At 38.2% G+C, this 115343-nt stretch carries 118 protein-coding genes and 3 pseudogenes (1 of these 121 running past the window's edge); 73 read left to right on the top strand and 48 right to left on the bottom strand.

All coding sequences use genetic code 11. The features are described 5' to 3' along the window. From B4A24_RS07330 to B4A24_RS07320, 3 genes are all read left to right on the top strand, one after another. A protein-coding gene (locus tag B4A24_RS07330; protein WP_293943989.1) for an LLM class flavin-dependent oxidoreductase crosses the window boundary here: on the top strand, positions 1-392 show its 3' end. The gene continues 739 nt to the left of window position 1, outside the view; the window shows 392 of its 1131 coding nt (coding positions 740-1131); its start codon lies beyond the left edge, outside the window; the stop codon is at positions 390-392. Between the two features lie 193 nt (positions 393-585). Then, complete coding sequence (locus B4A24_RS07325; RefSeq protein ID WP_293943988.1) at positions 586-1620, top strand: SDR family NAD(P)-dependent oxidoreductase; 1035 nt, start codon at positions 586-588, stop codon at positions 1618-1620. A gap of 61 nt (positions 1621-1681) precedes the next feature. Then, positions 1682-2515 carry a helix-turn-helix domain-containing protein gene (locus tag B4A24_RS07320; protein ID WP_293943987.1) on the top strand — a complete coding sequence of 278 codons (834 nt, stop codon included), beginning with the start codon at positions 1682-1684 and terminating at the stop codon, positions 2513-2515. Positions 2516-2617: 102 nt separating this feature from the next. On the opposite strand, the gene B4A24_RS07315 is transcribed toward B4A24_RS07320, so the two are convergent. The 3 genes from B4A24_RS07315 to B4A24_RS07305 all read right to left on the bottom strand — a co-directional run bounded on the left by B4A24_RS07315 (position 2618) and on the right by B4A24_RS07305 (position 6048). Continuing rightward, a complete protein-coding gene (locus tag B4A24_RS07315) occupies positions 2618-2866 on the bottom strand; it encodes a hypothetical protein (protein ID WP_293943986.1) in 249 nt (82 codons plus the stop codon). A gap of 310 nt (positions 2867-3176) precedes the next feature. Then, a complete protein-coding gene (locus B4A24_RS07310) occupies positions 3177-3611 on the bottom strand; it encodes a GNAT family N-acetyltransferase (RefSeq protein WP_293943985.1) in 435 nt (144 codons plus the stop codon). 178 nt (positions 3612-3789) lie between these two features. Then, positions 3790-6048 carry a WG repeat-containing protein gene (locus B4A24_RS07305; protein ID WP_293943984.1) on the bottom strand — a complete coding sequence of 753 codons (2259 nt, stop codon included), beginning with the start codon at positions 6046-6048 and terminating at the stop codon, positions 3790-3792. A gap of 1006 nt (positions 6049-7054) precedes the next feature. Between B4A24_RS07305 and B4A24_RS07300 the strand changes: the two genes are divergently transcribed. After that, complete coding sequence (locus B4A24_RS07300) at positions 7055-7921, top strand: hypothetical protein (RefSeq protein WP_293943983.1); 867 nt, start codon at positions 7055-7057, stop codon at positions 7919-7921. Between the two features lie 143 nt (positions 7922-8064). Further along, positions 8065-8319, top strand: coding sequence for a transposase (locus tag B4A24_RS07295; RefSeq protein WP_293943982.1), 255 nt, complete (start codon positions 8065-8067; stop codon positions 8317-8319). 40 nt (positions 8320-8359) lie between these two features. On the opposite strand, the gene B4A24_RS07290 is transcribed toward B4A24_RS07295, so the two are convergent. From B4A24_RS07290 to B4A24_RS23805, 4 genes and pseudogenes are all read right to left on the bottom strand, one after another. Then, positions 8360-8956: a hypothetical protein gene (locus B4A24_RS07290; protein WP_293943981.1), complete on the bottom strand. Its 597-nt coding sequence runs from the start codon at positions 8954-8956 to the stop codon at positions 8360-8362. A gap of 227 nt (positions 8957-9183) precedes the next feature. Continuing rightward, entirely contained in the window at positions 9184-9780 is a 597-nt protein-coding gene (locus B4A24_RS07285) for a Crp/Fnr family transcriptional regulator (protein WP_293943980.1), read from the bottom strand. Positions 9781-9945: 165 nt separating this feature from the next. After that, positions 9946-10020 (bottom strand): annotated as a pseudogene (locus B4A24_RS23865) (carboxymuconolactone decarboxylase family protein); the annotation flags it as partial. Between the two features lie 137 nt (positions 10021-10157). Further along, positions 10158-10274: pseudogene (locus B4A24_RS23805) on the bottom strand (IS3 family transposase); the annotation flags it as partial. A 298-nt stretch (positions 10275-10572) separates the two neighbouring features. On the opposite strand from B4A24_RS23805, the gene B4A24_RS07280 reads away from it, so the two are divergent. Continuing rightward, positions 10573-11415, top strand: a complete 843-nt coding sequence (locus B4A24_RS07280) for a hypothetical protein (RefSeq protein ID WP_293943979.1) — start codon at positions 10573-10575, stop codon at positions 11413-11415. A gap of 311 nt (positions 11416-11726) precedes the next feature. After that, positions 11727-11864 carry a hypothetical protein gene (locus tag B4A24_RS07275; RefSeq protein WP_293943978.1) on the top strand — a complete coding sequence of 46 codons (138 nt, stop codon included), beginning with the start codon at positions 11727-11729 and terminating at the stop codon, positions 11862-11864. Positions 11865-12007: 143 nt separating this feature from the next. On the opposite strand, the gene B4A24_RS07270 is transcribed toward B4A24_RS07275, so the two are convergent. After that, positions 12008-12565: a DUF417 family protein gene (locus tag B4A24_RS07270; protein ID WP_293943977.1), complete on the bottom strand. Its 558-nt coding sequence runs from the start codon at positions 12563-12565 to the stop codon at positions 12008-12010. Between the two features lie 59 nt (positions 12566-12624). Further along, complete coding sequence (locus tag B4A24_RS07265) at positions 12625-13458, bottom strand: helix-turn-helix domain-containing protein (protein ID WP_293943976.1); 834 nt, start codon at positions 13456-13458, stop codon at positions 12625-12627. A 229-nt stretch (positions 13459-13687) separates the two neighbouring features. On the opposite strand from B4A24_RS07265, the gene B4A24_RS07260 reads away from it, so the two are divergent. From B4A24_RS07260 to B4A24_RS07245, 4 genes are all read left to right on the top strand, one after another. Next, entirely contained in the window at positions 13688-14728 is a 1041-nt protein-coding gene (locus B4A24_RS07260; protein WP_293943975.1) for a bifunctional transcriptional activator/DNA repair enzyme AdaA, read from the top strand. Positions 14729-14769: 41 nt separating this feature from the next. Beyond that, the gene (locus B4A24_RS07255; protein WP_293943974.1) at positions 14770-16191 is read left to right on the top strand and encodes an MFS transporter; all 1422 of its coding nucleotides are present in this window, start codon (positions 14770-14772) and stop codon (positions 16189-16191) included. A gap of 70 nt (positions 16192-16261) precedes the next feature. Continuing rightward, a complete protein-coding gene (locus B4A24_RS07250; protein ID WP_293943972.1) occupies positions 16262-16450 on the top strand; it encodes a hypothetical protein in 189 nt (62 codons plus the stop codon). 157 nt (positions 16451-16607) lie between these two features. After that, positions 16608-18080, top strand: a complete 1473-nt coding sequence (locus tag B4A24_RS07245) for a WG repeat-containing protein (protein WP_293943970.1) — start codon at positions 16608-16610, stop codon at positions 18078-18080. Between the two features lie 317 nt (positions 18081-18397). Here the strand turns inward: B4A24_RS07245 and B4A24_RS07240 are convergent, their stop codons facing one another. Then, positions 18398-18964 (bottom strand): TetR/AcrR family transcriptional regulator, encoded by a 567-nt coding sequence (locus tag B4A24_RS07240; protein ID WP_286861442.1) that lies wholly within the window; start codon positions 18962-18964, stop codon positions 18398-18400. Positions 18965-19066: 102 nt separating this feature from the next. On the opposite strand from B4A24_RS07240, the gene B4A24_RS07235 reads away from it, so the two are divergent. From B4A24_RS07235 to B4A24_RS07205, 7 genes are all read left to right on the top strand, one after another. Next, positions 19067-20071 (top strand): hypothetical protein, encoded by a 1005-nt coding sequence (locus B4A24_RS07235; protein ID WP_293943966.1) that lies wholly within the window; start codon positions 19067-19069, stop codon positions 20069-20071. A gap of 26 nt (positions 20072-20097) precedes the next feature. Further along, positions 20098-20541 (top strand): nuclear transport factor 2 family protein, encoded by a 444-nt coding sequence (locus B4A24_RS07230; protein WP_293943964.1) that lies wholly within the window; start codon positions 20098-20100, stop codon positions 20539-20541. 577 nt (positions 20542-21118) lie between these two features. After that, positions 21119-21991: a helix-turn-helix domain-containing protein gene (locus tag B4A24_RS07225; RefSeq protein WP_293943963.1), complete on the top strand. Its 873-nt coding sequence runs from the start codon at positions 21119-21121 to the stop codon at positions 21989-21991. Positions 21992-22108: 117 nt separating this feature from the next. Beyond that, positions 22109-22489 (top strand): MmcQ/YjbR family DNA-binding protein, encoded by a 381-nt coding sequence (locus B4A24_RS07220; RefSeq protein WP_293943962.1) that lies wholly within the window; start codon positions 22109-22111, stop codon positions 22487-22489. 134 nt (positions 22490-22623) lie between these two features. Next, positions 22624-22968 (top strand): MmcQ/YjbR family DNA-binding protein, encoded by a 345-nt coding sequence (locus B4A24_RS07215; protein ID WP_293943961.1) that lies wholly within the window; start codon positions 22624-22626, stop codon positions 22966-22968. 148 nt (positions 22969-23116) lie between these two features. Beyond that, positions 23117-23575, top strand: a complete 459-nt coding sequence (locus B4A24_RS07210) for a YybH family protein (RefSeq protein ID WP_293943960.1) — start codon at positions 23117-23119, stop codon at positions 23573-23575. A 65-nt stretch (positions 23576-23640) separates the two neighbouring features. Then, the gene (locus tag B4A24_RS07205) at positions 23641-23928 is read left to right on the top strand and encodes a hypothetical protein (RefSeq protein WP_293943959.1); all 288 of its coding nucleotides are present in this window, start codon (positions 23641-23643) and stop codon (positions 23926-23928) included. A gap of 107 nt (positions 23929-24035) precedes the next feature. Here the strand turns inward: B4A24_RS07205 and B4A24_RS07200 are convergent, their stop codons facing one another. Both B4A24_RS07200 and B4A24_RS07195 read right to left on the bottom strand, forming a co-directional pair. Further along, entirely contained in the window at positions 24036-24548 is a 513-nt protein-coding gene (locus B4A24_RS07200; RefSeq protein ID WP_293943958.1) for a ClbS/DfsB family four-helix bundle protein, read from the bottom strand. A gap of 183 nt (positions 24549-24731) precedes the next feature. Then, positions 24732-25640, bottom strand: a complete 909-nt coding sequence (locus B4A24_RS07195) for an SMP-30/gluconolactonase/LRE family protein (protein WP_293943957.1) — start codon at positions 25638-25640, stop codon at positions 24732-24734. Positions 25641-25980: 340 nt separating this feature from the next. Here B4A24_RS07195 and B4A24_RS07190 point away from each other — a divergent pair, with 340 nt between their 5' ends. The 4 genes from B4A24_RS07190 to B4A24_RS07175 all read left to right on the top strand — a co-directional run bounded on the left by B4A24_RS07190 (position 25981) and on the right by B4A24_RS07175 (position 30467). Next, positions 25981-26883, top strand: coding sequence for an SDR family oxidoreductase (locus tag B4A24_RS07190; RefSeq protein WP_293943956.1), 903 nt, complete (start codon positions 25981-25983; stop codon positions 26881-26883). Between the two features lie 38 nt (positions 26884-26921). Beyond that, entirely contained in the window at positions 26922-27839 is a 918-nt protein-coding gene (locus tag B4A24_RS07185; protein WP_293943955.1) for a helix-turn-helix domain-containing protein, read from the top strand. A 260-nt stretch (positions 27840-28099) separates the two neighbouring features. Beyond that, positions 28100-29515, top strand: a complete 1416-nt coding sequence (locus tag B4A24_RS07180) for an amino acid racemase (RefSeq protein ID WP_293943953.1) — start codon at positions 28100-28102, stop codon at positions 29513-29515. Positions 29516-30005: 490 nt separating this feature from the next. Continuing rightward, positions 30006-30467 carry an FAD-dependent oxidoreductase gene (locus B4A24_RS07175; RefSeq protein WP_293943951.1) on the top strand — a complete coding sequence of 154 codons (462 nt, stop codon included), beginning with the start codon at positions 30006-30008 and terminating at the stop codon, positions 30465-30467. A gap of 33 nt (positions 30468-30500) precedes the next feature. Here the strand turns inward: B4A24_RS07175 and B4A24_RS07170 are convergent, their stop codons facing one another. The 3 genes from B4A24_RS07170 to B4A24_RS07160 form a co-directional block, all read right to left on the bottom strand. Then, the gene (locus B4A24_RS07170) at positions 30501-30950 is read right to left on the bottom strand and encodes a DinB family protein (RefSeq protein WP_293943949.1); all 450 of its coding nucleotides are present in this window, start codon (positions 30948-30950) and stop codon (positions 30501-30503) included. A 244-nt stretch (positions 30951-31194) separates the two neighbouring features. Next, positions 31195-31650 carry a GNAT family N-acetyltransferase gene (locus B4A24_RS07165; protein WP_293943947.1) on the bottom strand — a complete coding sequence of 152 codons (456 nt, stop codon included), beginning with the start codon at positions 31648-31650 and terminating at the stop codon, positions 31195-31197. A gap of 423 nt (positions 31651-32073) precedes the next feature. Continuing rightward, positions 32074-32412 (bottom strand): winged helix-turn-helix transcriptional regulator, encoded by a 339-nt coding sequence (locus tag B4A24_RS07160; RefSeq protein WP_293943945.1) that lies wholly within the window; start codon positions 32410-32412, stop codon positions 32074-32076. A 106-nt stretch (positions 32413-32518) separates the two neighbouring features. On the opposite strand from B4A24_RS07160, the gene B4A24_RS07155 reads away from it, so the two are divergent. From B4A24_RS07155 to B4A24_RS07145, 3 genes are all read left to right on the top strand, one after another. Next, entirely contained in the window at positions 32519-33265 is a 747-nt protein-coding gene (locus B4A24_RS07155) for an SDR family oxidoreductase (protein WP_293943943.1), read from the top strand. Between the two features lie 615 nt (positions 33266-33880). Continuing rightward, entirely contained in the window at positions 33881-34516 is a 636-nt protein-coding gene (locus B4A24_RS07150) for an MgtC/SapB family protein (RefSeq protein ID WP_293943941.1), read from the top strand. A 686-nt stretch (positions 34517-35202) separates the two neighbouring features. Continuing rightward, on the top strand, positions 35203-35466 hold the full coding sequence (locus tag B4A24_RS07145; RefSeq protein ID WP_293943939.1) for a hypothetical protein: 264 nt from the start codon (positions 35203-35205) through the stop codon (positions 35464-35466). 36 nt (positions 35467-35502) lie between these two features. Here the strand turns inward: B4A24_RS07145 and B4A24_RS07140 are convergent, their stop codons facing one another. The 3 genes from B4A24_RS07140 to B4A24_RS07130 all read right to left on the bottom strand — a co-directional run bounded on the left by B4A24_RS07140 (position 35503) and on the right by B4A24_RS07130 (position 39136). Then, on the bottom strand, positions 35503-36696 hold the full coding sequence (locus tag B4A24_RS07140; RefSeq protein ID WP_293943937.1) for an MFS transporter: 1194 nt from the start codon (positions 36694-36696) through the stop codon (positions 35503-35505). An 81-nt stretch (positions 36697-36777) separates the two neighbouring features. Further along, a complete protein-coding gene (locus tag B4A24_RS07135) occupies positions 36778-37746 on the bottom strand; it encodes a helix-turn-helix domain-containing protein (protein ID WP_293943935.1) in 969 nt (322 codons plus the stop codon). Between the two features lie 406 nt (positions 37747-38152). Beyond that, positions 38153-39136, bottom strand: a complete 984-nt coding sequence (locus B4A24_RS07130) for an NADPH:quinone reductase (RefSeq protein ID WP_293943933.1) — start codon at positions 39134-39136, stop codon at positions 38153-38155. A gap of 105 nt (positions 39137-39241) precedes the next feature. On the opposite strand from B4A24_RS07130, the gene B4A24_RS07125 reads away from it, so the two are divergent. Next, the gene (locus B4A24_RS07125; RefSeq protein WP_293943931.1) at positions 39242-39568 is read left to right on the top strand and encodes a winged helix-turn-helix transcriptional regulator; all 327 of its coding nucleotides are present in this window, start codon (positions 39242-39244) and stop codon (positions 39566-39568) included. 399 nt (positions 39569-39967) lie between these two features. Here B4A24_RS07125 and B4A24_RS07120 read toward each other — a convergent pair whose 3' ends face one another. Then, the gene (locus tag B4A24_RS07120) at positions 39968-40339 is read right to left on the bottom strand and encodes a winged helix-turn-helix transcriptional regulator (RefSeq protein ID WP_293943929.1); all 372 of its coding nucleotides are present in this window, start codon (positions 40337-40339) and stop codon (positions 39968-39970) included. A 137-nt stretch (positions 40340-40476) separates the two neighbouring features. Here B4A24_RS07120 and B4A24_RS07115 point away from each other — a divergent pair, with 137 nt between their 5' ends. Further along, positions 40477-40821, top strand: a complete 345-nt coding sequence (locus B4A24_RS07115; RefSeq protein WP_293943927.1) for an EthD domain-containing protein — start codon at positions 40477-40479, stop codon at positions 40819-40821. Between the two features lie 221 nt (positions 40822-41042). Here B4A24_RS07115 and B4A24_RS07110 read toward each other — a convergent pair whose 3' ends face one another. Together B4A24_RS07110 and B4A24_RS07105 are read right to left on the bottom strand one after the other, a co-directional pair. Next, positions 41043-42170: an NADH-dependent flavin oxidoreductase gene (locus B4A24_RS07110; protein WP_293943925.1), complete on the bottom strand. Its 1128-nt coding sequence runs from the start codon at positions 42168-42170 to the stop codon at positions 41043-41045. A gap of 114 nt (positions 42171-42284) precedes the next feature. Next, entirely contained in the window at positions 42285-43178 is an 894-nt protein-coding gene (locus tag B4A24_RS07105; protein WP_293943923.1) for a helix-turn-helix domain-containing protein, read from the bottom strand. A gap of 225 nt (positions 43179-43403) precedes the next feature. Between B4A24_RS07105 and B4A24_RS07100 the strand changes: the two genes are divergently transcribed. The 12 genes from B4A24_RS07100 (at position 43404) to B4A24_RS23860 (ending at position 55781) form a co-directional block, all read left to right on the top strand. Continuing rightward, positions 43404-43790 (top strand): DUF3995 domain-containing protein, encoded by a 387-nt coding sequence (locus tag B4A24_RS07100; RefSeq protein ID WP_349681729.1) that lies wholly within the window; start codon positions 43404-43406, stop codon positions 43788-43790. 198 nt (positions 43791-43988) lie between these two features. Next, complete coding sequence (locus B4A24_RS07095; protein ID WP_293943921.1) at positions 43989-44792, top strand: SDR family NAD(P)-dependent oxidoreductase; 804 nt, start codon at positions 43989-43991, stop codon at positions 44790-44792. A 66-nt stretch (positions 44793-44858) separates the two neighbouring features. Then, positions 44859-45371, top strand: a complete 513-nt coding sequence (locus B4A24_RS07090; protein ID WP_312398793.1) for a Crp/Fnr family transcriptional regulator — start codon at positions 44859-44861, stop codon at positions 45369-45371. A 26-nt stretch (positions 45372-45397) separates the two neighbouring features. After that, positions 45398-45586 carry a PD-(D/E)XK nuclease family transposase gene (locus tag B4A24_RS07085; RefSeq protein ID WP_293943918.1) on the top strand — a complete coding sequence of 63 codons (189 nt, stop codon included), beginning with the start codon at positions 45398-45400 and terminating at the stop codon, positions 45584-45586. A gap of 38 nt (positions 45587-45624) precedes the next feature. Beyond that, complete coding sequence (locus B4A24_RS07080; RefSeq protein ID WP_293943916.1) at positions 45625-45837, top strand: hypothetical protein; 213 nt, start codon at positions 45625-45627, stop codon at positions 45835-45837. A gap of 263 nt (positions 45838-46100) precedes the next feature. Further along, a complete protein-coding gene (locus B4A24_RS07075; RefSeq protein WP_293943914.1) occupies positions 46101-46670 on the top strand; it encodes an RNA polymerase sigma factor in 570 nt (189 codons plus the stop codon). 77 nt (positions 46671-46747) lie between these two features. Further along, positions 46748-47731 (top strand): FecR family protein, encoded by a 984-nt coding sequence (locus B4A24_RS07070; RefSeq protein ID WP_293943912.1) that lies wholly within the window; start codon positions 46748-46750, stop codon positions 47729-47731. Positions 47732-47848: 117 nt separating this feature from the next. Further along, positions 47849-51313 carry a SusC/RagA family TonB-linked outer membrane protein gene (locus B4A24_RS07065; RefSeq protein WP_293943910.1) on the top strand — a complete coding sequence of 1155 codons (3465 nt, stop codon included), beginning with the start codon at positions 47849-47851 and terminating at the stop codon, positions 51311-51313. 72 nt (positions 51314-51385) lie between these two features. After that, the gene (locus B4A24_RS07060) at positions 51386-53149 is read left to right on the top strand and encodes a RagB/SusD family nutrient uptake outer membrane protein (protein ID WP_293943908.1); all 1764 of its coding nucleotides are present in this window, start codon (positions 51386-51388) and stop codon (positions 53147-53149) included. After that, a complete protein-coding gene (locus tag B4A24_RS07055) occupies positions 53140-54021 on the top strand; it encodes a metallophosphoesterase (protein WP_293943906.1) in 882 nt (293 codons plus the stop codon). Before B4A24_RS07060 ends, B4A24_RS07055 begins: the two co-directional genes overlap by 10 nt. Before the next feature lie 31 nt (positions 54022-54052). Further along, positions 54053-55324 carry an RICIN domain-containing protein gene (locus tag B4A24_RS07050; protein ID WP_293943904.1) on the top strand — a complete coding sequence of 424 codons (1272 nt, stop codon included), beginning with the start codon at positions 54053-54055 and terminating at the stop codon, positions 55322-55324. A 73-nt stretch (positions 55325-55397) separates the two neighbouring features. Continuing rightward, positions 55398-55781 carry a DUF3472 domain-containing protein gene (locus B4A24_RS23860; RefSeq protein ID WP_409456487.1) on the top strand — a complete coding sequence of 128 codons (384 nt, stop codon included), beginning with the start codon at positions 55398-55400 and terminating at the stop codon, positions 55779-55781. Between the two features lie 73 nt (positions 55782-55854). Here the strand turns inward: B4A24_RS23860 and B4A24_RS07045 are convergent, their stop codons facing one another. From B4A24_RS07045 to B4A24_RS07015, 7 genes are all read right to left on the bottom strand, one after another. Further along, the gene (locus tag B4A24_RS07045; RefSeq protein ID WP_293943902.1) at positions 55855-56697 is read right to left on the bottom strand and encodes a helix-turn-helix domain-containing protein; all 843 of its coding nucleotides are present in this window, start codon (positions 56695-56697) and stop codon (positions 55855-55857) included. After that, positions 56698-57669: an aldo/keto reductase gene (locus B4A24_RS07040; protein ID WP_293943900.1), complete on the bottom strand. Its 972-nt coding sequence runs from the start codon at positions 57667-57669 to the stop codon at positions 56698-56700. Positions 57670-57999: 330 nt separating this feature from the next. Continuing rightward, positions 58000-58317: a nuclear transport factor 2 family protein gene (locus B4A24_RS07035; RefSeq protein WP_293943898.1), complete on the bottom strand. Its 318-nt coding sequence runs from the start codon at positions 58315-58317 to the stop codon at positions 58000-58002. 24 nt (positions 58318-58341) lie between these two features. Next, complete coding sequence (locus B4A24_RS07030; RefSeq protein ID WP_293943896.1) at positions 58342-59133, bottom strand: SDR family oxidoreductase; 792 nt, start codon at positions 59131-59133, stop codon at positions 58342-58344. 347 nt (positions 59134-59480) lie between these two features. Continuing rightward, positions 59481-59621: an SDR family NAD(P)-dependent oxidoreductase gene (locus B4A24_RS07025; protein ID WP_293943894.1), complete on the bottom strand. Its 141-nt coding sequence runs from the start codon at positions 59619-59621 to the stop codon at positions 59481-59483. A gap of 17 nt (positions 59622-59638) precedes the next feature. Then, positions 59639-60463, bottom strand: a complete 825-nt coding sequence (locus B4A24_RS07020; protein ID WP_293943892.1) for an AraC family transcriptional regulator — start codon at positions 60461-60463, stop codon at positions 59639-59641. Positions 60464-60468: 5 nt separating this feature from the next. After that, positions 60469-61884, bottom strand: coding sequence for an aldehyde dehydrogenase family protein (locus B4A24_RS07015; RefSeq protein ID WP_293943890.1), 1416 nt, complete (start codon positions 61882-61884; stop codon positions 60469-60471). A gap of 381 nt (positions 61885-62265) precedes the next feature. On the opposite strand from B4A24_RS07015, the gene B4A24_RS07010 reads away from it, so the two are divergent. Continuing rightward, on the top strand, positions 62266-62679 hold the full coding sequence (locus B4A24_RS07010) for a nuclear transport factor 2 family protein (protein ID WP_293943888.1): 414 nt from the start codon (positions 62266-62268) through the stop codon (positions 62677-62679). Positions 62680-62859: 180 nt separating this feature from the next. Here the strand turns inward: B4A24_RS07010 and B4A24_RS07005 are convergent, their stop codons facing one another. The 3 genes from B4A24_RS07005 to B4A24_RS06995 form a co-directional block, all read right to left on the bottom strand. Next, positions 62860-63384: a TetR/AcrR family transcriptional regulator gene (locus B4A24_RS07005; RefSeq protein WP_293943886.1), complete on the bottom strand. Its 525-nt coding sequence runs from the start codon at positions 63382-63384 to the stop codon at positions 62860-62862. 237 nt (positions 63385-63621) lie between these two features. Then, a complete protein-coding gene (locus B4A24_RS07000) occupies positions 63622-64305 on the bottom strand; it encodes a prealbumin-like fold domain-containing protein (RefSeq protein ID WP_293943884.1) in 684 nt (227 codons plus the stop codon). A gap of 32 nt (positions 64306-64337) precedes the next feature. Continuing rightward, positions 64338-65015, bottom strand: a complete 678-nt coding sequence (locus tag B4A24_RS06995) for a hypothetical protein (protein ID WP_293943882.1) — start codon at positions 65013-65015, stop codon at positions 64338-64340. A 720-nt stretch (positions 65016-65735) separates the two neighbouring features. Between B4A24_RS06995 and B4A24_RS06990 the strand changes: the two genes are divergently transcribed. The 3 genes and pseudogenes from B4A24_RS06990 (at position 65736) to B4A24_RS06985 (ending at position 66664) form a co-directional block, all read left to right on the top strand. After that, entirely contained in the window at positions 65736-66146 is a 411-nt protein-coding gene (locus B4A24_RS06990; RefSeq protein WP_293943880.1) for a hypothetical protein, read from the top strand. Between the two features lie 12 nt (positions 66147-66158). After that, positions 66159-66302 (top strand): annotated as a pseudogene (locus B4A24_RS23855) (MmcQ/YjbR family DNA-binding protein); the annotation flags it as partial. Between the two features lie 32 nt (positions 66303-66334). Next, complete coding sequence (locus B4A24_RS06985) at positions 66335-66664, top strand: hypothetical protein (protein WP_293943879.1); 330 nt, start codon at positions 66335-66337, stop codon at positions 66662-66664. A 185-nt stretch (positions 66665-66849) separates the two neighbouring features. On the opposite strand, the gene B4A24_RS06980 is transcribed toward B4A24_RS06985, so the two are convergent. Further along, on the bottom strand, positions 66850-67794 hold the full coding sequence (locus B4A24_RS06980; RefSeq protein ID WP_293943877.1) for a hypothetical protein: 945 nt from the start codon (positions 67792-67794) through the stop codon (positions 66850-66852). Between the two features lie 356 nt (positions 67795-68150). Here B4A24_RS06980 and B4A24_RS06975 point away from each other — a divergent pair, with 356 nt between their 5' ends. Further along, complete coding sequence (locus tag B4A24_RS06975) at positions 68151-68417, top strand: HD domain-containing protein (protein ID WP_293943875.1); 267 nt, start codon at positions 68151-68153, stop codon at positions 68415-68417. Between the two features lie 107 nt (positions 68418-68524). Here the strand turns inward: B4A24_RS06975 and B4A24_RS06970 are convergent, their stop codons facing one another. Then, positions 68525-69487 (bottom strand): aldo/keto reductase, encoded by a 963-nt coding sequence (locus B4A24_RS06970; protein ID WP_293943873.1) that lies wholly within the window; start codon positions 69485-69487, stop codon positions 68525-68527. 30 nt (positions 69488-69517) lie between these two features. Here B4A24_RS06970 and B4A24_RS06965 point away from each other — a divergent pair, with 30 nt between their 5' ends. Next, on the top strand, positions 69518-69931 hold the full coding sequence (locus tag B4A24_RS06965; protein ID WP_293943871.1) for a winged helix-turn-helix transcriptional regulator: 414 nt from the start codon (positions 69518-69520) through the stop codon (positions 69929-69931). Positions 69932-70290: 359 nt separating this feature from the next. Here B4A24_RS06965 and B4A24_RS06960 read toward each other — a convergent pair whose 3' ends face one another. Beyond that, on the bottom strand, positions 70291-70845 hold the full coding sequence (locus B4A24_RS06960; RefSeq protein ID WP_293943869.1) for a dihydrofolate reductase family protein: 555 nt from the start codon (positions 70843-70845) through the stop codon (positions 70291-70293). 88 nt (positions 70846-70933) lie between these two features. On the opposite strand from B4A24_RS06960, the gene B4A24_RS06955 reads away from it, so the two are divergent. Next, positions 70934-71281, top strand: a complete 348-nt coding sequence (locus B4A24_RS06955) for a winged helix-turn-helix transcriptional regulator (RefSeq protein ID WP_293943867.1) — start codon at positions 70934-70936, stop codon at positions 71279-71281. 92 nt (positions 71282-71373) lie between these two features. On the opposite strand, the gene B4A24_RS06950 is transcribed toward B4A24_RS06955, so the two are convergent. Continuing rightward, positions 71374-71556, bottom strand: a complete 183-nt coding sequence (locus tag B4A24_RS06950) for a hypothetical protein (RefSeq protein WP_293943865.1) — start codon at positions 71554-71556, stop codon at positions 71374-71376. A gap of 136 nt (positions 71557-71692) precedes the next feature. Continuing rightward, a complete protein-coding gene (locus B4A24_RS06945) occupies positions 71693-72829 on the bottom strand; it encodes an NAD(P)/FAD-dependent oxidoreductase (RefSeq protein WP_293943863.1) in 1137 nt (378 codons plus the stop codon). Between the two features lie 289 nt (positions 72830-73118). On the opposite strand from B4A24_RS06945, the gene B4A24_RS06940 reads away from it, so the two are divergent. From B4A24_RS06940 to B4A24_RS06915, 6 genes are read left to right on the top strand one after another with little or no spacing between them, the layout of a single operon-like run. After that, complete coding sequence (locus tag B4A24_RS06940; RefSeq protein ID WP_293943862.1) at positions 73119-73880, top strand: SDR family NAD(P)-dependent oxidoreductase; 762 nt, start codon at positions 73119-73121, stop codon at positions 73878-73880. A 25-nt stretch (positions 73881-73905) separates the two neighbouring features. Further along, positions 73906-74514 carry a TetR/AcrR family transcriptional regulator gene (locus B4A24_RS06935; RefSeq protein ID WP_293943860.1) on the top strand — a complete coding sequence of 203 codons (609 nt, stop codon included), beginning with the start codon at positions 73906-73908 and terminating at the stop codon, positions 74512-74514. 46 nt (positions 74515-74560) lie between these two features. Further along, positions 74561-75928 carry a TolC family protein gene (locus B4A24_RS06930; protein WP_293943858.1) on the top strand — a complete coding sequence of 456 codons (1368 nt, stop codon included), beginning with the start codon at positions 74561-74563 and terminating at the stop codon, positions 75926-75928. An 8-nt stretch (positions 75929-75936) separates the two neighbouring features. Next, entirely contained in the window at positions 75937-76983 is a 1047-nt protein-coding gene (locus tag B4A24_RS06925) for an efflux RND transporter periplasmic adaptor subunit (protein WP_293943856.1), read from the top strand. A gap of 12 nt (positions 76984-76995) precedes the next feature. Next, a complete protein-coding gene (locus tag B4A24_RS06920; protein ID WP_293943854.1) occupies positions 76996-80070 on the top strand; it encodes an efflux RND transporter permease subunit in 3075 nt (1024 codons plus the stop codon). A 15-nt stretch (positions 80071-80085) separates the two neighbouring features. After that, on the top strand, positions 80086-80253 hold the full coding sequence (locus tag B4A24_RS06915) for a hypothetical protein (protein WP_293943852.1): 168 nt from the start codon (positions 80086-80088) through the stop codon (positions 80251-80253). 35 nt (positions 80254-80288) lie between these two features. On the opposite strand, the gene B4A24_RS06910 is transcribed toward B4A24_RS06915, so the two are convergent. Continuing rightward, on the bottom strand, positions 80289-80438 hold the full coding sequence (locus tag B4A24_RS06910; RefSeq protein ID WP_293943850.1) for a hypothetical protein: 150 nt from the start codon (positions 80436-80438) through the stop codon (positions 80289-80291). A gap of 150 nt (positions 80439-80588) precedes the next feature. Here B4A24_RS06910 and B4A24_RS06905 point away from each other — a divergent pair, with 150 nt between their 5' ends. Next, positions 80589-81182 carry an SHOCT domain-containing protein gene (locus tag B4A24_RS06905; protein WP_293943848.1) on the top strand — a complete coding sequence of 198 codons (594 nt, stop codon included), beginning with the start codon at positions 80589-80591 and terminating at the stop codon, positions 81180-81182. 349 nt (positions 81183-81531) lie between these two features. Here B4A24_RS06905 and B4A24_RS06900 read toward each other — a convergent pair whose 3' ends face one another. Further along, positions 81532-82659 (bottom strand): TlpA disulfide reductase family protein, encoded by a 1128-nt coding sequence (locus B4A24_RS06900; RefSeq protein WP_293943846.1) that lies wholly within the window; start codon positions 82657-82659, stop codon positions 81532-81534. After that, positions 82659-82925 carry a hypothetical protein gene (locus tag B4A24_RS06895; RefSeq protein WP_293943844.1) on the bottom strand — a complete coding sequence of 89 codons (267 nt, stop codon included), beginning with the start codon at positions 82923-82925 and terminating at the stop codon, positions 82659-82661. The genes B4A24_RS06900 and B4A24_RS06895 overlap by 1 nt, the downstream gene beginning before the upstream one ends. Before the next feature lie 630 nt (positions 82926-83555). Here B4A24_RS06895 and B4A24_RS06890 point away from each other — a divergent pair. The 11 genes from B4A24_RS06890 to B4A24_RS06840 all read left to right on the top strand — a co-directional run bounded on the left by B4A24_RS06890 (position 83556) and on the right by B4A24_RS06840 (position 96811). Then, the gene (locus B4A24_RS06890; protein WP_293943842.1) at positions 83556-84488 is read left to right on the top strand and encodes a hypothetical protein; all 933 of its coding nucleotides are present in this window, start codon (positions 83556-83558) and stop codon (positions 84486-84488) included. After that, the gene (locus B4A24_RS06885; protein ID WP_293943840.1) at positions 84455-84925 is read left to right on the top strand and encodes a TlpA family protein disulfide reductase; all 471 of its coding nucleotides are present in this window, start codon (positions 84455-84457) and stop codon (positions 84923-84925) included. Before B4A24_RS06890 ends, B4A24_RS06885 begins: the two co-directional genes overlap by 34 nt. Positions 84926-84967: 42 nt before the next feature. Next, positions 84968-85138, top strand: a complete 171-nt coding sequence (locus tag B4A24_RS06880) for an AraC family transcriptional regulator (protein WP_312400259.1) — start codon at positions 84968-84970, stop codon at positions 85136-85138. A gap of 112 nt (positions 85139-85250) precedes the next feature. Further along, on the top strand, positions 85251-85478 hold the full coding sequence (locus B4A24_RS06875; RefSeq protein WP_293943838.1) for a hypothetical protein: 228 nt from the start codon (positions 85251-85253) through the stop codon (positions 85476-85478). A 106-nt stretch (positions 85479-85584) separates the two neighbouring features. Next, a complete protein-coding gene (locus B4A24_RS06870) occupies positions 85585-85959 on the top strand; it encodes a hypothetical protein (RefSeq protein ID WP_293943836.1) in 375 nt (124 codons plus the stop codon). Positions 85960-86122: 163 nt separating this feature from the next. Next, positions 86123-88339 carry a S41 family peptidase gene (locus B4A24_RS06865; RefSeq protein ID WP_293943834.1) on the top strand — a complete coding sequence of 739 codons (2217 nt, stop codon included), beginning with the start codon at positions 86123-86125 and terminating at the stop codon, positions 88337-88339. A gap of 332 nt (positions 88340-88671) precedes the next feature. After that, positions 88672-89241, top strand: coding sequence for an RNA polymerase sigma-70 factor (locus B4A24_RS06860; protein WP_293943832.1), 570 nt, complete (start codon positions 88672-88674; stop codon positions 89239-89241). Between the two features lie 66 nt (positions 89242-89307). Further along, positions 89308-90450, top strand: a complete 1143-nt coding sequence (locus B4A24_RS06855; protein ID WP_293943830.1) for a FecR family protein — start codon at positions 89308-89310, stop codon at positions 90448-90450. Between the two features lie 165 nt (positions 90451-90615). Further along, positions 90616-94005, top strand: a complete 3390-nt coding sequence (locus B4A24_RS06850; protein ID WP_293943828.1) for a TonB-dependent receptor — start codon at positions 90616-90618, stop codon at positions 94003-94005. Positions 94006-94014: 9 nt separating this feature from the next. Then, positions 94015-95829, top strand: a complete 1815-nt coding sequence (locus tag B4A24_RS06845) for a RagB/SusD family nutrient uptake outer membrane protein (RefSeq protein WP_293943827.1) — start codon at positions 94015-94017, stop codon at positions 95827-95829. 13 nt (positions 95830-95842) lie between these two features. Further along, positions 95843-96811, top strand: coding sequence for a discoidin domain-containing protein (locus B4A24_RS06840; RefSeq protein ID WP_293943825.1), 969 nt, complete (start codon positions 95843-95845; stop codon positions 96809-96811). A gap of 106 nt (positions 96812-96917) precedes the next feature. Here B4A24_RS06840 and B4A24_RS06835 read toward each other — a convergent pair whose 3' ends face one another. Further along, positions 96918-97262 carry a TfoX/Sxy family protein gene (locus B4A24_RS06835; RefSeq protein WP_293943823.1) on the bottom strand — a complete coding sequence of 115 codons (345 nt, stop codon included), beginning with the start codon at positions 97260-97262 and terminating at the stop codon, positions 96918-96920. A gap of 105 nt (positions 97263-97367) precedes the next feature. Then, positions 97368-97460 carry a helix-turn-helix domain-containing protein gene (locus B4A24_RS23850; protein ID WP_409456488.1) on the bottom strand — a complete coding sequence of 31 codons (93 nt, stop codon included), beginning with the start codon at positions 97458-97460 and terminating at the stop codon, positions 97368-97370. A gap of 9 nt (positions 97461-97469) precedes the next feature. Here B4A24_RS23850 and B4A24_RS06830 point away from each other — a divergent pair, with 9 nt between their 5' ends. Next, complete coding sequence (locus B4A24_RS06830; RefSeq protein WP_293943821.1) at positions 97470-97796, top strand: SRPBCC domain-containing protein; 327 nt, start codon at positions 97470-97472, stop codon at positions 97794-97796. A 3-nt stretch (positions 97797-97799) separates the two neighbouring features. Beyond that, positions 97800-98447: a DUF998 domain-containing protein gene (locus tag B4A24_RS06825; RefSeq protein ID WP_293943819.1), complete on the top strand. Its 648-nt coding sequence runs from the start codon at positions 97800-97802 to the stop codon at positions 98445-98447. A gap of 78 nt (positions 98448-98525) precedes the next feature. Here the strand turns inward: B4A24_RS06825 and B4A24_RS06820 are convergent, their stop codons facing one another. The 4 genes from B4A24_RS06820 to B4A24_RS06805 form a co-directional block, all read right to left on the bottom strand. Next, positions 98526-99407, bottom strand: a complete 882-nt coding sequence (locus tag B4A24_RS06820; protein WP_293943817.1) for a DJ-1/PfpI family protein — start codon at positions 99405-99407, stop codon at positions 98526-98528. 529 nt (positions 99408-99936) lie between these two features. Further along, positions 99937-100281 carry an immunity protein YezG family protein gene (locus B4A24_RS06815; protein ID WP_293943815.1) on the bottom strand — a complete coding sequence of 115 codons (345 nt, stop codon included), beginning with the start codon at positions 100279-100281 and terminating at the stop codon, positions 99937-99939. A gap of 166 nt (positions 100282-100447) precedes the next feature. Continuing rightward, on the bottom strand, positions 100448-100591 hold the full coding sequence (locus B4A24_RS06810; protein WP_293943813.1) for a hypothetical protein: 144 nt from the start codon (positions 100589-100591) through the stop codon (positions 100448-100450). Between the two features lie 90 nt (positions 100592-100681). Further along, positions 100682-101920: a hypothetical protein gene (locus B4A24_RS06805; RefSeq protein ID WP_293943811.1), complete on the bottom strand. Its 1239-nt coding sequence runs from the start codon at positions 101918-101920 to the stop codon at positions 100682-100684. A 282-nt stretch (positions 101921-102202) separates the two neighbouring features. Here B4A24_RS06805 and B4A24_RS06800 point away from each other — a divergent pair, with 282 nt between their 5' ends. After that, positions 102203-103162, top strand: coding sequence for an Rpn family recombination-promoting nuclease/putative transposase (locus tag B4A24_RS06800; protein ID WP_293943809.1), 960 nt, complete (start codon positions 102203-102205; stop codon positions 103160-103162). A 1762-nt stretch (positions 103163-104924) separates the two neighbouring features. On the opposite strand, the gene B4A24_RS06795 is transcribed toward B4A24_RS06800, so the two are convergent. Continuing rightward, positions 104925-105272, bottom strand: a complete 348-nt coding sequence (locus tag B4A24_RS06795) for an immunity protein YezG family protein (protein ID WP_293943808.1) — start codon at positions 105270-105272, stop codon at positions 104925-104927. Then, positions 105269-105622 (bottom strand): hypothetical protein, encoded by a 354-nt coding sequence (locus B4A24_RS06790; protein WP_293943806.1) that lies wholly within the window; start codon positions 105620-105622, stop codon positions 105269-105271. Before B4A24_RS06790 ends, B4A24_RS06795 begins: the two co-directional genes overlap by 4 nt. Positions 105623-106090: 468 nt before the next feature. Between B4A24_RS06790 and B4A24_RS06785 the strand changes: the two genes are divergently transcribed. The 6 genes from B4A24_RS06785 (at position 106091) to B4A24_RS06760 (ending at position 115021) form a co-directional block, all read left to right on the top strand. Continuing rightward, positions 106091-106495 (top strand): response regulator, encoded by a 405-nt coding sequence (locus B4A24_RS06785; protein ID WP_293943804.1) that lies wholly within the window; start codon positions 106091-106093, stop codon positions 106493-106495. Beyond that, entirely contained in the window at positions 106479-107801 is a 1323-nt protein-coding gene (locus B4A24_RS06780) for a lantibiotic dehydratase (RefSeq protein WP_293943802.1), read from the top strand. Before B4A24_RS06785 ends, B4A24_RS06780 begins: the two co-directional genes overlap by 17 nt. A 544-nt stretch (positions 107802-108345) precedes the next feature. After that, complete coding sequence (locus B4A24_RS06775) at positions 108346-109128, top strand: hypothetical protein (protein ID WP_293943800.1); 783 nt, start codon at positions 108346-108348, stop codon at positions 109126-109128. A 25-nt stretch (positions 109129-109153) separates the two neighbouring features. Further along, positions 109154-111388, top strand: coding sequence for a peptidase domain-containing ABC transporter (locus tag B4A24_RS06770; RefSeq protein ID WP_293943798.1), 2235 nt, complete (start codon positions 109154-109156; stop codon positions 111386-111388). Positions 111389-111404: 16 nt separating this feature from the next. Then, positions 111405-113855: an outer membrane beta-barrel protein gene (locus B4A24_RS06765; RefSeq protein WP_293943796.1), complete on the top strand. Its 2451-nt coding sequence runs from the start codon at positions 111405-111407 to the stop codon at positions 113853-113855. A 41-nt stretch (positions 113856-113896) separates the two neighbouring features. Next, positions 113897-115021 (top strand): hypothetical protein, encoded by a 1125-nt coding sequence (locus tag B4A24_RS06760; protein WP_293943794.1) that lies wholly within the window; start codon positions 113897-113899, stop codon positions 115019-115021. Positions 115022-115101: 80 nt separating this feature from the next. Here the strand turns inward: B4A24_RS06760 and B4A24_RS06755 are convergent. Continuing rightward, positions 115102-115343: hypothetical protein (locus B4A24_RS06755; RefSeq protein WP_293943792.1), on the bottom strand; the 242-nt coding region annotated here is incomplete at its 5' end.

Raw genomic sequence — 115343 nt, 5'->3', positions numbered from 1 at the left:
CAAATAGGATCAGGCAAAAGCTTATCGCAAAAGAAAGACGACCCGATGATTTCATTATTGCCATCTCACAAAATCCGATTGTTGGTGAAAATGAAAAAGATGCGATTGATAAATATATGGAACTGATGAAACTTACTCCACGAAACAGCCTGCCGAGGCCACAGTTTTTCGGTTCGGCAGAAAAGGTGGCAGAAGAGATTCAAAAATGGCACGAAATGGGTGCGATGGATATGCTGTTGCTGCGCCAGGATCATCCACGCGGTTTGCGTGATTTTATTGATTTGGTCGTTCCAATTTTACAGGATCGGGGCATTTTCAGAACAGAATATGAAACGGATACGTTAAGGGGAAATCTTGAAATTCCAAATCCTCCATTCAGAAAGATCTATTAAAAATATTTGGCTGTTTCATATTTTAATGTGTATGGGATGCTCCCTAACTTCCCGGTAAGCAATGTGTGTTTGGTAATTTATGAAATGCTGTGGTAAGGATATAATTGGCTCTATAAACAAAGTAATTAGGGCTTTTAAACAAAGTGCATTGACAAAATGATCTTTATTTTTGTTCCAACAAAAGTTTAAAATCATGGTACAAAATAACTATAATGGAGCATTTCAAAAGTCGGTAGGTTCGGACTTCAATGCAAAATCAACAACTTCGGATGTCATCAAAGGAATTGATCTAACCGGTAAAATAGCAATCGTTACGGGCGGTGATGGTGGACTTGGCTTAGAAATCACCAAAACACTGACTTCTGCAGGCGCAACGGTTGTCGTTCCAGCAAGAAACACGGAAAAGGCAAAGAAAAATCTAGAAGGGCTTACCAATGTTGAAGTAGGCAAATTAAACTTGACAGACCCTGCTTCTATCAGTGCATTCGCTGAAAATTTTGTAGCTTCAGGCCGACCACTGCATATGCTTATAAACAACGCAGGTGTGATGTGGACACCTTTGCAGCGGGATGAACGAGGCTACGAAGGACAATTTTCGACCAATCATTTAGGACACTTCCAACTCACAGCAAAACTTTGGGACGCTTTGAAAAAAGCAAATGGAGCGAGAGTGGTAACTGTTTCCTCTTCGGCACATCATTTTTCACCGGTACTTTTTGAAGATGTCAATTACAATGCAAGGAAATACAACAAATTTGAAGCCTATGCGCAATCTAAAACCGCAAACGTGCTTTTCACGGTGGAGCTGGATAAGAGAGCACAGCAATTTGGTGTCCGTGCATATACACTCCATCCAGGTCTGATTTTAACAACCAATTTGGGCAGATATTTAACTTTTGATGATTTTGTTACACTAGGTACATTGTACCCAGATGGCACGGCAAACACAGAAGCCGAAGCCGCAATGAAGAAAATACAAAAAACCAAGGAGCAGGGGGCCGCTACCACTGTTTGGGCTGCAACAAGCCCGCAGCTTCAAAACATTGGAGGCGTTTATTTGGAGGATGTTGAAATTGCGGATTACACCCCTGATCATTATGGAGATGAGGCCGGCAATAGAACCCCAGCCGGTACATCTGGGGTTGCACCCTTTGCACTGGAAGCGGAGGCCGCCCAAAAGCTTTGGCACATAAGCGAAGAATTGACACACACAAATTTCGATATTTAATATCATAGAAGGGAATAGGGCGCAATTAGTTCGTGCCCCATTTCTTTTTTACCTTTGTATTATGGCGACAAGACAAGTAAATAACCACGCTGAAATTGTTTTTACCTGCAGCGAGGCAGTTCATCACAGTACCGAAATGATTGCCGAGGAGCATTCCATTGTACGGGTTCTGTCGGGCGAATTAAAAGTAGTTCAATCTCATAAGATATATGTTTTTGGAGCCGGAGATACGTATTTGTTTCCCAGAAATAAACTAGCAACGCTTATAAAATCCGAAAAAAACGGCTTGCCCTACAAAGCTATTATTGTCAAACTGACTCACGATGTGTTGAGAGCATATTACGAGCATCAGCACTTAGAAACGCTTCTAGGTTCTAAATCCGAGAACATTGTTCCCTTACCTAACAGCCCATTGTTAGATAGTTTTTTTGCTTCTATGCTTCCTTATTTCGATCTGGATTACAAATTGCCACAAGACCTGTCTAAACTAAAAATACAGGAAGCCATTACCGTTTTACGATCCGTAAGCAGCGAGATTGACCATCTTTTATCAGACTTTTCAGAACCACACAAAATCAATATTGCAGAATTTATGGAAAGGAACTATATGTTCAATATGCCAATAGAAAAATTCGGCTATCTTACAGGTCGTAGTCTGACTACCTTTAAACGTGATTTTAAAAAGGCATTCAATACAACACCACAAAAGTGGCTGACAAAGAAGCGGCTGGAGCTTGCCCATTACCAATTGACTGAAAAAAATAGAAAACCTATTGATGTGTTCTACGAAGTTGGCTTCGAAAACTTATCGCATTTCTCGTACGCTTTTAAAAAACAGTATGGGTATTCACCTGCACGACTAGTAGTACGAAAAGGAAACATTGACAGAGCGTAAGATATTTTATTTGTAATAAGCCGGCTGTTCGCAGAGTTTAGGCGTGCTCAAATTCTTCAGTTTGAGGATGCGATTGATGGCTTAATGATAAATAATCACCTCCTAATTGTTTAGTTGTAATTTACCGATAAAAGGACGGCTATCAATCGTATTTATCGCTTCTCTAATAGAATAGCATAATTGGTAATTCTCGCTTAGCCTTTTTTTGTTGGATTCTATTTTATCTTTTTCGATGTTATCTACGATCCAGGTGGGATATAATGGATCGGAATTGAACTTGGTAATTAATACAGTGTACCCTTGGTTCTGGGCGTTGATTAAAGTGTCTTTTGTGATATCTACTAATTTCATAATGAGATAATATACGAAAAAAATGTCGTATACCTTTTATTTAAGACGATAAAATTCGCGGCCTCTTTCTTATCGATATTTATTAGCTTCTACCTATTTTGAAAATATGAGCACAATAGCAACTTTACTATTCAGGGAAAGATGGTCACCGTCCCTAATGCCGAGTATAGGATCATGTATAAAAATAATGAAAAGGTAATTCATGATTAAAATAACAAAGAATCGAATCAGGAATAGCAACTTTCACCATTCTCAAGAAAAGATAGCGTCACGCATCACTATCCTATTTTAAATGATAACATTAAGTATTTTAAAGCATCATATGGATCATCGGATAGTTTTTACCCGAGCCATCCCTGTCAGATCTTCCTACTTTTCTAAACCCCAATTTTTCATAAAAGCCAATAGCTTGAAGATTTTGTTCATTGACATCGACCTTTGTAACTCCATGCACGTCTTTCATAAAATGTAATAATTGCTTACCATAGTTTCTTCCCCGATAGTCATTATGGATAAAGAGCATTTCCAGATTTCCTTCTGATGCAGCAGAAAATCCTATGGGCATCTCTTTTTCGGTAAGCAGGAATACCTCAAGCTTTGGTAGATAATCCATTGGGATGGACTGTTTAAAATGAATAAAATCTTCCTTACTAAGAAAGTCGTGCGTAGCTTTTACAGCGGATTCCCAGATTTCCATGATTTTTGGATAATCATCGATGGTAGCAAGCCTGAATTGTTTTGACATAACAACAAATTTAGCAATAAACACTAAATATTCATTGGTGCGCTACCTGATGCAATGGTATATTCTTTTTTTAGCACCTCTCCATAGGTTGTTTGTAGCAAACTGAAGCCAGAATAATCAACCCGATCGATTTATTGGCAATAATAACAGAAAGTATTAGTATACATTTTTCATTTTCTTAGTTAATTTTCGATTTTCCCACTACCATCGGTCTGTTTGTTCCTTTATTAATAAATGAAAATACATTGCCTTTTTTAGCCAGAATTGGCCATGTACGGTTTTCACCTTCATAATTTCTTCTTAAATTATCATACCTAGGCTCTAAAATTATCTTTCCATCATTATCCGCAAGGCCAGATTTGTCTTTTAACGTGATCTCCATTAGCTCAGGTGAAAAGTTATCGATCATATCATATATAGGCTCAAGTATAATTTTGCCCTGACGATTCAGCACACCATACTTTCCTTTCTCTTTTATCAGCATGAGATCCGGATGGTCATTAATCACTTCCAGACGGTCAAATCGAGGATTAACAACCACATTTCCTTTCGTATCAATCAATCCATAAAGCATTTCATCTCCTTTTTTACTCACGACCCACGCTAGGTTGTCATAAAATTCACCAACATAGGCAAAGTCGTTAAAGCGAACCTGCTTTCCATTCTCATCAATAAATAGATTTTCTCCCTTAATATTGATCTTGAAAAGTTCGCTTTGAAAAGGTTTGGCATCTTCTTTTCTATTTTCCGGTATATTAAAACTACTGTAGTAGCCATTTCTGTTCCATTCTGGACGTTCAAACACTTTTTCACCTTTCGTATTAAAAATGACATATTGGGATCCATGTTCTGCCAGCAGGAGCTTGTCGCTGAGCATTTTTAGGAGATAAATATCTTGAGTATAGGGTATCAGCACTTGTCCATCGCTATTGTATACTGCCGATTCTTTGGTATAGCTCTTTCCCTCCACTTTCCGCCTAATCTCAAAAATTCGTGCATTTAACCACGTGATCTCTACATCGCTTACTGGAACAATAAACTGTTTCTTTAGACTGCTGTAGATCCCCAGTCGTTTATCATCATAAACGGGGAAGATAAAAGGACTGTCGTTAAGATCGCCATAGGTATAGCTTCGATTGATATAGGTATCAGACTGTAGGCGATATTTCGGCGGTAATATTTCTTTACCTAGTTTATCGTAAATTCCATAGAGATTCCCATTTACAGCATAAAAATAAGTTTCCCCTTGCTGATCTACCATGGTAATTTCCGTAAAATTTGCAGGAAAAATAGGTTTTGCCTTTTCCCAATCGAAAATTCCTACTTTACCCCTGTCTTTTACCCGCAGATAATAGGGCATCGCATCCAGTTTGGCTTCAGCCGCTATCCTTTCAAGGGATTCTTTGGAAGCATTTGCAACAGCAGGCATGAGTGATACAGGCTCATCAAAAAAAACTGTCTGTCCCGCTGAGTTTTTGAACTGGATCTCGTCATACTGGGGAGACAATAACAATTTGCCGTTTTCGTCAATTAGACCCATTCTTCCCGCCTTTTCTACAGTAGCATGACCTCTTACAAAATCATTTATTCTATCATAAGATGGAGGGGTGACTTCTTTTCCGACAGCATCAATTAGCCCTTGCAGCCCATGTTCTTCAATCTTAATAAAGTCACTACCTCTCACCGGAATTAATGATTTGTAAACTGCAGGAAGTACTACTGTCCCCATCGAGTCAATCAGACCATAAGCATTATTTTGAAAAAATGCTATATACTTTTTTGTTTTAAGCAAGATGTTGCTCAAGCTTTCGTATATTGGAGGGATAACTTCTTTACTGCTTTTATGTGCCATTCCTTGTTTTCCATTAAGATGAATTTGAAGCATATCCTTAAACAGATAATTCTTGTCCACTTTATCATATACAGGAGGCTGGATAATTTCACCATCCCCTGCACGTAGCCATCCCCATTTATTATGTTCTTTAAAACCAATGATATCTTTGTTGATGATCTCCAGTGCCTGGAAACGTGGTTTGGAAATTACGTTCCCCTCTAGATCGATAAGCCCATACATTCCCTTTTTTTTCGTTTGTGCAAACTGATAATTGTAATGGATTCCCGGATACCACTGCCCTTCATAATGGCTCAGTAAAGTCACCTCATCGTAATCAAAGTTGCTTAGTAATTTTCCATTTTTGTGGATTACTGCGTACGCTCCATCTTTCACTACCGAAAGCAAGTCACCTGAATGATCTTTGACATCATCAACTAACAGTCCAGTAATTGAATGACACAGATAAGTTTTACTATCTTTCCTCACTTTTACAAAATGAGTACCATAATCATCAAAACCGATAGCATCAAAGATTACAGAGGTTTGGGCTGTTGCTGAATCGATAGTGAAAAGTATGAGTAAGAATATAAGTTTGTTGATCATCGTTTTTATTTTTCGTATATTAAAATTTTTTAAGGAAATTTCAGCTGCTGCATGTTCGATACCAATGGTTTTAGATCAAATTCGCTGTCCATAAAAACAGCGGTACTTTATATTTTCCACATCTTTATGCTCACTTTTATCATGAAAAATAACGATCGACAATAACTGTAACATCATCGTTCACGTCCAAAGTATGAAATCTCAATTGTGCACGTGTGCTCCGATTAGCGACGAATGAACAGAGCAAAAAAACAAGTAATTCTTTGTATGCCGTAAAGAACGTCATCTGCCAAAACTACACTTATCCTGTTTAAAAAAACATCCCTGAATACAGCGAAATTTTTAAATATTTCCCTCTGCCTCACTTTTAATTTGACCGATTGCAAGAAAGACGTCCATCAATTATACATGTAGCGAATCGTAAAACAAACCTAGCGAATTATAAATGCTTTTGGAGTGGTACAGTAGAGATACTTTAAATTTGAAGTGAAAACAAACAATTGAATAATTAAACACTGAAAAACTAGTGTCTATAAGGAGCTGGCCAAGTTTTATTAACCAACGAAAAATGAAACAAAATTTTATTTCCAATTTTTCAAAGGGAATAGACAAGTATTTCAACTATACAATTCTAAAAATATATGTTTCTAAAAATTTTAGACTTAAGATATTAAAATTTTTAGAAAACGAGTTAAAATCTGATGCATCTGATGTTCAACCGACAAAAGGGAATTAAAAAATATCTGCCTATAAGGGTTTTGCAATAATGAGGCTATTAAATAAAGACAGTTTTCAGCAATATACTTTAAAAAATTCTAAGAATATCCTACGTTTATAAATACAACTGTCAGAATTCATCTTATTTGAAGATAGCAATAGGTATTCTAATGAGTATGTGTATGATCAATTTGATAACAAGATCGAAAAGAAAGAGCTAAAAAATGGCAGCAGAATTTTCTATTCTAGAACACTCTTAGATTTGGAGAGACGTCATAATTAATATTAAATGAGAAAAAAAACCGTAGCATTTACATCAATGTTTTTAATGTACACTTTTGTTTTTGGACAAGGTATACAAAAAACTAAACCCGTGATAAAAACAGAAGAAATAACCTATCACGGAATAGATAGACGCCAGATTAGCAGAATAGACAAACAAGGTTTCGATGAATATAAAGAATACAATGCAGATGGTACCGTTTCAAAAATATATATAGTAGAATTTGATAAAAAGAACAATAAATATATCTATAATTTAAATGAAAGGTATTTTTATGAAAAAGGAAAACTTAACAAAATAGAAGAAATTGGCTCGATTACAGGTGAAAAACACGAAGATATCTTGTTTTCCTATAATGAAAAAAAACAATTGATAAAAAAGATCGAAAACCAATTCGAAGACAATAAATTAGTGATGAATGAATTGAGTGCGTACACGGATTATTTTTATAATGAAAATGAAGAAACAGAAAAACGTTATGAATATGACAAAACAAAACAAGAATTTTTGTTAATTTCTATCATCAACAAAATATATGACCTTAATAAAAACATGATTCAGGAAAAAACAGAAAATTTTGATGGCAATATATCCGGGGTAGTTAGTATAAAGTATGATAACTTAAATAAACCGATAGAGCTGCGGTCTTCTTATTTTAAAGAAATAATAAATTATAAATACAATTCACACGGTGATTTAGAAGAACAAAAAACCAAATCTGAAAAACGACCTACGATTGAATCATCAAACTATTCATATATATATGATAATTATGGAAATTGGATTGAACAAAAAGAAATTATTAAAAGAAATCCCAAAGACGAATTTGAGGGTGGAATTTTAGTGAAAAGGAAAATTGAATATTACGAATAAAACTACCGCTAAAAAGGGGGTATCTGGGGAATTCACCAATATCGCTTCAGTTATTTGTGACATTGTCTCATCAAGTGTTTAAGTTACAAAAATGCGGAGTTCTAAAGGACTTCGCATTTTTATTTACTTAACTTTATAAGAGTATGATTGACAAGGATTCACTATTAAACGACAAGGAGTTCTTAAAGAGTTTTAAGAACGGATTAGAGCTGCAATCGTTTTTCCGCGAATTACAGGCACGTGCAGTATCGCAAATGCTCGAAGGAGAAATGGACGGCCACCTTGGCTATGAAAAGCATGAGCGCAGTGGTCAGGGCAATTCCCGCAAGGGGCATACGAGATTGTTGATTACGCTAGAATGTGGTAAAACTTACAGTTCTACCATCATTTTAACATAAAGTTATTGTAAGGATCTGTATGAATCACACAGATTATAGCTTATTGTTTCCATTTCACTTTTCCATTATTGTCAAACATTTCGATAGAGGGGGTGCCTAGGCTGTCAACCTTTAAAATAATTCTCGGTACTTCATTATTATCTTTCATCACCAAAGATGCATTTCCGTTCTCAGTTAGCAAGTTGATACGGTTGATATTATGTCCAGGCTTACCGGATAGATCTTTATCGTTAATCAATAGACCGGCCCTGAAATAATTGTCGTGTTTATTATCTTGTGCCAAGATACCGACGGCATCAGCATTCTGATAATCAAATGCTAGCGCATTCAGATTAGTCTCCTCATTATCAGTGATTGCCAAACCTCCTCTTTCGTCGCCGTTTTTATCAAAGAAAATTAGACCTGCGGGAGAGTAAGCCCTTTTATACGTTTTCCCATTGATAATGGGTTGCGGAATGTTATCTGTGTTTGCGATAACGACACGATTTTTCCCCGATCTGTCCTTAATATCTATTCTTTCTGCGGTTAAGCTGTGTTCTTTGTTTAAAAAAAGGTACGCCACACAAGCCATCAACACGAAATTGGAAAGAATAAGTGCGGTTAGTAATATTTTTAGTGTTTTAGAAATTGTTTGCATAATTTAATATCAGTTTTTTAGTTATTACTTTCTCATACTCCACTCTTGAATTAGCTTTACTTGTGTTCTATTCCAAATTATTTCCTCACAAGTCGTAATATAATCAATCGTAAATACTTCGACACTTTATTTTATTTGTTCCATATTATTATTTATTGCCTAATAGAAAGCAAAAATAAAGTGCGATTTCGAGAACACTCTTTACATAGGTTGAGCGCAAGGATTTTTTATCTGGTCAGTTCTCTACGTATTCTGCTCAACTGTGTTGGGGTAATACTCAGGTGCGAAGCAATATATTGTAGCGGAATTCTGGTGTCTATTCCCGGATGCGTTTGCAGCAATTTTAGATACCTTGTAGTCGCACTTTCGGTCAGTAAGGAGATTTCTCTTTCTTCATTAATGACTATCCATTTTTTCTCCAGATAGGCAATGTACAGGTTCTTTAATTCATCATTTTGATTAATAACTGCTCTTGTTTGATGATAGGGCATACACACCACTTTGGTATTCTCAATAGCTTGAAGCGTAAATTCGTTGGGTGTTTTTATGATTGCCGAAAACCGAGTGCTCGCAAAGTCTCCCTCCAAATAAATCCATTTATTCCAGATAGCTCCTTTTTCATCTATAAAATAAGAGTTTAAAGCACCTTTACAAACAAAGAAAATGTCATTAGCGACACGCCCTTCTCTTAGTAAAACTTCATTTTTTTTAAACTCCTGAATGTGCACGGCTTCGGTCAACAAATTAAATGCCTTATCCGAAATAGGATACACGTTCACAATAGCTTCCTTAAAGTCTGCGAGATATTTTTCTGTTTCAGTCATTTGTTGTGGCGGGGTTACGTGATGATATTACTTTCAAATAAATATAAGATATCTTTTAAATAGCTAAAACTGTTTTTTTTCTTCATTAAAAGATTCATTTTCTTTCCAGGCGTTGAGCAAGAAATTCGCTATGCGGTTTTTCTCTTGTTCTGATGCATGCAGAGTCTACATATTAGTACAAAATGCACATTTATTAATTTGTGAAGCGCGTATTTTAATCAGATTTAAATGTGTTTTTGAAAGTCCCGAATTTTGGAGTTACACTCTCACCTTACCCTTGAGCAACGGTGATTTCGAAAGAAAAATGAGGTTTGTATCTGTTTTTTACATTGGATTAGGCGATCATATTGGAATTGCAACAAAAAAAGAACACCTAGTTAAGCTACAATATTTTGTTTATTGATTTTTCTAGCGAACTTCTCTGGTGATAAGTATCCTAAAGCAGAATGTTGCCTTTTTCGGTTGTAGCATGTCTCGATATATTCAAAGACAATATCTGCCGATTTTCTTGCGTCAAAGATTAGTCGAGAAGTTTTAGATGGTTTTTCACGATAGCGCTTAATGTTTGAATGCGTACGCATTTGAAATGAAACCTTGCGGATTGTAAATATAATGACACTATTATTTTAATTTTGTATACACTTGAATAAAAAATCATTATAGAAATTATGAGAATTACTTTTTGATGGAGTAATAGGAACCGAAAAATTAAGGATACTTAAAAATCAGAGCAAAGAAATCATTAAAGTGGTGCTAGTATTGAAAGAAAGTGATATATAAATAGGAGCAAATATGAGTATAAAATTGTTGACGTTGTTAACTTTAATAGCAAATCTTACTTTTGCTCAAGTGCCTAGCGCATTAAGTGTTAAATTAGGGAGTTTGGATAAATTATTTCTCCGGAACGTCAGCATCATTGATACGCAGACTAAAAAAAGCGTCGTACTTAAAGATGGAACTTACGCTTTTAAACATGACAATCAAAATGCCGATATATTCATAAAAAATGGTCTTATTAACGGAAAAGTTTTTATAGTCAAGCGCGAGGAGAAAAGTGAATACAAAATTGAAAATTCACAGGCAAAAACTTTTACAGTATATAAAGGCGGCTTTTTATACCTCGAAGGACATCGAGATGCAGAGAAAGCCTATTATAAAGAATATTACCTTGATACGGAACAAAGGCTCAAAAGTGAGGGCTGGATGTCTTTAAATAAAAACAAGCATTATGGCATAGGTATTTCAAAGAGGTACTACGAGGACGGTACCATAGCCCATATAGCTAACCGGGTAACAGAAACCTTCACAGATTTCTATCCCAATGGAAATAAAAAAAAGAAACAAGGGTACAATATTTATGAGACCTTTAATGAGGATGGGAGCTTCTACAATAGGCAATACACTAAAAATAATATTCGATATGATGACTATTATTATAAAGGAAAATTATCAACACGTTCTTACAAAGAAGAGGCTAGTGAAATAAAGGAATATTATCAAAATGATGTTTTACAAAAAAAGGAGTCAAAACGAGCTAATGGACAAGTGCGTGTATTCACCTATGACAATGTAGGAAACCTTATCAGCGATCAAAAATTACGGAGCGAAACCCCCGGAATGATAAATACGAATTAACTATTCAATTCAAGTTCATTCATTTTGCGTTGTTGCTATTTATCATAGGTTCAACAAAAGCCTACTTGGGGAATCTTGTCGTATAAATGTCAGGTATTTTAGTTGTTATACCCAAACCATCTTCTTTAATCGCGAATAAAAAACACAAAGATGAAAACAGGACAATGGATATAGGATTTAAGATTCAAAAAAGGGTATGAACAGAAAATATGGAGTACACGATTGAAAGTGGGAATTCGTTTGGATTTCTTGCTGAAACTTCATTGTATTCACGACACGCCGGCTATTAGTGTTGGTGTTAAAAACGAGGAATGAAAAAATGTTCAAGAAACTATTTCAAAAAAAAGACGACACCTGCGGAGCAATACTTAAATTATTTGAATAGTGAATTTAAGAAAACACCACTTTTGTTTAAAGAAGAGAGTTCACATTACAGTCTCGCAGACTAAACTCTTACCCGTTTCGGTAGATTTTAGTATACAGATCATATGGAAATACAATAAGTACAATAATTTCAGGATCGTCCCAGAACCTTAGTGATTTTCCTAAAAAAATTCAGTATAAAAGTCCGGGATGTTTGAACGGGTTCTCCCTACTTGTTTTTTATACTTTTAGCAGAATCTGATGCTATTACTAGTCCAGCTCCCATCATAATAACATCTTTAACAACAAGCCTGCCTGCTGCTGAAAGAGCTGGAAACCCATGAATCGATCCTCCAAGATCGGGCACCCATGCTTCGGGTGTGGTCACAAGAAAGGAGAGGGTTACCAATGACATCCCCGCAGTTAGGACTCCACCAATCATACCTATTTTTGGGTAAAATATACCCAGTAAGACCATTAACCCAATGGATACAATTGCTGTTCCCAGTGCATAGGAAAAGGTATATGTTCCATTGGCCTGGTGCCATTGTATATTCTTGATGACAACTTCACCTTCTTTGTTTTTATGCAATTTATAATTATCCTTGTCCGAAGCATCTACCTTGAGAAAAAAACTCATAAAAGGAGAGTTGGCTACAAAAGGGATGATCCCTTCAGCTTCATACTGATAGGCCTTTAGGCCACCGATCCAAGCCATTACAATAAAAATTGCGACCCGTAGGAAATGGATAAATTGTTTTTGTGCGTTTGCTAATAAATCAATCATAACTTTTTTTAGTAAAGTTATGATTAACGCATTGCGGTAGGAATGGTCAATTATGGAAATTACATGTTCAAATCTGCAACAGGAGAAATCCCAACCTCTTTCCGGAAGCTTGAGGGCGATACTCCGGTATATCTTTTAAAGTATTTACTGAAGTGAAATTCATCTGTGAAATTTAGTTGTGCTGCCACTTCCTTAATGGATTTATGGGTAAGGTGAATCTGTTTCTTCGCCTCAAGTATTACCCGTTCCTGTATAATCTGGGTTGGTGTCTTATTGAAAATTGACTTAATTTTTTTGCTCAACGTATTTGGAGCTATATGCATAAGATCTGCATAGAAAGTAATATCTCTGTTGGTAAGGAAATTGGTTTCAACCAGGTTCTGAAATAGCTTCAATTCATTAGAACTTTCGTGAACAGGTCTTTGTTCAAGTAGTAATTTGTTTTTTTCCTTGCTACAGATCGCCAGGATAAGTTGTAAATAAGACTGGAGAATGGACGCTGAGAAATTTTCAATGCTATCCACCTTTAAGATCTTGGAAAAGTATTCTGAAACTTCGTTAAATATTTCTTCACTCAATTGAAAGTTGGGGAAAAGGTAGATATTGTTAAAAAGTAGTCCATTGCAGGCAACTTCATTCTTGTGAAACTCGATGCAGTAAAAGTCGCTGTGAAAGTTAAGGACATCAATATCCATGTAAGAATCGCTAATGATCTGGATGTTCTGGAATGGTGAGGAAAAAAATACGGTCCTACCATCGAAATCATATTCCACAAAATCAACAATGATCTTTCCACTACCATTGAATAAACAAATGTGATATAAAGAATCACTAAATACATTTTTGAAATCCTGAGGAGTCCTCCGTTCAACTAAGGGTAAAGTAGCATGCATAAAGTAAAAATATGAAGTTTTATTGGATTATAATCTCCCCATACTTCAGACTGAAGGTTTCTGGTTAGAGGAAGAATTCAGTATTATCAGCATCAGATACGTTGCTTGAAAACTCCAATTCATCTACATCGACGGATTCTTTAGGTGAGAAAAAATACTTGTTAATTTTTCGGTTGTAGATGGACTCTAACACTGGTAAATTTGTTCCATAATTATAGGTAATTGTATTATGGAATTAAGTTTTGAGCAAATGTATCAGGCAATATTAGACAGAGATATCAAGTATGAAGGCGTGTTTTTTACTGCCGTGAGGACAACAGGTATTTTTTGTCGGCCATCTTGTACCGCAAGAAAACCGAAACCTGACAATATCGAATTCTTTAGGTCGACTAAGGAATGTATCCTTCGCGGATATCGGGCATGTAAGGTGTGTCATCCGCTTGAAATGTTGAGCGAGACGCCTTCCTATATCAAAAAGATTATCTCCGAGTTATCCGCAGATCCAAGCTTAAAATTTAAGGACTACGATTTGCGCCAGCGTGGTGTCGAGCCACATCAGTTGAGACGCTGGTTTTTAAAAAATCACGGTATGACATTTCACGCCTATCAGCGAATGTACCGGATAAATTCAGCATTTAAAAAGATCCAAAACGGTGAATCAGTAACAGATGTCGCTTTTAACTCAGGATACGAATCACTTAGCGGCTTTGGGGATTCTTTTAAGCATATTTTCGGAGTTTCTCCTAAAAATAGCATGCAACAAAATATAATTGATCTAAAAAGAATAGAAACTCCCCTAGGTACAATGTATGCCTGTGCTGTAACTCAAGGGATATGTCTACTCGAGTTTACAGATCGGAAAATGCTGGAAACAGAGTTTAAAAATTTAGCAAAAACATTGAACGCAACGATCGTGCAGGGGGACAACTCCCATTTTACTTTGCTGGAAAAGGAACTTAAAGAGTACTTTGAAGGAAATCGTCAAGAATTTACAGTACCTCTATATAGCGCCGGAACGGACTTCCAAAACAGGGTGTGGGAAGCTCTCAAAGATATTCCCTATGGCGAAACTAAAACCTACAAGCAACAGGCAATTGCTATAGGCAGCACAGATGCTGTCCGAGCGGTAGCTAATGCTAACGGATTGAATAAAATTTCAATCATAATACCCTGTCATCGTGTCGTTGGGACAGATGGAAGTCTGACAGGCTATGGAGGTGGTATTTGGCGTAAAAAATGGCTTTTGGAATTGGAAAGCAAAAAATCCTAGAGGCTCCCTTCATCAATTTACAATCCTAATCTTTTGTTCTTATGAAAACTGTTAACAAGTGGTTTGCACTTTGTGTAGTGCTTACTGCACCTTTGCTATACGTAATTGATATCTTTATTATCAATATCGCAATTCCGACCATCAAGACAAATCTACACGCTTCTGATGGTGAAATACAATTAGTAATAGCCTCATATTTGTTGGGAAGTGCCTGCTTTTTGATAACTAGCGGACGAGCTGGCGACTTTCTAGGTAAAAAGAGAGTTTTCTTTTGGGGAATGCTGGCATTTACAATCACATCTTGCATTTGCGGATTATGCCAAAATGCGACACAATTAAATATTGCACGTTTTTTTCAAGGAGTTAGTTCCGCATTTATGGTAACTCAGTCTATTTCATTAATTCAAGTTTTGTTCACAGATAGTAAGGAAAGAGCAGTTGCAATTGGGTGGTATGGTATAACATTAAGCATAGCTGCCATTATTGGACAAGTTTTAGGAGGATATTTAGCAGAGACACATTTCATAATCGAAGGGTGGCGATTAATATTTTTCATTAATTTCCCTGTTGGCATATTGTCTTTGTTAGCGATACATTTTTATCTGACCGACACACCAACATTGAAAAAAGTAAGGTTTGATTACAAAGGAGCTTTGTATTTAACAATCGGATTGGCTTGTATCATCTATGCTTTGACTGAAGGCAGACAAAATGGATTTCCGTGGTGGTTCTATACGTTAATTGTTTTGTCCATCATATTTTTGGCTAGCTTTATAATTATTCAACAAAGGAAACTGGCACGCAAACAAGACCCTTTAGTTGATATTTCTTTATTTAAATTAAAAGATTTTAAAGTAGGCTTGTATGCTGTACTGTTTCATTTTATGCTTCACACAGCTTATTTATTGATTGTTGCTGTTTATTTACAAAGTGGGTTGGGCATATCAGCCTTAGCCTGTGGTATTTATTTTATTCCCCATGCTATTTTATTTATGGTTTCATCGGTCTTTGCAGGTAAACTCCTCCCTCGATATGGCAAGCGTGTTCTGCAATTGGGGCTGTCTATCATTTTAATATCCTTTATTTTACAAATGATATTCTTTTCGCACAAAGACCAACCATTCATTTCTATGCTCTTGATAGGAATTTATGGATTAGGCAACGGTTTAGTTCTTCCATTTCTATTAAATGTGGTTTTAGATAATATTGAAGAAAAAGATGCAGGTGCTGCTTCGGGAATATTTTCTACATTTCAACAGACTGCTTCTGCATTAGGAATAAGTATCATAGGTGGAATTTTTTATTCAATTTTAGAGCATGAATACTTCAAAAACAACTATCTTTTTGCTCTACAAGTAGGGTTGTTGGTGGGTATTATTTTTCTGATCATTGTGTGGTGCATGTTATCAAAACTACCTCATTCTTATAAATCTGAAAATGCAACCTTACATACATTAGAATAAAACGATCGAAGTCGCTCAAAGCACAACATATAGATAAAACTTAAGAAGTAGCTTACCACAAAAGAAGACCGTGTTATCACTCTATTGTTCTTGGACGGCTGGTATTTCCGGAAGATTGATGATCCGGGTAGAAGACACGGGAAAATTTATAGATCTGCCGCAGCGACGGGATAACGCCTTAGATTTCAATGTAACTGCAGGCGAACTTAAGGTGGTGATCAGCCCCACTGGAATTTTTGCCAGCGAAAAGAAAGCCTAACACTATTTTCCAGCCTTATAAAAATGTGGGTAAATAAAAATATGTCAATTTAGGGGTTTGTCTTTGACGAGAAATAAGGGGCGCAAGCTGTTCGTTTGACTACGATTGGAAGGAACGGATAAATTAAGTAGATTTAATTTCTATAAAAACTTCTTATATGAAATTTACATCGTTGTTATTGCTATTGATCGGCTTTTATACGGTCTCCTTTGCACAAAAAGAAAAAAAGCACTTGGCCTTGGTTCGCCTAGATGGAAAATGTGGATTTATTGATGCTTTTGGTCATGAGGTAATTTCTCCTGTTTATGACGATGCCGGTTCCTGGGGCAATAACCTTGTGCCCGTAAATATAGGTAAATATGTGCCTGATACCGCTCCAGTGTTGTTGGTTTCGCCATCGAACGTAAACCCAAAAGATTCTGTCAAGCGTAATGAAGAATACAAAACCGTTGATATAGAAAGGGAGGAAAGGGGCAAATGGGGTTATTGCGATACATCGGGAGCACTGGTTATTCCTGTTCAGTTTACGAATACCACTTTTTTTAGTGAAGGAATTGCGGGCGTTGAGATAAATGGTAAATGGGGCTTTATCAATACCAGCGGGAAAATAGTGGTACAGCCTGTGTACGATAAGATAGGACATTTTTCACAAGGACTAGCAGTAGTAGCTAAAAATGGACTTTATGGCTATATCAATTTAAAAGGTGAAGAAGTGATTAAGCTTCAATACGTAAATGCAAAAGCCTTTGAAAATGGGTTTGCGCAGGTGTGGGAGAAATATACTTCCAAAAAGTATAATAAAAACAGCATTGGCAGGATCATTAATCTGAAAGGAGAAATGGTTACAGATGCCAGATATGATATAGATGATACTTTTTCGAATGGCTTGTTCAGCTTTTGGCTGCCAGAAGGAGAGTTGCTCCTTGGACTAATGAATACCAAGGGCCAAATGATCACGCCACCAATTTATAAAGAGATTTCAAGCTTTAACAATGGCTTAGCCAGGGTTATGGTTTATAAGGAAGATAATAATTTTAAGGAGTTTTATCCCAACTATGGCTATGTCAATACAAACGGAAAAGAGCTGGTGAAGGTAGGGCTTGCCAAAGCGACCGAATTTTATGAGGGTATGGCGGTAGTAGCCAGGTTCGACAATAAAGACGATGGGGAACTGGACCACGCCTTGATTAATACCAAGGGAGAATTTGTACTGGGTTACAATTGGAAACAGCTCGTACTTTTAGACAGTAAACATCTTTTGGCTATTAGCATTAAAAATCCAAATGAAACCCAAATTATTACTCCCCAAGGAAAGAAGATTTTATCCTTTGAAAAAGAGGATAAGGGGCTTTCGAACCTGGGAAATGGCTTGTTTGCCCTAATAAATGCCGAAGGCGAACCATTGGAACTTGTCGGTTTAAACAAACAAATACCTTTTAATGCTAGCCAAAACAAAGGCCGAAAATACATGTCGTACCAATTTGGTTTAATCCAATTTCGCCAACTCAGTAATAGCAACGAAAACTTATATCCTTTCAAAATAGGGCTTGTCAATCTAAAAGGCGACGTAGTGGTTAGGCCTAAATACGACGAAATATCAAATTTTGAGCCAACAGATAAAATATTGTAAGGTTGATGTTGAATAGCCATCAGAACAGCTTATAAGCGAAGCATTGCCAAAAACAATACTCGCTCCTTATTTTGTTATGTATGGGAAATATCCCTATAAATCTCCATTACGGGCTAGCGATTATGAATAACTTAAGTATTTGATTGTAGTAGTTCAATCAGTTTCCGCGGTAAGAAGAATGTTCTGATAATAGACGAGTTTCAGATTATTCGCTATTCAGAATCTTATCAAAAATTCGTATTCTTCAAAAATTTCTTGAGTGGATGCAAGATTCTACCATAAAGTTCTATGTTGGATAGTTAATAGAATTTATTAGTCTACCTCTCAATGATTGAGATAAGTTTTACCATCATCTCAATTACTTTTTCCTTGGTTAAAGGAATAACGTTATTTACAATGGTATAGCCTTCTACAAATGGAATTAGAAAACTTACAATCTCCTCAGGTTTGCTGCAAAATGCAGCAACTAGATCTATCATCCACAAGCAGTACGTTTTATAATAGGTTTCCACAGCGTTTTGCAGTTCCTTATTTCTGGATGCCAAAGTCCATATCTCTTGAAACATCAAAGTTTGATGATTGGATCTGCCATCAATGAGTAACATACTCAATACCTTTTCCAAGAAAACATCTTTATCCGGCATATTCTCGGCTGTTAAAAGTTTGATGGCTTTAGTGAGTTCTTTCTTGCAACTTTCAAAGTAAAATTCCACTGTGGCAATCAAAAGGAGATCTTTATCCTTGTAGTAGTACTGTAGATTGCTCAGAGACAAATTAGCATTTTTTGCTACTTTCCTCATAGATAGGTTTTCCGCTCCTTCCTTGATAAGTAAAGTTATTGTTGTCGATAAGATCTGATTTAACCGCTCTTCTTTTTTGTCCATCTGGTAAATTTAACAATAAATATTAAAATATTTTTTTATTTAGGTCAAATGACCTACATTTGTATTAGGTCATTTGACCTAAAAATATTGATGTATATTATTATGGAATCACAGAAAAAAAGAATTCTGATTGTTGGCGGGTACGGACAGGTAGGGACCAACGTAGCACGTATAATCAGAGAGGCAGACAGCACAATTGAACTTATTCTTGCGGGTAGAAATCCTCAGAAAGGTGAACTGCTGGCCAAAGAATTAACTTCCGCCGAAACTGCCTATATCAATCTGGAGGAAGGATTTACTTTAGCTGAGTTTCAAAAAATTGATCTTATAATATCAGCGTTGGATGATCACAGCAATATTTTAAGGGAAACAGCTATATTGAACGGCATTGCCTGTATAACTGTAAGCGAATTGGCTAATCAGATTTCTACTACTGCATTTCTCAGTTTGCATAAAACAATTTCTGCGCCTATAGTATTTGCCGGGCATTGGCAAGCGGGATTACTGACACTTGTTGTAAAGGAATTGTCTTCTCGATTTAGCCGAATTACGCGTGTCGAAACTGCAGGATTGTATGATGAAAAGGATCCCGTGGGACCACTAGTTGCAGAAGAGGTCACCGGTTTTATAGGTCAGGCATTGATCCGCCAGGATGGAAATTGGCTGTATGTGGATTCAAAAGAAAATACAAGAGTCCTTCATCTTTACGATGATTCGTCGGTAATAGGTCATCCCATGAGTGCCTTGGATGTTCCCAGTATCGCCGCTTTTACGAATGCCTACGATATTCGATTTGATTTCGCTGTCGGGGAATCGATAGGTAGCAATAGAGGTTTGACAGCCTCACACGATTTATATATTGAGATGGCGGGGCTCTCATTATCAGGTGAAAGGAAGAAACTTCGAACGATAGTCTCCGGTCCTAAAGGAAATTCTCATCTTACTGCTGTCGGTGTATATTTAATTGCTGAGAAGATCTTAGGTCTTAAAGGACAATCTGGACAGAAAACCGGAGGTCTTTATCTTCCTGAAACTATGATCTTATCGGAGAACATTATCAGCCGTTTATCAGAATTCGGAATACAAATTATTGAAGAGAACTTTTAAGCCATCTTATCGGTTTAATTTTTATTATGAAAAAATCATTAATCATTATCGTACTATTTCTTGCCACATCCACTTTTAGCGCCCAGACAAAGAACAATCATTTAAAACAACATACAAAAATGAATAACACGACAATTCTGCACAAAGCCAATGAATTTGTATCAAATGGCGATTATGAAAGTTTTCTAGATTACTGTACCTTGGACACCAAATGGGTATTCGTAGGAGAACGTACCCTTAATGGGAAAGAAGAAGTCCGAGCTTATATGAAAGAATTTTATCGGGAACCACCTGTTTTTAATGTGGAAAAGGCTATCGAAGAGGATAATTTTGTTACGGTTACGGGTGAAATCAGATTAAAAAACAAGATCGGGAGATACGAATATTTTGATTATTGTGATATATGGCGATTCGAGAATGGGAAAATAGCGGAGTTGAAGGCATTTGTCATCGAAAAGAAGCAAGTTTAAAACATAAGTGTGATGTTGACAGCGTGTTCAATTCGGCTAGGAAATCCGGAGAAGCTGTAGGGTTGGGGGGGGTATTCCAATTGGGAATCTTTAAAACCAAGAACCCGTTTTGCATTTTAAATTATATCACCACTGACACACTACAGTCACTCTTCAGTATTAAGTTTGCATCCATAATCTTTAAGTAAGATATTGTCCTAAATGCCAAACAGATTGGAGACAATGGTCGGGAAAAAATCATCAGTCAGAACAATCTGTTTGGCTTGTTTGTTACACAAAGAACTCTAATGTTCCTTCCGTAAATTGGAGTGAGGCCGTTGATGAAGCACTTTGCTTGGATTGACAGTACAAAAAACACCAACTTCCTAACGAAAATTATCTTACTGTCTTTCTTTGGACTTATTAGGGGTAATACTTTATATTTACATCTTTATTATTCAAATTAACGACCTTTATGACACGATTGTAAATTAAACTTTTTAATAAGGTATTATAAAGCTGCCGTCGATGTGATGTTATAGTCCATAACCTGACCACGGCGTAACTTGGCAAGTGAATTTAAAAATTAAAGTCAGGAATGAAAGACATATATCTATATAATTTCTACAAAAAAAAATATGGAAAAGAACTTCTTATAGATGTCATTTCTCTTCAATCTATTAAAGATAACATTTTAAAAAATCCCATTCACAGATTAACCTATTATGATATTACCTTTGTTACGGAAGGAAGTGAGATAGTATGTGTCAATGGCAATGAATCTGAAGCCAAACCTTCCACTGCCATATGTTCCATTCCCGGTGATATCTGGCAATGGAATCCTCAAACAAAGCTTAATGGCTATGTTCTTGTCTTCGAAGAACAGTTTCTTCTTTCATTTTTTAACGATCCTTATTTTTTACAAAACTTTCCCTACCTGAGCCCAGATAGAGCTTCTTCAATGCTGTTGTTTGAGAAGATGCTTTTTGATAAGGTCATTAACCTACTCTCCCAGATCAAAGATGAAATTAATGTAGTGTGTGAAAGAGACCAGCATTTGCTTCGCGCTATGCTTTATGAACTGCTCATTCTGCTCAATCGCAGTACTTCGATTCCAGAGGATAAACCGGCAATAACTGACAATACTGAAAGCAGACATTTGAAGACTTTCGTCGACCTGGTCAAAACAAATTATATTGAGAACCGGAACATTGGCCATTATGCCGATCAAATTTGTATCACTTCCAATTATCTCAATAAGATCGTACGGCAAGCGTTAGGTATCTCTCCAAAGAAATACATTGACCAAAAAATTGTACAAGAGTCATGTCGCCTTTTGCTGTATACTTCTCAATCCATTTCCGAAATAGCAGACAAGCTGCATTTTAACTCATCTTCATATTTTATTCGGTTTTTCACTAAGAATACAGGTTCTACACCCCTCGATTACAGACGCAAAATTAATTCCTGAAAAGTGATATTTTTATCCTCTTTTATCTTTCTGACCGGTTAATGTTCTGCTTATCTTTGTACTGTGAGATTAAAATGAAAATTTTGCACATTCTTATGATTCTAAAAATTTATAGTTATGAATATACAGGATTTCAGAGACTATTGCCTTTCGTTTAAGGGAGCTCAGGATAACTTACCTTTTGAGAAGTCAAAATCAGAATATGATAAAAGTATTATGACTTTCAGTGTTATGGAAAAATGGTTTTGTTTTGTGAACATAGATGAATTCGATTTTTGTGATCTCAAGTGTGCCCCTGATGAATCAAAAGAACTTCAGCAAGAATATGAGGGGATTAAACCAGGATATCATATGAACAAAGAGCATTGGATCAGTGTTTATTTCAATAAAGATGTTCCCAAAAAGAAAATCGAGTCACTGGTAGAAAAATCATACCAGTTGATTGTTGACGGTCTGACAAAAAAGCAAAGGGAGGAATTGGAAAATTTATCAAAGTAGCTATTTTTAATAGAAATATTATTACGTTAAAGTCGAAAGTCACAATCGAGTCTGGTTTTATCTTAGAATGATAACCTCATTACTGGGTTCTGGATATTATCTGCATTGGCACAGTTTGGTAAATTTTGATCATTATGGACATTGAGGAATTTAGAATGTATTGTTTATCAATGCCAAATAGCTACGAAGGAATGCCATTTAATGGTTTTTTTCGTAATTCACGTTCTATTCTCGTGTTTTATATAGATAAGAAGATGTTCTGCATGGTAGATATCGATAAGTTCGAGTCTTGTACGATAAAATGTAATACAGATACCATTGATAACCTTAAAGAGCAATACCACGCAGTCGACAAACCCTTTAATCTCAGTTCCAAATATTGGATCAGCATAAGGTTTTATGAAGATGTTCCAGATCGGCTTCTTAAAAAAATGATCCGAGAATCATATGACCTTGTCAGTGAGGGGTTAAAAAGATAATGCAATGCCGTTCACACCTTCAAACAGATACTTGACCGCTGTTAGTTCTTTTCGCTGTTTATGAACAATGGTACGTGTCCTAACAACTTTTCTATCTCTGATGTGTATTTATAGAACAAATTAATAACAATTTAAAAAGAAAATTAAAATGCAAACAAACAACAATCCATCCTGGCGATATAGCGATCAGGAGCAGCAACTTGCCGAACAGATCATAGCGTTAGAGAAAGGCGCATTAGACAAATGGTTTAACGGAGATAGCTCAGGTTATATAGAACTTTGGTCTGAGAACAATTTTTCTTATTTCGATGGGGTCTTTGATCACCGTATTGACACCCACGAAGAAATTTCAGCGTTTGTAAAATCTGTAATTGATGGGAAACTTTATGCAAAAAGTTACGAATTTGAAAATCCGAGAGTTCAGTTTGGAGGTGATATGGCCGTGTTGACATATCAATTGCATGCAGATACCTCACTGATCGATATGCATTACAACTGTATTGAAATTTATCAAAAGGAAGGTGATATTTGGAAGGTTGTCCATTCCACCTGGTCATTTATCCGTCCCATGGATATGGATTTCAGTGCAGCCAAAGAAGTGGTATAATCTTTTAAAAGTAACTGCTCTTGCTTGAAATTTTCTGTTTCTTCATCAGTTTACAAATATAGAAAGTGATCTCAGGAGAGTCAGAAGATTGGTGCATATTCCGGAGTAAATTGGCCTGTAAGAATAACCATACAAAGCTCGTATTTTTTGACAACACCTATATGTATCCCCAGGATGATCGGATATTGACAGAAGAAACTGCTTTTTCACCTGTGGGAAGAGAAGGAAGAGTGAGAAGAAAGATGGCCGAAATGGTGTTGAAAGAAATTGAATCCGGCGAACTTGAAGCTGTGATTTGTCGTGTCCCAAAATCCAAATCATCCGATAGTGCGAATTTTAAGGTAGTAAAATAAGTGATCCATGAAAAAGCTTTTATTAATAGTTACCAATGTCGATAAATATGCAAACGGTCGTCCAACTGGATAATAGTTTTTAAATCCTGTCCATTTGGGTAAGATTTTTATTTGATGTTATGTTCTTTTTTCCACTTACGAATTCTCCCTCTTGCATTGGTGTAAGGCGAAGATGTGTTAAACTGAGTCATTCTTCCCAAAGTCCATTTCTCATACCAATAAACCTCATATAATTCAGTATTAGATTTTTGCTCGATTAGATTAAGGATTTTAGAAACAGTTTCATCTAATTTACTACATAATGTATTGAAGTTAACGCCTTCATAATCTTTGTAAAATTTATGCGCCAACTTGCCAAGTTCATTCCATTTATAACCTGTTTCAGGAAAATCCACTGGCTCATTATTATCTTTTTTCCGATTCCATTTAAGCACCAATTCTCCCCATCCAATCAAATAAGAAACAAGGTTATTGATACTCATTGTAGTATCTTTTGCATGTCCTTCTAAATCAGTGACGGTAGTTAACTCAACAGGAATGGTCGATAATTCATTTTTCAGCTTGTTGTAATTCGTTTCAATAGCTTGTTGTAATTCTTCTTTATTAACTGGTACAGCCATACTCGGGCGAAATAGATTTTTACCAAATTTACAAAATCTATTAAAGAGGTTATTTATTTTTCTACAAGGGCTAGAACTATGTTAAAATCATCTCTCTTTTGATGTAGTTAAATGCGAAACTGTTCATATAGTCAGAAGAGCTTACTAAATTGCCGTTTAAGCCAACTGCTGAAGACAGGCAATTTAATCAACTCCCTTTGTACGCATTGGGAGGCAATAAATTGCTGTTGAAGCTGTGATAAATAGATCAGTTCGATCTTTGCCACCAAAACAGACATTCGATGTCCATGGTTCATTTACCTCAATATGTCCTATCAGTACGCCTATCTGACTATAGATAGAAACACCTTTCCCCGTAAGGTAAACATTTCCCCGATTGTCCAATGTCATCCCATCAGAGCCTTGGTCTATGACCGCCTTCTGTTCGCTGAGCTTACCGTTAGATTCAATAGTATACCTGTAAGTTTTATTTCGCACCCTATCCGCTACATATAGGTATTTTCCATCGGGCGATCCCACAATGCCGTTAGGTTTAGCTACATCATCAGCCACTACAATTGGCTTTTTACCTTTTCCTGGAGGGAGGTAATAAACTTTTTGCCCTTCTATCTCTGGTTTTTTTCTGGTCCAGTAGTGACGCTGATAATAGGGGTCTGTAAAGTAAATTCCACCTTTCTTATCTACCCAAAGATCATTTGGACCATTCAGTTTCCTTCCATCTACATCTGACAGCAGGACCGTAACTTTGCCATCATTACTTATCGACCAAATTTCGTTTTTTTCGTCTGCGCAGGCAAGTAGCTGACCGCGATGGTTAAAGTACAATCCGTTTGCACGGCCGGCTGAATCTTTAAAAAGAGAAAGATGACCTTCCGTGTTGTATTTCCAGATCTTGTTATTGGGCTGGTCCGTAAAATAGATATTCCCGTCCTTGTCCACTGCCGGCCCTTCTGTAAAGGCAAACTGCCGAGATATTAATTTCAGGCTGTCCTGATTAAACAATTGTGCCCTTACATCTAAGACCCTTAATGAGAAGAGTAATATTAGCAAGAATGCAGGATAGTACCTGCTGGAATTAAATAAATGTAGCATAGTAAAAGTAATTAACTAAATTATCGTTTATCCAAAAAAAAATCAAGGAATGGTATTTAAGTATGAATAGTCTCTATTTCAAGCCCAATATATATAATTTTATAAAGACCTGAAAATATTACCGCTAGCCGTCTTCATTAGTTGATACATATCGCTATTCTGAATTTGATTTCCGCCGCATACCGCTGATACCGACAGAGAGACTTATGAACTACCTGTTAGTTCTGTTGATGAGCTACAAGTCTTATGTGCTATGATAGATGTGGCTACAATAAAGTCACTTTTGGCTACATTTTTCAGCCCCTTGAGTCTGAACTTTACTTTATAAATAAAACTCAACATGAAAGTATTTGTTACAGGCGCTACAGGTTTCGTCGGAACAGCCGTAGTACAGGAATTATTGAATGCCGGTTATCAGGTTTTGGGACTGGCAAGATCGGAAGAATCAGTAATGAAATTAATTGAGGCAGGAGCAGAGGCGCACCGCGGCGATCTGACAGATTTTGAAAGCCTAAAGTCAGGAGCCAGGCTTTCTGACGCTGTTATCCATCTGGGATTTGTACACGATTTTGGGCGTTTTCAGGAGATGTGCATTTTAGATGGTGAAGTGATCGGAGCTATCGGTGATGCACTGAACGGAACTGAAAAACCCTTTCTGATCACTTCTGGCACTGCGCTGTTTTCAAAAGATGGAATTACTACCGAGAAAGATCGCAGTGTTAATCACCCGCATCCAAGGATTGCTACTGAAAATGCAGCGGACGAACAGGTTGCCAGAGGTATAAATGTTGCTGTTATCAGATTATCTCCTTCGGTGCACGGTAATGGCGATAAAATAGGTTTTGTTCCACTGTTCATAAAAATAGCAAAGGAAAAAGGCATTTCAGCCATCATCAATGATGGAAATAACCACTGGCCAGCTGTTCACCGTTTGGATGCTGCAAGGCTTTACCGTTTGGCTCTGGAAAAACCATTTGAAAAAGGAACCAGATATCATGCTGTAGCCGAAGAGGGAATTCAGCTCAAAAAGGTGGCTGCTGAGATTGCCGAACGTCTCAGTATACCTTTAGCTTCCTTAACCCCTCAGGATGCCGAACAGCACTTTTCCTGGTTTACACATTTTGCAAAGCTGGATAATCAAAGCTCTAGTGCGCAGACAAAGAAGGCTTTGGACTGGAACCCGGTTCATCCAACTTTACTGGAAGATTTAAAAGGTCCGTATTATTTTTCTGAGCATCGATAATTTGTATTTTTGTACCTATACATTTAATCCGTAACATCATGTCCTATAACAAACCGTTAAGATTAAAGACCATTTCCGAGTTTCATAAACTACGAGGATTGCCAGCGCCAAAGCATCCGCTGATCAGCGTGATCAATTTTGAAGATATGACTGAGCATACCAAGGTCGGAAAACAGAGCCTGCTGTTTGATTTTTATATGATTTCGGTAAAACGTGATATGGACCACAAGTACAGGTACGGGCAGAAGGATTACGATTTTGACGAAGGTGTGATGTTTTGTATGGCACCGCATCAGGTGTTAAGTGTAATACGCGATGAACAAGGAAAGAATCCTTCCGGATGGATGCTGATGATCCATCCGGATTTTCTCTGGAACACGTCACTTTCCACTTCGATCAAAAGATATGAATTTTTTGATTACTCAGTTAACGAAGCGCTGTTCCTATCAGAAGACGAGGAACTAAAAATGCAGCAGATTATCGAAAACATCAAGCAGGAATATCAGAGCAATATCGACCAGTTCAGCCAGAACATTATCATCTCGCAATTGGAGACCCTGCTAAATTATTCCCAGCGTTTTTATCAGCGTCAATTTATAACACGCAAGAAGGCTAGTCATCAGTTTTTGGAAACGCTGGAGATCTTTCTTAATGAATATTTCGAAGGAGAACATATCCTACGGAATGGGTTGCCGACGGTACAGCTGCTGTCCGAAAAGCTAAATATGTCAACCCAATATATGCGGAGTTTGCTCAAATCGTTGACAGGGCAAACCACGCAACAGATCATCCACGAGAAGGTAATCGAAAAAGCCAAAGAGAAGCTTTCTACAACGGAACTTACCATAAGTATGATCGCTTACGAGCTAGGCTTTGAACATTCTCAATCATTCAATAAACTGTTTAAGGCCAAAACCAATATTTCCCCTATGGAATTTCGTAAATCCTTTAATTGATAAAAATTGGCTGACTGAATATCTCATGAACAAGTGTGTAATATCTCACAAACATTTTTAACGCAGGGCAAATCGACTAACATAGACAAGTTTATTTATCTTGACTGGTGGATGGAATTTATTGCTACGGTTTGGAAACTGCAATGTAATTGAGCCAACACGCGCAATCTTAGTTCCACTGTCGCAAATCTTCTGTTTGCATCCTAATAATATTAAATCTTAAAACAGTAAATTTGTAATAACATTTTTTAGATGCAATAGTGGAAAGAATAGCTGTTATCGGGGGATTAGGTACGTTATCTGGAGGTGATTTGTTTTTCAAATTGCTCAAAAATCAACAGGTTTTAAAAAACCAGTTGAGTTATCATTTTATTTTTGAACAGCAACCCTACAGTCAGATAAATTCACCTTTATATCAGGAGGAAGATATAAAATCCCGAAAGTATTATACATATAATGTTTGTAAGAATTTTGAAAATAAAGGAGTAACAAGTGTATTATTGCCCTGTTTTGCCTGTCATTCTTTTTTAGACGAACTTCAAAAGGAAATTTCAATTCCTATTGTGAACATATTTGAAGCTCTTTCAAATTATGTCTCATCCAAAGTTGGCAAGGGAGCAAAAATAGGTATACTCACATCTGACTATGTTAAAGCTAATCAACTGTTGAATAGTTATTTTAAGGATTACGACCTATTATTTCCAACGCAGCAAGAACAACTGATGGAAGCTATTTACGGAGAACTAGGCATCAAAAACGGCTATTTTGATGGCCTTGCGCTGGAATACGTTTATGAAGCTTGTGTAGAATTGAACAAACTGGGCTGTGATATTATTTTACCAGGTATTACAGAGCTTTCCCTTATTGTCGAACAGTTGTGGAAAAGGGGTATGCCTATTGTTGACGTGAACCAGATTTATGCAGATTATGCTTTAGTGAATAAAAATAGCAACCCCAAAAAGGCTTTTAAATTAGGCATTTTGGGCGGGGTTGGCCCCTCGGCAACGGTGGACTTCATGAATAAAATAATAAAGAACACGCCTGCGAAGAACGACCAGGAACACATAAAAATGGTTGTCGAGCAAAACCCACAGATTCCCGACAGAACAGCAAATCTCGTGTATCATGAAACAGATCCTACAATAGCGATGTTTTCTACCTGCAAACGTTTGGAGGCAGAGGGGGCAGATGCTATCGCTATTCCATGTAATACGGCCCATGCATTTGTAAACAGCATTCAGGAACATCTGAATATTCCCATTATTAATATGCTTACTACAACAGTAGAATATATAAAGGAACACTATGGCGGAAAAATTAAAGTCGGCCTGTTGGCAACCAGTGGTACTATACAGAGCGAAGTTTATCACGATGTACTGAAAGCATTTGGCTTAAAGATCATTGTGCCGGATGAAAAAAACCAGGGATATGTAATGGAGAGTATCTACGGAAAAGATGGTGTGAAAGCAGGATATACCGATGGAAATTGCAGGAAAAATATTTTAAAATCTGCGGATTTTGTCATTAAGAAAGGTGCAGAGGTCGTTATACTTGGTTGTACTGAACTTCCATTAATCTTTCCAAATGAAAGTGATATAATAAAAGGTAGTCAAAAAATACCTTTGATTGATCCAACACTGGTCTTGGCAAGGAAAATCGTAAGTGTGGCAACTTAAACCTTAGCCAAGCGTGCAGTCATTAACCGCAGAATAGATCGCAGTTGTTGTTCTCGTACTTGACTTCCTCCAAATGCTGTTTTTTCGTAAGTCGCTTTTGTTATTTTATAATCGACGTTTAATTCTCAGTTTTTGAAGTTTATCTTTTCATTTTTCTCTCAATTAAAGCCATTAATACCCGAAGTCCCTCCCAATCCATTATAGTTATCAGTTAAATCGGAAGTATTGACTAATTCATATCCAATCTTGGACATATAATTCAATATGGCAGCATAGGATTTTTTATTGGTCAATATTTCGAACAGCTTTTCGCCATGCGCGATCTGCTCATCCGAATCTCCTAGGTCAACTTTGACCTTTAGTTTTTTGATAGGAATTTTCCCTCTACACGTATAGTACGTATACGGGAAAGAGTTATGTATTTCATTGTTTGAAGAGTTGATAGTGGATTGGGCAGAGTGATGGCGGTTTCACCTTTTACGCAGCCTCGATGTATTCGGAAAATTGGGACATATCCAGCGGTATTGATTTCAGTAGTACCGAAGAGGTGAATATATATTTAAAAAAACATTTTGCAAATTGGAATCCAGCCTTCTTTACGCTTTTTGAAGCCAGTGAACATTTCACCTGGCGTCCGTTAAACTATTTTCCCTTAGCGCGTCGGTGGGCTACTAAAAATAATACGACTCTTATCGGCGATGCAGCCCATTTGATGCCACCCAATGGTGAGGGCATCAATCTGGCCATGCTGGACGCTTTGGATCTATGTGAATGCCTTACCAGCGGAGATCATACCAACCTCAAAGAAGCTATTTCAGCCTATGAAGATATCATGTTTGAAAGGGCTGCGCCTCTGTGCAAGGAAACAGTTGATGGAATAAAAGATTTTGCCTCACAAACTCATAAGTCTGTACAAGAATTAGTTAACATGCTGAACTCTAATAAACCATAGCTAGAAGTACCTTAAGGGTACTTCTTTTTCTTTTTACATTTCGTCGATTCCATATTTTTTAGCAGTAATTTGTCGCAAATGATGTTCAAAATGTGAAATGTAATCATTGATCAGAAATTCCAATGTGTTTCCATTGACCTTCCTTGATAAAATTTCTGGTGTTAACTGATTACATATGAACAAAAGTTGTCGGTTTAAGCATTCCCACAACGCGATCATATGACCAAGATCTGCTTTCTGATAATAGTTGGCTGTACACCAACTGACTTGGTCATACAGTACGATAGGATTATCTTGAAATTGTCCGGTGATGAATCTTGTCAGATTATTCGTTGCACTATCAATTAGATGTCCCAAAATCTCCTTTTTGCTCCATTTATCTATGGATTGCTTATATTCTAAATCTGATAACTCTAATCTCTTTAAAATCAAAGGAAATTGAACTAAATAACTTTCCAAGGATTGAATAGCGTCATTTATCATTTTTTTTTGTCTTTAATCATATTATTTATTGAATATAATTTTGATACGCTAATAAAAAGCACATTTATCTTGTTCTGTTTATCAATGAGTTAGTTTAAAGGTAAGTATTTATATTGGATAACGATAAAAATATAAATAAAAATATCTATTATCCACAGTCAACTAACTCCGTAAAATTATAAGGGAATTAGCTAAGTATAGGAACTGGAAATAAAGAATAATTTAATTTACACTTTGATCATATCTATGTTAGACTCCAGTTACAGTTCTCAAACAGCATCAAGTAGGCGCTTTCAGTTTCGCCAACAATCTTGAAACCAACATCAGAATATAGATTTTTAGCTTTATTGGTCTTTAGGACACTCAATGTTATCGTTTTTTCGGATTCAATAGCTTCTTCTATCAAATCATTTAATATTCTCCTACCGATACCTTTGCTCCGATAGGAGGCCGCTATCTGAATTTGTATCAGCTCAATATTATCCTGTTGCCGCTCTATTTTTAATAGCCCTATAGCACGTTTATCTATCTCAATTATTAAGGCGTGTTCAAATTGATAGTCAATTCTTTGCAAATGAGCTTCGTCAGAGACTGGTAAAGAGCTTGCTGTTAAATGTGCATTCATCGTCTGTATCCTGAGATCCAATAGGAACTCTAGGTCACTCTTTAATGCAGGTCTGTATTTGATATTCGATATCATGTGTTCGCAAATTTAAAAATATAAGGCGGAAACTATCATAAGTTCTAATAAATCCCGTGTGACAGAGCGTCCTTATTTTTATAATGTCGCGCTCTGTGACAAATTGACCAAAGAAATATTCTATGATAAATTGGGATAAAAGATGATTTCGCTTCGCTTGTTTAATAAACAGCCAGAAGAGCTAAACAAGAAAATATGGGTACAATAATCAACCGCTCGCATTGTGCGTTGATGTAGTAGGTCACAATTGCCAGACAGACAAATTTAAGGCACTCTTTTTCTTCGGTACTGATTCTGTGATTACAATTTCATAACTTGCAAGAAAACTATCTGCTTTTTGTAGCTGGAAGAAAGCTACGACTTTTGCATTTGGGGCATAACTTACAATTTTTATTGAACAATTGTAACACAGAAAAAGTGATATTAAATCTTATCCTCCACAATCATTCTTCGATGTTCTCTGCCCCAAATAATCATTTCCGAAATAATATTCCCGAAAGTCCTGCAATATTCAGTGGGTTCATATTCAATTAAAACAGGAGTTTCAGGATAAACAGTTCGTTTAACCAACTTATTTAATTCCATATCTTTGAGTTCTTTTGAAAGCATTCTTGTTGTAATTCCAGGGATACTTCTTTCAATTTCGCGAAAACGTCTGTTGCCGTTGCAAAGCGAATTAATGACAGGAATTCTCCACTTTCCTCCAATGAAATAAAGGGTATCCTGCAAAGCTCTAAGTTCTTCTGTCTGATCTCTTTCCATAATTGCAAAGTTAATTGATATAACTGATGATACTGGTATACTCCGTTATACTGATAACAAAAGTATATCAATACTCCTATAACTTTGAAAAAAAAAATCAAAAGAAATGAATAAGTTGAATAACAAATTAGCCATCGTCACAGGTGGAAACAGCGGAATAGGATATGCAACCGCAAAAGAGTTGATCGCAGAGGGAGCGAAAGTAATTATCACCGGAAGACGCAAAGAAGCCATCGAAAAGGCCGCGCAAGAGTTAGGAGCTATTTCTTTTGTGGCCGATCAGGGAAAATTGGACGACATTGAACATTTCAAAACTGAAGTTGAAAAGCAATTCGGAAAAGTTGACATCCTGTTTATTAATGCAGGGGTCACCGGAACTTTAGGCCCGATCGAAAATATGAGCGCCGAAAATTTCGACAACGTAATGGGCATTAATTTCAGAGGAGCTTATTTTACCTTAAGCAAATTTATTCCTCTATTGAACGATGGAGGTTCAGTGGTGTTCCTTTCATCCAACGTTGCGACGACGTTTAAACCAAATAGTTCGATTTACCAGGCAAGCAAAGCAGCATTGAATTCCATTGCAAAAACCGCTGCTGCAGAATTAGCACCTAGAAAAATCAGAGTGAATTTAGTAAGTCCGGGGCCGACAAAAACGGAAATTATGACCAAAGCAGGATTGGACGAAAAAACATTGGAAGGTCTTAATGAATGGTTAATCAACGAAATCCCTTTACAAAAAATGGGAACTGCGGAAGATGTTGCCAAAGCTGTTATTTACCTGTCAGATAACAATGTGGCAAGCTTCATGACCGGAACGGAAATCATTATGGACGGCGGCATGGTTTTATAATTCACGCTTTATTTTTTGGAATGCAACTGCTGGAAGCATGAAAAGCTTCCAGCACTAATGCAAATTCCACAACCAACCTATCTCTGAAGATATTCCTTAGGTATAGGATGCTTTTTTCAAGAATTTGCTAGCACCGTCGTTTTTTCCTTTAAAAAATGAAGATTTATTATCGATACTCCGACGTTCTTGAGCGGTCATCTCTTCATTATGTTTATTTCGTTTGTCGGTATTTGTGTTCAACAGATTGCGAACATGACTGGATTACGGGTTGAAACGGTTATACGAACCGTTAAGAAAATGAAAAGAGATAAAAAGGTCTACATTCTAAAACCCAAAAATTTTACCTTCAAAAAAGGAATTGCCAATCTTTTTCAATTCGGCAGTTGTTCTAAAACAAATAATCAAACGGATGGACCTAGAAGTTAAAAGGCTAGCGATGATGGTGGAAGATACTATATGGCAAATCTAGTTTGTATCGAAATGAATCTCTGGAACAGTACGGTCAAGAAAACCGAACATCCCTACATTTTGCATAATAGATAGATTTTCGAAATAATATTTTCAAAATGAGCAACAAGCTCCAATAGCAACAAATAATTTTAGCGCATTTTACTAATGGATTTTACTGTAGAAATTAAGGATATGGTCGCGATGGTTGTCTCAATATTATGTGGAGGGGCAATCGGTTTTGAGCGTGAATACAAAAATAAGTCTGCCGGTTTTCGTACAATAATTTTAATTTCACTCGGGTCGACCATTTTTACGATAGTCTCTCAGCATGGAGCACAAACAGACGACCGAATTTCAGCAAATATCATAACAGGGATTGGTTTTATTGGTGCTGGTGTCATTTTTAAAGATAAAATTTCAGTACATGGTTTGACAACTGCTGCCGTAATCTGGACTTCGGCGGCAATTGGAATGACAGCGGGTATAGGTTACCATGCCTTAGCACTTTGTCTGACACTTATTACACTTGGAGTTTTGTTAATGGTTACGAGGGTAGAGCGAATAATTGCGCAATTACAAAAGGAGCAGTTCTTGAGTGTAACTTTTCGAGACCCCAACTTCCATCAGATTGGAAATCTCGAAAGTGTTTTACAGACAAAGGGGCTTATTTTAGAACGTATGGAAATTGCTAAAGACGACGATCATTTGATAGTAATATTTAAAGTATCTGGTAAAAAAGAGCTTCTGGTAGAGATGAGCGAAACACTTGCTACGCGACCGGAAATCATCAGTTTTTCTTAAATTCATTCAGTCCGGATATACTAAAGCATACAGACCCTTCAAACTTGAATTAGATTTAGGGAGGTCTAGTGCGTTTCAAACTCATTCGACTACCATACTGGCTCATGTTGACCCCTAAATTCATTTTTCAGTTCATTGCGCTGGAGCATGCTGACCCCTTTGCGAGTAGTTCCTGTTACTTAATGATCAAACAATTTGGATCACTGATGGCTGGAAAACCAAAACGAATGAGTCAGCTAAAACAATTAAGGACATTTCTAAAAAATGCACGATGCCAATACATAACTGGGGCTTGGCTACTATCTATTCAATATAATACTTATAGTTTTATTTACTTTGTTCAATTTTATTGGAAAGATAGCGAAGTGAGTATGCTGCGGCTGAAATAGCCAATTTAAGGCCGGCTAACATCATTAAAAAGCTGACTAAGGGAGAATAATGAAACTAGCGAATCTTTGCGAATATAAATCTACTGAAAGCGATTATTAAATGAGAGAAAAGGAAACGGGTGATTGGAGGTTTTACGACGAAAAAGGTCATTTAATTAAAACAGAAAAACACTAGAGCGCTCAATCGCATAACACAGCAAAATTTACTGAAATTTTTATTGCTAGGTTATATTCATTTTAATTTCAGCCCCAATGAATTTGTTATCCCACAGTATAAAAAGATAAAAACAATTATACTTGTCAGGTTGGAGAGGAAAGTGGAGCTTAAATCACGATGGAAAATTGGATAAAGTAAACGTAAAAATGGATACCGTAGATGAAACAAGACCGTTAAGATTGCAAATTTTCCTTTCTCAACCCAACTGGAAGCTAACTTTCGCGGTCTCAGATAAAATCATCGAACCGCAGTATCCTGCTGAAAACCAGGGCAAGCATAATGGTTATCAAATTCCGGATTTCGTTATTGAAAAAGGAATTTTAAAGATGTGGAGTGAAATATAGGCTGCTTTAATAAAAGAATTTGATAGACAATTTCAATTACTTCTCTTTTCTGAAAACAAATATCGAACAAAGAGCGGCAACCAACATACTAACGCCAAATAGCTGATATGCCCTGTCCAGACCGATATTGACGATCAGGCTCAATATCAGGCTCCCAAGACCATAGCCTGAGAAAAGGAAAAAAGCGAAAAGTCCTGTAGCAGCGCCTTTTTTGGAGCTGAATGTAGTGGCAATTGCAGCAAACAGGGGATGGGATAAATCAAATCCTAGAGACAACAATGCTACCAAAACACAGGAAGCTGCAAGACTGAAATGCTGGCTTAGCAGCAGCACGGTGAATGCTCCCAGGAATAAGCCTAAAGGTATTATTTTGTTTCTTCCGTAGTGGTCGGCGAGCCTGCCTAGCAATGCTCCAAGCAATAGCCCCGGAATACCATAACCTAATAAGGCAAGACCGATATGAAGTTGGTTCAAGCCGTAATTGGTGTAGAAGAAATAGCCCAGCCAGGCGAAAATGCCGCTATGGAACATACCGTTGAACAATACATAAAAATAGGTACGCCTTGCCCTTCTGGTCGACAAGATACTACGGAAAGACAGCAAAATATTATCCCTACTTTTTGCCACAGTTTCCCTTTGTCCGAAGATGTTTTTTTGCTTTATCAATATCAGGGCAAAAATAATCAAACCGATAATTGCTACCCCTACAAAAAGCCATTGCCAGCCTATCAGAGAAGTAATTAATCCCCCGGTGCTGGCCCCAAAAGCCGTACCCCCAGCCACGTTGCCGAAGAAGATCCCAAGGGCGTGGCCGCGCTTTTCGTAAGGATATGTATCACTGATCCAACTAATGGTTGTAGGGGCAATACCGGCAGCACCGATGCCTGTCAATAATCTGAGGAAAATCATCTGGTTGGTTCCGTCTACAAAAGCCGTCAACAGCGTAAACAAGGAAAACGTAATGAGACAAAAAGCAACTATACGGAACCTGCCAAAGCGGTCGCTAAGGGGAGCATACACTAATGTAAAAAAGCCATACCCGAGCAGGTATGCAGGCTCGATAAAACTGACGTGCCGAACATTAGTGCCGAACTGTTCGGACAACGTAGGCAGCAGCGGTGCCACCATGAAGCCTTGGAACATGACAACGAAAGTTGCCAACGATAACATATAGACCGGGAGCATGGACACCTGTGCAGCCGTACTGACTCCCTTATTTAATCCGTTCATTCTTTTCTTTGTTTGATAATACAAATTTCGGGAAGATGAAAAGAATACGGCTTATACCTATTCGGGCAATGGTTGGACTTTTTATCGATTTTGGTTATCGAGCGGCCGCCGCATGAGCTGAAGGGCATCATCCCGGTAAGCTGTGGGTGTTATGCCGGTCATTTTCTTAAAGAACCGGTTAAAATAAGCTGCTTCATTGAATTGCAGCAGGTCAGCTATTTCCGACACTTGTAGATCCGTATGTGTCAACAAACTTTTTGCCTCCAGCAATATCTTTTCATTGATATGGTATAAAGCAGTGTGCCCAGTATATTTTTTGACAAGAAAGTTCAAATGACTGGGGGTTAAGTGCAGTTCACCTGCGATATTTCTTACAGTTGGCTTTCGTTCATTTCTTTTGTCTGGGGCATCGATAGCATAAGCATTCAACACTTTCCTGAACCTGATCATAAGGGACGCCTGCTTTAACTGAAAATCTGTTTTTGCCTCTTTATCTTTATAGTACAGGCGACGGACATGAATAAGCAGCACCTTTAACAAAGGTTGTATCATTTCAAAATTATCGGCATGACCGGATTTCATTTCACTGAGTAGCGTTTCGGCTGTAAGCCCTATTGTATCCATATCTTCCTGCGACAATCTCAAAATTGAATTTGCTCCGTTCATGAAGAAGGGGTAGTCTTTTTCAAACATGGGTTTCAGGGGGTCTATTCCGGCAAATTCAGGCGTAAAACAAACGAGGTAACCGTATATGGTTTCCACACGTTGCCAACTTTCTATTTTGCCCGGATAGGCAAAATAGATACTGTTCGCGGAAGTATTGACGGTATCTTCGGGTAACAGGAACCGAAGCCCCGGTGTTTTGCAAATGACGAGTCGGAAAAAATTCCCACGAAAGAGCGGCATGAACAACAATTTGCCTTTTGCCTGGTCTTCCATCCGCATAATGGTAAAAAAATTATTCTCTGCTTTCCCGATCTGGAAAGTATCGAAGAAGTCGGAGATTTTATCGAGCCAGGGAATATAAGGCTGTGTATTTTTCTTTGCCATAAATCATTTAAGAATCTATTCCAAATTTAAGCAAAAAATCCCCGCTACAATTTGATGCGTTTCGCATTTCCGGTGTTATCAGAAATGCAACAAACTTCCATAATCCTATTGAGAAGCATGCAATGTGGTCCACTATAAACTGTTCTACAAAGAAATTTGAGGATATAAATTCTCTTCCTTTTGGATCATCAATAATTTTGTTCAAATAATAGTTCATTAAACCTTGTCTGTTTTGTTGACGACAAAGTTTAATAAACTACTTCAGGACTTCTGCTTGGAGGCAGGAAATATGTATTCCTTGATCAAACTTTTTTTTTGCTGCACTTTTTGTTAGCGATTATGCTGCATCCATATTTGCCGACTACCTGCAATCGCTGGTGACTTAAACGTACCAATGATTATTCTTTTAAATCTCCAATAATATTTTTCCAATAATTTCACCTGATTCCAATGCTTCATGTGCAGCTATAATTTCAGTGAATTTATATTTTTTTCCTATTTTAGGATTATATAAACCCAACGAGAGTAACTTATTTACTTCTACTACCGATTTAAGCTTTTCATTTTCAGGTACATTGTATATATATACGAAACGAAAAACACAGCCGTGCATCATTGCTTTCAATAATGGAACTTCAACTATTGAGTCAGCATCAGGAGTTGCATAAGCACTTATAACGCCGCTTTGTGACAAGCAAGAAATATTCAAATCTAAATTTGAGATTAAGCTAACATCTACAATTCTATCTACTCCTTTGCTTTGAGTATGATTTTCGATAAGTTTAGCCACATCATCATCAAATCTGCGCATCACCAAATCTGCTCCGGCTTCAGTTGCTTGTTTAGCTTGTTTATCGTTTAAGACTGTTGCTGCCACCCAGGCTCCTGCAGATTTGGCCAAAAGTATTGCTGCATTACCAACAACACCTGCGCCACCGTGTACCAACACCTTTCCACCATTCAAATCTCCATCAGCAAATAAACATCTGTAAGCCGTCAAGGCAGGGATTCCTAATGACGCCCCAACTTCAAATGATACATTATCTGGGAGGAATACGGCATTTTTGCTTTGCACAGCTACATATTCAGCAGCTGTGCCATTCGCCCTGCCATATTGAGTTTCATATAACCAAACTCTTTCGCCAAGTCGGGTGTTAGAAACATTTTCACCAACTTCTTCAATTACTCCTGCTCCATCCTGATGAGGAATGATTCTAGGAAACGGCATCCCTTTGGAAAATCCAGTTCTAGCTTTAATATCTGTTGGGTTTAATCCTGAGAAGTATATTCTAACCAGAACTTCGTCAGGACCCGGTTTTGGTTTTTCAACTTCGCTAATTTTCAATACATCGGCAGCGCGGCCTAACTTTTCATAATATGCTATTTTCATGTTGTTATAGATTGATCAGCAAAACTAATTTATTGCGATATAGTTGTCAAGTAGGCACATTGTTGATACCTTAGTATAATTAGTATACTATTACAATTTAATGACATGAATACACTAAGAAAGGATAACTATCGCTGCGCAGTTGAGGTAACAATTGAGATTGCCGGGGGTAAATGGAAGCCCCTGATTATCCACTACCTGTTAAGTGGAACAAAAAGATTTGGTGAATTAAAACGATTGATAGGTGGTGTCACACAACGCTCACTGACCCTGCAATTAAGAGAGCTCGAAACTAACGGAATAATTAACCGTACAGTATTTGATGAGATGCCTCCAAAAGTTGAATATAATCTTACTGAAAAAGGCAAATCCTTAAGTCCGTTATTAATTGCTATGAAGATGTGGGGAGAAGAGTATCTGACAGGAATATAATAAAAAAGACACCTTTAATAGTTAGTGCATATTTCGGAGTAAATTGCCCCCTTAATTCCGGTACGTGGTATTGGAGTGTATGCGCGATTCCTTTGCGTTATCGTATGCCACTCCGGCAGATGTTGACCCCTCAAAAATAACGCAGGGCGTAATTCAGGAGCATCTTGCCCCCTTGCTGATTTTGGTTTATTTGGGATATGAATTTGAACTCCGTTCTAATGATTGTGCTGTTGTGCCTGAACTTATGCAGGAATGTAAAGACCTTCAAAGACAGGTTGAAGCAGGGGAGGATTGCCGGTCAGAATATGAAAGCAAAATGGCAGATCTGCAGGAGATAGTAGATAGCTTTAAGATTGATGATATTGATCCATTGGATGCAGACGCATTGTCAAATCACAATCAGACAACATGCTCAAATTTTGGATCCTTTTCCATTGCTTTATTAAGCACCAATCGGTTTTCTTCGCCCCATTGTTCAATAGTTAAAATCAATGGTAAGAGTTTTTCGCCAAGTTCAGTGAGTTCATATTCAACTTTAGGAACTTTGGTGTGGAAAGTTTTTTTATTGATGAATCCGTGCAATACTAATTCCTGCAATTGTTTATCCATTACTCTTCTGTCAGCATTTGGAATTTTGCGTTGTAATTCACTTGGGCGTTTGAGGTTTTGGGAGATATAATAAACAAGCATCAGTTTCCATTTTCCATTCAGAAGTTCTTTGAAAAACTGCAATCCGCAATCAAGCTGTACGGGTGTTTTCTTTTGATACATAAATAATGATTTTGCCACTGTAAAATTACATTTTTTTTTAACAGGCAGCAGCTGGCACTATACGCATAAATTTATGCGTAATTGTTCGGTAAAAGAAAGCATTCTACTTTTACACAAAATAAAATTATAAATAGACAATGATCAAATTCACATTTTTAGTACAGAAGCTGCCAAGCCTGAGCCTTGAAGAATTTATAGATTATCATAAAAATCATCACGCTCCTTTATTCTGTTCCATCCCCGAAACAAAACTATATGTTAGAAAGTATGTAGTAAACCACCCAATAGTTGCAGAAGGCTTCCCTAAGCCTTTATACGATGCTGTAGTAGAAATCTCGTTTGACTCGTTTGAGGATTTCAACACCTTCTTCAACTCGGAAAATTATTTAACAAAGGTTCGTCCCGATGAACCCAATTTTTTTGATAATGAAAATTATCTTGCAATGGCCAATAATGAGACAATCATTAAAGCTGGTGTATGATTAGTAACCTATTAATGCCGCACGTAGTCTAAAAAATACTTCATTTCGATTGGAAATCCCAAATTCGGTTAATGTGTAAGACCATTCAAAATTCTTTAGTGAGGTCAGTCTGTAGGTGTGTGCCATGTTGGGAAATAAGGCTTATTAGCATCCTTCTTGAGATTCAAAAACAACATCCGCTCTGTGCGGATGTTGTTTTTATTATTCAAAGATTGAATAAGTTAGTCGGCAACCTGGAAAAATCCTGTAGCAACTTTTATGAATTCCTGTAATTTTTTAGGAACAGCAAGCTCATCTGCTCTGGACATACTTAAGCTTTCATTCGCTTTTTTTCCATCAGCTACAAGTTTAACCCAATCCGGATTAATGATTAGCCCGTGTCCGACAGCAACCAACGACAATCCCATATCTATTGCTTCAATAGCATCACTGGCTTGTTTAATACCTCCAGCAGAGATCACAGGGATTCTTTGATCTACGTGATTGAGAATAAATTCCAATATAGTAGTATTTCCGCTTTCTTCATCAATGGGCTTCTGGTGAATCAGATTGAACAATGAGACATGAAGATAATCGATACCTGATTCAATCAGTTTGTCGATAAAAGGGAATGTATCTCTTACCCTGTAACTTTCAGGCTCTTCAGCAGATATTCTGAATCCTATCAGAAATGGCCTGTCTGCATACGTTCTGATAACATTCTGAATCTCTTTAATTACTGCCAAGGCAAAGTTCATCCGTTTTTCTTTAGATCCACCCCAATGATCGGTTCGTTGGTTGTAATATGGTGAGAAAAAATTCTGCAGCAGGAAACCGTGCGCTCCATGCAATTCTATTCCGTCAAAACCCGCTTCTATAGCCCGTCGTGTCGTTTCTCCGAATGCTTTTATCAATTCCAGAATTTCATCGTGCGAAAGTTCATGTGGTACTACACCTCCTTTATAAAATGCCGATGGTACCAATGCCACGGCGCTTGCACTGACAGGGACATTATCCTCAATAAGTTCCACCACGGCCTTGTTTCCTGCATGGTAGATCTGAAGTATCGCCGGAGCACCACCTTTTTTTGCAGCTTTGGCCAATTTTGCAAGACCAGGTAAGAAAGAGTCATCATAAGAGGCATATTCATTAGTGAATCCAATTCCGTTTGCCATTACTCTGGTACAACCTGTAATTACAATTCCTACATTTCCGCTGCGAGCCTCATAATGTTTGATTTCATCATCCGCTACGGTATAATCATCATTGCTAGCCCAAGTTGTCATAGGTGCCATCGCAACCCTGTTTTTAGTTTCGATTCCGTTTTTAAATGTAAAAGCTTCGAATAATTGCTTTGTTTCTGTATTCATTATGATTTTTTTATAGATTTCAATATTGTTGATAATTTGTGTGCCGTATCAATCTTAGGGCAAAAGCGTAGCTAACCCCAGTCGCCTGCAGGTAAAAAACATCTGATATGAAATTTAATTTAGATAATTATCTCTGAAAACATTAGGGGGAATTCCCACCTCTTTTTTAAACAATCTTGCAAAATAATTGGGATTTTCAAATCCTAAAGAATAAGAAATTTCCGAAATATTCATCTTGCCTTCTCTCAAAAGATTTTTAGCTTCTTTAATTAAGTGGATATGTATCAGTTCAAGAGCCGTTTTTCCGGTTTCCTGTTTTAGAAGGTCACTCAGATAACGAGAAGAGACATTAAATTTGTCTGCCATATAAGAAACTGTCGGAAGCCCTGATTGGCGAGCTTTATTTTCATTGTAATATGTATCCAGCGTTTGCTGAAATCTGTTGGCATAAGCACCAATAGTTTCTATACGATTGATAAACTGCCTTTTATAAAATCGTTGTGAATAGGTAAGCAATGTTCCCAGATGTGCAAGGAGGATAGCTTTGCTATAAGCATCAGTATTATTGTACGACTCTTTGTGCATTGTGCGCACCAGATTCCAGATCGTTTCTTCTTCACTAGGCGCTAAGTATAGCGCTTCATTGGTTTCGTAATCAAAATAACCATAATTTTTCATCTCATGAAATAGAGATGTTCCTAATAAAAAGTCCTCCTTGATTGTTATTAAAAAACAACCATCCTCCGACTTAACATTTTTGAAAGTCACGATCTGATTTGGTCTGAAGAAAATCATCTTTCCCCGCTCGTGGTCGAACTCTTTTTTACCGTAAGTGATATTGCCCGAAACAAATGTCTGGAAAGAAATGATATAAAAATCCGCAGTGAAAACGATATCCTCAATGCTTCCATCACTTTTATGTCCGAAAGTAACGCTGAAAAGGGGATGTTCCGGATCATCCACCCCGATATCTCTGCTAAAACTAGTAATGTCTTTATAATGTTTCATAGCCAAAAATTCATTCATTATTGATTACTCTGCAAATTTCGAATTTTTAATTACACGGGTTGGATACAAAAGTAGTAGATTGTAGCACATTTTTACGAGAACGTTGTCTTCCATCAAAAAATAATATAAAAACGGTTGTAGCTCAAACATTATTTTATCTTTACCCTATGATTTTTGTATTATCTATTATCATCACGAGCATACTTTTATTTTTAGCTTTGATCCATTTCTTCTGGGCTCTGGGGGGGGCAATGGGCGATTAATGCTGTTATTCCTACCGACCTAAATGGAAGAAAGTTATTTACCCCAAGATGGCCGGGGACTATTTTGGTCGGAGTGGGTCTGTTAATTTTTGCATTGATCAATCTTGGTTTTATCGGGACATTAGATCTAGCAGTGGATAGCACCAATCTCAGATACTGCATGTTTGGAATAGGAGTTTTATTTTTTCTTCGTTTTATTGGCGAATTTAAGTATGTGGGACTTTTTAAAAAATTTCGACAATCAGCTTTTGCTACTCGTGATACTTATATCTATATCCCATTATGCCTATTTCTATCGTTCTCCCATATATTTCTTGCATTCGCTGCCGGGTGGGAGTTTATCACTTAGCAAAAACTAGGCTACTGCATATATTTGAGTAAAAATCGGATAGTCAATAAGGTTATCCAATTTTTGTTTGTGGCAAAAGATGGAGGTTATCGCAAAAATTCGATTTATTGGCTTATCTACAAAATCAGTTCTTATCATTTGGCAAGTCCACACAGTTTTTAATGTTTGTTCTTTGTAATAGAAATTAAAAACAAAAAAATGAACAAGACAATTTTTATTACTGGAGCGTCGTCAGGACTAGGAAAAGCAACGGCCAAATTATTTGCATCAAAAGATTGGACAGTAATCGCAACCATAAGAGACAGAGAAAAAGAAACAGAACTTTCTCAATTTCCCAATGTACATCTTTTGGAATTGGACATCTGTAACCCAGATCAAATTAAAGATGTTATTACAAAAGCTGAGCAAATAAGTCCTGTCGATGTATTGTTTAACAATGCCGGGTATGCGCTCGGAGGTGATTTGGAAGCAATATCTGCTGAGCAAATCGAACGACAGATCAACACTAATTTTTTAGGAACAATTCTTGTTACCAAAGCCATTCTTGCTTATTTCAAAAAGAGAAAAAATGGCATTATTATTTCAACGAGTTCTATTGCTGCTTATATTCCTGAGCCTTTTATAGCTGTTTATGGCGCAACTAAAGCAGCTTTGGAAATGTGGACGGCAAGTATGAGTTTTGAATTGGAGAAAGTTGGTATTTCGATTAAGACGATAGTGCCAAGTTCTATGCAAACATCCTTCTTAGGCAATGCCCAAATGGCATTTGAGCCAGACTATCAGGCAGATTTCAATAATTATATAGGCAAGCTAATGTCCGATGCAGATACAGTTGCAGATAAACCAGAAGACATTGCAGTGGTTGTTTATCAAGCGGTGACGGATAATAAAAAACAATTACATTACTTTGCAGGGAATGACGCCATAGAAAAATGCGAACGGCTTAAAAGAGAAGGTTTGGAAGCTGTAATGGATGATACGAAAAAACTTTTTTTTGAATAGAATAATATGGAAGAACTGATTAGTTATTTATTGCAATTCGGGCAATTGAATCAAAATCAGATTGATTTGATCAAAGCCAAAGCGGAAGAAAAATTCCTACCGAAAGGCGAATATTTTTCAGAAGCCGGAAAAGTTGCTCGCCAAATTGCATATGTGCAAGAAGGCGTTTTGATGATTTGTTACTATAATAATAAAGGCGACGAAATCGTTCATCATTTTGTAGACGAAAACCATTTTGTTGTGGATCTGGAAAGTTTCAACAACAAAATCACTTCCATGATTTACATACGAGCGGTTACAGATTGCAAGCTAATTTCATTCTCATACGAAAGCTTCAATGAGTTGTCTACCACCATAATTGATTGGGATAGAATCATCCATAAAATTGCTATAAAAACACTGTTGGATAAAGTGAATTTAGTGCAGCCAAAATTAAATACCGACGCCAAAAACCGATATTTAGATTTCCTGAAAAACTTTCGCAATTTAGCAAACAGGATACCACTTATTTATATCGCTTCATATTTAGGTATTACAGCAACCTCGTTAAGCAGGATCAGGAAAAGTATAAATAAATAAACTTTAAAATCGGGTGATCCGCCCGTTTGACCAATAAGGATCTTCTCATCGCTTTCTTAAACGAGGTGTTTGGAGGTCGCAAAGTTATTGCTGATTTATATTATAATAAAAATGAGCGTGTGGGGGATATAGAGGATATTGGTACCGTTATTTTTGATCTAACCTGTACGGCAGACAATGGAGAACGTTTTATTATTGAAGTGCAGCGCAGTTAGATAACGATTTAGATCGTTGGCTTTATATACTCAAAAATATGTCCTCGCTGAAGGGACTTTCAAAATATTTGCGGAAGCCTATTTTGGAGAAGTTATTTCAGTTAGCAGGGTATAGCAAACTAAAACCTGAGGAACGAGAGATGTACAACGCAAGTTTAAGGAATAAATGGGATGCCGAGAGTATCCGAAGTAGTCAGGAAGAGCTATTGAAGCGAGCGCGCGAAAAAGCAATGGCTTTTACCCATTGTTAAATTTTCCGATATATCCATTCCATGTCTATTCGACAATTAAATTTCAGTATTATACTTGCTTCTGCTTTTGATATTATACACGTTATTTTTTTTGTGGGATAAAATTTCTTAAAACAACCTAGACAAGATTTGTATTCAGAAAGTGATAAAATGAAAATTTACGCAAACGTTTGTTTTGAGGACTTGACTTTTAATGCGAAAAAAATCCAGTATGTTTGATTAGGAACAGCAATGTTATAACTAATTAAGCCAGCAATTAAATTATGAAACCAAAATTGTTGATCAAAGATATTTCAGATTTTGAAATGTTGGTGAATACCCATACCGACAAGCTGACACAGACTGCTTTCCTAAAAATTGGAAATCTGCAGGATGCGGAAGATCTCGTACAGGATCTCTTTATCAATCTCTGGATCAAAAGAGAGTCCATTGTTGTTCATGGTCCGGTCTACAATTACCTCTATGTATCCCTGCGGAATAAAATTATGAATTATTTTGCGAAGGCCAAGCTTCGTCAGGATGTGAAAAATAAACTTGCGGCAAACCTTGAAGTCGTAGATCTCTCCTTGGTCAATCTTTTGATCGAAAAAGATCTAAACACATTGTTTTCGGAAATTTTGAGCGAGTTACCGGATCACATGCAAAAGATTTTTAAACTACGCAATGAAGATTTTACCCTCAAAGAGATTGCTGTCGCTTTAGGATTGGCTGAGCAGACAGTAAAAGGATACAGTGCAGAAATGCATCGCCGTATTAAAGCCATGTTAATAGAGCGTCATCCCGAATTCGCCCGTTCACTGACAGTAATGCTTTCTTTTTTGCTGATCAAGTAATTTTTTTTTATTCCTTACATACTTTTGATTGTGACCAACTGTCTTACTAGAAAGAACACATCTAGAAAGGATTACCAGTGGATCAAAACCAATTAAAAAAACTAATCAAGAAGTACCAGGAAGGTACAGCGAGTGCTGCGGAGAAATTTGTTGTGGAATATTGGTATGAATCCTTGGGGCAGCAAAAAAACAAAGATTCAGAAATAGATTTTATTCCGGATCGCGAAAATCTTAAGCAGCGGATTGTTTGGGCTGCCTCTGAATACACAGATAAGCCATTGACCAACCGACGACACCTTATATATGTCGCTGTGGCGAGTGTCGTGTTGTTTATGTTTTCAATCGTTTTATATCATCAATATTTTTCAGAGTCGCAGATTGACAGTCTGATCAAACCGATTAAAATTGTACACCTCAATAAAGGAACCATATCCACCGGTACTGCTGAACGGAAAACGGTCGTCCTGAACGATGGTACGAAAGTCATCCTGAATGCCAATTCAAGTTTAACTGTCGGTGACTATGACCAACTACGGGATGTGAATCTCCATGGCGAGGCTTTCTTTGATGTCAAAAAAGATCCATCCAGGCCATTTACCGTGCACGGCGGTGGACTGCATATCAGAGTGCTAGGTACCAGTTTTAATGTCAAAGCTTATCCTGATATCCACAATACATCCGTATCCGTGCGCACGGGTAAGGTTCAAGTTGACAATAACGAGAAAAACCTGCGCACACTGACGCCAGATGAAAATATAGTCTATGATCGCAAGTCTAGTGGTTATAAATTAACCAATGCTGAGTATGATTTAGAATCATCCTGGTTATCCGACCATGTTAAGCTAGATCAGGCCAGCTTCGAAGAATTGAACCAAAATTTTAAGAATTTCTATGGATTCACACTCAGTACGGCCGACGAGAAATTATTGAAAGATCGTTATAATATTAATTTCCGACAATCCAAAACTATGACCACCGCATTAGAAGAGATTCAGTTATTGACCGGGAAAAAAATCAGTATTAAAAATAAGCAGGAGGGTAAAGAGATCATTTTATACTAAAAATAAAAAGGGCTCACATAGTGTAAGACCCTTTACAGAAAATTATGGAATCTATCTGACCCGATTCCATAATCGGTTTCATGGATGTAAAACCTTTAATCAACACAAAATTAACAAATGATTAACAAAAAACTAATAAGAAAAGAAAAAAGAAGCAACAAATACTTTTCTTTAACCCTTGGCGGGGCGTTGCTGCTGTTTTCCGGCAGCGTTCCCTGGAACAATACATTTGCACAGGAAAAAGGCAAGCTATACAACCAGAACTATCAGAAGACGACATTACGGCAGGTCATCGTTGACCTGCAAAAAAAGTCCAATATAGATATTTCTTTCACGGAGAGCCTTGGCCTAAAAAATATAAGTATTGGCAAATTCGAGACTAAAAATGAGTCCTTGGAGCAGGTCTTACGAAGACTGCTAACACCGTACGGTATTCAGGTAAAAAAAACGGATAGTGGCTTTGTTCTAGCCCGGCAGCCACAGCAAGAGGGAAGATCCATTTCTGGAAAAGTCGTTGATCCATTTGGTATGCCCGTTTCGGGCGCTACCTTAAATTTAAAGCGTGCCAATACAAAATCCAAAAGTGATGATAAGGGGGTATTTTTGCTCCATTCAATTTTTCCTTCAGACACCTTATCCGTGCATTTTATGGGTTTCAAGGCGGTGGATACCTTGGTGACGAATGAGCGCACAGAGGATCTCGTGATCCGTTTGGAAAATGGCCTGGCACGTGAACTCGATGAGGTGGTCGTTGTGGGATATGGTGTTCAAAAGAAAGTTAATCTTACGGGATCAGTTGCGGTTGTCGATGGAAAACGTTTGCAGGATCGACCGGTAAACAACGTTTCCCAATCACTTTATGGAACAGTCAGTGGTCTGACCATCGCATATGGTAACAATGGTTTTGAACCCGGCGCTGCACCGTCGGTACAGATCCGGGGGCAAGGTAGTCCGTATGTCCTGATCGATGGCACCGCCGGAGATATTAATACCATCGATCCGAACACTGTTGAAAGTGTTTCTATCTTAAAAGATGCAGCTGCTTCGGCAATTTATGGCGCCCGTGCACCTTATGGAGTGTTGCTGATAACAACCAAATCAGGGAAAGCTAATCAGAAACCTCAGATTGATTTTTCGATGAATGGCGGACCTACAACCATTATCAATAAACCGAAAATGGTTGATTCCTACACGTTTGCCCGCGCCATGAATGAAATGCATGACAACCAGGGGGTTGCCAGATTGTTTTCAGAATCTACGATCGACAGGATCATAGCGTATATAGATGATCCCTCATTACCTGAGACCGTGCCTGATGCCAACAATCCGAAGAAGTGGTCCACCTATCAATTCTCAAACGGCAATAATGACTGGATAGATATCCATTATGGCAATGGACGCCGGATGCAGGAAAATTTATCTGTCAAAGGAGGATCAAAAGACATGGCCTATTTTTTGTCTCTTGGACATGCATCCGAAAAAGGGGTTTTCAGAATCGTCGATGATAAGTATAAACGCTACAATTTTCAGGCTAAGCTTGATGCCAATATTACGGATTGGTGGAAGATCAGTTCGAATACTCGCTTGACAAATGAACAGCGCAACCGACCGATCTACAATGGTGAAGGCGGATACGGAATGATAATTCACCAGATTTTCAGGACGCATCCCGAGGTTTTTCTTAAATCGCCAAATGGTTATTACTCGCAACTTTCTCGGGTGCCGCAGATGAAAGCGGGGTATCAAAAATTGACGGACAATAATCTGGTTCAGCGTTTGGCCACAGAGATCAGCCCCCTTAAAAACTGGAAAATCAATGCCGATTATTCCATAGATTATAAAATCTACAATTATGAGGGCGTCAATCAGGTGGCTTATGAGGATGAAGTAGATGGTACGCTCGTGCCAATATCGCTTACTGTTCCTTCCTATATCAGTAAAGACAAATCCAATACCACCTACAAAGCCCTTAATATTTATACAAGCTATAATTTAGATTTTGGAACGGATCACCATTTTATTGCACTTGCAGGATTTCAGAATGAAATTAATTCCTATGACCTTCTCAGTGGTTTAAAAAGGGAACTTATCACACCAGATGTGCCTTCCTTAACAACTGCAACCGGTGAAATGCAGATATCCGATGCCCTTAGTCATTGGTCTACATTAGGCTATTTTGCTCGTTTAAATTATAATTATGCAGACAAATATCTCTTTGAGGGTAATATACGATATGATGGTACATCGAAATTTGCTCCTGGTAAAAGGTGGGGCTCGTTCCCTTCGCTATCAGCAGGATGGGTGGTTTCAAAAGAGAAATTTTGGACTGGCCTTCAAGCTTATGTTCCTTTCTTTAAGCTTAAAGGATCCTGGGGACGACTAGGAAATCAGAACGTTGAAGCCTATCAGGATCTCGCATTATTGGGCGTCAAAAGTAATTTAGGTTGGCTTATTGATGGCATGCGCCCTGCATACACCATCGCACCCAACTTGGTCAATCGCTTTCTCACATGGGAATCATCTCGTTCAACGAACATGGCCGTCGAAGCGGGTTTTCTACAAAACCGTCTGCAGGCCGAATTCGAATATTACCAACGCTTGACCTATGACCGTCTTGGCCCAGCTCAGGCACTTCCAGCGGTATTGGGAGCAAATATTCCCAAAGAGAATAATTCTGAACTCAAGACCAAAGGCTGGGATTTTAGCTTACGCTGGAATGGAAAAGTCGGCTCGGATTTTAATTATTCCATAGCGGCCAATGTGTTTGACTATAAAAATATAATTACAAAGTATACCAATCCTACGGGTATCCTGACAACGGACTATGTGGGCAAAGATGCTGGAGAAATCTGGGGCTATGAAACCGTTGGCTTGATCAATACAAAGGAACGCGCTGATGAGATCAACGCTTCTGGCTATCAGAAATTTATCAATGGCCAGACTTGGCAAAAGGGAGATGTTGAATATCGTGATCTCAATGGAGATGGAGTAATCAATAAGGGCAAAAACACCATAAATGACCATGGAGACCTTAAAATCATTGGTAATACAACCCGTCGCTATCAGTTTGGACTTAATTTAACAGCCAACTATAAAAATATCGATATAGCGGTATTTATCCAAGGTACTGGAAAGCGTGATCTATGGTTGGATGGCAATGTATTCTGGGGTTTTAGAGCCTGGAATCAATCTTCCCTCTTCCCGCACCACATGGATTACTATAGGGATACCGAAGGTGACCGCTATTCGGGACTTGGTATAAATACGAACGCTTATTTTCCTCGTCCTTATAGTAACACCGGTCAGGACAGCAAAAATAAAGAGGTTCAAACGCGCTATCTGCAGAATGGTGCCTATGCACGTCTTAAAAATCTTCAGATCGGATACAGCATTCCGCCGCTAATGCTCCAAAAAATCGGATTGAAGCGCGCACGTATCTATTTTTCCGGTGAGAATATCTATACTTTATCTAAGCTTCCGGTCGGTTTCGATCCTGAGACGGCGACTTTAGGAGAATTAGGAAATGGAAAAAGCATGTTTTCACAGGCGATTTGGGCATTCGGAATGAATATCTCACTGTAGCCACATTTGCTATTAAATAATAAACGGCTATTAGTAAGTGCCAGAAAATTTATAGTAAGAAATCAATAACCAATGAAAAAAATTATAATCTTAATATATACAGCAGTCTTTTTACTGTTTATCAGTTCCTGCTCCAAAGAATTTTTGGATAAACCACCATTGACAGAGATCGATAATGAAATCTACTGGAAAACGGCAAATGACCTGGAAAATTATACCATACAATTTTATACCGTATTCCCAGCTTTTAACACAGTAGGTAGTTATTTGGGATCAATCGGTTGGGATGGTACGCGAGGATCCGACGTGCAGATTTCCAGTTCACCAAGTACAGTCTGGAATGGTACCGAATCGCCGGTTTCATCAGGCGGAAACTGGACCTGGAGTAATATCCGTAGTGTTAATATCTTTTTTGAGAAGTATACGAAATGCAAAGATCCTTTTGAAAAATATAAACAGTTTTTAGGAGAGGCCCATTTCTTTAAAGCTTGGTTTTATTTCGAAAAAGTCCGGCTCTACGGTGATGTTCCCTGGTATACGGAGCCATTGGAGATGGACTCTGAAGAATTATTCAAAGCACGTGACCCACGTACAACGGTAGTAGACTCGATTTTGGCACACCTAGATAAAGCGATTGAATATTTGGAGCCTGTGGCTACAGTAAAAGGTAAGAACAATCGACTTTCCAAACAGGCTGCCCTGCTCTTCAAATCCAGAGTCGCCCTATTTGAAGGCAGCTGGCAGAAATACCACAAAGGCACAGCATTTGGTACAGCGGGCGCTGATCCCAATAAGTACTTCCGACAAGCTGCTGCCGCCGCCGAAACGTTGATGGATGCAAAATATGACATGTCCCTGTATAGCAACAATGATCCCGAAAATGATTATTGCAAACTATTTTCCCTGAAAGATCAGCTTGCCAATAAAGAGGTGATCCTCTGGAAAGCCTATTCGATCAACCGTGATCTGTCACACTCTTTTCAGATCTATGTATCTGACCGTACTGCGGGGATATCCATGACTTTTGAACAGGTACAGCACTACCTAGGTCGAAATGGTCAACCATACGATTATTTTACCCTTGGTAAGACTGTGAAAGGCAATGTTTTTTTAGAAAAAATACGGGCCGATTGTGATCCACGGCTGTCCCAGACGATCTGGACACCAGGTGCGCTGATGTGGGATAATACCTTTGGGAAAGCCACCTTTAAGAAACCATTTTTGGATAAATCCGGTGAGGCTTTGAATAATACCGGTTTTCAGATCCGGAAAGGAAATGATCCAAAATCGGCTCTAGCTGGTGGTGGTGTTTCCTGGAGCTCAAGTGATGAAACAGGTGCCATTGTCTTCCGTTATGCCGAAGCGCTATTGAATTATGCCGAAGCAAAGGCCGAACTTGGCGAAACAGTCGACTATACCAAATCAATCAATCTGCTCCGCAAAAGATCAGGTATGCCGGATTTTGCTATTAGCGACGATCCAAATAAGGACAAGTATGCTGACTATGGTTATAATATATCAGACCAGTTAAGAGAGATCCGACGCGAGCGCACCGTAGAACTTGGAGCTGAAGGATTTCGCTATGACGATATCCGGAGATGGGCCGCCCATAAACTGCTGAAAGGCAAACGTCCCAAAGGTTATCCATTTTTGGCCTCCGATTGGACGGGTACAAAAATCAACTATAAAGTTGATGCGGACGGTTTGCTGGATCCTTTTGCAACTCAGCTGCCGAATGGCTATGGATTTAAGGAAAACCGCGATTATCTCGAATGTATACCGCTAAATGAAATCACATTGAACAATAACTTAAAACAAAATCCAGGATGGGAATAAACGTATTTTTATCATTGCTATTTACACTATTTTATAGCATAAGCGAGGGTCAATCCCTTATCAGGATCGGCCTGATTGCAGATCCACAGTACGCGGACAGAGATACCCGCGGCAGCCGTTTTTACCGAAACTCACTTGACAAATTGGATTCGGCCGTCACAGCGATCAACAGGGAAGAGGTGGATTTTACGGTCATGCTTGGCGATTTGGTCGATGTCGGACCCAAAGATCTGCAGCCGGCGCTTCAGCGACTCAACAAACTCAAAAGACCGGTCTACAATATCTTGGGAAACCATGATTATGTGGATGTTGATGACGGGGCTCATTTATATGAGTTATATAACATGCCAAATCCTTACTATACTGTAGAAAAAGGTGAATGGTTGTTTATCATGCTCAATACCAATGAACTTGCCGAATATGCCACTAAGGCGGGATCAGGCCAACGTGAGGCTTGGAAGAAACTCAATGATATACTGAAGACAGCAAAAAGAAACAATGATCAGCCCTGGAATGGTGGGGCAAGCGTAACGCAGCTCCGCTGGATGGAAAAGCAACTTCAAAAGGCAAAGTCATCCAACAAAAAGGTGATCGTTTTCACACATCATCCCTTATATCCCGAGAATGGCCTTGAAGCACTGAATAACCGGGAGATATTGGCCCTTATCGAAAAATATCCGGTTGTAAAGGCGGTGATCTCAGGCCATCATCATCCCGGTAATTTTGCAACCTATAAAGGTATTCCGATGATTACACTGGAGGGGATGATCGAAACCGCCGATCAGAATGCTTATGGTATTTTGGAACTTGGGCCATATCAGCTGGATCTTCATGGAGAAGGGCGGATGACAGCCAGAAAAATTGACTTTTAACGATAAACTTACTATTTAAACAATAAAAATTATGAGAAAAACAACATTAATGTTTGGCAAAGCAGTCTGTATATTTGTCTGTATGACTTATCTATTTGTGTGCTGTCAGAAAGATATTACCCAAAGTCAGGAAAATGCACCCAAAAAAATGGGCAAAGTCAATACAACATTGGCTGGGCCTGCTTTTGTAAGTGCACATCGGGCAAACGATCTGATTAAGGTAGATGAGATTATCAACGAAGGGATCAATAGCCTAGAAGTGGATATCTATGTTGCCAATAAAGGCGGTCAACTAACCTGCCTGATCGGACACGAAGCCGGAACAGCGACAGGGCAGACATTGGAAGAATATTTTGCAAATCTAAATCAGAAGCTTCCGGGCTATACTTCGCTTTGGTTGGATTGTAAAGACCTGAGCAGTGCCACAAATGAACAACTATTTCTAAAGACTTTGAAGAAAATGGATAGCCTCTATTCCATTAAAAATAGAGTATTGATAGAAAGTATGTATCCACAGCATTTGACAGCCTTCAAGCAGCTTGGTTGGAAGGTAAGTTATTATTGTAATTGGTCAGATTTAAGTGGCAAGACACCTGCGCAGCAACAGGTTGTCATGGACGCTATGTACAGCAAGCTGGATACCTATGGTGTGGATGGAATTAGTTACGATGCTTCTGTCGATAATGCGATGAAATCTTACTTCCCGGCCAAAACCATTGGTACTGAACGTGTGAAGATGTATGCATGGGCATTATCACGTTATTACGGAGAAGCGGATCTCTCAAGTAAACTGGCAGGATATTCACACCTTGATATATTATTGATTACATTTTACTCGCCACAAGGTATTTTGATAGATGGAGCCAATTACAAAATCGTATCTGCATTAACGAAAGAGCCCAGCAAGTTGGTTGATGTCAACGGTAATCCTCCGGTTAATGGTGAAGATGTCACATTATGGACTTATAATTATCCGACATCTTCCAATCAAGTCTGGAAATTGAGAAGTGTCGGAAGTGGATATTATGCCTTGAAGAGTGTGGCTGATACCACTAAAGTTCTGGAAGTACGGGGCGGTGGATCTGCAAACAGTACGCCTGTTCAGGTGGCCACATTTGCAAATACTTCGGCACAACGGTGGAAGATTATTTATGTGGGAAGCGGTAATTATAACCTTGAGCCAGCATCTGCTGTAGGTAAAAACCTTGATGTAAATGGATCAAGTACGGCAGATGATACGCAGATCCAGATATATTCCGCCCATACTGGCAATGCGCAAAAATTCAGGTTGGTTAAACAATAAGAAACTGCTATCATGATACAAATTGAAATGGTAAAGATCAAATATTTATGTATTTATATCACGGTTTTAAGTTTTGCAGGTTTTCTGCTTCTCTCATGTTTCATGCTCCAGAGTTTTACGAACATGGAAATATATTGCCACTTTTAAGAGACCGGCTATTTCGACCTACATAAAAGGTGCTTACTCTTTTCTTGAAAATTTCAATATTAAGGGGTACTTGGACCGAAAGGTATATTATTCAAATTTTTGGGTCAGAACAACAACAACAGGTACGTGGATCCAATCAACATCATTTAAATTTAGTCTCGACGGCGCAGGAGACAATAATCAGCGCGGCGACTATAGAGGTGGAGTTGAGAATGGTAAGTTTTTTTGCAAAACGGTGTGCTTTTTAATGATTTCGTGGCAGAAAATACTGTTCTTACAAGACCTGCTAATGGTACTTCCCCAAATATAAATCTTAGTAATTTGCGCATGAATTAAAGAAATTGGTAGTTAGTTGGGGTGTTCAATTTGGCGCAACGTAGCGATTATTTCACGACGTTGCGCTTTTTTATTGGAGCGCTTGTAACGACAGTCGGCGCCCTTCCAAATTTCTTCTTATAGGCGTTAGAAAAATGGGAGAGGGTCTCAAACCCAAGCTCGAGATAAATAGATGAGGGCTTTTTGTTCTTATTTTCAATTAGATGTCGCGCTTCGTTCAACCTTTTATCCTGTAGCCACTTACGTGTCGGCATGCCAAAGGCCTTCTGAAAATCCCTTTTAAATCCGGAGAGACTTCTCCCTGTAAGCTGAGCGAACTTTTCGACAGGAACATTGAAATGATAATTGCTGAGCATAAATCTTTCCAGGTCTATCTTATAAGGCTCAGAGAAATCAAATAAAAAGTTGCGGAGCGGCGGAACAGCCAGCAACATCAATTTAATTCCCTCTTTGACCTTCAAAAGTCCCATCTCATCAGTCATTTCAACACCGGAACTGCGGGCGTAAGGAAGGATGGATTGAAAGTACCCTTTCAAAAAATCATTATTCGGAAGACATAAATTTAGGGGGCCAGTATATTTACCGTCAGCCTCGAGTTTTTCTTCAAGGGTGATTTTGCGCATCAGATCCTCCTGAAGTGATATGACCACCGTTTCATAATAACCACCACTTTCAGGTGTTTTGGTGAGTGTGCCCAGCTGATTTTTGTGAACAAGCAATACTTCTCCGGCGCTAATGACGATATTCTGCTCCGAAGTCTCCAGCCTCATCTGACCCGAAACCTGCATGACCAACGTGTGGTGGTTCCAGACACAGGACTTTTCTTTCCGCTGTGAAGAAAGGTACGAATAAAATATAATGCCAGGAAGGATTTCTGCTGGGCTTTCCATTTATCTTTCTAGATATGTGCTGCCTTTGATAGCACCTGGTGCAAAGGTACTGTTTAAAATATTCATTTCCTCCATTGTAAAGACAATATCCATAGCCGCTATATTTTCAGGGAGCCTTGATCTTCGGCTCATGCTGACCAATGGCATGAAATTCTCGCCCTGTTCCTTGACCCAGGCTATCGCCAGCTGGGTAGGAGTGGCAACTTTGCTGCGAGCCATCTCCTTTAGGACGTCGACTTTTTCGAGATTATGAACGAGATTATCAGCCTGAAAACGGGAGAAGTGATTTCGGTAATCCTCCGCAGGAAGAGGTACTTGCAGCCCCCCCGTTAAGAGACCTTCAGCCGTGTTAGCGAAAGCTACTACAGCAATTCCCAATTCTTTAGCAGCGGGCAGCAGATCACTTTCGATCTGACGGTCAGCCAAAGAATAACCGATCTCCAATGCACTGATCGGATAAATACTGTTGGCTTCTCGAAGCCGCTCAGGAGTTATCTCCGACACGCCGATATGGCGGACTTTTCCTTCCTGAACAAGATCGGCGATTGTTCCGATGATGTCCTCAGTCCGAACACTGCCGTCCATTCTGCACGGCTGGTAAAGGTCAATCGTATCAATTCCCAGACGGGTCAGCGAATAATTGACAAAGTTTTTGATTGATGCAGGCCGAAGGTCCAGACCGATCCATTGACCGTTGTGGAACATAGCACCAAATTTGACACTGATGAAAGCATCATCCCGTCTTCCCTTAATCGCTTTCCCAATGAGGATTTCGTTGTGGCCAGCTCCATAAAAGTCTCCAGTATTTAGGAAGTTGATTCCGTAATCCAAAGCTTGATGAATGGTAGCAATACTTTCCGTTTCATCCGCTGTCGGACCACCCCATACTGATGACATCCGCATGCATCCCAGACCAAGCTTTGAGACCAGAGGTCCGTTATGACCCAATTGAATTTTAGTGATTTCTGACATGTGATTGATTTTAATGTTACAGGACAAAGATCTCTATTTATGAGCTTCACAGCTTTCTCCTATGGTCCAATTTACTTGTCTGTACGGTTCAGTAGCGCGTGCTTATGATCCAGAGGTCCGGGCAATGTCTGTAACAAGGCTTCGAATAATGGTTAAGGCGCTCAATCCTTTGTGTCTTTTAAAAAACTTGTTAATATGTGACTCTCATCTGCAAACCCAAATTCAGCTGCGATCTCATGCGCAATATTGAATAAAAAGACGTAGAAACTAGACTAAACGCAAAAAGCTGAGGTTTATACTTCAGCTTAAACTATTTAGTGCATTGCAATACTAAGTAGTTATTTTCAGGTAGTTAATTTGGTCGTTAGACAACCTGAAATGATATTTCAAAACAAGGGGACTACCTGGAAATGGACCTGAAATCTCCGCTGAAAAGATGTTTTCGCTTTCATTAAAATCCAATGGTTTCATAGTCGCCCTGTATTCTCTGTTGGCTATGTTAATCCAGTTTTCAATTTCAATTTTTCCATTGTGGGTTTTGCCCTCATCAAATACTTCCGCATCTTCAGTAAAACAATTTGCGTAAGCTGCACTGTCAAATTCGTTTTGTGCCTTCACTAGTTGGGAGATAATGTTTGGTAAATTCATATTTTCTATTATTCTAGATGATTGTTAAATGGTCGGTACTGTTCCACCGTCAATTACATATTCTGTCCCTGTTAGATAATTTGCTCTTGGAGAAACAAGGAAGCCGACAAGCTCAGCTACTTCTGCAGGTTCAGCAGGTCTACCGAAAGGGATTCCTCCCAATGCATCCATTACGCCCTGTTGCGCATCTTCTATGGTACTGTTGGAGTTTCTTGCAATTTCGCCCAACCAGGCCTCCGATGCTGTGGTATTTATCCAGCCGGGCGAAACCGTAAGCACACGAACGCCTTTAGGAGTAACTTCATTCGATAAGCTTTTGCTATAGTTTCTCAATCCTGCTTTTGCCGCTGCGTAAGGTAACGTTGAATCGTATAGAGGGAGTTTGCCCTGAATAGATGCAATGTGGATGATCACTCCGTTTTTGCGCTCTATCATCTGCGGTAAAAAGCCCCTGTCCAGACGAATTGGAGCCAAAAGGTTAGCCTGTAGTGTAGATTCCCAGTCCTCATCGCTGAGCACAGCGAACCCGCCTGCAGGCGTAGAAGATCCACCAAAGTTGTTTATCAGGATATCTAGTCTGCCATAGCTCGAAAGCACTTCGCCCACTACTTTTTTTGCTCCCTCTGCTGTACTCAGATCGGAAGCAATAAAATGCAGATTGCTGTTTGCTAGTTCGGGTGCATTTCTGGCAGTGATGACAACTGTTGCACCAGCCTGTAGCAGCCTTTCCGCAATAGCTCTTCCAGTACCTTTAGTACCACCTGTTACCAAGGCAATCTTGTCTGATAACTCATTGTTGAAATTAAATTGTTCCATTTTTATGAATTGTTTATAGAACAAAATTGGGGTATAAAAACAGCCTGTACAAGTACGGAGTTACGATTCATATAGGGATAAATTTTTCCCCTGTTGTACAAATCGGAACATACCTTTAATTTTCAAATGTGTATGAGAGAAAAATAATTCCGAACCTGAACTACGGTCTTGACTTGATAGGTGAAGTGCTTTATGGAAAATGGAAAATACGGCTGCTCTGGTCTATTGAACAAGAACACAAAAGACCCTGTGAATTGCAGCGTAAAATACGGTATCGGCGCCTTCATCTGTCGTAAGGTCTCCGATAGCTACTGCTGCTGATCCGCCGGAAGTGTTAATCTCCGCAGCTACAGCTTCGGCACGTTCAACGTTCGTCCATGTATAATTACCATGGCGCCTTCACTTGCGAGCATTTTAGCAATAGCTTCGCCCAATCCGGAACTAGATCCGGTCACCAGGGCACGTTTACCCTTTAATTGTATGTCCATTTTAAATGATTTTTATGTCATGATTGTTTTTTATTCGGCGCATAACCAAATTCCTTTTTATAAGCAAAGGAAAAATGGGAGAGATCCTCAAAGCCCAGATCCAGGTACACGTCGGACGATTTCTTTTTTTGCTGTTCGATCAAGAAGCGGGCTGCATCCAACCGTTTCTGCAACAGCCATCTGCCCGGGCTAGTATGAAACTGCTTTTCAAAATCGCGCTTAAAACCGGAAATGCTGCGACCTGTAAGAAAAGCAAAACGTTCCATAGGAACATTGTAGCGGTAATGGCTGTTCATAAAAGCTTCCAGGTCTATCTTACCCGGTTCATTAAAATCAAACAACACATTTTTAAATGCGGGATTATGCTGAATAAGCAGTAAAACAAGCTCTCTGGCTTTTAGGGCGACAATGCGCTCATCCATTTGCTGCCGCAGATAAGGAACCAAAGAATCGACAAAACCTTTCAGCAATGCGCTCGACTGGATCAGTAGTGTGGTCTGAGGATTAATTATGCTATCGGCTTTCAGCCCGTACTGCTCGCTCATGTCCTTTAAGGTGTACTGATCGATATGCACTGCTATAGACCTGAATCTGCCGTCTGTTGTACTTTTCACGTATTTGGTCAGCTGGTTGCGTCGGAAAAAGCGGAAGTCTCCTTCATGATAAGAATGCTTTTGATCAGCAAGCCAAACATCTTGTTTACCCTGGAGAATATAACTGAAGATATGATCTGTTACAAAAGCTTCGCCCTCGATCGTATTGCCGGAATAAGTATTGAGCACTATTCTGGGGCCTGTATTGGCATCTTTTGCTTTTTCGGAAATATCATTTTTGCATTCCATAGCGATTAGCTTATGATTACTTTTGGTTCTAATTGTTCTTCGAGGCCATATAAGCCTCCTTCTCTGCCCAGGCCCGATTGTTTAAATCCGCCAAATGGTGCCAACGCATCGTGAGAGATCGTATTGATTGCGACTCTGCCAGCATTGATCTGTGCAGCCACTCGCTGCGCCCGTTCGATGTCCGAACTGCTTACATAAGCATGCAGTCCATATATGGTATCGTTGGCTATAGCAATAGCTTCTTCTACTGTTTTGTAGGTAATAACGCATAATATCGGTCCGAAAATTTCTTCCTGGGCAATAGTCATCTCATTACTTACACCTGTAAATATAGTGGGTTTGACGTAAAATCCCTTCTGTAATCCATTCGGTTTGCCCAGACCACCAACTAAAAGTTCCGCTCCCTCGTCGATACCCAGCCTGATATAATGCTGTATCCGGTCAAATTGTTTCTGACTGGCCATCGGTCCGATGACCGTATGCTGGTCTCTTGGATTACCTACTTTTTGTGTAGTCATCGTTTTAAGTAAGACATCTTTAACCTCAGGCAGGGCAGCTTCCGGCACCAGCAGTCGTGTACCGGCAATACAGGCCTGTCCACTATTCATAAAAGCCGCATTTACCGCCATTGGTATTGCAGTATTGAGGTCAGCATCATCGAGAATAATATTGGGTGATTTTCCGCTGAGTTCCAGTGTGACGCGCTTCATTGTGTCCACTGCATTACGGGCAATGATCTTGCCGACCACTGTAGAACCTGTGAACAGAATTTTGGACACAGCAGGGTGGGTAGACAATAACGTACCCAAAATATCTCCGCGTCCGTGCACCATATTGATTACACCGGCTGGAAGTCCTGCCCGGTCGAAGCACTCTGCCAGAACCTGAGATTGCATCGCACTCATTTCACTGGGCTTGATCACTACGGTACAACCAGCTGCAATCGCCGCCGCCAGCTTCACAGATATGGAACCAGAATTGGCATTCCAAGCAGTCATGATCCCGGTTACGCCAACCGGCACCATAGCTATTGCCGACTGACCTATGCGTCGTTCGAAAGAAAAATCCTTAAGGATATCCTTAAAGTAAAGGAAAGTCTCTGCGGCATACTGGTTTGACCAGCGCGACCGTTGTACTGTTGCACCGTACTCTGTTGTGGTTACTTCCTGCAGATCGTCGAGACGCTCCATCAGTGCATCGTGTAATTGCTGTAGGTAAACCATGCGCTGTTCCCTGCTTGTTTGTGAAAAAGAAGGTAAAGCTGCTGAAGCAGCTATTATTGCAGCCTCCATATCCTGCTCATTGCCTAATACCACTTGGCCGATGAGGCTTTCATCCGAAGGATTAATTATATCCATCTTCTCGGTACCTGTTGAAGGCCGAAATTGACCATCGACATAATGCTGGTTGATTATTTTCATTTTGCTGTCTTTTAAAACTTCGCTCAAGAGCATCGTTATTGCTAACACAAAATTACTTCGCTACCGTCTTTTAGGGTTTGTTAAAAAGCTCAGATTACTTTGTTGAAAGGCTCAACTACATGGACTTCCACCTGCAAATCCCGCTCTACCAAAATGGAAAAGCTACATAATTGTATACCTCGATTAGAGATATCTGTTGTGTCGGATGCTATAAGAATAAAAAATTATTTTAAAAATAATAGACAGACAGGTTTGTCTGTTTCGTTCTTTTGTTATACATTTGTTCTATAGCAAATAAGTAGGTGATCATTAAAGAATAAGATGCCTTTTTGTCAATTGTTTGAAAATATGAGATAATTAATAACACTTTAAATTTTAAAAATGGATCAGAAGCACCCACTACCACCGTTTACATTTGAAACAGCATTAGTAAAAATTCAAGCTGCAGAAGATGCATGGAACACTCAAGACCCTGAGAAAATTTCAAAAGCCTACACGATCGACAGCGAGTGGAGGAATAGAGACAAATTTGTTAATGGAAGAGAAGCCATTGTTGAGTTTCTTTCCGACAAATGGAAAAGAGAGCTAAATTATAAACTCAAAAAAGAATACTGGGCGCACACAGACAATCGTATTGCTGTGAGATTTGAATATGAGTATATGAACAAAGATGGTCAATGGTTCAGAGCCTATGGTAATGAAAACTGGGAATTCGACGAAAATGGCCTGATGAGAAAACGCTATGCAAGTATCAACGACTTAGCAATCAATGAAGAGGACCGGAAATTTAAATAATCACGATCTGTATAAGTGGAATTAGCATTACAAATCACCGTATGATCTAGTTCCACTTATTTCAAAACCTAAAGCCAAAAATCTACCCGTAATTTAAGGAGAGTTTAAAGAAATCTATTTAAAGGATTTTCTAAACCCCAGAAGCGAAAGACCAACTTTCTTTTTGACTAATCTTTGTAATTAAATTAAATGGTCGACGATCATCTTTGACCTTTCGATCAATTGATTCGACTTGAACATTTTGCTCTCCATAATTGAGCTTTCAAATAGCATATAGATGTGCTCGGAGATATTTTCATCGCCAACAAGCGAGAAAAAATAATCCCTTAGATCCTTCTTGTGCTCCTGAATCACTTTCAGGATCTTACTGTTATCCTTGGGAATTTCTGCAAGAATATTTAGGAAACTACAGCCCCTAAAATCTTCCTTTGAGTTCATATGAATCAAAAAATCGAAGGATGAAACAATTTTTGATTTTACATCTGTTTTTCCATTCGTAAAGTTATAGAGCTGATCAAACCAATACTTGTGCCTTGCCTCCAGAAATGCAACACAAAGATCTTCCTTAGATTTAAAATGCTGATAAAAACTTGCTTTCGCCACATTTGCTTCAGAAATGATCTGATTTATTCCGGTTGAATTATAGCCCTGATTAGCAAAAAGATCAAGTGCTTTGTCTAGAATTCTTTCTCTGGGTAATGCCATTATACTGATTATTTAACAACACAAAGGTAAAACTTTGAATTTACTAATAGACAAACTGGTCTGTATTTTTCTATGTAAGTAAGCTGATTAATATTGACATACTATTATAGAGTGATATCTCCCCATCCTTGGGGCTGAATCCGTCTCGTAAAAGGTATGTCTTGCTTAAAAATAATGTCCAGTCAAATGTAGGAACTTCAATTTACTAATTTTGAAAAGGCATGCGGGCCCTATAGTTTATAAAAAACTACTGTAAAGCGTTATGTTTACCGTTTTATCCTTCTCTACTTGATAAGTGTCAAATCCCCAGCCATAGTTACCGTATATCGCATGGTGTACAATAAAATCGAAATGTGTGTTAGCGGGTACTTTTAGACTTATATATCCATTTTTATCGGTCATTCCTTTCAGTGTCGAACGCTTTACTACATCAGCGACATTATCTGAGGTGACGTGGACCTTGTTGACCGGAAAAGCGACGACACCCTGATCTTTGATAGGGGCATTCGTTTGATAGGACAGTAATCGAATGCGAAGTATGCCCGAGAAGTCAGTTAACTTTGTGGCCTTTTTACGTTCTATACCTGCTGTGATCTGCACATATTCATCGACCCTGTAATCGTTATTATTTAGCTGGACAAAATCTGTCTTTAGTTGATAATTATTTGGTAACAAATTGGTGAAATAGACCTCACCATCGCTGTTTGTAGTAGCCGAATCTGTCAGTAAATTAGGATCTTGTTTGCTCCCCGGATCGTAAAGATAAACTTTGATGCCAGACAATCCTTTGCCGGTATCGTCTGTCAATTTGTACCTTAGCTCTCCCGCGACTTCTCCGTCTACCAAATTGACAATGACCTCCTCCTTACAGGAGACCATTGCAATCAACAAGGTTAGTACAATGAAAAAAATGCCCTTCATATCTTTTATTATTAAAGTTTCTTATCAGCTAATTATTGATAAAAACCTGCATAATAGTTCATTGTCACACCTTTTTGTACCGACATTGTACCGGCATTAAGATTTGAAAACGTTGTTGTATTGTAAAGGCAGACTACATAGTCTTTACCCGACGCAATCTTGAATGTAGCAATGCCATTATCGTTAGTTAGGCCTTTAAATTCGGCGGCAGCTAAGGCTTTTGATACGTTTTGTTCGTATTCATAATTACCAGCAGGAATGATAAGGACACCAATATTTTTTGCGGGTTGATTCGTGTAATAGGAGGTTACTTTAACTATTAAAGTTCCTGAAAAGTCGGTCACATTGATCTCTTTATTCTTTGTCATGCCCGTAGTGACCTGAGCATAATCGCGGACGATATAATTTACATTGCTTACCTTTGCCGAGTCAGCGACTATGAGATAACTTTTGGGGTTTAGGTCGCCAAAATCCACTTGCCCGTTTCCATCCGTACGACGTTCATCAATTAAAATACTGTTGCTAGCGTAATAGCTGTCCAAGTGATCATACAAAGACACCTTAACATTGGGTAGGCCCTTACCACTTCCGTCAGTTAATTTGTAAGTAAGTTTTCCACTATTGGAGATTGACAAATCCACCTCAGTTGTTTTCTTACAAGATGCAAATGCCACCAACAGAAGCATTAAATAGGTTAATTTCAATTTCATAAAAATGTTAATAAATTGCTTGAGGCTGCAAATATATAATTTTATTTAGTATGTTGCTTTTCAAATATGCATTTAAAATGCTTCTTTCTTTTATTCTGTATTTTCCTACCGATTCCGTTGCTCAGATAGGAGAGAATTATTTTCCAGTAACGTGCAAAAAAGATGAATGATGCAAAGAGTCCTTTTAAAGACAGCGTTTGGTTTTCTAGGCATAAATAGCTCAAACATAATCTATCGTGATAAGAGTAACGAACATTGAGAAATTGATGTTTAATGTGTAAAATGAGAAATCATGACCAAAGCAGGGTTGGACGAAAATACATTGGAAGGTCTTAATGAATGGTCTATCAGCGAAATCCCTTTACAAAAAATGTGAACTGCGAAAGATGTTGCCAAACGTGTTATTTACCTGTCAGATAACAATGTGGCCAGCTTCACGACCGGAACGGAAATCCTTACCGACGGCGGCATGGTTTTATAATTCACGCTTTAAAATTCCGGTTTAACCAAAGCTCAAATCGATTTTTATTGTTTTATTTAAAGTGGTCAATGCGCTCGGAACAGCATGATCTAAGTGCCTGACATCTCCATCTTTTAATAAATATATGTCCTTTTGAAATAATGAAACCGTTTTTGTTTTTTATTTTTACAAAAAGCATGGCGGCTATGGTGACAGCATTTTAAGATATATCATTTAGTAGTAATTAAAGCGATAAGAATATGATACAGATTAAGTTATATTTTTTTATTATAGGTTATGTGCTTTTTTTTGCTCACAGCATTTGCAATGCTCAGAATAAGAAAAACCACGAGACAAGTGTTCAAAGTATCGAAGGCAATTGGTTCGATAAAAAAAATAATAGGCATCTGTCGATCCATCATGAACGGGGACAGGACTATTTTACTATCAACGACTGGCAGGACAATGGTCGGGGCAAGGAACCAATGATTGACTCATATAAAGCTTGGCCGAGAGGGAAAAAATTGATCCTGCTGCAAAGTAATACAGACCTGAGAGCCCCCTATGCGGAGATCCTGCCTTCCGGAAAGTTTATTTTGTACCGTACAAAAAAGATGAATGATGCAAAGGGCCCTTTTATAGACAGCGTTTGGTTTTCTAGGTATAAATAGCTCAAATGCGCCCCGCAAGATTCTAAAGATCTTCAGGATAAATATCAGGGTATCAAGCCAGGATACCATACGAACAAGAAGCATTGGATCAGCGTCAGTTTTAACGGCGATGTTCCCGATTCAGTCATAAAGGAACTTGTCCGAAAATCAGGGTGAATGGCTTGTATATTTAAACCAGGGAGGTTGTTATGGCATCATTATTAGAATCAAGAGAAGAGCGCAAAAAGTTAAATCAAGCAGCAAAACAGGCTTCTGAAATTGCAGATAAGGAGAACAGAGCTTTAGATTTATCTGTTCAGGTTGTAGAGGACGGATATATCGTTGAAAAACATGTAGATGGGACTCGCCAGATTATAAAAAAGATAGATCGGATTAAGAGTAAAGTGAAATTAAAAAAAGGTATTGTTTTATGCCTAGAACCAAAAGGTAAAGAGTATTTGCTGACCCAAACGGTTCGGGTAAATCAACATTATACTAACAAAATAGCCAGTTTAATACTGGCTATTTTGTTAGTATAGAACCTATCTGTATTTTGTTTGCTTAGATGATCCATTGATTAATATTTCCCAGGTTGAAATTTTTAGTTGACCCCAAGTTGTGAGGACTTCAACTATAAAAGATACCGTCAATGCCTTTTTAAGAGTAAGAGAGAACAAAGACCCCAAAATTGAAGCTTGACAGAATACTTTTTTGCCGGCAGTGTTTATTTTTTTCCGTATTTTGTTATCGCATACCCGTCAAATCTTATTAGTTCTAATTCTTCTTTTCCTTTCGGTATATTGTAATAAAAGTTATAAAATTGAACAACTTTACCTCGAGGGAAATCTTTGGTAAATTTTGAAGTTATTGCAGATTGTTTGATTATTTCTGAATTCTTTTTCACAAGAGTTGCCATCCTTCCGATTCCATAAATTTTGACTTCGCAACTGTCTTTAGGTAGCAATGTAAAAGTATTTGATAAAAGATTTTCTCTTTCTTTTAACATCCATTCTTTTTTCATCCCCCGTAATTGTGCTACTTCAAATTCTGCGTTTTGGATAATTTCCAAAACACGGTTGCTATTTTTGTCGTTTAAATCTTTCGTAAGATTGGTAAGAGCATTATACAGTTTGTCAAGTAGTTGCGTTGAGTTCTTCAATTGAACTGATTTATTTAAGGAAGATAGTTCGACAGGGATATTAGCTTTAAACTTTATAGTTTTCAAAAAGTAACCATTCTTAATGTTTTCTTGTGTAATATCATCATCAGATAATTCATAATTTACCAAAATATTTTCTTCGGGAAAATCGGATTCATTGGAAATGATTGAAATTCCTTTGGCTGATCTGACTAATAGAATTTTTAAAATCGATTTCCCTTGCTTCTTGTAATTGGCTAAGTCAATTAGTATTTTTAACTCTTGTTCTCCATTTTCGTTAATCGCAATGTCAATAAAATTTGGAACTGTGCTTCCAAAGAATTCAAGCCCTCTGAATATAGGATAATCATTTACTGAGATTTCTGTAGGATAATAAAAGGTTGGTTGAATACCATAGTTGTTCTTGTCCACATTGTATTTTAGCTTATCCAAAAGTTCTGTCTTACGCTCTTGCCCTTTGCAAGAAGCTAAAGTCAGTAAAACAATAATAGATAAAATATATTTTTTCATAAGTCAATGCTGTTACAGCGTGTGGGTTTAACATTCCCGCCAACGTTTCGGGGCTTGGTGTTCAGGTGTGAAATCTAAGCACTAATCTTAATTTATTTGGATAGCTTTTTATGTGAAGTCAAACTAATTTTCTGAACTGAACTTTAAGATGTATTTGCAATTATTCAAATGTAAAAATATTGATTTTTGCAGAGTAAAACGTTTACAATTCGTTGGGTTTGGTTTAAAATTCGTTAGAGGATGTGATTCAAATCTATCTATGTAAGACAAATATTATAAACAAAATGATGATGAGTATATCGCAAAGAAGCGCAGTTCAATTATCGTAATTGAACTATTGAGGTAAATCAAGGCGTATGTCGCTAATGGCGATATTGATTGAACCGCTTTTGGATGAGAAGGTAGATTTAGCCAGTCTGTTAAAAATGATCATTATTCATGATCTTGTTGAAGCAGAAGTGGGAGACGTCTCCGTATTAGATCAGATCCGCAATTTGGAGATCAGAAAGATCAAAAAGCAAAATGAAGAGCAAGCCATTCCCAAGATCAGGCAAATGCTGGCAACAAGTAACGGACAAGAAATCTATGATCTTTTCTATGAATTTGATGAAAAAAATCATTAAGCTCTTTAAGCACTGTTGTTTGATAAAGTACCTGATCATAAATAGATTGTTGAAATGGGAAAGGTGACATCTTTGAATGCCACCTTTTTAAATAGATGCTCGCAGATCTAACTTCGGACATTATTCAGCAGATCATGCGGATAACCTAACGAAATGGCGCTTAATGTATCCAGTCTTTGAATTTCTTCTTCGGTGAGATCTAAATTTATAGCGTTGAAACTTTCTTCAAACTGCTTAATATTGCGGGCTCCAAGCAATGGGAATGCCTGTTTTGCTAAATTCCATGCAAAAGCAATCTGGCCTGGAGTCGCATTATATTTCCTAGAAATGTCAATCAGCTCATCTATGATTGCTTTCGTTTTTTGATCTTCAGTATAACCAGACTCCCCCGAAAGACTAATCCGTCCAGATTCACCATTTCTGTATTTTCCCGTCAGTATTCCGCCTGCCAGTGGAGAATACATCATGATGCCTAGACCAAATTCCTCTGCCATTGGAATCAGTTCCCGGTCCGCTGTACGCTGGAGCAGATTATATTCGATCTGCAGGGCAGTCAGTTTTATTGAAGTGGCGATGGCAGAGGCTTTCCATGCGGGAAAATTTGTCAATCCAGTATACAGTACTTTTCCTTCTCTTATCAGATCCTCCAAGCCCATACCAATTTCATCCATCGCAGTTACTCCATCATCATAATGAGGCATGTAAATATCGATGTAATCTGTTTTTAAACGTTTTAGGCTTTCATCTACTGCCTGACGCATGGATTTTCGGTTATTTCCATAATTGCTTTTTGCGGGTTTTTCCATACTACTTCTGGTATATTTGGAGCATATAATAAAATTGCTCCGTTGTCCACTGGTAAAATTGCCCACAATTTCTTCTGCTTGCCCCAATTGATAGGTGTCGGAAACGTCGATAAAATTTCCGCCTGCATCCGCATAGGCTGTCAGAATTTTTTTAGATTCTTCAGGATCTGCTCCGTATCCTTTTCCTGTTCCAAAGTTTGCCGCTCCCAATATAATTTCACTTGCATAGAGTCCTGTTTTGTCTCCGAATAGTTTATATTTCATATTTTTATATTTACTTTGCTACAAAGGTAATTGCCTAATATATCTGGGTCAATTACGGATAAATTTATCTATATCAAATTTTTATTAGCTACAATGGCATACGAAAAGAAACTTCCTGTTAACCTGGACTGTGGGTTGCATCTGTTCCTTCAGGTGGTTCAGGGCAAATGGAAAATAAGTCTGCTCTGGGCGGTGTATTCCGGAATCAAGAGACCGGGCGAACTTCAGCGAAAAATTCCTAAGGCATCCCGTCGGGTACTGGACGCTCAGCTTAATGAATTAATCGCACACGGCTTGCTCATAAAAAAAGTATACGACGAACTTCCGCTCAAAGTGGAATATGAACTCACTGAATTGGGGCAAAGCCTGATGCCGATTATCGGAATTACCGCGCAGTGGGGTGAAGATCACAGAGAGGAACTAGAGGGGCTTTTAGGGACTTAATTGTCTACAAAAAATAGTAATGGCATTATTACTGAATTTGTAGCACTTTAATATCCAAATTCTTTAAAGTTGGCCCAGCCCATTTCTATCCAATCATCCCAATATAATCGACCAGTAGATCCAACTCCATCTGGGGCGATTGTATAAAAGTCAGCGATTACTCCAAAATGTTTTCTTGTTTTAGTGGGTTAAGCATGCCAACATCCTGCTGAATGATGAGAAAATAATTTCGCTCAATCCTTCGAGTTCGACACCATATTCATGATCGTAAACTTGGATCGGATAATCATTTTTTTCCGCAGAGTCTCTCATAGCAAATACCAGTAGTCCTGTATCATTACCTTCACTCGCAAACGGAATCAGGCCAAGTGGGATGATTTGTTCAGCGATGTACCAGTCATGATTGGATCAGTCTTCTTTAGATGCAATTGAAGAAAACCGTTTTTAAGCTTCTGTCCTTTGTGTTTGAACTTTGCACTTAACTCCTCATTATTTGCTAAAATTGCTCCAGCTCCAGTGATTATAGGGCTGACGTTAAAATAAATATCTGTAACTAGATCTTTGTCCAAAAAAGCGTTGAAAGTACCTGCTCCACCTCCGACGGCTATTTCATGCACCCCTTGCGAAGACATATATGCAATTGCCTCTTCAGGACTTGCTACAGTCTTGTAGCCATCAGTCGTATAAGATTTACCGGCCAATATGATGATTTCTATTCCATTAAAATGTTCTTTTACTGGATCTGGAAAATTTAGAAAATTTTCAAATGTTTTCAATCCTATCACTACATTTCCAACCCGTCTTACAGATTGTATATAAAATTCCATTGCTTCAGGTGGCAGCTTATGATGCTGGTTATCGGATATCAAAATTCTTCCATTAGCCGAAATGTTTGCGATTACTGTTACTTTCATAATTATTTTTTAAAATTTCTGTTCAACAAAACTATTGGATATTCAATATATATTTACTATTCATTACCTTTAGGAAAGTAACTATCCTATGGGCAATAAAAAAAGTGATATTGATAAAGAAACTATTTTGGCATTAAAAGATGGCATTGAATTGCTCAGTGGTAAATGGAAATTTTGTATCCTGCACAATTTGCAGAAACACGGCACAATGCGGTTTAAAGATCTGCAAGAAATGGCTCAGGGAATATCCCCAAAAGTTCTATCCAACGAACTTCAGGAATTAGAAGATAATTTACTGATTAGCAGAACGGTTAATGACACCAAACCTGTGACCGTTTCTTATGCGCTTACCGCATATGCTAAAGAAACGGAAGAAGTTGCCAATGTTTTAATTAAATTTGGTCTAAAGCATAGAGATAAAATTAAAGCAAAATGAGGTTTCTATTTTAACAGCTCATTTTTTGATTTTAAACCTCATAAGATGGAGTCTATATTTTTATAAGGGGGATAGGTCTCGATATAAAGAAACTATTTTGGTAAATTCATAAGTAGTTCCTTTGCAGGTACTTCTTGAATTTTACCGTCAACTTTTACCACCAAACTCTCACCCTTTGCAGCACTTTCTTCTGCCAATTTTCGTAAAGCCTTTTGCACTCCTAAACGAATTCGTTCAGCAAGATCGATATTTTCGATATTTACCTTATCGTTCATTATGGTATTTCGATTTTAGTGTCGACCAAATTTCGCTATTTGAAATGAACTCCCCAAATTTATCACCCTGAGTAATTAGTTCGGGTATTAAATCCTAACGTATTACCTTCATAGCTAGGAGTTGCACATTTTACATTCATTTTAAAAAATCTTCTTCTACCAGAGCATTATTTAAAAATACCCCTGTATTATTGCCCGTTGAGATAGCATATGATACAGCACGTAGCGGATTAGTATTGTCTCCACAAGCGAATATATTATCCACTGTCGTTTTCTGAAATGCGTCTACTTTGATAAGTCCCTGTTCTGTCAATTCACAGCCCAATAATTCGGGGATTTTACAATGTTGTTCAAATGGAGGTCTAGCATAGATGACATCTAATTTAAAAATTGAATTGTCTGAAAAAGTTATTTCTTCAACTACGCCGTCCTTATGTTTAAACGAGGCTATCTTCTTCTCAACTATTGAAATATTGTGTTTTTTGATTTCATCGGTCTGCTCTTGTGTCAGCTCCGATTTTCCATTGGTAAATATCGTTAAATCCTTTGTCCAGTTATTAATAAGTCGGGACAAGTGAAATGCACCATATCCATTTGCCAAAATCCCTGTTTTTTGATTTTTCACTTCATATCCATGACAATAAGGACAATGAAGTACTGTGATTCCCCAGCATTCAGAAAACCCCTTAATGTTCAGTATTTTGTCTTTTAAACCTGTTGCAAAAACAAGTTTTCTAGCTGAAAATATTTTACCTGATTGAGTTGATAGCTCAAAGCCCTTATCAGTTTTCGTTGCACTAACAGCAAGGTCTGTCAAGAATTTTACAGTGTCGTATTTTAACACTTGATCTTTTGCCTTTCTCCCAATAACGCTTGGTTTTTCCCCGTCCTGCGTCAGAAAGTTATGTGAATGAGGTGTTTGTCGGTTACAGGGCAAACCGCTATCAATAATTAAAACATTTCTTAATGCTCGTCCCAGAGCCATCGCTGCCGAAAGGCCTGCATAGCTACCGCCAATTATGATTACGTCAAAATTTTTGTTATCTGTCATTTCATTAAAATTTAAAAATGATGTTAATGGAAGAGGTAAAGCTAAAATGGATAAAGCAAGTCCTCCTTGTTTAATTAATTCTCGTCTTGATATTTTTTTCTGTTTATCCTTTATTTCCAACGGTCTGCTTAGGTCGTTGATTTCAGGGGTCCCATCGCTTATCTGATCTTCGCGAAGATTAGCTATGATCTCCCTATTATTTTCTGGTCTGTCCGTCTCCATACTTGTAATATTTATTGGTTGCTAAATGTTCAAAACCAATTCATCTATTGTTTATTTGTATTAAACAGTGTTCAAATATAGTGAAAATATATTTGTTTTAACAAAATAGATAGATTGAATTTTTAAATAGCTCAGGCTGTAATACACAACTTTAAACTAAATAAATAACTGAATTACTTCAATATATGGTGTTTTACCGCAGATATCATAGTGAAGTGTGAAAAAAAATTGGATAATTGAACACTGTTTAATAAATTTGCATCATAAAATTAATTTCAACATTTAAGAAATGAAAAAAGCATTAATAACTGGAGCAAGCGGAGGCATAGGTTTGGAAATTGCCAGACGTCTTTCCCAACAGCATTACCAATTGACTCTAGTGGCAAGAAATGAACAGAAATTGAAATCTGTTCAGGAGCAACTTGGGAGGGATGTACATCAGATTCTTGTAGCAGACCTTACCATAAAAGAGGATATTGAGAAAGTCAGTAAGCACCTTACTGAAAATAGTTATGATCTTCTTGTTAATAACGCAGGAAATGGTTCTTATGGAAGGTTTACAGAGATACCTATTGGAGAACAGTTAAATACCATGACACTGAATATGGAGGCATTGGTATCCTTGTCTTATGCATTTTTAAGCAAAGCAGTATCAGGAAATGCGCTGATCAATATTGGGTCACTACTGGCTCATTCATCTTTACCTGGTGGAGCCGTGTACGCGGGGACAAAAAGCTTTGTTGCCAACTTTTCGGAGTCACTCTGGTATGAATATAAAAATAAAGGTATCTTTGTTTCAGGCTTTAATCCCGGTGCTGCCGATTCTGATTTCCATTCGAACTCGGGCAGTGATACAAGTGCATTTCCAAGTTTTGTCGTATCGAGTGTTTCTGAAGTTGCCGACGAATTTATGAAGGCATTGGCAGCAAGAAGAAAGCCAAGAGTAATACAAGGATTTAAAAACCGAATGATGCTATTCGGGTTTAAGTTTCTCAACAGGAAATCAACCATTAATATAATGGGTAAAATTAGTCCGGGACTTAAGGCTTAAATTTTAAAGCCAAATAAAAATTAAAATGAGTATAGCAGAAAGAAAACAGGAAGAAAAACTGGAAATGCACCAGCGTATCTTAAATGCGGCACGCAAAATATTTCTTGAAAAAGGATATGAAAAGACCAGTATGCGCAATATTGCCAATGAGATCAATTATAGTCCTGGCAGCCTCTATTTTCATTTTAAGGATAAAACCGAAATTTTTCAGGAGCTTCAAAAAGAAGGGTTCACGTTGCTTCTAAACCAGTTGAAAGTGCTGAACAGCGTAGCAGATCCATTTGAACGACTTAAGGCATCGGGACGTGTGTTTATTCAATTTGCGCAGGAAAATAAGGATTACTACAACCTCATGTTCATGGTCGAGGAGACCGTAAAAGATCCTGCCGAAACTAGGTTCACAATTGCACAGGAAGCCATAAATCATATGTGTTCTATGATCCGAGATTGCCAGCAACAGGGTAAATTCAAAGAGATGGATACAGACTATTTTACATTTATGGTGCTTTCCGCAATGCATGGAATTTGTGCCTTGTTTTGCAAGGACCGTACAACAAGTTTTATAAACAAAACAAATGAAGAGCTGATGGAAAACGGCTACGCATGTTTTGTTGCTTTGCTCGAAAAGAGCTAGGCACTTTTTTTTATTATTTTATTGAACAGTGTTTAAATTTATTACAGTGATTAAATCATATCAAAAACCTAAATTACTATGGTCGATTTTGTTGACCATGGTATTGATCACTGCCCATCAGAGCAGGGCACAGGGTAGGCTTGACCTATACATACAAGAAGGTCTGGAATCAAACCAGAGTATAAAACAGCAAAGTTTTATGCTGGAGAAAAATGTTTATGCGCTCTCGGAGGCGAAAAGTATGTTTCTACCAAATATTGCCTTTTCAACAACCTATACCAAAGCCGATGGCGGACGGACAATCGATATTCCTGTGGGCGATATGATGAACAGTGTGTACAGTACACTAAATCAGTTAACAGGAAGCAATTCGTTTCCGCAATTGCGAAACCAGCAGGTATTGATAAATCCCGATAATTTCTATGATGCAAAATTTCGCATAACCCAACCAATTCTGAATGCAGAGCTCAATTATAACAAAAAGATTAAGACAAAGCAGATCGGCCTCCAAAAAACGGAAGTGCTACTTTATAAAAGAGAATTGGTAAAAGAAATTAAAGTAGCCTATTATAATTATCTGAAAACGACCAATGCTGTAAAGATCTACCAATCTTATTTAGCATTGGTGCGTGAAGGGGAGAGAGTCAACAGGAAGCTATTGGATAATGGTAAGATTAACCGGACAGCCTTGGTCCGAAGCCAAAATGAAGTTTCCAAAATAGAGGCCTCGATCGTGACTGCTATAAAGACGCAAGAATCGGCCAGGTATTATTTTAATTTCCTACTTAATCGCCCACAGACAGAAAGTATTTTAATAGATGAAATAACCGCGTTGCCGGATCAGAACGCTCTAATAGGCGAAGATATCGGTAATCGCGAGGAGCTTTCCAAACTTAAAATCGCCAAGGGTATCAATGAAGACCTGACGGGACTTGCAAAATCATACCTCGTTCCAAAGGTGGGAGCCAGTTTGGACCTGGGTTCGCAGGCATTTGACTGGAAATTCAATAATAAGAGCCGCTATTACCTTCTTGGCGTTTCTTTAGAGTGGAACCTTTTCGGATTTGGGAGAAACAGCAGCCGCATCAAGCAGACCCTTGCCGAGCAGCAGGCGATTTCATCCCAGACCGACTATGTGCAACAACAGCTTCTTACAGAGCTTAAAGTGCGTCAGGCCAGTATGGAAAGTGCTGTTGCTGAATTTCGGGCAGCCCAGAGCCAGTTAAAGACAAGCCAGACCTATTACAATGATATATCAAAATTATATAAGGAGGGAATGGCAATTTATATTGAAGTGCTTGACGCCCAGAATCAATGGGTAGATGCCCAGCTGCAGGCCAACATCGCTCTATTCGATACATGGATAGCATTTACTGCCATTGAACGCGCCAACGCTAGTTTTAACATACAATAATTTTAAAAATGAAAAGGATACAATTTACAGTAATTGCGGCAGCCCTATTGCTGTCATCGTGCAAAGAGCACCCCAAAAATACAAATCCGCTTGGCGAACCAGATATCATTGCCGTAAAGGTATCCCCTGTGTCGTCCTTCCGTGTTCCTACCTCGGTACAGGTAAGCGGGTTGGTCAGTACAGAAGACCAGGCAAACTATTCTTTTAAAATAGGCGGTGTCATCAGCCGTATATTGGTCAATGAAGGAGACTTTTTCCGCAAAGGACAATTATTGGCAACGTTGAATACGACCGAAATTTCAGCCGGGCTTTCCCAGTCAAGCCTAGGTGTGGATAAAGCCCAACGCGACTATGACCGTGCAATGAACCTTTACAAAGACAGTGTCTTTACGTTGGAACAGCTGCAAAATACAAGAACTGCACTTGATGTCGCCAGAAAAGGAAAAGAAGCCGTGGCGTTCAACGAGCGCTATGCAAAGATCTATGCCGCCTCGGACGGCTTTGTCTCAAAGAAGGTCGCAAATGAAGGAGAAGTGATTGGGGGCGGAATGCCGGTGTTACTTACTAATACCATACAGCAGAATGCCAGCTATCTTCTGAAAGCAGGTGTAACAGACCGTGAATGGTCAAGTATAAAAGCAGGACAGGCTGCAAAAGTTACATTAGATGGTTTCCCTGATCAGCTATTCGAGGCGACGGTATACAGAAAGTTGCAATCGGCAGACCGAGAAATAGGCTCTTTCCAGATAGAACTAAAATTGAAACTCAATAACGTTGCTCCTCCCGTAGGAATGTTTGGGAAGGCCGATATTGAGATAGATGAGGTGGAGAATGCAATCGTGATCCCCTATAATGCATTGGTCGAAGCGGACGGAAAAAAAGGATACGTATTCACTATTGTTGGCGCAGACAAGGTAAAAAAGATTCCTGTAAACATCATGAAGTTTGAAACGGATAAAGTGTATTTAAGTGACAAAATGGACGGGATAAACCAAATTGTCATTTCCAACAGCGCCTACCTGAACGAGCAATCCGTAGTCAAAATTATCAAATAAACCCACATCATAATGAAAATAACAAATTTTGCCGTTAAGAACTATCAGTTCACCCTGATCATGTTCGTTCTTTTTGCCGTAGTGGGGTTGCTCACGCTGTTCACTATGCCGAGATCGGAGGATCCGACAACGCATCCGCCGCAATATGTGATCACGGTCATTTACCCAGGAACCAGTCCAAAAGACATGGAAGAACAGGTGGTAAAACCGATTGAAAATAAAATATACGGGCTTGAAAATATAGAAAAGATACTTACTTCTGTTGAAGATGGTGTTGCCGTAATACAGCCTAAATTCAAATATGGCGTCGATGTCGACAATAAATACCAGGAGATATCTACCGAGATAAATGCGTTAAAGAACAGTGAACTCCCAAAAGACATCCATCTGATCAAAACGGAAAAGGTAGCATCCTCCGATGTAAAGATCATCCAAGTGGCTTTGGTTTCCAATGCTGCATCAGCTAAAGAACTTAGGGACAAAGCCGATCTGCTTAAAACAGCGCTGGAAAAGATTACCGACCTTAAGGAAGTTAAGTATACAGGAGTTCCTGAGCAGGAGATACGCATAGACATGCAGCTGGATAAGCTAGCCCAGCTAAGGATACCCTTAAATCTTGTTGTCGGGAGCTTGCAAAGCGAAGCTGCCGATATCCCAGGGGGGAGCGTCAACCTCGATACCAAAGTTTTCAACGTGAAGACAAGCGGCAAGTTCAAGAACGTCGAAGACGTCGCCAATACAGTTATATATAATGCCAACGGGAAGATCATTTATTTAAAAGATGTCGCCAAAGTTAGCTATAAGGATGGTACCATCAACCATATTACCCGCCTTAATGGTCACCGCTGTGTGCTCGTGACAGCCGCCATGAAAGACAATGTCAATATTAGCAAGGTCAAGGAAGAGTATATGCCAGTGTTGGAAGCATTCCAGAAAGGACTTCCGGAAAATATAAAAATGATCAAAAACTTTGACCAGGCGGACATGGTTGCACAACGTTTGGGACACCTGGGATTTGATTTTGCGCTGGCGATCGTGCTGGTCGTTATCACGTTGTTGCCACTGGGATTCAGGGCGTCATTGATTGTTATGATCTCCATTCCGTTATCACTCGCCTTGGGTTTGATAGCGATGAACATGCTGGGCTATTCACTCAACCAATTGAGTATTGTTGGCCTGGTGGTGGCATTGGGACTGCTGGTAGACGACAGTATTGTTGTTGTCGAAAATATAGAAAGATGGTTAAGAGAGGGGTATTCCATTAAGGATGCCGTGTTAAAAGGGACAAGGCAGATAGGTAATGCAGTTGTAGGATGTACGGCTACTTTGGTCATAGCGTTCCTGCCGCTTGCTTTTTTACCTGATGCGGCAGGCGAATTTCTCCGAAGCTTGCCGATGGCGGTAATGACAAGCGTATTGGCATCCATGCTGGTTGCGCTTACCTTGGTTCCATTTCTTGGCAGCCGTATATTAAAACCCCATGCACATAGCGGCGGTAATTACTTCCTGCAGAAGCTACAGCAGTTTTTGAGCTATTCTTACCGCAGTATCATGCCAATCGCACTCAAATGGCCAAAAGTAACCGTAGGGATCTCAATCGCGCTGAGTGTTTTTGCATTCGCCCTCTTTCCATTGGCAGGATTCAAGCTTTTTCCAACATCAGAAAAGCCAATGTTCCTGATCAATATCAAACTGCCATTGCAGGCAAACATCCCTGAAAGCGACCGCGTCACCAAACTCGTGGAGCAGGAACTGAAGAGCCATAAGGAAATCGTGTATTATACCTCCAATGTCGGCAAAGGTAATCCGCAGATTTATTACAATGTACACCAGCAGGACATTAAGCCCGATTTTGGACAAATATTTGTTCAATTGGGCGACGATACCGGCCCAAAAGTCAAACAAGAACTGATAAAGACCCTTAGAAAAAAATTCATTGATTTTCCCCATGCAAGAATTGAAGTAAAGGATTTTGAACAGGGCACACCGATTGAGGCGAACATTGTTGTCAGAGTTTTCGGGGATAATCAGGACACCTTGCGATCCCTATCTTTTAAGGTAGAGGAAATTTTAAGGAAGCACCCCGGTACCTTCTTTGTGAACAACGAGCTAAATTCGTACAAATCAGATGTCAAGGTTTCAATAGACAAGGAAAAAGCGCGTACCCTTGGTGTATTGACCAGTGATGTAGACATGGTTATCCGTATGGCAGTAGCCGGCGTAAATGTTGGTGACTACATCGACGACCGCGGCGATTCAAGGAATGTAATCATTACCCTACCACGAGAAAAGTTTTCAGATCTCAATGTGCTCAAAGGACTTTATGTCAACAATATCCAGGGAACACCGATACAGGTTGACCAGATTGCTACAATAGGTTTTGAAACATCTCCGACGGCAATCAACCATTTTAACAAATCGAGGTTTGCCAAAGTGACATCATTGACTGAAGACCACGTGTATGCCAATGATATTTTAAAGGACATCGTTCCACAGCTTGACAGATTAAAGCTTCCGCCGGGGTACTATTATAAATTGTCGGGTGAGGCCGAGTCCGAAGGCGATGCCCTGGGAGGCAACTTTCTTTCGGTCATATTATTAAGTGGCTTCCTTTTTATTGGCGTGCTCCTTTTACAGTTTAAGAATTTCAAGGGGATTATTATCGTATTATCCATTATCCCGTTGGGTATATTGGGCGGTGTTATAGCGCTCCTTTTAACCGGCAATCCGATGTCCTTGGTTTCTATTATCGGTTTTATCGGGCTGTCGGGAATACAGGTCAAGAATTCGCTGCTCCTCGTGGATTTTACAAACCAGCTTAGGGTTGAGGGCCACTCCTTGGATGAAGCTATCCATATAGCGGGCGAGACACGGTTTTTACCTGTTGTGCTTACATCTATTACCGCTATCTGTGGATTGATACCTATTGCATTAAATCCCAATCCACTTATTGCCCCCTTGGCAATTGTACTTATTGGCGGGCTTATAAGTTCAACAATCCTATCAAGGATTGTAACGCCCGTAATGTATAGGCTCATCCCACCACAGATCGAAATTGAGGAAGATACAGAAGATAACGATAAGTAATAAATACACTTTTCAATGGTAATACAAGAAGCCAGTCCCTTATATAGTTTATATGGGCCTGGCCAAAGCCAGGATGATCAGTCCCGCTGGATGGGAATGCCATTTGGTCCTCGCACCCGGTTCAAAGGTTACACTTCCGACCACGTTCTGATTAACGCTATCCGCTGTTACAAGATTATTTAAATATGCTGTTCCCGTAAAGTTGTCGTTTGTAATCTTTACACTTTTGGCAAAAATTGGGTCGTTTGTTCTGCTGTTGGTTCACTCTTTTCATTAACCTCAGCGGGAGATTCCTGCACTGTTGGCTTAGATAATGGCGAAGAGCATACTGTAAAAAATGCTGCAATGGAAATAGAGCTTGTTTTCATGTGTTTTAAAGTTGTCGCAAACGTTTTATGATTAAATAAAATCTAATAGCAAATCTGCATCTTTCGCAACTTCTTTCCTTACGGTTTCCCGTATGATTTCATCCTCAACCAGCTTTACCTTTGTTCAAGGTTATTGTAAACACATAGACAATGGATATATTTTTGGGATGGATTATCTTTTCGTTAGCAGTAGGTGCTATCGGTGCCAATAGGAATATAGGTTTTGCAGGAGCATTCTTTCTTTCATTATTCCTATCTCCGGTTATTGGACTCATATTTACACTGGTATCTAAATCAGACGATCAGGTTAAATTTGAAACAGAGTTGTTATCCAATGCGAAAAAGCAAACTGAAGGGATTTTAAAAGCAAGTGATAAATCTTTTACTGATGAATTATATAAACTTAAGAGTTTGCTTGACTCAGATTTGATTACCAGGGAGGAATTTGAAATTGAGAAGGAAAGCTTAAGAAGTAGCTTACCACAAAAGAAAACTGTGTTATCACTTTATTGTTCGTCCACGTCTGGTATTTCAGGAAGATTGATGATCCGGGTAGGAGACACGGGAAACTTTATAGATCTTCCGCAGGGACGGGATAACGCTTTAGATTTCGATGTACCTGCAGGCGAAGTTAAGGTGGTGATCAGTCCCACTGGAATTTTTGCCAGCGAAAAGAAAGTCTATCTAAAAACAGTGATGCATGAAACCATTCGCTATGATATATCTGAGATTTATATGCAGTAGTGTAAAGTCTTCTAATATCTAGTTATCAGTGAACTGGTAATTTTCACCTAAAATAGTTACGTTATAGTCATAGCCTTCATCGCTTGTAGATGAACAAGAGCCACTAGAAATGTCTTCAGATGTAAAATGGGACTCGTCTAGCCATCCGCCATTCGGGCAATGTATAGTAACTAAGTTGTCATTTTCCACCTCAATATTTAATGTATATGAGCTGCTGGTTACGGTTCTTAAATTCTCCTATTATATGTTGACGTCTTTCAAACCTCTCCTCCAGGTTGATTATATATGTCTTAATTCTTGTCATACACGTTGAATAGGGGCTCAAACTTCATAATTTAAAATAATCTGATTACTCTAGTGCACTCTTAATGAAATTCCGGTACTCTTCAAGTAGGTTTTCAGAAAAACCTTCCGTGCGCTTCAGAATTTTCCCAGTTTGATCTGTGAAAATTATTAGCGGAATAGCAGAGCAATCATATTCCATTTTTATTCTATTAAAATCATTTGTTTCAATGATAAACTGGTCCCATTCCATATTTTCTTCCTTCAGTGCTTTTAGCCAATTGGAACGCGTCTTATCAATAGATATACTAGCCATATAAAAGTCCTGAGAGGTTATTGAATTTTTAATATTTTTCAATAAAGGGATTTCCGAGCGACATGGGACACACCAACTAGCCCAGAAAATAAGCATATTCAACTTTTTATTTTTATTTATGCCTTCTTTTACAATATTATTAGAATTTTTAAGAATTAACAAAGAAGTCAATTGATTTACTTCTTTCCTAGTCATTAGATATTTATTTAATTCTGCGGCCTTTGTTGATTTTTTTACCCTATCATCAAACATAATCAGCAATTCCTCTAATTCTTTATTTGTAAATGAACTTTTATTATTATATAATTCTCCAAAAAGATAGAAAGCATATGGATTCTCCTTTACAAGCCTTCTTGTATCATTAAAACTCTCGGTATGTTTTTGAGGGCTTTCATCATTTATAATGCCAATATTTTTCGGATAATTCTGTTGATAAAATCTATTTTGTTTGCCTGCTTCTATCTTTAAAGGTTTTAAGTTGAAGATAGAAGTAACACCTGTCCAATCCCCCCTTATTTTGATTAGTCCATCATCGGTCATGAACGCAACGCTATTGTTCTTACTTAATTCATTATTAATGAAGGCTAGCCTGTGCATTTTATTTTCTTTGGTAAAATACACAATACTAGCCAAAAAAGGTTCTTTATTATCTTTAATAACAAATTTGAATTTTCCTTCTTTATATTCAGCAGAATCTAGTTTATTCCTCCATTGGTATGCATCCACCAAATACAATTTCGATGAAGGAATACCTATTACTTCACCTTCTATCACTGACCTATATTGGGCTTTAAAATCTGCTACTTTTACAGGATTTACTTGCGCAAATGTGCAAATTGAAACCAAAATTAAAAGGAAGGAAAAAAACAGTTTTTTCATTATTTTTTTAATGTTAAGTAATCGGAAGGCAATACTTTTAAATAATCCTTGTAAATAAAGACTTCCTCATCCTGAAGAAATTTAAGATCTTCTTTCGGTAATCCTGAATATTTCGAAAATACTGTAAAAGTTGAGTCTTTTGGATAATAGTGGCCAGCAATTTTGATCATTTCAATTGTTGACTTTTCAGGCTCTGTAGCCTGCTCTTTCTTACACGCGCCAAAGCCTAGCCCCAGCAGCGCAATAAACATTAAATATCTTTTCACTTGGCAATATAATTAGCCCAAAAGATAAGTATTAAAGTTTATGTATTTTTTTGATGGCAGGAAAATTACACATAAGTGTAGGCCAGCTGGGGAAAACTCTTTTTGTTTTTTAAGAGACTCAATTTTTGCGGAGTAAATGTAATTTACTGTTAAGGATTCGGTTATAGACTAGTTTAAGGTCATCGTAAACAACATTTACAATGGATATACTAATTTTTTTGAGGCACTTTAGAATGAAAGAATATGCAGAAAGCTAAGAAGGGATAGATATTATATTGCCAAGATACACTAATCAGTTGTTATATTTGCATCTCGTTATATAATTTGTAACATTTTTTAACAAAACAGTAAAGAATTTTAATATACAGAATGTGTAATTTAGGTAAGGCCTATGTGCAGCAAGTATTTTATATCCTTGCTACACTAGATTTATGATAAAAGCTATATGCAGGATAACACATTGAAACATTCATATCATACTGTTAACATTTTGTTTTATAATTTAATATTTGGGCAAACCGATATAAATTGAGCGCTTTTATAGTGCTTACGCAGATCATATGGGTGAAGATCAAATAACTACTTGGGCGGATGAGTTTAGGTTTAGTCGTTAATTACATAATTTTAAGTATGAAAAAAGGAATACATCGTCTATTTCAGTTTTTAATAATATTTAGTTCATTGCAAATTTTTATCTGCACTGATACCTTAGCGCAAAATCTTGGTCATGCTATAATAAAAGGGAATATTAAAGGTAATAAAGGGGAGGGGTTCACACTTTATAGGCTTGATGAGACAAGTGCATTAATTAATTATAAGAATGGGCAATTTATTTCCACAGATAGTCGAGGGTATTTTTATACGAATATTATACTTGATAAGGCAACGTATTTTGTTATAGGGTTTAATACATTGTATATTTCACCCCATGATTCAATTCATATGACAGTAGATGGAACGTATCCAGCACGTTCCAGTTTTAGTGGTATTGGGGCGGAGATACAGGATTATCTGAAAGGGAATCCCTATTATAAGGGTGCTTCTTTTTTAGAAGGTGGAGACAGTATTCGCCGTAAACTGGAAGACAACTTGGATTATGTTTTGTCTGCAGAAAAGAGGAGAAATATGGAACTAAAAAAACTGGCCCATACTTCCAGATCATTTCAACATATTGAGAAAGCACGGACAAAAGCCGATGTTATAAATAGTTTGCTTCGCTTAAGATCACATTATAAAAGAATGTTTAATAAAAAGGAACCTTTAGATTCTATTCCAGAGCTTATGGATTACAATTCAAAAGTTGTTCCTGTTATTAAACAATATGCATCTAACTTTTTGGATAAAGATTTTTTAGGTTTAATCAATTATCGATATATCCTTCCCAATATCATACAATTTAATAGCGGAAATAAAAGAATAGGACCAATACTTGAATGGTCCAAGTTTAACGAATTGAGTTCTGAAATTGACGAGGCAATGAAAACAAACGATGAAACAGTTTTAGATAAGCTAAAAACGATATTAATGCCATGCCAAACGAAATATATCGAAATGCTGTTTTAAGTAAACTTTCATCCGTTTCTAGTCTAATGAAGGGAAATCAAGCTGCGGATTTCGATTTTGAGGATGAAAAAGGCAAGCGTCGAAAACTTTCTGAATTTAAGGGCAAACCCATTTTTATCGATCTATGGGCTACCTGGTGCATGCCTTGTCTGGAGCAAAAGCCAGAATTCGAGCAACTTGCAAAGAAATATAAAAATAAGGCTATCTTTTTGTCTATATCATTGGATAATGATAAGAATAGATGGTTGAGTTTTTTGAAAAATAAGGACTTAGTTGCTTTTGAGGGGTGGAGTAGTTTTAAATCGCTTTCACGCTATAACGTAGTCGGTATTCCCAGATATATTTTTATTGATAAAGATTTCAATATTTTTAGTTTAGATGTTTCGACTAACTTTTCTAAGGTAATTGAAGATCATTTTACTATGATAGAGAAGTAGCGGGATTTATTTGAAGAAAAAAAACTGTTTCAATAGGAGTATATCCAAAATAAACTAATTGACATCGCCAAAGAAAAGATCTTTGATGGCAACAAAATCATAAATGAAATCGCCTTTGAACTAGGGTTCAAATATCCTCAACATTTTAATCGGTTATTCAAAAACAGGGTAGAGTTTATCCCAAATGAATATAGAAATCGAAGTCTAAACTAATTATGCTTTAAGCATAAGAGTACGGCTGTCAAATTGGTTTTAGGTGGTGTAGTTTGGGAGATATACCAGATTTAAAGTAAATTCATATTTTTATTCATATTTGAAGCTTTATATGGAGCCATTAGAAGAAATAGATATTTTTATTTTTGATACATTAACAGATATTTTGTTTGATAAGGTGCCCGGGTACAAGGAAGTTGTTGATATGGGAGAGAACAGTTTTTTCTCAGATCGTTCAACATATCTGTTTATGAACGAATTTGCGGTATATCTTGGTGGCCAGATCATAGCTGATCGCACAAGCTCTTTTGTTGAAAGTTCCTTTGATTATATCAATTAGGACCTACACGACATATGCAGACGACAAGGTTTCAGAGATTGAAGCTTTCAAATTGACACTCAAAAAAAATGATAACGATTTTCTAACCGACATCTACAATCGACAATTGGCAGAGTTATATGTCGGGACTGGTGAAAACAATAAAGCTCTTGAAATCCTTGAGGGCATAATAAAAGGGACAGATAACCCCAATATTATAAGAGGTTGTATTAAACAACTTTGCAGAATAATCATTAGCACAAACAGCTCATCAGATGAGATAGCTAAGAATTCATATCATATTATAAAAGATCAACATAAAAAGTACAGCAACTTTTCTCCGATGGTGGACGGTTTAATTAAAGATGTGACAGAAATAATGCAAGAGGAAAAAATTACTGCACATAACAGCAGCTTGCCAAAAGCGGGGGCAGACGTGGTGGCAGAAACTTTTTGGATCGGAATAAATATTTATCCACTGACACAATTTACATTACATTAAGTTTATGGAGTATAGGCAGAATTGAAAGTACCTCAAAATAGAAGTTTTTAACCCCGAAAAGAAGCGCTATATTAATTCAAGACCTTTGACTTCTAATTTAATATTATTTAACATTACAACATAAGTATATTATCTATATTGTATTCGATAATAAACCTGTGTTATGAAGAAAGTAGTATTACCTCTTCTGTTGACCTTTGTTTTGACTGTCTTTCTTTCAGTTTTTACTTATGCGCAACAGATCAAATCCTATAACGTTGATCAGCAGATTATTAAAGATGGGCTGCCTGCAGGTTGGTTCTTAGCAGAATCCCAAGGCTATTCTTTCACCGTTGAAAGACATAGCAGGTACGCCGATAAAACACAGTTAAAAATTAGTAGTGTACGCGATAGCAATGGGTATTCAGGTGTTATGATGCTGAATATTCCTGAAAACCTAGAAGGGAAGGAGATTGCTTTTGAAGGGAAAATCAAGACAGAGAATATAGCACCTGATGGATTTGCCGGATTATTTCTCCAATTAAAACCCAAAGTTGACGTCGAGAATATGGAGTCCCAGAGATTGAATGGAACGCATGATTGGGAAACATTTGGTGTCAGGCTTAAGTTAAAACCAAAAGAAACACGTAGTATTGCCATTGCGACCTATATCGTTGGTAAGGGGACAGCCTGGTTCGCAGATCTTAGCCTTAAAATAGATGGTAAGGATTATACCGAGGCGCTGCAATACCCAAGCATAAACAAAGCAGATACTATTTATAATTTCAATTCACAGTTGAAAGAAATTTCACTAACGACTGATAATATTGCTAAGTTAGCCCATACAGCTCAGATTTGGGGGATTTTAAAATATTTTCATCCAGCGGTTACTTCGGGGAAATGGGATATGGACACAGAGCTTTTCAAATTCATTCCAAGCTTGTTGGCCAGCAAGGATCAATCTACTACCGAACATCTTTTGCAAGAATGGATTCAGCATTTCGGCCCCTTTCAACCAACTGTGGAGTGGTCTACCATTGCTGAAGAGAAAATTGCCGCCGCAGCCAATGATGCATGGATAGATAAATTACCCTATTCCAACAAGCTCAAAGAAACGCTTACAGCACTGTCCCATGTGCTACCCGTAGCACCAAACCGATATATAAGCTACTTTGAAGGTGCTGGCAACCCCCAGTTTTATGAACACAGTTACAAGACCGTTCCACTTTCCGATGTAGGTTTTCGGCTTTTAGGCTTATTCCGATATTGGAATGCCGTGCATTATTTTAACCCCAACCAAAAGCTTTCAGCACAGCCATGGGACCAAGTACTGACGGATTTCATACCGCTATTTGTCGGAGCGACAACCAAAGCATCGCTGGATGGAACCTATCTCAAGCTTTTTTCGAAAATCAATGATACCCACGCATTTTCCTACCTTTCAGATGATTATCATAAAGATCTATTTGGGCCAAGGGCTGTAGGGTTTAAGACCAGTTTTGTTCAGAATCAACTGGTGGTCACTGAGCTGTCAGATGATCAGTTCAAAACTGGGCAAGAGTTACAGGTCGGCGATATTATTATAGAGATTGCTGGTAAGCCCGTTTCCGGTATGATTAATTCACTGGGGCAATATGTTGCTGCTTCTAACGAAAGTGCCCTTATGCGCGACCTTCCGAGCCGGATGTTACGGACTGCAGATTCCCTGTTGTCGTTGAAGGTTCGCCGTGAGGATAGGGAATCGGATGTCTATATCCCCACGCGTGCCATCGAATCCATAAAGCATATAGATGCAACACCCAAGCCCGCGATCCGGAAAATGAAAAATGGCATTGTGCTGGTCGATATCGGTGTCTTTAAGGATTCAGATACCCACCGGCTAAAAGATAGCCTGCAAGGACAACGTGGGCTTATTTTAGACTATCGTAATTATCCTTCGGCGAGCATGCATGATGAATTGCGTGATATGATCTTTCCATCAGAAAAAGACTTTGTCATATTTTCGACGAGTAAAGGCATGCGTCCCGGACTGTTTAAATACACTGATCCGGTCAAGGCAGGAACGGCAAATCCGAAAGCTTTTACGGGTAAGATCGTGATTTTGGTTAACGAGAGAGCACAGAGCGCATCTGAATTCCAGGTCATGGCATTGCGTACCATATCCGGATCTCAGGTTGTTGGCTCACAGACTGCAGGGGCGGACGGCAATATCAGTTGGATTCCACTTCCACTGGGTTATTCCACTGCTTTTTCAGGAATAGGAGTTTATTATCCTGATAAAAGTGAAACACAGGGGATAGGCATTGTACCCGATAAGGTTGTATATCCCACAATTGAGGGAATCAGGAATCATCAAGATGAGGTACTCCAGGCCGGTATTGATTTGATATTAAGGCAATAATTTACTTCAAGCGCTATCCAGGCAAGGGTAATCTGGGCGATAATCGTTAAAATTAACATGGAAGAGATCGCATCGGAATCCCGGCCTATCATAGTTCCGTCTTTAATAGTCCAACATATGTCCATATATTGGAAAAACCATTTTATTATCCGAAGTCATTTTTCAATTTTCATTTTATATTTACAAATTAGGCAATCGATTGTGTTCTATTTTGGCTTGAAAATATAAATTTTTCTGATTAATATCGTGTTGCAGGGTACAACTGCAATGGCAGCGTTAAGGTAGGACTCCACTTGCTCATCAAGTTCGCATGCCAATAAAAACTGAAGATTATGGACCAAAGGGACGAAGACCACATATTGCTTTCAAGATTTAAATCTGGGGATGACTCAGCATTTGAGGCGATCTATTATAAGTATTCGGATCAGCTCTATGCATATGGTTTTCGCATTATTAAAGATGAAGCCAGTAGTATCGATGTAGTTCAGGATCTTTTTACCTGGCTATGGGAACATCGTGAGCAGCTAGAAATTACAAATCTCCGAAGTTATCTCTATGCCGCTGTCAAATATAAGCTGACCAGAAAGATCATGACAGGTAGGAAACGCCAGGAAATCCTTGCTCAGTTAGCCTCTATACATTGTTTCCCTGCTACCGACCAGTCTCTGGAGCTGAAAGATCTTCAAGATGTCATTCGGGATTTTGTTGACACACTACCACCTAAAGCCAAGGAAATTTTTGTGCTAAGCAGAGAAAAACATCTTCCCCACAAAGAAATAGCCGAAAAATTAATTATTTCAGAAAATACGGTGCGTAATCATCTAAACGTAACACTCAAAAAATTAAGGCTTTATCTAGAAAAGATCAGTTACTGGATGTTTTTTTTATTTTTTTTTCATTAAGACTAGTACATACCCCAGGTTTAATGCTCCTATCTCTAAAACCAAGGGAAATACTGTATCGTCAATATGGGAAATAAAGAAACTGAAGCAGCCGAAATTTTAAAGCGCATCGAGAACGGTACGGCCTCGGATGATGATCTCATCCGTTATAATTACTTATGCAATCTTCTTCAGGAAGCTGGGGTCAGAGAAAGTGAAATTCCGACATCTTTTAGCTTGGAGAAAGATCGCTATTTTTACGAGCTGGCAAACAGGACCTTTGCGAAGAAACAAAGCAACGTGCGCAGAATGAGATCAGCAGCAGCCATCGCGGCCTGTTTTCTTGCAGCATGTCTGGCAACATACTGGTATTTTCAGGATAAATCCCCCTTACAAAAACATATTGCCGTCACATCATATCCTGCAGCAGCCCCGTCCGTGCAGGATGGAGCGGTACTTTTACTTGATGACGGAAGCAAGATCAGTCTAAAGGAGCAGGAGAAAGGTTTGATTGCTCATGTCAATGAGGCTGATATTTCCAAGAATTCCGATTCATCCCTCGTGTACAGTGCTGCTGGAAAGAAGGCTGTCGTCCATCATCATACACTTTTAACAGCCAAGGGGCACCAATATCAGCTCACTCTGGCAGATGGCACCAAGGTTTGGATGAATGCATCTTCCTCCCTGCGTTACCCCGTGAGTTTCAGCGGCCAGAGCCTGCGGAAGGTCTACCTGGAAGGGGAAGCGTATTTTGAAGTCGCAAAAAATGCGGATGTCCCGTTTATCGTAGAGACAGAACGGGAAGAAATTAAAGTATTGGGAACCCACTTTAACGTCAACAGCTACCCTGATGCTGCCAAAAGCACAACTACTTTACTCGAAGGTCTGGTCCTGGTCAATGGCACCACCAAGTTACTTCCGAACGAACAGTTGATCATCTCCGCTAAGCGTGAGCAAAAAAGAAGGGTGAATGCCCAAGATGCTATCGCCTGGAAAAAGGGATATTTCCAATTTGAAGGAGCCAATATTATAGAAATAATGGACGAGCTTTCCCGATGGTATGATTTTCAGGTACAGTTCAACGGCGCTATCGGTGATGAAAAGATCGATATATCTATTTCAAGAAAAAGGAGCCTGAAGGATATTCTTAATCTTCTTGAGACTACGGGTAACGTCAAACTGATTCAAAATGGTAAAATGATCACAGTGAAAATACTAAATAAACCCTAAAAGCTTACATATGAAAAGAGGACAGACGATACCACCTTAGATCAGTTATGAATAAAAAAGCGTGAAAGTGTTGCAACCACTCCCACGCCCTAAATTATTAGATGATCAGATTTCCAGAAAAAGTGAGAAGCTCCAGCTGGAAGTCAACTAACAACCTATAAAATTATGAATTTTAGATTAAAAGTGAAACAGGGATGCAAACGCATGCCCGGCAGTAACGCTTTAAGAAAATCCTGTATTTTTATTTTTCTCAGTACAGGTCCCATGATTGGCGCAGCCTATGGGCAAACAATAACGCTAAACCTAAAAAATGCTTCCTTAAGAAATGCCATTGACGCCGTCAAAAAACAGAGCGGATATGATCTTGTGCTATTTCAGTCCAACCTACAGGGCGCACATCCAGTCACTGTAAATATCGGTGCCAAGAGTGTGGCCGAAGCACTGGATCTGATCACTAAGGGACAGCCAATTAGCTACGAGCTGAAAGGCAATTCCATTGTGGTGCGCAGAAAGGCAGCTGAACCGAACGAAACAAAAGCTATCCCTCAGAATAAGGTTATTAACGGCATAGTCAAAGATGTAAAGGGAAACAATTTGCAAGGAGTTACCATTGCTGTAGAAGGTCAGTCAAAACGTGCAACAACCACGGATGTCAATGGTCGGTTTATTCTGGAAGTTCCCAACAATGCTACCTTGATCGTTTCTTTGGTCGGTTTCAAATCACAGGAGATCCCCACTGCAGCTAGCGATAAAGAAATCTCGGTGGTTTTGGTGGAAGATCAAAAAGGGCTTGAAGAGGTTGTCGTCGTGGGGTACGGCACACAGAAAAAAGAAAGTAATGTGGGCTCCCAAGCGACCGTTAAAAGGGCCGAGCTGAAGGTTCCTGTGGCTAATTTGTCAACTGCGATTGCGGGCCGGTTAGCTGGTGTGGTTGCCACCCAACGCAGTGGGGGACCTGGTAGCAGTGGGGCAAATCTCTTCGTACGTGGGGTATCCACATTTGCCAGTTCGCCCCAAAGCCCCTTACTGATCGTGGATGGGGTACCAGACCGTGATATCAATAACATTGACCCAGAAGATGTTGAATCATTTACGATCCTGAAAGATGCGACGGCTACAGCGGTTTATGGTACCCGCGGTGCCAACGGGGTGATTATTATCAATACCAGGAAAGGAAAGGCAGGGAAGCCTTCCGTTACCGCTGAAATCCAACATGGGATCACCGGATTTACCTACCTTCCCAAATTCGTTGATGGACCTACATTTATGGAACTGTTCAATGAAGGGCAGGTACTCAGGGGTAAAGCACCGGCCTATTCTGCAGATATTATCGAAAAACATCGAACAGGCGTAGATCCAGACTTATATCCCAATGTCAATTGGTATGATGAGCTGTTCAAGAAAAACGCAGCCAATAGCCGTGCCAACGTCAATATTACGGGTGGAGCAGATGTTGCCCAATATTATATTTCATTAGGTTATTATAACGAAACCGGCCAGTTCAAAACTGAAGATATTGAAAGTTATAATGCTGCATTGAAATACGATCGTTTCAATTTTACCAGTAACCTGGGGGTGAATATTTCCAAAAGGACCAAATTAGATTTCGGTATCAACGGATTCCTATCAAATTATAATGAACCTGCTAGGGGCAGAGATCAGATTTTTGCGCTGGCCACACAATATTCACCGCATATCACACCTATCCGGTATTCCAATGGCTTATGGCCATTGGTAAAGGGTACAACCGAAAACCCCTATAAAGCGATGACCCAGTCCGGAATCAGCAATAAATATAATAATGTGGTCCGGTCGAACCTGCGCCTGACGCAGGACCTGGATTTTATCACCGAAGGATTAAAAGTGAATGGATTATTTGCCTTCGACGTCACGCTGGACAATAACCTCAAAAGGAGCCGCAATCTTCCTTCCTACTTCGCTGAAGGCAGGGATGAGAATGGCGCGTTAAAAATGACCCTGACAGATGCGGGCTCTCCGGATCTGTCATACGAGTTATTGCGCTTTTCAACAAGGAGAATGTATTTGGAAAGTTCACTGAATTACACCCGTTCTTTTGGACCACATGATGTAAGTGGCTTGCTATTGTTCAATCAATCAGACTTTGCTGATGGCAATGAGCGAGTGAAATCCTATCAGGCAGCAATTCCTTACAGGCAACGAAATGTGGTCGGACGTGCTACATATGCCTATGACCGTAAATACCTGTTCGAATCCAACTTCTCCTATTCCGGTTCAGATAATTTCACACCCGATAACCGTTATGGACTATTTGCCTCCATCGGGGCAGGCTGGGTTGTTTCCAAAGAAAGATTCTTTGAGCCTATAAAATCCATCATCCCACACTTCAAACTGCGGTACTCCTATGGTAGTTCAGGAAATGCCAGCTTAAATGACCCTAATTTTAGGTTCTTATATTTGACTAAGTACCAACAAGAAGAGGATGGCTACACCTATAGTTTTGGTGTACCGGGATCCCAACGTACCTACAGGGGGTATTATGAACAGCTGTTAAAAGGTGATGTCACCTGGGAGACTTCTTACCGCCATAATTTGGGGGTCGAATTGAACTTTTTTAACAATGACCTGCAATTTATTGCCGAAATATTCAAGGAAGACCGAAGGGGAATCTTGATGCGTGGATTGGATATTCCCTATATCTCGGGTTACAACTCGGGTAATGTCCCTTTCCTAAATATCGGTGAAACGGCGAATAAAGGCATTGACCTGACACTGGAATATAATAAAAAGATGACCAATGGTTTCTTTATGGCCCGTGGCACGATGAACTATAACTCGAATAAAGCGGTTCGAGATAACCTTCCACCTTGGGCATATCCCTATCTGGACCGTGAGGGACACCGTATTTCCCAACGGTTTGGCTATATCTCAGAAGGACTGTTTAAGACCGATGAACAGATTGCCAATTCAGCAACTCAACCCGGAGACGTACGCGTGGGGGATATCCGCTATAAAGATTTAAATGGTGATGGCATCATCAACTCCATGGACCAGACCGCCATCGGATATGGCGATGTACCCTTATTGACCTATGGGCTTACGCTAGGTGGAGGATATAAAGGTTTTGAACTCAGCATGTTCTTCCAGGGAGTAGGGATGGTGGATATGAACTATGCTTCAGGTTACGCGGTAACCCCATTCTCCCAAGGAAAAACCTTTGGCAATATGTACGAGTATGTGACAGACCGTTGGGATCCTGAAAATCCGGACAAAGAAACGCTATATCCCCGTTTATCGACAAATGAAACAGTTACCACAAACTATTATACCAGCACCTGGTGGCTCAAGCGTGCCGACTTCCTGAGATTAAAGCAAGCAGAATTGGGCTATAATTTTTCAAATAAGACTTTTCTGGATAAGCTAAGTATCAGTAACCTGAGATTATATGTCAATGGAACCAACCTGTTCACCATTTCCCCATGGAAGTTTTGGGACCCGGAAATGGGTGATGGGCGAGGTGTGGCCTATCCCAATACAAGAGTATTTAATCTCGGTATGAGAATTAACTTTAAATAACAGACCAACATGAAATTCCGAAATAATAAAATAAAATTTTTAGCCCTATTGACATCTGCCAGTCTCCTGATGCAGGGCTGCAATGACAAATTTTTTGATGCCCAGCCAGATAACCTGCTCAATATTGAGAGCATTTTTTCTAACCGTTCGCAAACTGAAAATTACTGGGGATCGCTATATGCCGAAATCCCTGATATATGGAATCAACCCTATTCTTACAATTATTCAGCAATCTCAGATGAAATCGATGCGTCCAACTGGGCTGACGGTACCTTGAATAACTTTAATTCAGGCGCTATTTCTTCTGATAATGTGCCCACACCCTATGTCAAGCAATATCGAAAGATCAGGCAATGTGGCATTTTTATCAACAATGTAGATAAATGCCAGGAGTTAAAGGATGCCGACAATGGTGAAATTCTGATCAAACAATACAAAGCGGAGGCCAAGTTTCTAAGGGCCTATTATTACTGGCTGGCCATGAAATCATTGGGGCCCGTTGTTATTCTTCCTTTAAATGAAGAAGATGCCGTTGGTGACAATTACCAGATCCCAAGAAGCAGCTGGGATGAATGTGTCGATTTTGTGATCAAACAAATGGATGAAGCAGCTGCGGACATGCCAGATGACCATACCGATACCCAACTTGGTCGCATAGGAAAAATGGTTGTTGAGGCAGTCAAATCCGAAATCACCCTATTTACGGCAAGTCCTTTGTATAATGGCAATACAGATCTGTCCAACTGGAGAAATCTTGACGGCAAGCAACTGATCAGTGCTACTTATGAAGCTTCCAAATGGGGAAAAGCCGCGACCACCGCAAAATCGGCCATTGATATCGCCGAAAGAAACGGAAAAGCCCTATTTGTCAAGAATGGTGCCGACGCTTTTGAAACGGCTTTCCTTTCAACGAGGAATGTTTTCTGGGATGGATACCAAACCGAAGGAGTTTGGGTCAGGCCAGCAACAAACCGTAACCAATGGGAAATTTCCTCTGCTCCACGTGCAATTGCGGGCACAGCATACAATGGTTTGGCACTTGTTCAGGAATTTGTCGATGATTTCCGCATGGCCAATGGACAGTCCATTCAGCAAAGTTCATCTTATGATGAAACTACCTATGTAAAACAGGGAACGCCTTATTTTGATACAGGTACCAATGCGATGTACAGCGACCGCGAACCAAGATTCTATGCCTATGTGACTTTCAATGGTTCAAAAATTCCCGGAGCGGCAAAGTCGGGGATGACACGCGTAGAATTCTACTCTTCGGGAAATTCTGGTAAAAATGGTGCACCCAGGGATTGGCCCAAGACGGGATATACCGCCAGAAAAAATATCCACCCGACCTTTAGTGTGAATCCCGGTGTAGGAGTAAACCGTGTCGCGATGTTGATCAGGCTTTCGGAGCTGTATCTAAACTATGCGGAAGCATTGAACGAATCTCAGCCCAATCATCCAGATATCGCTATTTACCTGAATAAAGTTAGGAATAGGGCGGGTTTGCCTAGTATTGCTTCCGGGCTTTCACAGGATAGGATGCGTGAGGAAATCCGTTTAGAAAGAAGAATTGAACTCGCTTTTGAGGGAAAACGATACTTTGATGTGAGAAGATGGAAGGTTGCCGATCAAGATGGTTACAGACAGGGCGGAGATTTCTATGGAATGGATATGTCAAGTGGAACTTCCCTGAGTGATCCCAGCTTTCATAAACGAGTAGTTGCTGTTAGACGTGCAGAATGGAAGGATAGGTTCTATTTTATGCCTTGGGGCCAAATGGAAATCGACAGAAACAAACAATTGGTTCAAGTTCCCGGATATTAATAGGATTTAGATCATGAAAACGATAAATCAATCAATGATAATATGGGCATTCACTGCAATGGTATGTGCAGGATGTCAAAAAGAAGAAGTGGCTTACAAAAAACAGACAGACAGCAAAGATGGAGTTTACCTTAGTGTGCAGAAAGCCGTCAACGGGATTCAGGAGCTACAGCTATTCCCGCAGATTGATGAAAGAAAAGATGTGCTTTGTGTAAATTATGGCGGTTTGGGTTTACCCGCATCAGATATCCAAGTGCATCTGGAAGAAGATGTAGCAGCCCTGGACAGCGTCAATACAGTCAGAAGGATCAGAGGGGAAGAAGAATATCTGCCCTTTCCAGCAGGAAGCTATTTATTGGACAAAACATCCAGCTCTATCAGGTCTGGTCAGTTGTCTTCGGATAATCTGACATTGACCTATAAGCCTGAAAAATTTGATCTGACCAAAAAGTATATGCTGGCCCTAAAGGCAACAAATAATCAGGGGTATCAATTTCTTACAAATGGCTCCACGGTTTTCTATCTCGCCCAGGTTGTGGAAAAATCCCTGCCAAAAGCAGAATGGACAGCTACAGCATCCTCTATCCAGGAATCCGGCGAAGGTGAAGGCAATGGAATAGCTGAGGCATTAATTGATGAAAATATAACTTCCTACTGGCATTCCATGTGGTCGCCGAGTAGTCCTTCTTTCCCACACTGGGTACAGATTAATTTTAAAAATGAATTATATGTGACTAAAATCGGCCTCACCAGGAGACAAAACAATGCGAATGGATTCAAAACATTCGATATCGAAGGAACTAAGGATGGACAAACATGGATACCCCTGCTTAAAGATCAAGTGATGAATCAACAAGAGTTGGATACCCAAATCTTTTCGGTTGATCCACAATATCTGAAACAGGTTAAAATTATAATGAAGGACAATTTTAATAATCAAGCTTCAACACATCTGGCAGAAGTAGATGTCTTTGGATATTAAAAGCTAAAGATTATCTAATGACATGAAAAAGGGACTGGTAAATCGGATAGCGATTTATAACAGTCCCTTTTTCTGAGATGACCCTATCCTGGCTCAGCGGCATTTTTCATTTCTTCTTCGAAGCTTTTGCAATTGGGTTATAATCAAGACAGATTTTTATCCAATATTCAAAATCATCGGGGTTTTGAAAACCGATAGGCTCGACATAACAATAGCCTTTTAGCTGCTTTCCTTTCATGATCATCGGTAAGAAACCATTTTTCGTCGAAACCTTATCTTCTAGTTCTGGATTATAGCGACACATCAGATTGTCATGGCTGATATTGATACACATTTTCCCATTCACCAGAAAAGATAATCCGCTAAACATTTCCTTTTCTTCAACTTCAATATTTTCTTCCATTGCAAGCCTTTCTCGGACCCGGTTGGCAAGTTCATTGTTATAAGCCATCAGTTCAGTTTGTTTGTTATTTAAAATTACTTAAAAATTACGATTGTAAAAGATGAGGAGAGCTTGGGTATCTATTGAGCGAAAAGCTCCTCAATAATCCCTACCTTAACGTCTGACTTTACTTGGCGCAATGCCAAACTTTTTCCTGAAAGCATTACTGAAGTGCTGTAAGGAACAGTATCCCAATTCAAACGCTATTTCAGTTGCTTGCTTGAAAATAAAAATTTAGGAGCCTGGCGATTCGTTCATTCGGACGAAAATGGAAATAGTTTTGGGTTCTGCGGAGTCATTCACGAAACGGAATTCGCAAAAAGAATTATACGGACTTTTGAATTCGAGGGACTGCCAGAAAGAGGTCATGTATCTTTGGAATTTTTAAATTTTGAAGCACTACAAGATGGTCGGACAAGGCTCACGACTCAAATTATTTTCAAATCCATAGAAGACCGAAATGGAATGGTCGAATCAGGAATGGAATATGGTGTTATTGACTCGTATAATAAACTTGATAGATTATTATCCAAAAACAATTAGCCTATGATAACCCACAATATTCAATTGCTGAACAAGCTAAGCGTCATCGGTAGTATGCTGTTTATTTTTCTTCTTATTCTGTTACACATTCTCGAGCAAGAGATTGATCCTACATGGCAACCCATCAGTGAGTATGCACTGGGGAGACAGGGTTGGCTGATGCGATTGGTATTCTTTTCAATGGCTGTGGCCACCGGAGCAGCAACCGTTATTTCTTTAAAATTTTACAGGAAAACCCTCGGAAGAATTGGCGCTGTTTTATTGACAATTTCTAGTGTTGGTTTTTTAATAGCAGGAATATTCAACACGGATCCAGCCTCAACATTAAATGAAAATATGACTACTACCGGAACACTTCATAGTATTGGAGCAGGTTTTTCGGGAATGTTGGTTTTTGCTTCATTATTTTTTGTCTGGCAGTCTTATAAAAATCCCGTCTACAGGGAAACAAGAAAACCGTTGGCTTATGCCACGATCTTACTTTGGTTTTCTGAAGTCGTCTTGATCATCAGTATGGCAATTTATCTACCGAAAAATAATGGAAACCTCGGACCGGAGGTATTGATTGGTTGGGCGGGGAGGTTTATGATTATTTGCGCTGCAATTTGGGTATTCTTATTTACCAAACATACAATAAAAATAAAAGAATAGGCCCAATGGTTAATATACATAAGCGGCCCATAAAAATTAACAACTATTTTTTATGGGCCGCTTTTTCAATTCCACCAACTACCCGTTATTCATTTTTGATTTTTCATGGGCCAACAGCTCCTCTGCGCAGAGTTTACCAAATTTATCAGCCGCTAATGGGCTATCAGCAGTAATCAATTTTCTGTCAACGTGACAATCGCCCGCAATTTTTTTATTCAAAATTTCAACCCCAAGTTGTTTGAGTTTTTCGCCATAAAACCAAGGCATCTCTCCGGGCTGATATCCACTTTCTGGCAAAGTCATATCCATTTCATCAGGGAACGAATTGATCTTATACCCCTTAAAGGGAAACACAGCGTCGCCGCAATCTGCTGCGCTTAAGAGCGCTGCTGGACCATGGCAGATTGCCAATAGATATTTATCTTCAACTACTATCCATTTGATAAGTTCCTTTACATCATTATTCTCTGGTAGCCCAAGCATTGCGCCGTGCCCGCCTGGAATAAAAACGGCCACATAGTCAACGTATGCTTTATTGGTATCAGCTATAAAGTCCTTGAGGCTATGGGGATTTGAAAATTGTGTATTATACTTTTCGAGAATTTTACCAATGTTTTCATCTTCATAAGGCATTGCCCACATTTCAAATTTTACAGTACCACCAGTTGGTGTGTAGAAGTCAACTTCAAATCCCGCTTGTTCAAAATGAAGAATAGGAACCAGCGTTTCGACGGGATGATTGCCCGTTGAAAATTTCTTGCCATTTTTCATGGTCATATACCGCTCCTCAGTACAGAGCACGAGAATCTTTTTTCTGGTATCCTTGTTGACGTCTCCGTACTTCTTTTTACTGTAATCTGTTTTAGTTGCAACCATCGCTTTTCTTGAAAAGAAGGATGGTTCATAACCAATGCCGTCAAATACCGGTTCTTTGCTCAAATCGTTTGAAAATAATGACATAGTAATATCCTTTATGATTTATAATTCGTGTTATTGATAACATCCAAATGTTTATTGCTCTACAACAACTTGCTTTGATATATTTACTATAGAATGAAAATCTCATAAGTTGCACAAGCCCACATTTTAGATGATCTTTAAGAGATAACAACTGCAAAACCAATGCTGTTTCGCATAAAAAAATATTGTATGGTAGACCTAGCGCCGAGCTGGTCTAAGAAACTACCCATGGTTAAAAAGGGCAGTAGTTTTTCTGATAATTTAAGGTATATAGTTTTATTGCGAAATAATTCGTTTTTTTTAAAATCTCGATAATTAAACCGAGCAGCAGGCGTCGCGTCAATTAGAAGAGGCCGGGTCCGGGGCCGACAGAAACGGAAATTATGACCAAAGCAGTGTTATTTACCTGTCAATTACCGCGCTTTATATTTTACGGTGCTGCAAATAAAATACTTGTTTTGTTGGCATTGATCGTATAGGAGACAGCGTCATATCATTACAAATGGCGGCAGCCTCCTTATATATTATTCTATTCTTTTGATAATCTTACGACTTCATCATGCAGCTCCTGATCCCATACAAATTGCATTTCAAACTCTCCATCAGATCGTAAGAAAAAAAAAGCTTTATTCCATCTGTTACTGTCATCTTCAGTAGTTATTTTGTGAAGCTCCAGAATATCAAATGTTAATTGAAAGTCGAACTCATCAACATCAATTTGCTTCTTTTCATTATTGCTGTTGATATAATTTCCTGTAAAACTAGCCATCTCTCCAATAGCTTCTATATTTAATTCTGCTTTAATCCACTCTTCGTTAATTACAGAATTAATATTGTTGGTTATAGAGCCATAAATTTCGTCAACTGTTTTCATATTTTTAATCAGAAGCGTCCTAAATTAAGTAAAAAATTGCGGTGGATTTATATAGCAGGGATTGCTATATTTAATTCGCTAAAATTCTCTACCGCTATGTTAAATATAAATATATTTTCTCAGATACTGATACTGAGTCTTTGTTGACGATAAAATTTCATTCAAATTACTTTCGATTGCTTCCATATTTGGTACCGGGGCTAAACTGTTTCGTGCCGATACGGGTTTGTCGTTTCCCTTCACCATAGCTAATTTCCCGTTTTATGTTAGCTACTAATGTCCATAATGGGGCAGGCTCTAAATTATTCATATCGACGCTAATTAATCCAAAGAGTTGACTGAATTTGCTTTTACGTTACCTTTGGGCATATATAAATTAACCTTATAGTTATCTCAAATGTTATTGGATAGTACCTTTATTATTGTCTTCCAATCTTTGGGACCATATTCTCATCAATGCCTCATCTTTTCCTTCCATATAATTCTCAATCGTATAGTTTATCTTAATGTCAGGTTTTAAAGGCCCTTTTTTTCCTTTCCATACCTCCCAGTATTTCGTCGAGTAAGCAATTACAATATCAGATTTTGGCAAGTTAAAGCCCCTCACTTCACCATAATGATTGATTGAGCCACTGGTTTCTTCACCGATAAAGGTTGCATTCGAATTTTTCTTCAGTTCAACGCCGTTCATCACAGCCGAGGAGAATGTATTCTTGCCTATCAATACGAAAAAGCTGTCTTTTCTATTCAGGTAACTATTTTTGATCCGTTCGATAAATGGCGTTAAAATGCCGGAATTACCACCATTGTTATACCTCAGATCCAACACAATTTTATCTGGACGTTCAGCATCGATCAACGTGAACAATTCATTATTAAATTGATCGAAAGGGAGAGCGGATTCTTCCCTGCATTTATTATAATTAAAATAAAGGATTTTGTGCTCAGTATCGTATTCCAGCCAATAGTTTCCCTTTTTCTTTTTTGATAGGAGATTGACCGGCCCATCTGCTAGATTTAATTTTTTTATGTCATTGCCTTTCAATGAAGTCAATTTAATCTTACTGATTTTATTGTTGTCACCAACAAATGTGAATTCTGCTTCTTTGTCCGAATCAATGATTCCAAGCCCCTTTAAAAAAGCCGGATTGTTTATGAAATGGAGTAGGTGATCGTTGAAATAAGATTGATTTTCACTTAGGATAGCCTCCTTAAATAAAGCATTAATCTGCTTGAAGCTATGATTATTGATCGCTACTAGTTTGCTTCCTAATACCGAAATAAAGGCTGAATCTATGCCTGTTACATATAGCCCTCCTTTAAACATACCCAGCTTAATGGGCAATATCCGATTGAATTGTCGTTCGACAAATGTATGCTCGTCTTTTATACTTACCATCAGCTTAAACAGTTCTACTGTGAACATATCATAATTCAAAGAATCCGCTTTGTCAGCAATATCATCCACGAGCTTCTCAAATGTAGCTTTTGTTGTTTTTGCGAATAGATTGGTGTGTCTGACGGGTAAAGTTCTTTTTAAGAACTCTAGATCTTCAATATAGTCTGCTTTAGTTAATCTTTGTGAAAAGCTAACAGTCGCCACCAAAACAAACAGAAGGGTAAATATTGGTTTATTCATATTCACTAGATCAACAAAGTACTTGCCAGAATGCTATGCTATTGAAAATAAAAACCTTGAATTAGCAACACTGTACGATACCGGACAATTCCCCTCTAAAAACGGACACTTTACACGTCCATATTATGAATAAACATGTCCGAAATTGATTGTAATCTTTCTAGTTAATTAGTTGGACACATGAAACCCAATTATTGATTTCCCCTAATATTTATTTTGCTAATTATTTTAGTTTTTCGATTTATTGTTATATATTTGACTGATAACCAGTTGACAAAAATTATGGCAAGATCAAAAAAACACCTTGGTAAGTATGTAGATCCGCGTACCGATTTCGGTTGGAAATTTTACTTCGGTAGAGAGGACAACAAAGTCTTACTAATTGAATTTCTCAATAGCTTGTTTCAGGGAGAGAAGATAATTTCAGATCTGAGATACAAGCCTGTAGAGCATGATGGCGATTATGAAGAAATGCGTCGCGTTGTATTCGATTTACATTGTATGAGCAGCGATGGCGAGGTTTTCATCATCGAGATGCAGCAGCTCTTTCAGGAGTTTTTTAAAGATCGCGCCGTGTATTATACCTCGCGTCTCATCAATAAGCAATTAGCGCGAGGAAAGAAGGGCAGTGATTATTACCTGCCGGAAGTTTATTTTATCGGTATTTTGGAGTTTAATATGGATGGAAATGGAAGTTCCGGTGTAACCCGTATCACAGAACACCCTTATTTTTATGATGTCGCGCTCTGTGACAAATTGACGAAAGAAATATTTTATGATAAATTGGGGTATAAGATGATTTCCCTTCCATTGTTCAATAAACAGCCAGAGGAGCTAAAGACAGTTATGGATCAGTGGTTGTATTTACTTAAACACTTGAGTACCATGGATAGATTGCCATCATTTTTGGATAAAAGAATATTTGGTCTTATCTTTGAGATAGGAGAGATAGGTAAATTAACGGAGGAGGAACTAATGTCATACGAAGCAAGTTTAAAACATAAGCGCGATGCTGAGAGTGTGTTCAATTCGGCCAAGAAATCCGGAGAAGCTTTAGGCCATGCTAAAGGTCTAGCGGAGGGTAAAGCGGAAGGTCTAGCGGAAGGTAAAGCAAAAGGTCTAGCAGAAGGGGAGCGCAAAAAAGCTCTTGAGACTGCTAAAGCATTTAAGGAAATGGGATTACCTATAGCTGATATTGCTAAAGGCACAGGACTTTCTGTCGAAGAGATCGAAAAGCTCTAGTACAGGAGTAAACATGATATCAGTATTCCTAGTCCAATCAGCCCCGGACTCATTATCGAATATATCTTTCTATTTCTTTGCGCCTGTAAGTATCCTGCATAAATAAGTCCGGCAACTTGCAATCCAAAAATAATCAAGTTAAAATCTAAACTCCCCGTAAAATACCTCAGCCAATCACCGTCTGTGAATGTTGCATAAAATGTCAAAGCCATAAAACAGAGATGTACATATAGGGGAGCGTTATCGCAGCGGAGGAAGTGCATTCTTCAGGTGTATTGTCTGTTGTATGTGGAGGTTTATTCCTGTCCGTAAGAAGGCATCAATGGCTTAAGACACCTGAATCACCAGGCATTACCTTCTGAAATTAGATTTAGAGGAAGAACGACTACGGATTGAATAATTGAATAGGGATTAAAAAACAGATGTTATGTAATATCTGTTTTTTTCTTATGTACTGAAAAGGCGAATTTTGCTCATATCTTTTTTTGGTTATGGAAACTGCAATTTCGATTTCGCAGTTTGCTTAGAATACCACAAATTTAATTATATTTAAGATTGATTATCGATATAAAAAGATTCAAGTTAAAATGATATCAACAGAACAAAATAATAATGGATTTTTTCAACCATATTAAGACAGTGATAAGTATCATTTTAGGCTTAAGCATAGGAAGTCTTCTTAATGGTACAGTAAAATTTATTCAACATCCGGGAAGAACGAAGCCATATTGGATACACTTGTTATGGGTATTGTATTTATTTATTCAGATGATTCATTTTTGGTGGTGGGAGTACAATTTGAGAGACGTAAGAGTTTGGACCTTCACCGAATATATTTTAGTGATTACCTATATATTGATGTACTTTACACTTTGTCAGTTGTTGTATCCATCAGATGTCAGAGACTATTCAGAAAGTTATAAAAATTATTTTTTTTCAAGGAAGAAGTGGATTTTTGTTGGATTAATTATAATTTATGCGGCAGATATTTTAGATACTCTACTAAAAGGACAAGTTTATCTTGAAAATTTGATGCCCATATATGGTGTAAAAATGATAAGCCATATTTCATTATGTTTAATACTCGCTTTTTCAAAAAGTAAAAACTCAATCTGGTATGCTCTAATGGTTATATTTTTTATTCTTTTCGAACTATATTTCATTTCGAGCAAATATTATATTGACTAGATCATTATTATCTTGCTATTTGGCAATGTTTTTCAAGATTGCAACTATGAACCGCGTTTACTATTTTTATCCTGCCGACACTACAAATCATACTGGTTTTTCGGGAGGTTTTTATTTCGGTAATCATCCCAGCCAATTTCCTACGAAAAGTTCATTTTTTAGAAGATGGAGAACAAGTGCATAAATTAGAAATTGAGAAATTAAGGGTGGAGTTTTCTAAACTGACTTATGGAACAATCAAATTTAAACTTGTCAAGAAAGATCGTTTAAAGGCGAACAGCATTGAACATTTCTTACAAAATGAAATATTGAGCACAATTAAAATTTGTGAGTTTAATAAAGGTTATTTTTAGATCAACATGGACACTTGGGAGGGAAGTGTAACACCAACTGGGCACTTTATAAGACAGTTTCTAAAAATTGTCAGATTGCCTATTCGAATTCGGGCAGAATCATTTTCCAGAAATTTTAAGCTAACTCCCGTCAGATAATAAGGGAACCAGTGCGTATTATAATGCTTTTGAAACCTTCTAAGATTTGATCTAGAAGACTATTTGAAACCCTTTATACTATTCTATCCTTTTGATAATCTTACTATTTCATCGTGCAGTTCCTGATCCCAGATAAATTCCATATTAAATTTGCCTTGTGCATTTAGATTAAAAATGGCTTTATTCCATTTATTACTATCTCCTTCTATCGTAATATCGTGTAATTCTCTGATCCAATTTCGAATATCTCTAGAAATATTTCTTACAGATATGTTTTTTACCTCATTATTATCCGTTATATATTCTCCATTGTAGCTTACCACACCTGTTCCTAAAACTTCGATATTTAATTTTGCCTCATTCCAACTTTCATCCTCTATAGCATTTACTATGCTTTGTCCAATGTTTATATAAATCTCATCTACTGTCATAATATTTTAAATTTATTATTAGGGAAAGTTTTTATATATTCTTTACCATCTATTTTATAAAAAACTTCAATTTCAGAGGGTCTTTTACTTACGCCCTCATCACCCTCATCAACTCCTTTTGTTCCATCTTTTAAAGTTACGGATTTTCCTTGTTGATATTCATTTCTGCCAATTTTTCCTAGTTCTTCTGTTTCATAAATTTTGTCTCCAACTTTATATTTAGAATTTGGTTTCAATGTTCCGTTCCAGGCTTTATTCCAGTTTCCTTTAAAACCTGGAGCTAACTCTATTATATCGTCTGCACCATCAGTAACTTTAGCAATATTCCCGCCTTCTTTTTTGGCTACCAAAGTTTATATCTGAAAGTTTACTATCCGTTGGAGTTCATGGTATCCGTTATTAATAACATATGCGGGGAAATATTCAACGATAACTTGTAGTAAGTTTAGCTAAAATATAATAAGATACTTATGAGGTTTATAAAATATAAAATAGGGTGAAAACTGCATTTCGAATTAGTCAAACTTCACTTGGACGAAAAAATTTCTGTGAATTCTATGATTCGCCCAGATTAGCATAAAATTCATTTAAAATACTTCTAAATATTTTTATTATGGACAAGTTTAATGCATATCAAATCGAACAATTTTTACAGATTGAAAAGCAAGTGATCGGCAGCGCAGATCACTATGAAATTGCAAACAGAGAAAACTTCTAGGGCGACGATAAAGACACCATAAGTGGCATAACCATTACAACGTCGTTAGCAGTTTTGGGTGCTTAATGCACCTTTAGATACAAATAGTAACAGAACGAAAATGAGTAGCCAGCCGAACCGTTTTACCTGCCTAGTGATCGAAGATGAAGTTCTGGCAATTGAAATGATGGTAGACTATATCAGCCGTAGGGGAGATCTTGAACTTCTAGCTGTTGGAACCCAACTCTCCGAAGTAAGAGACATACTTGAAAAGCATAGACCTGCCATCATTTTCCTTGATCTGGTAATTCCTCCCGGGGAATCTGGCTCTTACCATTTTGGAAAACTTCCAGTTACGTCCAGTATCATCGTTGTTTCAGGGATACCCTTGAGCCATTATAAAGGGGATTTACCTAAAGGCGATATCTACGAGCTTCCAAAGCCGGTTTCGTTTGCAAGTTTCGACCAATGTGTTAATGAAGTGATAAACAAAGGAAAAGGGTATCGGTATGGCGTCGAGATTTAATGCCTTCGATTTCTATCTTTTGCGTGTACCCCGGTTGCCTTCTGGTGTAGTTAACGAAATTAACGTATTGCAGAAAAAAGGAGATATCTGGAACTCAATAATGAACTTACTTGATGATCCAGAGATTTTAGATGCAATCTATCTTGCAAGTGGAAACCTTTTTGAAGAATTAACGGGAGCGTTAAATGCTGGTTATACACCATCGGTTGATAAGCTGTTGGAGACATTGTGCAAGTATATTAGCCGTATGTCGACCCGTCCAACTCCCTACGGTAAGTTTTCAGGGATTTCGGTTGGAGAACTATGTGAATCAACGAATGCAATAAGGTTGTTAGGTGAGTTTTTTTCTTCTTATAGACTAGATATGGGCTTTACTGCTGAGCTTTCGAGGTTAATTTTAGAAAATCCAGAAACTCAAAAGCAACTCTGCTATTATACCAATAGTACCTTGTATGATAATACCGATTATTTTAAATATATAGATTTTAACGAAGCTGTAAATCGACGTAGTTATCAGTGGGCAAAGGTAATTAGGAATCCTTTAGTAGAAAATATCTTAAACCTTGCAAAAAAGGGAAAGCACTTTTATGAACTGGTTGAATCATTAAAGAAATTAGGTATCGATGAAAGCAAGGGAGAGTCATTTATTCATCAACTGATCGGAATCAAATTACTCATCTCTGAATTGGAACCCTGTGTTACCAGAACCAATTCCAATGATACAATTTCACGTTTAAAAGCCATTTATCACGAGGATTTACCACTTTCCACATTGGTAGGTTTGGAGCAATGCTTACAAACGATCAACACCAACTATAGAAATGTTCAATCGTTTACATTTAGAAAAGTTTGCGAAGACATTCATGTAGCCACGGGTAAAAATCTATTTCAGGCCGATATGTTGGTTGGAACCACATCAAATCAGATAAGCAGGCGGATTATTGATGAGATAACGAAAGAAGTAGAAGAATTATCAGTAATTAATAAGGCTAAAATGCCCAAAGACTTTATATTGTTTCGTAGAAAATTTCTGGCCAGATATGGCGACAGGGAGATACCGTTTTTAGAAGCAATTGATCATGAAAGTGGTATAGGTTATGGAGAAATTGTTAATGGAATTGCTGATGACAATCCTTTAATTCAGGGATTGGGTAGATTGAGAAAAAACGAATCCCATGACCGGATGCAGGAGCTTGTTCATTCCATTATAGCTAAACATGAGGTATATGTAGCTAAAACGATACGGTCTATTCATCTGGATTATGAAGATATCAAAGCTATTGAAAGGGAATCAAGTTATTGCTAGTAATTTTAAATTGTTGCAACCTTCATAAGGTTAAACCTGACAACTTACAGTCCATTCTTTCTGAGGGCATTGGTATACTTAATCCATATTTAGAGCAGCGGATGGAGGAATCTGATCGCATACCCTTTCAACTGTGTGATTTTAAAAGGGATTTAATGGTTTGTCTATTTCTTTTAAAAGCGAATGATAAAATAGACACAACTATCACAAATACTACTGCATACAACTATTGCAAATTCATATTGGATAAAGTCGAATTGGAGCTACCTGAAAATTTTGCAATTGGTCAAACTACTGGACTGAGCGGAATACTTGAATGTGTTAGATCAATTTTTTCATTAGTCCAGCAAAAGGATATAAAGGACTGGTTTGAGTATCATCATGATAGATTGTGCAACTTTTTGTTAAAAAATACGACTTATGAGTATACAATGAATAACACATTTTATGACGGAATCAGCGGGACGTTGTTAACAGCCTTATCCCCAGAGATTGAAGATGATCCCAATTGGAGGAAATTACTTCTATACTAATGTTAAAAAAAATGAGAATAGTTGTAGCCGATACATATTGCCCCTTATTTGGTTTTATTAGTGGACATGACAATGAAGTTAAGTGGACTGCCAATATCATTGATTGTAATGAAAAACAGGGTAAAAAAACAGTACAGCAAGGTAGTACTGTTACAGAAATTTATAACGATATTTTAAGTTCCTCAGTTGATGAAATTATTATCTTTTCGCCGCATTATTCGATCCCTAGTAACGACGATCTTGAAATTATTCAGCAGCTGCACAATAAGCATAAAGCTTATGATATCCTAATTTTTCAAATACAGGATTTTAATAAAAGGTGGTTAAGGCACTATAAGCCAAATGAATTCGATTTAGATGAAAAGACTATCAAAAGCGTGCTTCCATTTGAGATAACAATAAAAGCGAAAAGCATAATCAACAATAGGATAAAATTCAACAAACTATTTGGACCTGGAGGAGTCTTCCAATATGATCTACATAGAGTTTTTCTATACGATGCACTGAAAGGAGGTCTAAAGATTAAATATGTACCCAATGTACTTACTCTACAAAGCTTAGATGTAGATAAAAGGATGCACGAGCCACCACTAGAGAGATTTTATAGTGCTGGAGCAACACAGTGCCATGTAGAGGGGTTCGATTCCGCTCCAGAATATTTGAATTATTATTTGAGTAAAGTGGTTAATAATGAATTCGCATCTGAAGCAATAGAGGAGAAGTATTATTTCAGAGCTGAGATGTTTCTGAAAGGGGCATACGATTATAACTGTTTGAAAAATCTGAATTGGTAACATTCAAAAATTAAATATTTCACGAATGCAATTAGCTAATATAGAACTTAGGATTTTTAATTTTCCCAGCTTTAAGGGGTTTCCGCTCTTCAGACAGTTTGATGTCAGGGACTGTGGACCGACCTGCCTAAAGATGATACTTGCTTATTATGGAATAGATTTTCCTATGCAATTGCTGCGTGAACAATCACAGGTTAATAGAACTGGCGTTTCCTTGTCCGGTCTGGAAGCAGCTGCAAAAAACTTGGGGTTTGTGCCGACTTCGACATTGATTTCATTTGATGAATTCCGTCAAAACAATATTCTTCCATGTATTATTCATTGGAATGACGATCATTTTGTAGTTGTATACAAAATCAAAGGTGATACCATTTTCGTCGCTGATCCGGCAAAAGGAAAACTTAAATATGGCAAGAATGATTTTTTGGAGGGTTGGTTATATGGAAAAGAAGAGCTAGGTAAAGGCGTTGTGCTATTTTTGGAGCCTCAGAAAACAGCTCTTGAAAAGACCAAGTCCATTCCCCATACTACATTTGGCTTTAGATACCTTTATAAATCGTTGTTTCAATATAAACCGTTAATTCTATTGATGCTGGTAGGAATTGTTATAGGAAGTTTCTTACAACTATTTCAACCTACGCTCACTAAATACATGATCGATGTAGGTGTTCTCAACAAGAATCTAAATTTTATCTCGTTGATCCTGTTAGGGCAGCTTATGTTATTCGTTGGAATGATCTCCATTGATTTTGTACGAAGGTGGATTCTCCTTTATATAAGTACTCGCATCAATTTGAAAATGTTGACGAACTATCTTTATAAATTATTGAGATTGCCGATTTCCTTTTATGATGCAAAGCACATTGGTGATATGGTACAAAGACTTAATGACCATAATCGTGTTGAGGCATTTATTACAAGTAGCTCGATTTCTAGTTTATTTTCCTTAATAAGCTTAATAGTTTTTGGGTTGGTGTTAGCCAGTTATGACCTCGGTATTTTCCTCATTTTTATCATTGGAAGTTCCTTGTATGCTTTATGGGTATGGTTTTCTTTAAAAAAGAGAAAAATATTAGATACGAAAAGGTTCGACCTCCAATCGAAAAGTCAAAACAAGATGATCGAATTGATAAATGGAGTACGGGATATCAAATTAAGTTTATCTGAAGACAAAAGACGCTGGGAATGGGAGACACTTCAAGCAGAAATTTTTAAGTTGAATTCGAGATTTTTAAAACTGAGTCAATTCCAAGAAATCGGAGGGTCAAGTATTAACCAAATTAAAAACATAGTCATCCTATTTTTAGCGGCAAATGCGGTAACGAGAGGAACCTTATCTGTTGGAGAAATGCTTGCTATTCAATTCATTGTTGGCCAACTAAACAGTCCTATTGAACAACTAATAAGTTTTATGCAGACTGGTCAAGATGCTAAATTAAGCGTAGATAGGCTAAATGAAGTAATGGAAATGGAACTCGAAGAAAAGAAAGATGGTTTGTTTGTACAAGATGAAGATCTTGGCAACATAAAGATCCAAGACTTGAGCTTCTCTTATCCTGGGAGTTTCAATAAAAAGACGTTGGATAACATTAATCTAGAAATTGAGGAAGGAGGCATCACCGCCATTGTAGGGGCAAGTGGAAGTGGGAAAACAACTCTATTGAATTTACTCCTTCTTGTTCATCAACCCTTAAGTGGTAGTATATTCCTTGGGAAATATAATACTGATAGTATTAACAAGTCTTCATGGAGGGCGCTTTGTGGCACTGTTTTACAAGATGGATACATTTTCTCAGATACGATCCGAAATAATATAGTGATGTCAAATGAGGCTATTGATGAAGAAACACTCGCGTTTGCCATTAAAATGGCCAACATTGACGAATATATCAATAGTCTACCGAACGGACTTAACACGTTAATCGGAGGGGAAGGAACTGGATTGAGTCAAGGTCAAAAACAACGTTTATTGATAGCCAGAGCTATTTACAAACGCCCTAAATATATATTCTTCGATGAAGCAACGAATGCGTTGGATGCATCCAACGAAAGTATAATAATGAATAATCTGAATGAGTACTTTCTCGGAAAAACTGCCATAATCGTCGCTCATCGGTTAAGCACTGTCCAGAATGCGAATAAGATCGTGGTTATGGGGAATGGTAAAATCATTGAAGTTGGTACACACATGAGCCTTCTCGAGAAACGCGGACATTATTATGAATTAGTAAAGAATCAATTGTCGTTGGATTATCGGTAAAAATAAACTCTAATTTATGAATACGTTAAAAAAAATTCTCTTATCCGTTCCGTGTCTATTCTTTTTCACGATAGCTTACAGTGCGCAATACAACGATAAAATCGATTCAACATTTACCATTAGCGGAAAAGTGATCGACTCTATCACAGGGCAACCGGTACATCTCGTTTCCATCTATCTATTGGATGACGGGAATAGTACCATTCCGGTCAAAACAGCAATGACAAACGAGACTGGGGGCTTTAATTTGGAGTTCAATCATTCACCTTTCTACCTGAAGTTTAGTTTCATTGGATATGAGCCGTTGTTGAAAAGAATACAAAGGCAAAATGGTCGTACTCTTGACATAGGTATAGTTAAATTAAAAGAGATCGATAATAAATTGGAAGAAGTTACTGTCACTGCCAAAAGACCGACATTAGAACTTATTACCGGCGGATATAAGTTTAATGCGACAAACAACATTATAGGAAACAGTACCAATATAGCTGAATTATTGAAGCAGGTTCCTGGGCTTACTGTGGATGAAATGGAAGGCAAATTGCAATTACTGGGGAAAGGCCCCACCGTATTGGTCAATGGACGTAAGGTGAATATGGGCGGTAAAGATTTGCTAACTTATCTTAGGTCTCTTCCGAGCAATGATGTCCTATCAATAAATGTGCTTACTAATCCAGGTTCAGAATATGACTCGTCTGGAGATGGAGGAGTGCTGGACATCAGGCTGAAAAAAAATTCGAACCTAGGTTTTTTCGGATCAGCGAGCACTAGCGTCTCTACACTTTGGGGAACGGATGAATCGATCAATCTAAATCTCAAAAAGAGTAATTTGGAAGTTTCAGTTGGATATAATTTTTCATATGCTGAGAATCTATATCGAAGAAATGATGTTATAAAGAACTACGTAGCATCTGATTCAAGTTACCTTTATAGGCAACAACAAGAGATAGATAGATCTCAACGGACACACGCGGTTAAAACCAATGTGAACTATAATATTGATTCAACCAGCACCATTGGCTTTGGTTATTGGTATGCTTATCTCTATAGCCTTGACCCAATTCAAAGAAATGCCGATATATTTGACAGAAGTGATAAATTTCAGAGACAGGTCAAACAAAATGATCGAAATTTTCTTGACAACAATTTCCATATTGTTGATTTGACTTACGATAAGGATTTTAGCAAGGCAAGCAAACTATCAATTGGTTTAAATTATTCAAAATATTCCAACGAGAATAATATGTCATTTACGAGACAGGCATACGACCAATCTGGTTCCGAAATAAATTCTTTAGAAAATGAGAGCAGAAATCTTATCATCAAAAGGCCCTATGATATATGGACACTAAATGCAGATTATAAAAAAGCTATCGGAGAAAACTACGAATTAAAATTTGGCGGAAAATACAATAGGGCAAAGACGGAAAGTGCTTTTACAAATTTATCGATTAATGGAAATTCGCCCGAGAATGAAGGTAGCAACAATGAAATTGAATACAATGAAAATGTAAAAGCTATTTATTCGTCCTTTGGAGGTAAACATGATCGCATTTCATTCGAAGCAGGTCTGCGGCTGGAGGCTTTTGACTACAAACTACGATCGCTTTTGACAGGTGAGCAGATCAAGAACGATTATTTAAATCTTTTTCCAAATTTTTCGTTACGTTTTGATTCTGAAGATGGCAAGAATAGTGTTTCTTTAGCTGGAAATAGGAGGATCGAAAGACCCGGATACAGTATGCTCAATCCCTTTGTAGTAGATAATAATCTTGGCTATTTAACTAACGGTAATCCGAATTTGAGGCCTTACTTTACAAATCGATTGGATGCCCAATATTCCCATAGGTTCAATGATAACCATTCGTTAATATTTTCCCTTTATGCAAGTTCCTCTAAGGATATGTTTGACAATATTACAAGATATAACGGGGACCAAGGGAGTGCAGAGATAAACTATTACAATGATTTTACTCAAAAACAGATCGGAGGCTATCTAATGCTTCAGAATCAGTTTGGAAAATTGGTAAATATCAGTACGTATTTATCTGCACAACGACCGTCTTTTAAATCATATGTTCCAGAGGATGATTTATTACCCGGTATAACAAATTTTTCGGGTTCCATGAACATATTTGTAAAAGTATTGCCAAAAACCACTGTCCAGCTTCTTGGCTTTTATTCATCAGATAGAAATAACTTCCAAGTAAAATATGCGGCAAATGGTTACCTGACCTTGGGGGTGCAGCAAAAGGCTGTGGAGGATAAACTTAATATAGCTTTGACTTGCGAAGATATTTTCAACTTACAAAAATATCCGGTTTCGAGTATTAGTAATTTTCTTTCAATAGAATCTGTTAATAAGTTGACATCAAGATACTTGAAGCTTAGTTTAAGCTACAATTTTGGGAAATCTTTCTCTGCCAAACAATCAAGAAAATTACAAAAAGAATCTAGAATTGATTAGAAGACAGTCAATGTTTTAGTGAATATGCTTTCATTTATATTATGAATACTTTCAATCGTGATGGTTTTCGTACCATCGAGTTAGAACTTCAAGAGAACGAAATAAAGAGAATGAGGACTCATTGGAGAAAATTTGTAAAATCTATCCCTTCGTATGAGGAGATTTATGCAGGAAAGGGCATTGTTATCTGTGCCGGTGGATTTAGCTATCTCACCTGTTGTTTGATGCTATTAAAGTCTTTAAAAGACGTGGGATGTAATTTGCCCGTGGAGGTTTGGCATTTAGGAGGGGAACTTTCACATGAAATCAAAAAAGAACTGAAAGATCAAGGAGTGACCTGTAAGGATTTTTTGGACTATGGTATTTCGGAGGTTACCTCAGGCTATATGCTTAAACCTCTGGCAATTAAATTTAGTAGCTTCAAGGAGGTACTTTATTTGGACGCGGATAATTTTTGCCTCATTAATCCTGAACAATTATTTGCTGAAAGTCAATATTTACAAAAAGGAGCTATCTTTTGGCCAGACTACTGGAAGACACACGAAGACAATCCCATATGGAAGATAATTGATAAGGAATACAGATATGAAAATGAGCAGGAGAGTGGACAAATACTGATCAATAAAGAAAAATGCTGGAAAGAACTCAATTTGTGCGTTTATTTTAATGAACATTCAGATTTATATTATCATTTGGTACTCGGAGACAAAGATACTTTCCGCTTCGCCTGGAAAGCGCTGGGATCTGAATATTTTATGATTGGATATGAACCATCTTGTTGCGGATATTTGGACAATTCCAATAATTTTAAAGGTATTTCAATGGCACAGTATAGCCCAAATGGAAATATTATCTTTCTCCATCGAAATCTTTTAAAGTGGGATGTTACCCAAACTTCAGAGAACGTATGGACAACTGTAAAGAAATTTCAAGATAATTCTAGCAACAGATCCTACGAAATTTCATTTTGCCAAAATGGACACGTTTATATGGATCTACATGGCGATACGGAGGAACAATCGTTTATTGAATCTTTTGGAGATATAGAAGGAAGTTGTCTCTCCCATTTAGCACAGATACGTCAAAACGATAACTATCGAGCATTTAGTTTAGACTCCTGGATTTTTAAGCAACGGTTTGCAGGAAAAGCTAGTAGCGGGTACTAGATCCCCCGCCATTCGTATTAATATAAAGGTTGATCTCAGGAATCAACCTTTATACCTACTATTTCTTCTTTTTTCCTGGCTTATCGACGGCTTCCTTTAAAGCTTTTCCGGCCGAAAATTTGGGTAGCTTTTTGGCGGCTATTTTCAATGCGGCTCCCTGTCTGAGGATTGCGTCCGGTACGGGCCGAACGTTCGAATTCGATATTATTAATGATTGAAGTCGTCGGCTTGTCGAAACTGTCGTGGGTCAATGCCGCGAAAGTAAAATATTTTGGGCTTTTGTCCTTGCGAGTACTCGTACTGAATATTCCGACAAAAGTAC

The organism is Sphingobacterium sp. UBA7249 (assembly GCF_002472835.1).
Classification (GTDB): domain Bacteria; phylum Bacteroidota; class Bacteroidia; order Sphingobacteriales; family Sphingobacteriaceae; genus Sphingobacterium; species Sphingobacterium prati.
This window is presented reverse-complemented; position numbering and strand designations above follow the sequence as displayed.

Coding starts and splice junctions, on each gene's coding strand:
- B4A24_RS06910 (WP_293943850.1), bottom strand. CDS start 80,438: ATGAAAACAAGCTCTATTTCCATTGCAGCATTTTTTACAGTATGCTCT.
- B4A24_RS07065 (WP_293943910.1), top strand. CDS start 47,849: ATGATTAACAAAAAACTAATAAGAAAAGAAAAAAGAAGCAACAAATAC.
- B4A24_RS06995 (WP_293943882.1), bottom strand. CDS start 65,015: ATGAAATTGAAATTAACCTATTTAATGCTTCTGTTGGTGGCATTTGCA.
- B4A24_RS07055 (WP_293943906.1), top strand. CDS start 53,140: ATGGGAATAAACGTATTTTTATCATTGCTATTTACACTATTTTATAGC.
- B4A24_RS06950 (WP_293943865.1), bottom strand. CDS start 71,556: ATGAACGATAAGGTAAATATCGAAAATATCGATCTTGCTGAACGAATT.
- B4A24_RS07220 (WP_293943962.1), top strand. CDS start 22,109: ATGAATATACAGGATTTCAGAGACTATTGCCTTTCGTTTAAGGGAGCT.
- B4A24_RS07125 (WP_293943931.1), top strand. CDS start 39,242: ATGAATACACTAAGAAAGGATAACTATCGCTGCGCAGTTGAGGTAACA.
- B4A24_RS07160 (WP_293943945.1), bottom strand. CDS start 32,412: ATGGAAAGAGATCAGACAGAAGAACTTAGAGCTTTGCAGGATACCCTT.
- B4A24_RS07215 (WP_293943961.1), top strand. CDS start 22,624: ATGGACATTGAGGAATTTAGAATGTATTGTTTATCAATGCCAAATAGC.
- B4A24_RS07275 (WP_293943978.1), top strand. CDS start 11,727: ATGAAAAAATGTTCAAGAAACTATTTCAAAAAAAAGACGACACCTGCG.
- B4A24_RS07005 (WP_293943886.1), bottom strand. CDS start 63,384: ATGGCATTACCCAGAGAAAGAATTCTAGACAAAGCACTTGATCTTTTT.
- B4A24_RS06975 (WP_293943875.1), top strand. CDS start 68,151: ATGTCGCTAATGGCGATATTGATTGAACCGCTTTTGGATGAGAAGGTA.
- B4A24_RS07150 (WP_293943941.1), top strand. CDS start 33,881: ATGGATTTTACTGTAGAAATTAAGGATATGGTCGCGATGGTTGTCTCA.
- B4A24_RS06835 (WP_293943823.1), bottom strand. CDS start 97,262: ATGGCTTATAACAATGAACTTGCCAACCGGGTCCGAGAAAGGCTTGCA.
- B4A24_RS07305 (WP_293943984.1), bottom strand. CDS start 6,048: ATGATCAACAAACTTATATTCTTACTCATACTTTTCACTATCGATTCA.
- B4A24_RS07280 (WP_293943979.1), top strand. CDS start 10,573: ATGAGTATAAAATTGTTGACGTTGTTAACTTTAATAGCAAATCTTACT.
- B4A24_RS07035 (WP_293943898.1), bottom strand. CDS start 58,317: ATGAATTTACCAAACATTATCTCCCAACTAGTGAAGGCACAAAACGAA.
- B4A24_RS06815 (WP_293943815.1), bottom strand. CDS start 100,281: ATGAAAACAGTTGACGAAATTTATGGCTCTATAACCAACAATATTAAT.
- B4A24_RS07045 (WP_293943902.1), bottom strand. CDS start 56,697: ATGGAAAGCCCAGCAGAAATCCTTCCTGGCATTATATTTTATTCGTAC.
- B4A24_RS06775 (WP_293943800.1), top strand. CDS start 108,346: ATGAGAATAGTTGTAGCCGATACATATTGCCCCTTATTTGGTTTTATT.
- B4A24_RS06810 (WP_293943813.1), bottom strand. CDS start 100,591: ATGAATAATTTAGAGCCTGCCCCATTATGGACATTAGTAGCTAACATA.
- B4A24_RS07290 (WP_293943981.1), bottom strand. CDS start 8,956: ATGCAAACAATTTCTAAAACACTAAAAATATTACTAACCGCACTTATT.
- B4A24_RS06915 (WP_293943852.1), top strand. CDS start 80,086: ATGGTAATACAAGAAGCCAGTCCCTTATATAGTTTATATGGGCCTGGC.
- B4A24_RS06900 (WP_293943846.1), bottom strand. CDS start 82,659: ATGAAAAAACTGTTTTTTTCCTTCCTTTTAATTTTGGTTTCAATTTGC.
- B4A24_RS07155 (WP_293943943.1), top strand. CDS start 32,519: ATGAATAAGTTGAATAACAAATTAGCCATCGTCACAGGTGGAAACAGC.
- B4A24_RS06945 (WP_293943863.1), bottom strand. CDS start 72,829: ATGGAGACGGACAGACCAGAAAATAATAGGGAGATCATAGCTAATCTT.
- B4A24_RS07135 (WP_293943935.1), bottom strand. CDS start 37,746: ATGGCAAAGAAAAATACACAGCCTTATATTCCCTGGCTCGATAAAATC.
- B4A24_RS06890 (WP_293943842.1), top strand. CDS start 83,556: ATGAAAAAAGGAATACATCGTCTATTTCAGTTTTTAATAATATTTAGT.
- B4A24_RS06860 (WP_293943832.1), top strand. CDS start 88,672: ATGGACCAAAGGGACGAAGACCACATATTGCTTTCAAGATTTAAATCT.
- B4A24_RS06985 (WP_293943879.1), top strand. CDS start 66,335: ATGGCATCATTATTAGAATCAAGAGAAGAGCGCAAAAAGTTAAATCAA.
- B4A24_RS06875 (WP_293943838.1), top strand. CDS start 85,251: ATGGAGCCATTAGAAGAAATAGATATTTTTATTTTTGATACATTAACA.
- B4A24_RS07310 (WP_293943985.1), bottom strand. CDS start 3,611: ATGTCAAAACAATTCAGGCTTGCTACCATCGATGATTATCCAAAAATC.
- B4A24_RS07175 (WP_293943951.1), top strand. CDS start 30,006: ATGTATTCGGAAAATTGGGACATATCCAGCGGTATTGATTTCAGTAGT.
- B4A24_RS06760 (WP_293943794.1), top strand. CDS start 113,897: ATGAATACTTTCAATCGTGATGGTTTTCGTACCATCGAGTTAGAACTT.
- B4A24_RS06840 (WP_293943825.1), top strand. CDS start 95,843: ATGAAAACGATAAATCAATCAATGATAATATGGGCATTCACTGCAATG.
- B4A24_RS07170 (WP_293943949.1), bottom strand. CDS start 30,950: ATGATAAATGACGCTATTCAATCCTTGGAAAGTTATTTAGTTCAATTT.
- B4A24_RS07190 (WP_293943956.1), top strand. CDS start 25,981: ATGAAAGTATTTGTTACAGGCGCTACAGGTTTCGTCGGAACAGCCGTA.
- B4A24_RS06780 (WP_293943802.1), top strand. CDS start 106,479: ATGGCGTCGAGATTTAATGCCTTCGATTTCTATCTTTTGCGTGTACCC.
- B4A24_RS06770 (WP_293943798.1), top strand. CDS start 109,154: ATGCAATTAGCTAATATAGAACTTAGGATTTTTAATTTTCCCAGCTTT.
- B4A24_RS06990 (WP_293943880.1), top strand. CDS start 65,736: ATGATACAGATTAAGTTATATTTTTTTATTATAGGTTATGTGCTTTTT.
- B4A24_RS06825 (WP_293943819.1), top strand. CDS start 97,800: ATGATAACCCACAATATTCAATTGCTGAACAAGCTAAGCGTCATCGGT.
- B4A24_RS07260 (WP_293943975.1), top strand. CDS start 13,688: ATGGAATTAAGTTTTGAGCAAATGTATCAGGCAATATTAGACAGAGAT.
- B4A24_RS07095 (WP_293943921.1), top strand. CDS start 43,989: ATGAACAAGACAATTTTTATTACTGGAGCGTCGTCAGGACTAGGAAAA.
- B4A24_RS06920 (WP_293943854.1), top strand. CDS start 76,996: ATGAAAATAACAAATTTTGCCGTTAAGAACTATCAGTTCACCCTGATC.
- B4A24_RS06765 (WP_293943796.1), top strand. CDS start 111,405: ATGAATACGTTAAAAAAAATTCTCTTATCCGTTCCGTGTCTATTCTTT.
- B4A24_RS07010 (WP_293943888.1), top strand. CDS start 62,266: ATGGATCAGAAGCACCCACTACCACCGTTTACATTTGAAACAGCATTA.
- B4A24_RS06955 (WP_293943867.1), top strand. CDS start 70,934: ATGGGCAATAAAAAAAGTGATATTGATAAAGAAACTATTTTGGCATTA.
- B4A24_RS07225 (WP_293943963.1), top strand. CDS start 21,119: ATGAAAGACATATATCTATATAATTTCTACAAAAAAAAATATGGAAAA.
- B4A24_RS07075 (WP_293943914.1), top strand. CDS start 46,101: ATGAAACCAAAATTGTTGATCAAAGATATTTCAGATTTTGAAATGTTG.
- B4A24_RS07080 (WP_293943916.1), top strand. CDS start 45,625: ATGTCCTCGCTGAAGGGACTTTCAAAATATTTGCGGAAGCCTATTTTG.
- B4A24_RS07295 (WP_293943982.1), top strand. CDS start 8,065: ATGATTGACAAGGATTCACTATTAAACGACAAGGAGTTCTTAAAGAGT.
- B4A24_RS06785 (WP_293943804.1), top strand. CDS start 106,091: ATGAGTAGCCAGCCGAACCGTTTTACCTGCCTAGTGATCGAAGATGAA.
- B4A24_RS07240 (WP_286861442.1), bottom strand. CDS start 18,964: ATGGACAAAAAAGAAGAGCGGTTAAATCAGATCTTATCGACAACAATA.
- B4A24_RS07110 (WP_293943925.1), bottom strand. CDS start 42,170: ATGAATACAGAAACAAAGCAATTATTCGAAGCTTTTACATTTAAAAAC.
- B4A24_RS07320 (WP_293943987.1), top strand. CDS start 1,682: ATGGCGACAAGACAAGTAAATAACCACGCTGAAATTGTTTTTACCTGC.
- B4A24_RS07255 (WP_293943974.1), top strand. CDS start 14,770: ATGAAAACTGTTAACAAGTGGTTTGCACTTTGTGTAGTGCTTACTGCA.
- B4A24_RS06940 (WP_293943862.1), top strand. CDS start 73,119: ATGAAAAAAGCATTAATAACTGGAGCAAGCGGAGGCATAGGTTTGGAA.
- B4A24_RS06925 (WP_293943856.1), top strand. CDS start 75,937: ATGAAAAGGATACAATTTACAGTAATTGCGGCAGCCCTATTGCTGTCA.
- B4A24_RS06850 (WP_293943828.1), top strand. CDS start 90,616: ATGAATTTTAGATTAAAAGTGAAACAGGGATGCAAACGCATGCCCGGC.
- B4A24_RS07025 (WP_293943894.1), bottom strand. CDS start 59,621: ATGGACATACAATTAAAGGGTAAACGTGCCCTGGTGACCGGATCTAGT.
- B4A24_RS07270 (WP_293943977.1), bottom strand. CDS start 12,565: ATGATTGATTTATTAGCAAACGCACAAAAACAATTTATCCATTTCCTA.
- B4A24_RS07140 (WP_293943937.1), bottom strand. CDS start 36,696: ATGAACGGATTAAATAAGGGAGTCAGTACGGCTGCACAGGTGTCCATG.
- B4A24_RS06960 (WP_293943869.1), bottom strand. CDS start 70,845: ATGAAAGTAACAGTAATCGCAAACATTTCGGCTAATGGAAGAATTTTG.
- B4A24_RS07265 (WP_293943976.1), bottom strand. CDS start 13,458: ATGCATGCTACTTTACCCTTAGTTGAACGGAGGACTCCTCAGGATTTC.
- B4A24_RS07130 (WP_293943933.1), bottom strand. CDS start 39,136: ATGAAAATAGCATATTATGAAAAGTTAGGCCGCGCTGCCGATGTATTG.
- B4A24_RS07015 (WP_293943890.1), bottom strand. CDS start 61,884: ATGAAAATAATCAACCAGCATTATGTCGATGGTCAATTTCGGCCTTCA.
- B4A24_RS06935 (WP_293943860.1), top strand. CDS start 73,906: ATGAGTATAGCAGAAAGAAAACAGGAAGAAAAACTGGAAATGCACCAG.
- B4A24_RS07115 (WP_293943927.1), top strand. CDS start 40,477: ATGATCAAATTCACATTTTTAGTACAGAAGCTGCCAAGCCTGAGCCTT.
- B4A24_RS06980 (WP_293943877.1), bottom strand. CDS start 67,794: ATGAAAAAATATATTTTATCTATTATTGTTTTACTGACTTTAGCTTCT.
- B4A24_RS07285 (WP_293943980.1), bottom strand. CDS start 9,780: ATGACTGAAACAGAAAAATATCTCGCAGACTTTAAGGAAGCTATTGTG.
- B4A24_RS07210 (WP_293943960.1), top strand. CDS start 23,117: ATGCAAACAAACAACAATCCATCCTGGCGATATAGCGATCAGGAGCAG.
- B4A24_RS07040 (WP_293943900.1), bottom strand. CDS start 57,669: ATGTCAGAAATCACTAAAATTCAATTGGGTCATAACGGACCTCTGGTC.
- B4A24_RS06855 (WP_293943830.1), top strand. CDS start 89,308: ATGGGAAATAAAGAAACTGAAGCAGCCGAAATTTTAAAGCGCATCGAG.
- B4A24_RS07325 (WP_293943988.1), top strand. CDS start 586: ATGGTACAAAATAACTATAATGGAGCATTTCAAAAGTCGGTAGGTTCG.
- B4A24_RS07235 (WP_293943966.1), top strand. CDS start 19,067: ATGGAATCACAGAAAAAAAGAATTCTGATTGTTGGCGGGTACGGACAG.
- B4A24_RS06905 (WP_293943848.1), top strand. CDS start 80,589: ATGGATATATTTTTGGGATGGATTATCTTTTCGTTAGCAGTAGGTGCT.
- B4A24_RS06820 (WP_293943817.1), bottom strand. CDS start 99,407: ATGTCATTATTTTCAAACGATTTGAGCAAAGAACCGGTATTTGACGGC.
- B4A24_RS06970 (WP_293943873.1), bottom strand. CDS start 69,487: ATGAAATATAAACTATTCGGAGACAAAACAGGACTCTATGCAAGTGAA.
- B4A24_RS07315 (WP_293943986.1), bottom strand. CDS start 2,866: ATGAAATTAGTAGATATCACAAAAGACACTTTAATCAACGCCCAGAAC.
- B4A24_RS07245 (WP_293943970.1), top strand. CDS start 16,608: ATGAAATTTACATCGTTGTTATTGCTATTGATCGGCTTTTATACGGTC.
- B4A24_RS07120 (WP_293943929.1), bottom strand. CDS start 40,339: ATGTATCAAAAGAAAACACCCGTACAGCTTGATTGCGGATTGCAGTTT.
- B4A24_RS06865 (WP_293943834.1), top strand. CDS start 86,123: ATGAAGAAAGTAGTATTACCTCTTCTGTTGACCTTTGTTTTGACTGTC.
- B4A24_RS07020 (WP_293943892.1), bottom strand. CDS start 60,463: ATGGAATGCAAAAATGATATTTCCGAAAAAGCAAAAGATGCCAATACA.
- B4A24_RS07165 (WP_293943947.1), bottom strand. CDS start 31,650: ATGATATCGAATATCAAATACAGACCTGCATTAAAGAGTGACCTAGAG.
- B4A24_RS07195 (WP_293943957.1), bottom strand. CDS start 25,640: ATGCTACATTTATTTAATTCCAGCAGGTACTATCCTGCATTCTTGCTA.
- B4A24_RS06795 (WP_293943808.1), bottom strand. CDS start 105,272: ATGACAGTAGATGAGATTTATATAAACATTGGACAAAGCATAGTAAAT.
- B4A24_RS07230 (WP_293943964.1), top strand. CDS start 20,098: ATGAAAAAATCATTAATCATTATCGTACTATTTCTTGCCACATCCACT.
- B4A24_RS07030 (WP_293943896.1), bottom strand. CDS start 59,133: ATGGAACAATTTAATTTCAACAATGAGTTATCAGACAAGATTGCCTTG.
- B4A24_RS07105 (WP_293943923.1), bottom strand. CDS start 43,178: ATGAAACATTATAAAGACATTACTAGTTTTAGCAGAGATATCGGGGTG.
- B4A24_RS07050 (WP_293943904.1), top strand. CDS start 54,053: ATGAGAAAAACAACATTAATGTTTGGCAAAGCAGTCTGTATATTTGTC.
- B4A24_RS07300 (WP_293943983.1), top strand. CDS start 7,055: ATGAGAAAAAAAACCGTAGCATTTACATCAATGTTTTTAATGTACACT.
- B4A24_RS07000 (WP_293943884.1), bottom strand. CDS start 64,305: ATGAAGGGCATTTTTTTCATTGTACTAACCTTGTTGATTGCAATGGTC.
- B4A24_RS06800 (WP_293943809.1), top strand. CDS start 102,203: ATGGCAAGATCAAAAAAACACCTTGGTAAGTATGTAGATCCGCGTACC.
- B4A24_RS06845 (WP_293943827.1), top strand. CDS start 94,015: ATGAAATTCCGAAATAATAAAATAAAATTTTTAGCCCTATTGACATCT.
- B4A24_RS07185 (WP_293943955.1), top strand. CDS start 26,922: ATGTCCTATAACAAACCGTTAAGATTAAAGACCATTTCCGAGTTTCAT.
- B4A24_RS07200 (WP_293943958.1), bottom strand. CDS start 24,548: ATGGCTGTACCAGTTAATAAAGAAGAATTACAACAAGCTATTGAAACG.
- B4A24_RS06805 (WP_293943811.1), bottom strand. CDS start 101,920: ATGAATAAACCAATATTTACCCTTCTGTTTGTTTTGGTGGCGACTGTT.
- B4A24_RS07060 (WP_293943908.1), top strand. CDS start 51,386: ATGAAAAAAATTATAATCTTAATATATACAGCAGTCTTTTTACTGTTT.
- B4A24_RS06885 (WP_293943840.1), top strand. CDS start 84,455: ATGCCAAACGAAATATATCGAAATGCTGTTTTAAGTAAACTTTCATCC.